At 52.5% G+C, this 81,559-nt stretch carries 68 protein-coding genes and 5 pseudogenes; 50 read left to right on the forward strand and 23 right to left on the reverse strand.

Annotation, left to right across the window (positions count from 1 at the left end; genetic code table 11):
* Positions 1 to 391 precede the first annotated feature (391 nt).
* The 10 genes from POTG_RS03285 (at position 392) to POTG_RS03330 (ending at position 14,009) form a co-directional block, all read left to right on the forward strand.
* Positions 392 to 2,053: a pyridoxal phosphate-dependent decarboxylase family protein gene (locus tag POTG_RS03285; RefSeq protein ID WP_009223373.1), complete on the forward strand. Its 1,662-nt coding sequence runs from the start codon at positions 392 to 394 to the stop codon at positions 2,051 to 2,053.
* Positions 2,054 to 2,160: 107 nt separating this feature from the next.
* Positions 2,161 to 3,828 (forward strand): methyl-accepting chemotaxis protein, encoded by a 1,668-nt coding sequence (locus tag POTG_RS03290; protein ID WP_050769694.1) that lies wholly within the window; start codon positions 2,161 to 2,163, stop codon positions 3,826 to 3,828.
* Between the two features lie 352 nt (positions 3,829 to 4,180).
* Positions 4,181 to 5,467 (forward strand): adenylosuccinate synthase, encoded by a 1,287-nt coding sequence (locus POTG_RS03295; RefSeq protein ID WP_009223375.1) that lies wholly within the window; start codon positions 4,181 to 4,183, stop codon positions 5,465 to 5,467.
* A gap of 176 nt (positions 5,468 to 5,643) precedes the next feature.
* Positions 5,644 to 6,336, forward strand: a complete 693-nt coding sequence (locus POTG_RS03300; protein WP_009223376.1) for a hypothetical protein — start codon at positions 5,644 to 5,646, stop codon at positions 6,334 to 6,336.
* A gap of 243 nt (positions 6,337 to 6,579) precedes the next feature.
* Positions 6,580 to 8,127, forward strand: coding sequence for a peptidoglycan DD-metalloendopeptidase family protein (locus POTG_RS03305; RefSeq protein ID WP_009223377.1), 1,548 nt, complete (start codon positions 6,580 to 6,582; stop codon positions 8,125 to 8,127).
* Between the two features lie 304 nt (positions 8,128 to 8,431).
* A complete protein-coding gene (gene yycF / locus POTG_RS03310; protein WP_009223378.1) occupies positions 8,432 to 9,151 on the forward strand; it encodes a response regulator YycF in 720 nt (239 codons plus the stop codon).
* A 76-nt stretch (positions 9,152 to 9,227) separates the two neighbouring features.
* Positions 9,228 to 10,976, forward strand: a complete 1,749-nt coding sequence (gene walK / locus POTG_RS03315) for a cell wall metabolism sensor histidine kinase WalK (RefSeq protein WP_397376643.1) — start codon at positions 9,228 to 9,230, stop codon at positions 10,974 to 10,976.
* Positions 10,973 to 12,334: a YycH family regulatory protein gene (locus POTG_RS03320; protein ID WP_009223380.1), complete on the forward strand. Its 1,362-nt coding sequence runs from the start codon at positions 10,973 to 10,975 to the stop codon at positions 12,332 to 12,334. The genes walK and POTG_RS03320 overlap by 4 nt, the downstream gene beginning before the upstream one ends.
* 109 nt (positions 12,335 to 12,443) lie before the next feature.
* Positions 12,444 to 13,193, forward strand: coding sequence for a two-component system regulatory protein YycI (gene yycI / locus POTG_RS03325; protein ID WP_009223381.1), 750 nt, complete (start codon positions 12,444 to 12,446; stop codon positions 13,191 to 13,193).
* A 9-nt stretch (positions 13,194 to 13,202) separates the two neighbouring features.
* Positions 13,203 to 14,009 carry an MBL fold metallo-hydrolase gene (locus POTG_RS03330; protein WP_009223382.1) on the forward strand — a complete coding sequence of 269 codons (807 nt, stop codon included), beginning with the start codon at positions 13,203 to 13,205 and terminating at the stop codon, positions 14,007 to 14,009.
* Between the two features lie 244 nt (positions 14,010 to 14,253).
* On the opposite strand, the gene POTG_RS03335 is transcribed toward POTG_RS03330, so the two are convergent.
* Positions 14,254 to 15,651 carry a family 4 glycosyl hydrolase gene (locus tag POTG_RS03335; protein ID WP_028539286.1) on the reverse strand — a complete coding sequence of 466 codons (1,398 nt, stop codon included), beginning with the start codon at positions 15,649 to 15,651 and terminating at the stop codon, positions 14,254 to 14,256.
* 136 nt (positions 15,652 to 15,787) lie between these two features.
* Here POTG_RS03335 and POTG_RS03340 point away from each other — a divergent pair, with 136 nt between their 5' ends.
* Positions 15,788 to 16,669, forward strand: a complete 882-nt coding sequence (locus POTG_RS03340; protein WP_009223384.1) for an AraC family transcriptional regulator — start codon at positions 15,788 to 15,790, stop codon at positions 16,667 to 16,669.
* A 54-nt stretch (positions 16,670 to 16,723) separates the two neighbouring features.
* Here POTG_RS03340 and POTG_RS03345 read toward each other — a convergent pair whose 3' ends face one another.
* Positions 16,724 to 18,496: a sensor histidine kinase gene (locus POTG_RS03345; RefSeq protein ID WP_009223385.1), complete on the reverse strand. Its 1,773-nt coding sequence runs from the start codon at positions 18,494 to 18,496 to the stop codon at positions 16,724 to 16,726.
* A complete protein-coding gene (locus POTG_RS03350) occupies positions 18,493 to 19,254 on the reverse strand; it encodes a response regulator transcription factor (protein ID WP_009223386.1) in 762 nt (253 codons plus the stop codon). Before POTG_RS03350 ends, POTG_RS03345 begins: the two co-directional genes overlap by 4 nt.
* A 264-nt stretch (positions 19,255 to 19,518) precedes the next feature.
* On the opposite strand from POTG_RS03350, the gene POTG_RS03355 reads away from it, so the two are divergent.
* Genes POTG_RS03355 through POTG_RS03365 form a run of 3 tightly spaced genes read left to right on the forward strand, consistent with a single transcriptional unit; the run spans position 19,519 to position 22,656 of the window.
* Positions 19,519 to 20,883, forward strand: a complete 1,365-nt coding sequence (locus POTG_RS03355) for an ABC transporter substrate-binding protein (RefSeq protein ID WP_157273299.1) — start codon at positions 19,519 to 19,521, stop codon at positions 20,881 to 20,883.
* A gap of 35 nt (positions 20,884 to 20,918) precedes the next feature.
* Complete coding sequence (locus tag POTG_RS03360; RefSeq protein ID WP_009223388.1) at positions 20,919 to 21,809, forward strand: carbohydrate ABC transporter permease; 891 nt, start codon at positions 20,919 to 20,921, stop codon at positions 21,807 to 21,809.
* A 1-nt stretch (position 21,810) separates the two neighbouring features.
* Positions 21,811 to 22,656: a carbohydrate ABC transporter permease gene (locus POTG_RS03365; protein ID WP_050769681.1), complete on the forward strand. Its 846-nt coding sequence runs from the start codon at positions 21,811 to 21,813 to the stop codon at positions 22,654 to 22,656.
* A 42-nt stretch (positions 22,657 to 22,698) separates the two neighbouring features.
* Here the strand turns inward: POTG_RS03365 and POTG_RS03370 are convergent.
* Both POTG_RS03370 and POTG_RS03375 read right to left on the reverse strand, forming a co-directional pair.
* Positions 22,699 to 23,220 (reverse strand): annotated as a pseudogene (locus POTG_RS03370) (6-phospho-beta-glucosidase); the annotation flags it as partial.
* A 173-nt stretch (positions 23,221 to 23,393) separates the two neighbouring features.
* Positions 23,394 to 23,603 carry a hypothetical protein gene (locus POTG_RS03375; protein WP_016314543.1) on the reverse strand — a complete coding sequence of 70 codons (210 nt, stop codon included), beginning with the start codon at positions 23,601 to 23,603 and terminating at the stop codon, positions 23,394 to 23,396.
* Positions 23,604 to 24,007: 404 nt separating this feature from the next.
* Between POTG_RS03375 and POTG_RS03380 the strand changes: the two genes are divergently transcribed.
* The 7 genes from POTG_RS03380 (at position 24,008) to POTG_RS03405 (ending at position 31,831) form a co-directional block, all read left to right on the forward strand.
* A complete protein-coding gene (locus POTG_RS03380; protein WP_009223392.1) occupies positions 24,008 to 25,276 on the forward strand; it encodes a S1C family serine protease in 1,269 nt (422 codons plus the stop codon).
* Positions 25,277 to 25,379: 103 nt separating this feature from the next.
* Positions 25,380 to 27,077 (forward strand): glycerol-3-phosphate dehydrogenase/oxidase, encoded by a 1,698-nt coding sequence (locus POTG_RS03385; protein WP_009223393.1) that lies wholly within the window; start codon positions 25,380 to 25,382, stop codon positions 27,075 to 27,077.
* Between the two features lie 98 nt (positions 27,078 to 27,175).
* Positions 27,176 to 28,597, forward strand: coding sequence for a CAP-associated domain-containing protein (locus POTG_RS03390; protein WP_009223394.1), 1,422 nt, complete (start codon positions 27,176 to 27,178; stop codon positions 28,595 to 28,597).
* A 201-nt stretch (positions 28,598 to 28,798) separates the two neighbouring features.
* Positions 28,799 to 28,966 carry a CxxH/CxxC protein gene (locus tag POTG_RS22970; RefSeq protein ID WP_009223395.1) on the forward strand — a complete coding sequence of 56 codons (168 nt, stop codon included), beginning with the start codon at positions 28,799 to 28,801 and terminating at the stop codon, positions 28,964 to 28,966.
* Between the two features lie 139 nt (positions 28,967 to 29,105).
* Positions 29,106 to 29,585, forward strand: a complete 480-nt coding sequence (gene rlmH / locus POTG_RS03395; protein WP_009223396.1) for a 23S rRNA (pseudouridine(1915)-N(3))-methyltransferase RlmH — start codon at positions 29,106 to 29,108, stop codon at positions 29,583 to 29,585.
* Between the two features lie 281 nt (positions 29,586 to 29,866).
* A complete protein-coding gene (locus tag POTG_RS03400) occupies positions 29,867 to 31,099 on the forward strand; it encodes an FAD-dependent oxidoreductase (RefSeq protein WP_009223397.1) in 1,233 nt (410 codons plus the stop codon).
* Positions 31,100 to 31,195: 96 nt separating this feature from the next.
* On the forward strand, positions 31,196 to 31,831 hold the full coding sequence (locus POTG_RS03405; RefSeq protein ID WP_009223398.1) for a TetR/AcrR family transcriptional regulator C-terminal domain-containing protein: 636 nt from the start codon (positions 31,196 to 31,198) through the stop codon (positions 31,829 to 31,831).
* Between the two features lie 263 nt (positions 31,832 to 32,094).
* Here the strand turns inward: POTG_RS03405 and POTG_RS03410 are convergent, their stop codons facing one another.
* Positions 32,095 to 32,781, reverse strand: coding sequence for an NmrA family NAD(P)-binding protein (locus tag POTG_RS03410; protein ID WP_009223399.1), 687 nt, complete (start codon positions 32,779 to 32,781; stop codon positions 32,095 to 32,097).
* Here POTG_RS03410 and POTG_RS22975 point away from each other — a divergent pair.
* From POTG_RS22975 to POTG_RS03450, 9 genes are all read left to right on the forward strand, one after another.
* Complete coding sequence (locus tag POTG_RS22975) at positions 32,767 to 32,949, forward strand: winged helix-turn-helix transcriptional regulator (protein WP_232282215.1); 183 nt, start codon at positions 32,767 to 32,769, stop codon at positions 32,947 to 32,949. The genes POTG_RS03410 and POTG_RS22975 overlap by 15 nt on opposite strands.
* Before the next feature lie 123 nt (positions 32,950 to 33,072).
* On the forward strand, positions 33,073 to 33,945 hold the full coding sequence (locus tag POTG_RS03415) for an aminoglycoside phosphotransferase family protein (protein WP_009223401.1): 873 nt from the start codon (positions 33,073 to 33,075) through the stop codon (positions 33,943 to 33,945).
* 725 nt (positions 33,946 to 34,670) lie between these two features.
* Positions 34,671 to 35,324, forward strand: a complete 654-nt coding sequence (locus POTG_RS03420) for an MFS transporter (RefSeq protein WP_050769683.1) — start codon at positions 34,671 to 34,673, stop codon at positions 35,322 to 35,324.
* 317 nt (positions 35,325 to 35,641) lie between these two features.
* Positions 35,642 to 36,862 carry a GntR family transcriptional regulator gene (locus POTG_RS03425; protein ID WP_009223403.1) on the forward strand — a complete coding sequence of 407 codons (1,221 nt, stop codon included), beginning with the start codon at positions 35,642 to 35,644 and terminating at the stop codon, positions 36,860 to 36,862.
* Positions 36,822 to 37,913, forward strand: a complete 1,092-nt coding sequence (locus POTG_RS03430; RefSeq protein WP_009223404.1) for an extracellular solute-binding protein — start codon at positions 36,822 to 36,824, stop codon at positions 37,911 to 37,913. The genes POTG_RS03425 and POTG_RS03430 overlap by 41 nt, the downstream gene beginning before the upstream one ends.
* A gap of 83 nt (positions 37,914 to 37,996) precedes the next feature.
* Positions 37,997 to 39,025 (forward strand): ABC transporter ATP-binding protein, encoded by a 1,029-nt coding sequence (locus POTG_RS03435; RefSeq protein WP_036644087.1) that lies wholly within the window; start codon positions 37,997 to 37,999, stop codon positions 39,023 to 39,025.
* Positions 39,022 to 40,737 carry an ABC transporter permease gene (locus POTG_RS03440; RefSeq protein ID WP_009223406.1) on the forward strand — a complete coding sequence of 572 codons (1,716 nt, stop codon included), beginning with the start codon at positions 39,022 to 39,024 and terminating at the stop codon, positions 40,735 to 40,737. The genes POTG_RS03435 and POTG_RS03440 overlap by 4 nt, the downstream gene beginning before the upstream one ends.
* A gap of 47 nt (positions 40,738 to 40,784) precedes the next feature.
* Positions 40,785 to 41,561, forward strand: coding sequence for an endonuclease/exonuclease/phosphatase family protein (locus POTG_RS03445; protein WP_009223407.1), 777 nt, complete (start codon positions 40,785 to 40,787; stop codon positions 41,559 to 41,561).
* Positions 41,562 to 41,596: 35 nt separating this feature from the next.
* The gene (locus POTG_RS03450; RefSeq protein ID WP_009223408.1) at positions 41,597 to 42,361 is read left to right on the forward strand and encodes an MgtC/SapB family protein; all 765 of its coding nucleotides are present in this window, start codon (positions 41,597 to 41,599) and stop codon (positions 42,359 to 42,361) included.
* A 535-nt stretch (positions 42,362 to 42,896) separates the two neighbouring features.
* On the opposite strand, the gene POTG_RS03455 is transcribed toward POTG_RS03450, so the two are convergent.
* Positions 42,897 to 44,390 (reverse strand): peptide MFS transporter, encoded by a 1,494-nt coding sequence (locus tag POTG_RS03455; RefSeq protein ID WP_009223409.1) that lies wholly within the window; start codon positions 44,388 to 44,390, stop codon positions 42,897 to 42,899.
* Positions 44,391 to 44,948: 558 nt separating this feature from the next.
* The gene (locus tag POTG_RS03460) at positions 44,949 to 45,920 is read right to left on the reverse strand and encodes a helix-turn-helix transcriptional regulator (RefSeq protein ID WP_009223410.1); all 972 of its coding nucleotides are present in this window, start codon (positions 45,918 to 45,920) and stop codon (positions 44,949 to 44,951) included.
* 99 nt (positions 45,921 to 46,019) lie between these two features.
* Here POTG_RS03460 and POTG_RS03465 point away from each other — a divergent pair, with 99 nt between their 5' ends.
* On the forward strand, positions 46,020 to 46,505 hold the full coding sequence (locus tag POTG_RS03465) for a GyrI-like domain-containing protein (RefSeq protein WP_009223411.1): 486 nt from the start codon (positions 46,020 to 46,022) through the stop codon (positions 46,503 to 46,505).
* A 21-nt stretch (positions 46,506 to 46,526) separates the two neighbouring features.
* Positions 46,527 to 46,994: a hypothetical protein gene (locus POTG_RS03470; RefSeq protein ID WP_009223412.1), complete on the forward strand. Its 468-nt coding sequence runs from the start codon at positions 46,527 to 46,529 to the stop codon at positions 46,992 to 46,994.
* An 84-nt stretch (positions 46,995 to 47,078) separates the two neighbouring features.
* On the opposite strand, the pseudogene POTG_RS25290 reads toward POTG_RS03470, so the two are convergent.
* Both POTG_RS25290 and POTG_RS03475 read right to left on the reverse strand, forming a co-directional pair.
* Positions 47,079 to 47,303: pseudogene (locus POTG_RS25290) on the reverse strand (ester cyclase); the annotation flags it as partial.
* Between the two features lie 72 nt (positions 47,304 to 47,375).
* Positions 47,376 to 49,766: a glycoside hydrolase family 16 protein gene (locus POTG_RS03475; RefSeq protein ID WP_036644089.1), complete on the reverse strand. Its 2,391-nt coding sequence runs from the start codon at positions 49,764 to 49,766 to the stop codon at positions 47,376 to 47,378.
* Between the two features lie 180 nt (positions 49,767 to 49,946).
* On the opposite strand from POTG_RS03475, the pseudogene POTG_RS24595 reads away from it, so the two are divergent.
* The 3 genes and pseudogenes from POTG_RS24595 to POTG_RS03485 all read left to right on the forward strand — a co-directional run.
* Positions 49,947 to 50,108, forward strand: a pseudogene (locus POTG_RS24595) (sigma factor); the annotation flags it as partial.
* Positions 50,109 to 50,120: 12 nt separating this feature from the next.
* The gene (locus POTG_RS24600) at positions 50,121 to 50,399 is read left to right on the forward strand and encodes a sigma factor-like helix-turn-helix DNA-binding protein (protein ID WP_232282230.1); all 279 of its coding nucleotides are present in this window, start codon (positions 50,121 to 50,123) and stop codon (positions 50,397 to 50,399) included.
* 102 nt (positions 50,400 to 50,501) lie between these two features.
* On the forward strand, positions 50,502 to 51,893 hold the full coding sequence (locus tag POTG_RS03485; protein WP_009223415.1) for an MATE family efflux transporter: 1,392 nt from the start codon (positions 50,502 to 50,504) through the stop codon (positions 51,891 to 51,893).
* Positions 51,894 to 51,990: 97 nt separating this feature from the next.
* On the opposite strand, the pseudogene POTG_RS03490 reads toward POTG_RS03485, so the two are convergent.
* Positions 51,991 to 52,752: pseudogene (locus POTG_RS03490) on the reverse strand (SDR family oxidoreductase).
* Positions 52,749 to 53,126 carry a MerR family transcriptional regulator gene (locus POTG_RS03495; RefSeq protein WP_009223417.1) on the reverse strand — a complete coding sequence of 126 codons (378 nt, stop codon included), beginning with the start codon at positions 53,124 to 53,126 and terminating at the stop codon, positions 52,749 to 52,751. The pseudogene POTG_RS03490 and the gene POTG_RS03495 overlap by 4 nt, the downstream one beginning before the upstream one ends.
* 492 nt (positions 53,127 to 53,618) lie before the next feature.
* On the opposite strand from POTG_RS03495, the gene POTG_RS03500 reads away from it, so the two are divergent.
* The 3 genes from POTG_RS03500 to POTG_RS03510 all read left to right on the forward strand — a co-directional run bounded on the left by POTG_RS03500 (position 53,619) and on the right by POTG_RS03510 (position 56,722).
* Positions 53,619 to 54,758, forward strand: a complete 1,140-nt coding sequence (locus tag POTG_RS03500; RefSeq protein WP_009223418.1) for an AraC family transcriptional regulator — start codon at positions 53,619 to 53,621, stop codon at positions 54,756 to 54,758.
* Positions 54,759 to 54,878: 120 nt separating this feature from the next.
* The gene (locus POTG_RS03505; protein ID WP_009223419.1) at positions 54,879 to 55,895 is read left to right on the forward strand and encodes an ABC transporter substrate-binding protein; all 1,017 of its coding nucleotides are present in this window, start codon (positions 54,879 to 54,881) and stop codon (positions 55,893 to 55,895) included.
* Positions 55,892 to 56,722 (forward strand): alpha/beta hydrolase, encoded by an 831-nt coding sequence (locus POTG_RS03510; RefSeq protein WP_009223420.1) that lies wholly within the window; start codon positions 55,892 to 55,894, stop codon positions 56,720 to 56,722. The genes POTG_RS03505 and POTG_RS03510 overlap by 4 nt, the downstream gene beginning before the upstream one ends.
* A gap of 30 nt (positions 56,723 to 56,752) precedes the next feature.
* Here POTG_RS03510 and POTG_RS03515 read toward each other — a convergent pair whose 3' ends face one another.
* From POTG_RS03515 to POTG_RS03525, 3 genes are read right to left on the reverse strand one after another with little or no spacing between them, the layout of a single operon-like run.
* Positions 56,753 to 57,535, reverse strand: a complete 783-nt coding sequence (locus tag POTG_RS03515) for a DUF817 domain-containing protein (protein WP_036644092.1) — start codon at positions 57,533 to 57,535, stop codon at positions 56,753 to 56,755.
* Between the two features lie 34 nt (positions 57,536 to 57,569).
* Positions 57,570 to 57,782: a helix-turn-helix domain-containing protein gene (locus POTG_RS03520; protein WP_009223422.1), complete on the reverse strand. Its 213-nt coding sequence runs from the start codon at positions 57,780 to 57,782 to the stop codon at positions 57,570 to 57,572.
* Between the two features lie 12 nt (positions 57,783 to 57,794).
* Complete coding sequence (locus tag POTG_RS03525; protein ID WP_009223423.1) at positions 57,795 to 58,277, reverse strand: DUF2975 domain-containing protein; 483 nt, start codon at positions 58,275 to 58,277, stop codon at positions 57,795 to 57,797.
* 334 nt (positions 58,278 to 58,611) lie between these two features.
* On the opposite strand from POTG_RS03525, the gene POTG_RS03530 reads away from it, so the two are divergent.
* Positions 58,612 to 60,120, forward strand: coding sequence for a malate:quinone oxidoreductase (locus POTG_RS03530; protein ID WP_009223424.1), 1,509 nt, complete (start codon positions 58,612 to 58,614; stop codon positions 60,118 to 60,120).
* 179 nt (positions 60,121 to 60,299) lie between these two features.
* On the opposite strand, the gene POTG_RS03535 is transcribed toward POTG_RS03530, so the two are convergent.
* Both POTG_RS03535 and POTG_RS03540 read right to left on the reverse strand, forming a co-directional pair.
* Entirely contained in the window at positions 60,300 to 60,740 is a 441-nt protein-coding gene (locus POTG_RS03535; protein WP_009223425.1) for a hypothetical protein, read from the reverse strand.
* A gap of 38 nt (positions 60,741 to 60,778) precedes the next feature.
* A complete protein-coding gene (locus POTG_RS03540) occupies positions 60,779 to 61,228 on the reverse strand; it encodes a MarR family winged helix-turn-helix transcriptional regulator (protein WP_009223426.1) in 450 nt (149 codons plus the stop codon).
* 102 nt (positions 61,229 to 61,330) lie between these two features.
* On the opposite strand from POTG_RS03540, the pseudogene POTG_RS23560 reads away from it, so the two are divergent.
* Positions 61,331 to 61,444, forward strand: a pseudogene (locus POTG_RS23560) (alpha/beta hydrolase); the annotation flags it as partial.
* A 99-nt stretch (positions 61,445 to 61,543) separates the two neighbouring features.
* On the opposite strand, the gene POTG_RS03545 reads toward POTG_RS23560, so the two are convergent.
* Positions 61,544 to 62,833 carry an NCS2 family permease gene (locus tag POTG_RS03545; protein WP_009223428.1) on the reverse strand — a complete coding sequence of 430 codons (1,290 nt, stop codon included), beginning with the start codon at positions 62,831 to 62,833 and terminating at the stop codon, positions 61,544 to 61,546.
* A 195-nt stretch (positions 62,834 to 63,028) separates the two neighbouring features.
* Here POTG_RS03545 and POTG_RS23565 point away from each other — a divergent pair, with 195 nt between their 5' ends.
* The 6 genes from POTG_RS23565 to POTG_RS03570 all read left to right on the forward strand — a co-directional run bounded on the left by POTG_RS23565 (position 63,029) and on the right by POTG_RS03570 (position 68,112).
* A complete protein-coding gene (locus POTG_RS23565) occupies positions 63,029 to 63,166 on the forward strand; it encodes a hypothetical protein (protein WP_198136150.1) in 138 nt (45 codons plus the stop codon).
* Positions 63,167 to 63,444: 278 nt separating this feature from the next.
* On the forward strand, positions 63,445 to 65,046 hold the full coding sequence (locus POTG_RS03550) for a gamma-glutamyltransferase family protein (protein ID WP_036644095.1): 1,602 nt from the start codon (positions 63,445 to 63,447) through the stop codon (positions 65,044 to 65,046).
* A gap of 22 nt (positions 65,047 to 65,068) precedes the next feature.
* Positions 65,069 to 65,755 (forward strand): DNA/RNA nuclease SfsA, encoded by a 687-nt coding sequence (gene sfsA, locus POTG_RS03555; protein WP_009223432.1) that lies wholly within the window; start codon positions 65,069 to 65,071, stop codon positions 65,753 to 65,755.
* Between the two features lie 91 nt (positions 65,756 to 65,846).
* Positions 65,847 to 66,704: a carbon-nitrogen hydrolase family protein gene (locus POTG_RS03560; protein WP_009223433.1), complete on the forward strand. Its 858-nt coding sequence runs from the start codon at positions 65,847 to 65,849 to the stop codon at positions 66,702 to 66,704.
* Between the two features lie 39 nt (positions 66,705 to 66,743).
* Positions 66,744 to 67,424 carry a GNAT family N-acetyltransferase gene (locus POTG_RS03565; protein ID WP_009223434.1) on the forward strand — a complete coding sequence of 227 codons (681 nt, stop codon included), beginning with the start codon at positions 66,744 to 66,746 and terminating at the stop codon, positions 67,422 to 67,424.
* 16 nt (positions 67,425 to 67,440) lie between these two features.
* A complete protein-coding gene (locus POTG_RS03570) occupies positions 67,441 to 68,112 on the forward strand; it encodes a hypothetical protein (RefSeq protein WP_009223435.1) in 672 nt (223 codons plus the stop codon).
* 107 nt (positions 68,113 to 68,219) lie between these two features.
* Here POTG_RS03570 and POTG_RS03575 read toward each other — a convergent pair whose 3' ends face one another.
* The 3 genes from POTG_RS03575 to POTG_RS03585 form a co-directional block, all read right to left on the reverse strand.
* Entirely contained in the window at positions 68,220 to 72,206 is a 3,987-nt protein-coding gene (locus POTG_RS03575) for a carbohydrate-binding protein (RefSeq protein WP_009223436.1), read from the reverse strand.
* Positions 72,207 to 72,507: 301 nt separating this feature from the next.
* Entirely contained in the window at positions 72,508 to 73,635 is a 1,128-nt protein-coding gene (gene nspC, locus POTG_RS03580; RefSeq protein WP_009223437.1) for a carboxynorspermidine decarboxylase, read from the reverse strand.
* 1 nt (position 73,636) lies between these two features.
* Positions 73,637 to 74,890: a saccharopine dehydrogenase family protein gene (locus POTG_RS03585; RefSeq protein ID WP_009223438.1), complete on the reverse strand. Its 1,254-nt coding sequence runs from the start codon at positions 74,888 to 74,890 to the stop codon at positions 73,637 to 73,639.
* 993 nt (positions 74,891 to 75,883) lie between these two features.
* Between POTG_RS03585 and POTG_RS03590 the strand changes: the two genes are divergently transcribed.
* Positions 75,884 to 76,123 carry a heavy-metal-associated domain-containing protein gene (locus POTG_RS03590; protein WP_009223439.1) on the forward strand — a complete coding sequence of 80 codons (240 nt, stop codon included), beginning with the start codon at positions 75,884 to 75,886 and terminating at the stop codon, positions 76,121 to 76,123.
* A complete protein-coding gene (locus POTG_RS03595; protein ID WP_009223440.1) occupies positions 76,107 to 78,053 on the forward strand; it encodes a heavy metal translocating P-type ATPase in 1,947 nt (648 codons plus the stop codon). The genes POTG_RS03590 and POTG_RS03595 overlap by 17 nt, the downstream gene beginning before the upstream one ends.
* Here POTG_RS03595 and POTG_RS24200 read toward each other — a convergent pair.
* Complete coding sequence (locus POTG_RS24200; RefSeq protein WP_198136152.1) at positions 78,001 to 78,282, reverse strand: hypothetical protein; 282 nt, start codon at positions 78,280 to 78,282, stop codon at positions 78,001 to 78,003. The genes POTG_RS03595 and POTG_RS24200 overlap by 53 nt on opposite strands.
* Positions 78,283 to 78,424: 142 nt before the next feature.
* Entirely contained in the window at positions 78,425 to 79,054 is a 630-nt protein-coding gene (locus tag POTG_RS03605) for a TetR/AcrR family transcriptional regulator (protein ID WP_050769687.1), read from the reverse strand.
* A gap of 417 nt (positions 79,055 to 79,471) precedes the next feature.
* Between POTG_RS03605 and POTG_RS03610 the strand changes: the two genes are divergently transcribed.
* Positions 79,472 to 80,395: a DUF4180 domain-containing protein gene (locus POTG_RS03610; protein ID WP_009223443.1), complete on the forward strand. Its 924-nt coding sequence runs from the start codon at positions 79,472 to 79,474 to the stop codon at positions 80,393 to 80,395.
* A 97-nt stretch (positions 80,396 to 80,492) separates the two neighbouring features.
* Complete coding sequence (locus POTG_RS03615) at positions 80,493 to 81,443, forward strand: SMI1/KNR4 family protein (protein ID WP_009223444.1); 951 nt, start codon at positions 80,493 to 80,495, stop codon at positions 81,441 to 81,443.
* Positions 81,444 to 81,559 lie beyond the last annotated feature (116 nt).

Below are 81,559 nucleotides of genomic sequence, written 5' to 3' on the forward strand. Positions count from 1 at the left end.
AGCCGGATGTAGATTGTTCCCCACACCCGGCTATTTTGCACGTATGAACTAAATCGTACGAACTAAAGGACGCCGTCAGGCGTTTTTCTTATGTTTTTTAATAGAAGAAATCGAAGCCCTCGATCATCGTCCCGTTCTCATTTGTGGGACAATTATGGGGCATTCTAGGACATCAAACCAGAAATCTTAACAATTTTCGACACATTCCATATCATGGAATATATGCCTGCGACTTATCTGTACGCGTTAAGAAATGTCTGTATAATTTAGAACTGTAAGGAAATGAAAATTGCGGAAAGAGGGTGTAATTATAAGTTTCAACTCACTGATCGGTCAAGCTTCTTGGGGCTCGTAATCCAGTAGAGAAATAAAAATGGGGGAGAGGATGGAGATGGAAATGAACGGCAAGCCAGATGTGCGGGATTGGTTCCCAAGTGAAGACGGAAATCCGGCACAGCGGAAGCGAATGTTAGATCTGATCGAACAACTGGTTCGCGGCGTGGATGAGTTGAAGGATCCCGATGGCGTTAACCTGAAAGGGGAGAAACGGCGGGATGCCAATTTTTACGGCCGGCTGGCGGCGGAAAGCGTGATCCCCAAAGAAGGTGCTCCGATGGAAAATGTCAACGAGGAGTTGCTCAAGCTGCTGCACGGCCATCCCTATCATACGAAATACTTTTTTACGAATATTTTGCCCATGGCTTCAATTCCCGGCATGCTTGGGACGCTGACGGCCATGTTGGTGAATGGGAATAACCTATGGGATGTTTATGGGCCAGCCGGCGCCGAGGCAGAGGTTCGGGTCATCGCCATGATGTCCAAGCTGGTCGGCTACGATGCCGAAACCAGCGGGGGATATACCACGTGGGGCGGGCAGGGGGCCGTCTTTTCCGGCCTGCGTATTGCGATCGCCAAAGCAGCACCGAATGCGATGAAGCAGGGGGTTCCCAACAACCTGTTCGCGTTCTGTTCCGAGGCAGCTCATTACAGCTTGCTCAAGTCGGTGGAAGCCACCGGGCTCGGCAGCGATCGACTGGTGAAGGTCAAAACCTTACCCGACAGCTCCATGGATATTGCCGATTTGAAACGGAAACTGGAGACGGTCGCCCGAATGGGAGGCGTGCCGGTATATATCGTAGCTACGACAGGAACGACGGATGCCATTGGGATTGACGATATCAGCCAAATTCGTGCCGCCGCGGAGGAAAACGCGGAACGGTTTGGTTTGCCATGCCCGCATATCCATGCGGATTCTGCCCTTGGCGGTTTCTTTGCCTTCTTTAATGACTACGATATGGAACAAAATCCGCTGGGGTTCAGTGAAGGCGTTCTCGCCATGCTGGAGCCGATCCGGCGTAAAATGCAGATGCTCTCGCTCGCGGATTCCCTGTGCTTTGATTTTCAGAAGCTGGGCCAGGCTCCGTATGTCTCCAGTTTGTTCCTCTTGAAAAATGCGGCCGATCTCAAGCTCATGGATCTGGATGCGGAGGATACGCCGTACGTAGGTCACCGGGGATATGGCGAATACCATACCGGCTATACGTTGGAATGCTCCCGTATGGCAAGTTCGATCAGCATGTACAGCTTGTTGCTGTCCTTTGGTACAGAAGGGTATCAGCGCTTGTTGGGGCAGTTCCTGGAAGTAAACCGGGTGTTCCGCGAGCAGCTGACAGCAGAAATTCCGCAGGCAGACATTGCGAATCCAGACAATCCGGGCATCTCTACGCTGATTCGCATCTATTTGCCGGGAAGCCCGAGGTTTGCCGACGAAATCGAGGGGACGTGCTCCGCACGGGAGATCGAGCGCAGCAACCAGCTTAACGAGCGGTTGTTCGAGAAACTGGGGGAACGTCGCGACCGGATGTTCTTTGGCGATACGAAGAAACATCTGTTGGTGGGCTCGTCCGAAGGGCGGGAGATTCCGCTGTACGTGAGCAAATTTTTCGTGATTTCGCCGCATACCCGGCCGGAGCATGTGCATGAAGTCGTGCAGTATTTGAAGGAATGCATAACTGAGGTATGTGAAGCATCTGGCGTACCGGCAGTGAACTAAGCAATGACCTAAACAATGACCGCAACATATTAATCAATCCAGGAGATGAACTCGCAGTGAAAGATAAAATAAAACGTTTACTGTTCGGACATATCTCTTCAAAGATCATGTTAGGTACGACAGGTTTGCTCCTGATCGCGGTGCTTTGCTTCATCGGGCTGCTCACCATCGTGAATTCCACGCTGAGCGGCAAGCTGAAGAACGAGCTGGATCACCGGCTGGAGAGCAATATCCGCATCGTACAAAGCGAATTGGAGCGGATTGAAGGCAATAAGCTGGAAATCGACGGCATCGACAGCCCGCTGTATCAAGAAACCCGTGAAGCGATGGACCGGCTGAAGGAATTATACAATTTGGAGAACGTGTATATTTTGTCCAATGACGGCGGCACGGAGCGTATCATCGCTTTGTCTGACACCGAAGGCGACTATAATATGGAGTATCCGTTCTCCGAAGAAATGAAGCAGGCCATTGCACACGATCAAAAAACGATCAGCAGCATTTATAAAGATGAGTTTGGCGTACATAAATCGATATTTGTTCCATTAAAAAATGCAAACGGTACGACCACAGGGCTGCTGGGGATCGATCTTGATGCCTCTGTCATCCCGGAAACCGCCTCTGCGGTGCTGCGGTACAGCACCGTGATCACCATTCTCGTTCTCGTCATCGGCTTGCTGTTCGCTTATCTGCTGGGCCGAACGATTGCGAAGCCGATCAAAACACTGGTGCATGTGACGGAACGTTTGGCGACCGGCGATTTGACCCAGGAGATCGAAATTCGCAGCCGCGATGAGGTCGGCCGGCTCGCTGAGGCGTTTGGGAAGATGAGCGGCAATATGAAACAGTTGATCGGACATATCTCCGCGTCGTCCCTCGAGGTATCGGGGACCAGCGCCCAGTTGATGCAAGTCGCCAAAGAATCCAGCGAAAGCGCGCAGCAGGTGGCGGTTTCGATGAACAATATGAGCGAAGGCATTAACGAAGTTGTGGAATCGATCGCTCACAGCTCGGCGTCGGTGCAGGAAATCCAACAACAACTAAACGGCGTCGTCACCGATGTCAACACGATGCAGTCGATCGCCGAGAAGGTCAGCAAGCAATCGTCCGAGGGGCAAACCATGGTGGATGAGACGCTGCGTCACATGAATAAGATCGAACAGGTGATGCAACACTCGGAAACGATGGCAGGACAGCTGGAGGAGCACTCACGGGAGATTGGCGAAGTGATCAACATGATCACGGAGATCGCTCAGCAGACGAATCTGCTGGCGCTGAATGCCTCCATTGAAGCGGCACGGGTCGGTGAATTGGGCCGCGGCTTTGCCGTCGTCGCCGGCGAAGTCCGCAAGCTGGCCGAACAATCGGCTGTAGCCGCCTCGTCGATTACCGAACTGGTCGCCGGGACGCAGGAAAATAGCCGGCTCGTTATCGAAAGCATCGGCGAAGGCAGCCGGGCGATCGAAGAGGGCCAGGAATGGATGAGCAAGACGCATCAAAATTTCCGGGAGATCTTCCAAGGCATCAGCGATTTCTCGGCCCGGACCGATCAACTGCTGCAGTCGCTGCTGCTGGTGGAAAACTCCTATCAAAGCATTTCCGCCTCGGTGCAGCAAATTTCCGGCGTGACGCAGGAGCAGGCTGCTTCTTCTGAGGAAGTCGCTGCAGCGTCCGAACAACAAAGCGCAGCCATGCAGGAAATCGCGGGGGCGATTCGTCAGCTCTCGGCATTGTCTGAGAATTTGCAGCAGGCCGTGGCGATCTTTAAATTATAAGCAAGATTCGTGTTTTGTTTAGCTATTGAGGTGCCATTGCCAATCCGGGCTTCGCTTGGATTCGGCGAGGCATCCTCTTTTTTTGGAAACAGTAATTCCGAACATTTGTAAAATTAAACAGAAACATCGTTCGCTTTTCAATTTGACTTTAAAAATGGAGCCTGTTAAACTGGTATTGCTGCGTTAAAGCGATAGATGGTCGGGTTGACGTTAGCGGCGCGTTTGTTAGCGCGTACAATTTGGAGGAAGTGTCGGATCAGCCTAAGGTTGGCGGAAAGCCATCCGCAAGACGAAGGCTGTCTTTTGCAATGTTCAAATACAGGTGCTTGACGCACCAAGCGGGGGAATGTACATGTCAACGGTAGTCGTTGTAGGAACGCAATGGGGAGACGAAGGTAAAGGTAAAATCACGGATTTCTTGGCGGAAAGCGCCGATGTGGTGGCCCGTTATCAAGGCGGTAACAACGCCGGTCACACCATTCTTATCGACGGCAAGAAGTACAAACTCACCTTGATTCCGTCAGGCATCTTTAATCAAAATAAACGTTGTGTCATCGGCAATGGGGTTGTTATCAACCCGGCTGCCCTGATTGATGAAATCAACTACGTGGAAGAGAACGGTTTTAGTACGAAGAATCTCGTGATCAGCGATCGGGCTCATGTGATTTTGCCGTATCATTTGGTCTTGGATAAGTTGGAGGAAGAGCGTAAGGGAGAGAACAAGATCGGAACGACCGGGAAAGGGATCGGGCCGGCATATATGGATAAAGCCTCCCGCAGCGGGATTCGGATCGCTGATTTGATGGATGCCGAGGAGTTTGAAACGAAGCTGCGTCACATCATGAAGGAGAAGAATCATCTGATCGAGACCATTTACGGCGGGCAGCCGCTGGACGTAGAGGAAGTGCTGCAGCAGTATCTGGAATATGCGGAAATCCTGCGTCCGTACGTCGCGGATACGTCGGTGGTTTTGAACGATGCGATCGATGCCGGACAGAAGGTGTTGTTCGAGGGCGCGCAAGGCGTCATGCTCGACATCGACCAAGGGACCTATCCGTTCGTGACATCGTCCAATCCGTCGGCCGGCGGGGTTTGCAACGGCAGCGGCGTAGGACCTACGAAAATTCATCAGATCATCGGGGTGGCGAAAGCGTACACCACCCGTGTCGGCGACGGTCCGTTCCCGACCGAGCTGTTCGACGAAGTGGGTGACATGATTCGTGAGACGGGCCATGAATACGGAACGGTTACCGGGCGTCCGCGCCGGGTAGGCTGGTTCGACAGCGTGGTGGTCCGCCATACGCGCCGCGTCAGCGGCTTGACCGGGCTGTCGCTGAACTCCTTGGACGTGTTGACCGGTCTCAAGACCGTCAAAATCTGCACTGGCTATAAATACCGCGGTGAGATTATCACTCACTATCCGGCTAGTCTCAAGGTGCTTGCTGAATGCGAAGCGGTGTATGAGGAAATGCCAGGTTGGTCGGAGGATATCTCGGGTGCGAAAACGCTGGAGGATCTCCCGGAAACAACCCGGAATTACGTCCGCCGGATCTCGGAATTGACCGGTGTGCCTATCGCGATTTTCTCGGTTGGCCGTAACCGCAGTCAAACCAATCAGGTGTTGCCGATTTACGAATAATCCAATAGGGTAGACGATTCAGACGATCTCTAAGCCGCCGAACGAGCGATGTGTTCATCCTTGGGTAGGCGGTTTCTTTTTCTAGTTTAGCCTCCTAGCTTAGGTTGAAATCTGGTTTTGCCGTCCATACTGAAGGTTGAGAGACTAGATTCTTAGGCAGTAGGAGGAAACAAACGATGAAATGGCTCGGATGGATCTTGAAATTATGCGTAACGATCGTAGCGGTTAGTTTATTAACCGTGGCCACAACGGGATACATCGTCAATTCGTACATCCAATCTTTACTCAGCAGTTATAACCTGCCGATCACCGCACAGACCCCTAGCTTCAGCGGGATCATGAAGGGCATGCTGGGACTAGGCGGTGCCTCAGACCGTACGGATCAGGCGAAAGGTGAAGACGATGTGGTAGACAGCACTGGGGACAAAACGAAGGACGAATTGGCAGATTCGTCTGGCGGTAGCGGGGAGAGCGGCTCCTCCGGGGGGACGGCAACGGAGACGAACGGAACCCCGGCTAGCGGGACAGGTACGGAGGGGAAGGACACCAACGCAACGGATGAAGATGCACCGGAGGATGCTTTGCCGGTGATGGGCGGAATGAGTGGCGGAGAAGCATTGGGCGAGGATCAGCAGGTGGTCGTGACGCCGGATGATCTCGTGGCCAAGAAGAAGGAACTGCCGGATCAGCAGAAGGAGGAAATTTTTGCGATCCTTATGAAGAAGCTGCCACAGGAGGAAATGCAAATGTTGACCGTCGCCCTGGAAGGTGGTTTGACGGAAACGGAAATGATTAACATTGAACAGGTTCTGTCGAAACATTTGGATAAAACCGAATACGCCAAGGTCATGGAATTGTTAAAAAAATAATTTGCTTCAATTGCCTGATCCAAAGGGAATGTCAGCGTTAACATTCACAGGATTGTAAATTCAATGAACCGGCCTTTCAGCTGCCAAAACCGTGAGAACCCGCTTGTTAAGCGGGTTGTTTGCTTTTTGACCCAAAGTTGAAAATCTTCGCCCCGCTGTGTTAAAGTTAACAATAGCGACAAAAGGTTAAAATTTTGAAACCATTTCAAGTCGAATCGAGTCGATGGATAAAAGGAGATCGGTATGAAAGGTTTTACGGGAAAACGCTGGCAGCTGTGGCGCGTGAACGCTTCTCGGACGCAAGAGCAACACAGCCGCCCGGAAAACGATTCAGAGATATCCGAACCAGAGAGCGGGCGAAAATGGCGTGATCTTCTTATGCCCCGCAAGCTTGTCTTAGCCGGAGCCGCCGTGGTAGTCATTGCCGGAGTGGTCTATTGGGGAGGGCAGCAATACGTCAAGGCGAATACGGTATCCTATTACCGGGTTTACGTCAGCGGGAAGGAAATTGGCACGATCGCAAGCGAAGCGCAATTACAAGCTCTGATTGAACGCAAGGAGCAGGAATATAAGCAAAAATATCCGGATGTGGAGATGGCGGTGAATACCGAGGGCATCACCATTAAGCCGGAGCAGGCCTACAAAGCCGAAGTGGATGCTGAGTCCACGCTCGACGAGCTGTACGGGATGCTAACCGGCTACGCCAAAGGTGTGGAGCTGAAGGTGGACGGCAAAGTGATCGCCGTGGTGAAGGACCAGGCGGCCGCCCGAGAGGTTCTGGACCGGGTGAAATCGACATATGCACCGGATGTGGCTGCCAGCACGCTGGCTGCCAAAGTGAAACGAACCGGCGGCAGCAAGTCAGCTCAAGTGAAGACGAAGGCTTCCAACGCGACGTTGGAAACGGTGGAAATCGCCGAAGAGGTGAATCAAGGAGAGGTCAAGGCCGATCCGAACAAGGTGCTGAGCCCGGAGGAAGCGGTACGAAAGATCCTTCAAGGGGACGAAGAAGCAATTCAATATGAGGTACAGGAAGGGGATACGATCTCATCGATCGCGGCCCGTTTTGGTGTGTCTCAGAAGGAGTTGTTTGCGAACAATCCCGGGGTTGAAGAGCTGACGCTGCAAATTGGAACGTTGCTCAACGTGAAGGCGGTGCAGCCGGCCCTAACGGTTCGCACGGTGGAGCATGTGACGGAGGAAATTGTTACTGAACCGCAGGTCATCGTTAAGACGAACGCAAGTATGCGGGCAGGAGAGACTAAAGTGATTTCTCCCGGCTCCAGCGGCCTCAAGACGATGGAGTACCGAATCACGAAGGAAAACGGCATCGTTGTGAATGAAGAGTGGCTGGGACAGGAAGTCACGAAGAAATCTTCGCCAAAGATCGTCGTACGCGGTACGAAGGTCGTGCTGGGCGAGGGCACTGGGCAGTTTGCTTGGCCGGTATCCAGCGCGAAAATGACAAGCAGCTACGGCGAACGTTGGGGACGGACCCACAAAGGCGTCGATTTGGTCTCCTCCAACCGCAGCATTCTGGCTGCCGATGACGGGGTCGTCTCCTTCGTTGGGACGAAATCGGGATACGGCAACTGCATCATCATCGACCACAAGAATGGCTATGAAACGTTGTACGGCCACTTAAGCAAGATCAGCGTGAAGAAAGGTCAAATCGTCGAGAAGGGCGAAAAGATCGGCGTCATGGGCAGCACCGGGCGCTCGACCGGCACGCATTTGCATTTTGAGATCCATAAGAACGGCAGCATTCAGAATCCGTTAAAATATTTATAAGATGCGAGTCCGCCACCCGTAAGGGAGGCGGGCTTTTTTTGGGGACATTGGTCGCCGACTCCCTTTTTGAGGATTATCCCGTTGCATCAGGAGGTGGAAAAAGTGGAACAGCCCCTTCTCGATCAACCTCGTCTCTGAACAAAAGGGATAATCATGCAAAGCGATGTGAGAAAGGGGCATAAGGGTAGGAGATGAACGCGCGCTGCCAATCGTTACCGTCTCTGAAGATAGCTGATGCGGTGCCAGATATGGTAAGATAGAGGGAGCAAAAGCCCATGGCTGAAAGTTGGGGTGAACTTGATTCATGCAAGGAAAAATTCTGGTCGTGGATGACGAGAAACCCATTGCGGATATTTTAAAATTTAACTTGGAGAAAGAAGGCTACGAGGTCGTGCTTGCCTTCGACGGGATTGAAGCGACTCAGCTGGCCTTCTCCGAACAACCGGACTTGATTCTGCTCGATTTGATGCTGCCCGGCAAGGATGGAATGGACGTGTGCCGGGAGGTGCGGGCGAAGCTCGAGACGCCGATCATCATGCTGACGGCGAAGGACGGAGAGATCGATAAGGTGCTGGGCTTAGAGCTGGGCGCTGACGATTATGTGACCAAGCCTTTTAGTACCCGCGAGCTGTTAGCCCGGGTGAAGGCGCAAATGCGGCGTCAACAGAAGGCAGCTGCGGCGGCTGAAGGTGCGGAGGAAACGAAGCAGGGCATCAGTCTGTTCGAGCTGTTTATCGACACAGATATGTATACGGTCTATAAGAACGGCGAGCCGCTGGACCTGACGCACCGGGAGTTCGAGTTGATGCATTACCTGGTGAAGAACTCTGGCAAAGTGATGACCCGCGAACACCTGCTGCAAGCGGTGTGGGGCTTTGAGTATTTTGGCGATGTTCGCACGGTGGACGTGACGATTCGCCGGCTGCGTGAGAAGATCGAGAAGGATCCGAGCAAGCCGGAATACATTTTGACGCGGCGGGGATTGGGGTATATGATGCGGAGCTCCAAGGCGGGTGGACTCTAGAATGAATCTGCCCTCTTTTTTTCGCACGATCCAGGCTAAACTGATTATTATTTACGTGCTGCTCATCCTGATTGCCATGCAGCTGATCGGGGTGTATTTCGTGAGCGCGATGAAGACCTCGCTGACCAGCAACTTCACCAAGGAGCTGCAGGAGCGGGCGGAGCTGCTCTCCGTGTTGGCGGCACAAAACCTGGGCGTGACTGGAGAGTCGGCGGAGGAATCGTTAGAGAATTTGCGTGTATTGGTTAACAACCTGTTTAATATCGGCGGGGCCGAGATTCAGGTGCTCGATGCGAGCGGCAAGGTGCTGACGACGTCCAAGCCATCCCACGCCGATTACGTGGGCACGAAGAACACGCAGACGGTCGTGAGCCGGGCCCTGCAGGGCATCCGCGATAACGAGGAGTACATCATCGACGAGGACAACGTCCGGAAGAAAGTCGTCGCCAAGCCGGTCGTCAGCGGCGGGAAAATCGTCGGCGCCATTTACATTGCGGCGTCGATGAGCGAGCTGTACAGTACGATGGAGCGGATCAACAATATTTTTATATCCGGGATCTTGCTGGCGTTGGGGTTGACGGCGGTATTAGGCGTGATTTTGGCGCATACGATCACCTCGCCGATTAAGGAGCTGACCCGGCGCGCCACGGCGGTGGCTGAAGGGCAGTTCCATCAGAAAATGCCGGTGCTTGGCAATGACGAAATCGGCCAGCTTAGCAAGGCGTTTAACTACATGACCAGCCGGCTGCGCGATGCGCTGGCGCAGAACGAGGAAGAGAAGGAGAAGCTCGCTTCGATCCTCACGAACATGAGCGACGGGGTGATCGCCACCGACGAGACAGGCCGAGTCATCCTGATGAACCGGCGTGCGAGCGAGATGCTGGGGACGTCGGATACGGATCTCGATCAGGCCGATATCATGTCGCTGATGAACCTGCCGGATGAGGAATGGGACGTGCTGGAGCAAGGAACGATGCACTCGACGATCCTTGAGAATACCGGGCCGGACGGCGACGTCTTCTTGATCCGGGTGACGTTTACGCCGATTCATCGGCGGGAAATCGGGATCATTGGAACGATCGCCGTCCTCCAGGACGTCACCGAACAGGAGAAGCTGGAGGCGTCGCGACGGGAGTTTGTGGCGAACGTGTCGCACGAGCTGCGGACGCCGCTGACGACGATCAAGAGCTACACCGAAGCGCTGGAGGATGGCGCGATGGAGGATCCGGAGCTTGGGCCGCGGTTCGTGTCCGTGATCCAGAGCCAAACCGAGCGGATGATCCGCCTGGTCACCGACCTGCTGCATCTGTCGCGGTTCGACTCGCATGAGGCTGAGTTGCGGAAGCAGCCGACGAACGTGATGGAGATGCTGGAGGATGTGGTGGACCGGTTTTCTTTTCAAATGCAGGAGAAAGAGATCAAGCCCACGCTGTTTATCGCCAATGACGTGGATACGGCCTGGATTGACCGCGACCAGATTGACCAGGTGCTGGACAATCTGATCTCCAATGCGATGAAATATACACCGGAGGGCGGCGCCATCGCGCTGGAAGCTCGCTTGACCGAAGACCGTCAGCTAGCCATTTCGGTGCAGGATACCGGAATCGGGATTCCGAAGAAGGATCTGGACCGGATTTTTGAACGTTTCTATCGCGTCGATAAGGCGCGTTCACGGAATATGGGCGGGACGGGCCTAGGCCTATCCATTGCCCGGGAAATTGTACGGGCGCACGGCGGGACCATATCTCTGCAGTCCGAATTGGGCAAAGGCACGAAGGTGACCTTTACGCTGCCGGCGGAGAAGCAAGGAGGCGAAGCGCGGTGAAGGAGAAGGTCAAATCGCTGACGCTGGCCTTGCTGGTCGCGTGCAGTTTGGTACAGAGTTATTTTCTTATCTATCAGTTGCCGGGCAGCAATCCGGTGGTCAAGTCGGAGAGCGACTATATCCGTACGGAGAACATGGGGACAACCCTGGAAGCGGATGTGATGCTCTTTCCGGCGCAAATCGCCGTGCATTTGGGCGAGGAACGGCACACCGTGTTTTATCCGGATTCGACGTTCTACAAGTTGATCTACAACCGGCTGAAGGGCCGCCAGTTCGACGGGTTCCAGCGATACGACATCGATAATATGAATTGGACGGACATTCGCAGCAAGGATATCGGTGTGGAACTGGACTTTGGCGGAGGCGTACCTGTGGAGCTGCTGCAGAAGGTGATGCAGATCGCGCCGGACCCGCTGTTTGACGCGGAGAGCGTTAACCGGCTGATGATCTTTAACTCGGGAAGCGACGATCAGGTGCGCGTGTTCTTCTTTAGCTCGCGAGGCGACGTGGTGTACGAGGCAACCAAGGCCGATTTGACGGTGCAGGACGTGCAGCAACAGGTTGATTTTGGCAAGGATTGGGTGCCGTATACGTTAACGGATGGCTATTATGTCCCCGAGAAGTCAATTGATTTGGTCGAAACCGGCTTGAACATCGGGTTGTATACGACGGAGCAGATGCAGCGAAGCTTGTTCTTTGATCCGAGCATCACCCGGTACATCCGGGAAAAAGACGGCTCCGAAATCTACACGGACAGTAAACGCAGCCTTCAGGTTAAGCAGAACCGGAACTGGATCAACTACACCGATCCGGCGGCTCCTTCAGCGGGCGAGAACAGCCCAAGCAAGAACGTGCTGTCGGCGATTGACTTCGTGAACCAGCACGGCGGCTGGAACGGCAATTACCGGTTGGAGCAAACGACCGAAGGAGTTGAGGAAGACCAGCATCGGGTGGTGTTCCAGCAGTATTACGGAACCGGGCAATTTGGCTCCTTCCCGATCATCGACCTGTCGACGTTCCATTACGGAGCGATCACGCTGGAAATGCGTCAAGGCACAATCACCGGCTATGAACGGTCGTTGATTTACGGCTCCGGCGGCAGCTGGGAGAAGAAAGTCGTCTCTCTGCCCGGCGGCAAGGCGTTGCGGGAGAGCATTGCGGCGCTTAAGGCGGAGGCGCGGATTGCCAACTTATATCCGGCGTACTTGCCTTCTCTCACCGAGCAGGGGCTGCTGCTGAAGCCGACTTGGGTAGTCGAGCTAAGCAACGGCGCGACCCGGGTGCTGAGCTTGGGAGCGGTGGAGAAGACCGGAGCGGATGTGGACACGGGTGCAGGTTCAGGAACGGCTACGAAGTAGTGTGCGTGGTACTCGCGTAAGGTTGGCGCGGATGGGCTTAGAGCCGAGGCAGTGGCGTTGAATGTGCTTCTTAATCAGAGACTTAATCTGAACGAAAGGGGGGTGAACCATGGATTGGGGACGGGCGAAAAACGTGTTGATCTACGCCTTTTTGCTGCTGAATCTGGTGCTGGGCTATCAACTGTGGAACGATCTGCGGGAGCAGGCCGACTCCAACCTGGATATCACCGCCCTGGAAAATAACACGCAGCAGGCGATGGATGAGAAGAACATTCGCGTGCTCGCCAAAATTCCGACGGAGACGCCGGAGCTGCCCAAGATCGCTTACCGGTTCTTGGACGATTCGCAAAGCGGCAAGCTGATCGAACTGCCGGTGCCGGTGGACAGCAGGCTGATTTTTGCACCGCGGGAGTTAACGGCTGCGTTGAAGGACAGCATTCCGGACATCGGGGATTACCGCTATGACGAAGTGGCGAGCAGCGCAGACGTGTTCGTTCTGCACCCGCTGGTGGACGGGAAATGGCCGCTCTTCAAAATCGAGCTCAAGCTGTTGGGCAGCAATCAGAAGATCATTTCGTACCAGCGCCGTGCGATTGAGATCAGCTATCCGGAGGAAGAGAAGCCACAGCGTGTGCTTTCGGCCTCCAAGGCGCTTGGCAACTTGATCGAGAACTTCCTGCCGGAAGGCTCGGTTGTGACCGAGGTCGAGTTAGGATATTACGGCGAGGTGTTCGATTCGGACGCGCATCTGCCGGCTGCTCCGGCATGGCGATTTATGCTGGAGAGCGGCAAGGAGTATTACGTGCAGGGCATCAGCGGTGATGTCATTAGTCCGAATACAGAGAAAACGAAGGAGTAATGGGAGATTATGGGGATCCGATTTTCGGTGCTGTCGAGTGGTTCGACGGGAAATGCAACACTGGTGGCCAATGGGGAAGTCACACTGATGATCGATGCCGGCTTTAGCGCCAAACGCATCGAAGAACTGATGATGGAGCGCGGGGTGAGCGGGCAGGATTTGACAGGCATTCTGGTTACGCATGAGCATTCGGACCATATCAAGGGCTTAGGCGCGGTGGCGCGAAAATACAATCTGCCGGTATACGCTAACGAAAAGACGTGGGCAGCCATGGAAAAGGCGATTGGGAACCTCGCAGACGACCAACGCTGTATTCTGGGGACCGGAGAAACCCGCGATTTCGGCTCGCTCCGCGTGGAGTCGTTCGCCATCTCGCATGACGCCGCTGAGCCGGTGGGCTACAACTTTTACGACGGCAAGGAGAAGCTGAGCGTATGCACCGACCTGGGCTATGCCAGTGACAAGGTGAAGGAAGCGATATATGATGCCGATGTGCTGGTGCTTGAGGCGAATCACGATATCGAGATGCTGCGGATGGGACGTTACCCGTGGAACATCAAGCGGCGTATCCTCGGCGACTTGGGGCACTTGTCCAACGACGCGACCGGGGAGCTGATGAGCGAGATTCTGAACGGCCGTCTGAAGCGGACGTATCTGGCCCACCTCAGCCGCGAACACAATATGCTCGATCTGGCTAAGATGGCGGTTCGCAGCGCCATGGAGGATCGCGGCTGCTTCTTCAAGGACAGCGAATTCAAGCTATGCGATACGTACTATGACCGGCCGACGCCGTGGGATGTGGTGAGCGAGCGTTAGCATATATTGTATATGATTTTTCGAATATAATGTGTTGCGGATAGAGGAAAACGGTGAATTGTATTCGATTTTTCATATAGAATCGGGCCGATTGACCTTTCGAGGCAAGAATGTGTATGAAAAATCGAATAGATTGGGTTGAAATCGCCGAAACTGGCGAAATGTATTCGATTTTTCGCATACATTTACCGCGTAGACAAGAAGACCGCCTGGTTGGGATGGGATCCCCAGGCGGTCGTTTTTATTATAGCTCCCACCCCGGCAAATACGCCTTGGTGTTGTTCAGCATCGTTGTGAACAGCTCCTCCGCTTGCGAAGGAGTCAAGGTGGAGAGCAGCGGGTCGTTCAGGAAGGCGCGGAAGGCTAAGTCGCGATCCTTGGTTAAGGCTGCTTTCAGAATCGTCTCCTGGTTGTAGACGTGCCGGGTAACCAGATTGTTGATGTCCTCCGGCAAGCTGCCCGCCATCACCGGCTGGACGCTGTTCGCACCGAATACGGCGTTCGTCTCCACGACGGCGTTCAGCGGCAGTGAAGCCACTTGACCGCGGTTCGGCAGGTTGACGTTGGTGATCATCGGGGCGCTGGCACCGGTCAAGCTAAGCAGCATGGCGATCCCTTCCTCGCCGCTGGATTTGAGCGAGAACGTCTCCTCGCCGGCAACAAGACGGCGGCTGCGCTCCCGCAGCTTCTGCAGATTGTTGATCCGCCAGTCGACGGTCGTCAGGCCGAATTTCCACTGCTTTACGTGCTCGGGGCTTCGCAGATACCAGGTGTTTGGCATAAATTCGGCCAAATGTCGGTCACCGGCAGCGGCGATCAGGCCGAAGCGGCGGAACAGGTCGAAATGAATGCGGTTCGCGGATGCAAAGCTGTTGTTCATCCAGTGGTCTTTTTGCCCATGGGTACTAAAGCCTTCTTCGGCATATTTCTCGGCAAAAGCCTGATATAGCGGGAATAGGTCCGTACCGCGATAGGAAGCACGGTCCAGCCAAGTGAAATGGTTAATCCCCAGCACATTTACCTCGATCTCTTGGCGCCGGACACCGGTTACCCCCGTCATGTCCTCCAGCATCTCGGCAAGCAGCTCCTGCGTGCCGAAGACCTCATGGCAGCAGCCGAAGGCTTTGATGCCCGGGAACACCTCGTACAGCGTGCGGGTCAGGACGCTCATCGGGTTCGTGTAATTGATGACCCAGGCGTTGGGGGCATGGTCGCGAATTGCTTCGGCGATTTCTACGTACATCGGGATACTGCGCAGCGCGCGAATCGCTCCGCCCGGGCCGACGGTATCGCCCACAGACTGGTAGATGCCGTAAGCCTCCGGTGCGTGCACGTCGGAGCGCATCTCCTCGAACGTTCCGGGAAGGATGGAGATGATGACAAAGTCGGAACCCTTGAGCGCTTCTGGCAATGTCTGCACCGCTTCGTAACGCCAGCGTCCCACCGCATCAGGATGATCTTGTAAACGGTTACCAATGATCTCATTTGCTTGGGCTGCCTCAAAGTCGATATCGTATAAGGCCACGTGTCCCGAAAGCGCCGGTTCCAGAGCCAAATCGCTCATTAATCCCCAGGCCCAGCCGCGGGAACCGCCGCCGATATAAGCGATCTTCAAATGTTTAACCATTGTGGCTTCTTGCATATCGTTCACTCCCTTGATTGATGTTACAATAAACATAGAGCAAAAATAGAAAAGTTACTGCACGAATTTTGTTAATTTGAGCTGGCATTCTACATTTTTTGCTGTCGAGAGACGAGCGTGTTGGGAGGGGAGCAGAATGACGTTGGAAGGGCAGTTAGCGCCGATTCGCCGGATGCTGTTCATCGAGGCAGCGAAGCAGCCCGGGCGGTTCTCGATGGATGGGGAGCATTTTCACGATGCGTGGGAGATTTATTATCTGGTGTCCGGGGAACGGTGTTATTTCATCAAGGATCAAATCTATCGCATCGGTGCAGGCGATCTGGTGTTGATCCCGGTGAATGTGCTGCACAAGACATCGCCATCGGGGAAGCTGTCGCAGCCCCATGAGCGGATCCTGGTGAATTTCCGTACGGAGGTGGTGAGCGCGCTGCTGCCCGGGAGGGAGGAAGAGCTGGAGCAACTTTTTGCCAAGTATCCGGTTCTGCGTTTAAGCGCCGAGGAGCAGCAGCTTGTGCAACAGCTGTTAGCTCGTATGCTGGCAGAGCAGAAGCAGCAGGCAGGCGGATATGAGGAATATTGCCAACTGCTGCTGGCTGAGTTGCTGCTTAACCTGCTTCGCATGGCGAACGCTCGGCCAAACCATGATGGGGAAGAAGGGGGCGGGAAACGCCCCTACCGGGAAATCGCTGAAGTCGCCCGCTACATCAATGCGCATTACGATGAGAATCTCAGCTTAAGCGATCTCGCCAATCGATTTCATCTCAGCCCGTATTACCTCAGCCATCTCTTCCCCAGAGTTACCGGGCTGACGCTGGTCGCTTACATTAACCGCGTCCGCATCGAGGAAGCCTGCGCGCTGCTGCGCGAAACGGAGCTGCCTGTGACCGAGATCGCGTACCGCGTTGGCTATCAAAGCGGCACCCACTTTGGACGCGTGTTCAAGAAGGCCAAGGCGGTGTCGCCGCAAAGCTACCGGCGCGAGCAGCGGATGCTCAGCGGCGGGGCGGGGGTGCGGTAAAAGGGAAGTGGTACAGGTTAACGTAACGACCTTAACCCGCATCATCGCCGCTCTTCACTCGCGCTCGGTCAACGGCCGCTCTTCTACCGCGGGCACGGTTAACTCCACCATCGTGCCCAATCCCGGCTTGCTGCGCATCCGGAAGGTAAATTCGTGCTCATAGGTTAATCTCAAACGCTTGCACGTATTATACAGTCCGACATGCTCCGTCCGCTCCTCGTCGGAATGCAGCCGCTCCACGAGCTGGCGCAGCTCCTCTGGCGGGATGCCGCAGCCATTATCGATTACGGTAATGAGCAGCCGATCCTCCTTCCGCCGGAATTTCACCTTGATCAGGCCATGTCCGTCTTTTTCCTTAATGCCGTGGTAGATGCTGTTCTCAACCAAAGGCTGCAGCACCAGCTTGATCGTGTACAGGCGGGTGATCTCCTCCTCGTAGTCGAACTGGACGTCGAACTTGTTTTTGTACCTTTTTCGCTGGATATTGACGTAGCTGACGGTGTTAGCGATTTCTTCGCCCCAGGTGACGATTTTGGTCGGGTCGCTGAACGAGTAGGAGAGGATATCGGACAAGTCCTCGATCATCTCGCTGGCTTTGTTCGGCTTGCCGGTCAAGGCCACGGACTCCCAATACACCGAATGCAGCGTGTTGTACAAAAAATGCGGATTGATCTGCGATTGCAGCGCGAGCAGCTCCATGACCTGGAGGCGGTATTTTTTCTCCAGCAGCTGGGTTTTGATGTACCGGTGTTCGATAAAATGGGTGATCATGTTCTGGATGATATAGGAGTATTCGTCCCGAACCTTCAAAGGCGGCTTCAACGGCACGCAGCTGTCGTCGGCCGATTTGATCAAGGTGCGAATCATCTTGAGCTGCTTATAGTTGCGGCGGATCAGGTAAAACGTCAACGCAAACCCGCAGGCGACCGCGATCACGGCGAACACCAGCGTGTAGTTGAAAATACGCGTTGGCGTTTTGTATAACTCGCTGTGCGGGATCACCGAGACGTACTTCCACTTGTACCGCTCGGATTCAACTTTGGTCACGTTCACCTTGCCTTGGGGCGTGTCCATATCGAAGAAGGACGCCGGATTTTCGGCAATGGACCGGAGTTCGCTCTCCTGCAGCCGACCGCCGTGATGATTAGAGAAAATAACGTGGTTCTCCTCATCCAACACAAACAGCTGCTGGTCCGGGTACTTGGTGATGTCGTCCAAAATGCTCTCGATATACTTCGGCTTAATGTTCAGAATGATTGCGATCTTTTGCGGCACCAGCACGTTATAGAAGGTGACGATCGGCGTCGCGTCCGATTCGAAATCGTAAAACTTGATGTTCCGCCGCGACGTCCATTTGGCCGGCGGTCCGGTATAGTCCATAAAAGCATCATACCAAGCGGTATCATAAAAATGATCCAGCGTCACCAGTCCCCCCACCGACGACAGGAAACGCTGATACGGGTTGTCGACGTACAGGTAAAAGGATTGGATATACGGTTTCGCGCTCGTAAATCCGTTGAGGAAGCTGGAGATAATCCGGTATGAAGTGGAGCTTTCGTAGGTGTAATGCGGATTTTTCAATACGGCCGAGAGTTCGTTGAAGATCGCGGTATTATCGTAAAGCGCCAGATACAGCGTATCGATTTCGTTTAGGATCATCTCCAGTTGGGTCTGCGATTGATGAAGCAGGAAGCTGCTGTTCTGGTTGATGTCTCGCTTGATGTCGTGTTGTGTCGTCAGGAAGGAAAGCGAGCCAAGCAGGACGATGGGCACGAGCAGCGGAACAAGAAACGCGGTCAGCTGTTTGGCGAAATATTTATCTCTCATGGGCTCGAGGGACCGTTTCGGAATTCGCTGGGCGTTTGACCGTAATAGCTTTTAAACGTCCGCGTGAAGTTTTTGGCGTTGCTGTAGCCGACTTTTTCGCTGATTTCGTAGGTTTTGTAGCTCACGTCCCGAAGCAGAGCGGCTGCCATTTCCATTTTTGTCTGCAGCACGTAGTCGGAGAAGTTTTGTCCGGTTTTTTGCTTGAAAAAGAAGCTAAGATAGTTGGCATTCATATGCACAAGCCTCGCGACCTCCTCAAGGGAGGCATTTTTATAGTTGGCTTTGACGTATTCCTTGATCTTCTGGATAATGAGGCTTTCGCCGCCTTGTCCGGGTGCGGAGGGGTTCGGCCCCAGATCTTGGTTTTCCGCAGCAGCCTCTGCTTCCAGTTCCTCTTTGATCTTGCCGAAAACATCCAATAGCACATGATATTTGGCCGGCTTCAGAATGTAGTTGATGACGCGAAAATGCAGGGCCTGCTGGGCATATTCAAAATCCCGGTATCCGCTGAGAAAGACGACCTTAATCTGCCGCCGGTGGTTGTACAGCTGCTCGGCCAGCTCGATCCCGGACATCACGGGCATCTTAATATCGGTCAGCACGATGTCAACGCGCTCGCCTTCGGCGATCAAACGGAGCGCTTCTTGGCCGTTGTTGGCCTGGCCGACGACCTGAAAGCCTACTTCGTTCCACGGAAAATAACTCGACAACGCTTCGCGCGTCTCCGCTTCGTCATCTACGATTAACAGGTTATACATTCGCTCACCCCGGCTTCTATGAAGTCAAATGTAATGGCATACATCGATTATAGCAGATCGCCCGAAATTGGTTGTAAGCGTTTAAACAACGGACCGCAAACATGTGAAAAAACGATTCTTTTTATAACAAGAAGATACCTTGGAGTAAAATTTCCGCGAAATGTGATACCTTTTTCTAAGGACAGCTACCTTATCGAAGGGCCGAAGCCGATTTTATAATAAAAGCGCTTACAAATTTAGTGAGTCCTAAGGGGGAAATGAATGATGGGAAGAAAAAAAGTTTGGGCGCTGGGCTTGGCCATGGCACTCCTTCTCGCACTTCTGAACGGCTGCTCATCCGGAGGGAACGAGGCGGCAAACAACACCTCCACTTCAGTCAATAACGGATCAAGCGAGAATGCCGGGGATACGGGGAATCCGGTGACCTTGCGTTTCAGCTGGTGGGGCGGCGAGGATCGTCATGCGGCTACGCTGGAGGTGATCGAGGCGTATAAGAAAATCGCGCCCAATGTCACCATCGAGGCGGAATATCAGGGCTTTGACGGATACGAGCAAAAGATCAAAACCCAGCTGACCAGCGGCACTTCGGCTGACATCATGCAGCTCGACCTGCCGTGGGTCCAGGAGCTGGTGACGAAAGGCGACTTCTTCGTCGATCTGAAGACGGTGGGAGATTTCGATGCCACGGGGTTCGATCCGACGTTCCTGGACAACTTCGGCGTTTATGACGGCAAGCTGGTGGCAGTGCCAACCGGCGTTAACGCCTACTGCTTGATCATCAACAAGACGCTGGCCGATCAGTTAGGCATCCCGACGGACATTCAATGGGATTGGGATACGCTTTACGAGCAAGGCAAAAAGCTGCATGAAGCCGACAGCGGTAAATACCTGCTGCTGGCCGACCACGCGGCGTTAACCCAGGATTTCCGGACGATGCTGAAGCAGCGTACGGGCGAGCAATGGATCAAAGAGGACTATACCGTAGGCTTTACGAAGGAAGATGCGGTAGCCAGCTTCGAGTGGCTGCAGAAGGCGATGGAAGCGGGGGTGTACCAGCCGCTGGGTGAAGCCGACCTGTTCTTCGGGAAGCTCGATCAGAACCCGAAATGGATCAATCAAGAAATGCCGATGACCACGTCGATGAGCAGCACGCTGCCCACGTTGAAGACGGTACTGCCGGAAGGAACTGAAATTGTAACGGCGCTCCCGGCGATCGCCAAGGATGCCAAAAACACCGGCGTCGTCGTCCGTCCGTCGCAGCTGTTCGCGGTCAGCCAAAAAAGCCAACATCAAGAAGAAGCCGTGAAGTTCCTCAACTGGTTGATGAACGATCCAGAAGCGGCGGTGATCCTGGGCAGTGTCCGTTCGATTCCGCCTGTGAAGTCGTCGCAGCAAGCTGCCGTGGAAGCCGGCAAAATCGATCCGGCGATTACGAATGCGGTGGAGCTGGGGCTCGAGAACGCGGGTCTCGTGGACAACAGCATCTCTAACAACTCGGAGGTTGCAAAAATCCTTGAGGACGTCATTCAGAAGGTCAGCTATAACAAAGCCACGCCGGAGCAGGCCGCCGACGAGCTGATCGCCAGCTTAACGTCCAAATTGGCCGAAATTAAAGACCGTACTCAATAAACAGGTCGTAAGCGGTAGGAGGGAGAGGGTCCGTCATGATTAAACGCAAGCGGAACTATCAGTATGTCGGACTGCTGTACATTTCGCCATGGATCATCGGGTTATTGCTGTTCCAGTTGTATCCGTTCTTGTCTTCGTTTTATTACTCGTTTACGAATTACAACATGGTTAGCGCCCCGACATGGACGGGTTGGGACAATTACGTCAAAATTTTTACGGGGGACCCGGAGTTTTACCAGTCCCTGAAGGTCACTGGCATATACGTGGTGCTGGCCGTTCCGGTCAAGCTCGCCTTCGCCTTGTTTATCGCCATGCTGCTAAGCGCGAAGCTGAAGGGCATCAACTTCTTCCGCACGGTGTATTATCTCCCCTCCATCCTGGGGGGGAGCGTGGCGATCTCCGTCCTCTGGCGTTTCCTGTTCATGAAGGAAGGGGTCGTGAACGCCATGTTGGCCCGGCTCCATCTCGGTCCGGTCGATTGGCTGGGCAGCCCGGATGTGGCCCTGTATACGCTGGGCTTGCTGACCGTGTGGCAGTTCGGCTCTTCGATGGTGTTATTTTTGGCCGGTCTTCAGCAAATTCCGAGCGAACTGTATGAGGCCGGATCGATTGACGGCGCCTCCAAAACGCGAATGTTCTTCAAAATCACCATTCCGCTCCTGACGCCTATCGTCTTGTTCAACCTGGTGATGCAGATGGTCAATGCGTTCCAGGAGTTCACCGGTGCCTTTGTCATTACCGGAGGGGGACCGCTGAAATCGACTTATCTGTACGCGTTGAAGCTGTACGAAGAAGCTTTTACTTTCTTCAACATGGGTTATGCGTCGGCGTTGTCCTGGGTGCTGTTCGTGATCATCATGGGCGTGACGGCGGTTATTTTCAAGAGCTCGGGCAGCTGGGTGCATTATGAGGATGGGGGGCGATGACATGAGAGCAGGCGTTAGTTTGAAAAAAACATGGGCGAACTACCTCTTTCTGATCGTGCTCGGTTTCATCATGGTGTATCCGCTGCTGTGGTTGTTCGCTTCTTCGTTCAAGACCAATGCGGACATCTTTGGCTCAACGAAGCTGCTGCCAAGCAGCTACGTGTGGGATGCCTACTCACTGGGCTGGCAGGGCACGGGCCAATACGGGTTCCAGGACTTCTTCGTGAACACGTTTATCTTGGTCGTGCCAACTGTGTTGTTTACGATCCTCTCCAGCGTGTTGGTGGCGTACGGGTTCGCCCGGTTTCATTTCCCATTGAAGACATTGCTGTTCTCCATCATGATCGCCACCTTGATGCTGCCCAACGCTTCGATCATGATTCCCCGGTACATTTTGTTTAATAAGCTAGGGTGGCTGGATTCGTACCTGCCGTTTATCATCCCGGCGGCCTTCGCCACCGGCGCGTTCTTCGTCTACCTGATGATCCAGTTCATCCGCGGCTTGCCTCGGGATCTGGACGAAGCGGCGACGATCGACGGGTGCAACTCGTTTACGGTGTTGACCCGGGTGCTGCTGCCGCTGTGCAAACCGGCGATCTTCTCGGTGGGGATTTTCCAGTTCATGTGGACGTGGAACGACTTCTTCAACTCGATTATCTACATCAGCAGCGTGCGGAAGTTCACCGTGTCGCTGGGGCTGCGCTTGTCGCTGGACGCCTCGTCCGCGGTCTCCTGGAACCAGGTCATCGCGATGTCGGTCGTCAGCATCGTACCGTGCATTCTGCTGTTCTTCCTAGCTCAGAAATACTTCGTTGAGGGGATTTCGACAACGGGGTTGAAGGGGTAAAAAATAAAATCCCCTCCGTCCAAAACCGGAGGGGATAATGACTTATTTAAAGAAGTTCGGCAAATACTCTTTGTTCGCTTCCAGCATTTCATCGAGCAACTTGATGGCGACGCCGACGGATGGAACCAGCGGGGTGACCACGCAGTTAACCTCGATGCTGGCGTCGTCCGGTAGAAAATCGAGGATGCCATTGTTAGCCACGTTCATCGTCTGAATTTCGTTCTTACCGTTATACAGCGAACACATCAGGTTTACCGCGGCCTCCGAGTAGTAAGCACCGCCGCGTTGCTCCAGCTGCTTCGGCTTCTCCTTCAGCTCGACATCGCTGTAGAGCTTGAACCGCTCTTCTTCAACGCGCTTGACGACCTCGGCGCGGTTTTCCCCTTTCTTCAGAGATTCCAACTGCTCCTCGAGCATTTCGTCCGTCATGTAAAAATACTTCAACCAGTGCAGGTGATTCAGGCCAACGAATTCCGCATACACCCGGTCCGGGGTCACGCCGTACTTACTGGATACTCGCTTGATTAAGCCGATTGGAGCGTTACAAAGGCCGATGCTCTTCACGGGACACGGGTTGCAGCTGGCCGCGTTCGTGCCGGTGCCGCAAATCAGGGTTGTCAGAGGAAGGAGTTGGGGATTTACGGCTGTCCTATGTAATGTAAGATCACATCTAAAAAATGAAAAACCAGCCCGTATCTCGCCGTGCTTGGCGGATCAGGGCTGGCTGGTTATCCATTTTAAACGGTGGGATAGGGGGGCGGGGTCATAAATCCGTCGATTTCGAGCGCTTTTTTCTCGATCTCCTCCCGGGTTAAGATGCCCTTCTCTATAAGCAACTCCATGATGGCGCTTAAGGTCACGAGCTGGTGATAATGCTCTTCCTTCATATCCGCCAGCTTGGCGAGCACATTCACTTCGTTCATCGGCGTGGAATAATAGGAATCCATCTGATTACCTCCTTCAGGCAGCCGTGCAAGGCACACGGTTGAATGATTTTTCTTTTGGTCTGCGATGGGTAAAGCCCACGGGATGTGGGTAAAATTGCCGTTTTTTCCCTGATAGAAATCTGCTTCTAAACCATCAAAATATGGTAAAATAAATCTATCAATCTATCGCATTAATATAGTGTAGTCATGGGCAAGGTCAAACATTCCAGTTTTCAGAAAAAAAAGCGGTAAACTTCTCAAATTTCAGGCAACCTATCTTCGGTTCATGACGTTAATAAAATTAAGGATACGCATGAATATGGCTTTGCTGTATTGGCATAAAGTTGAAGGGGATCTTTGCCTGGGGCAGATGGCATGTCGATGCCAGGCCTTTTGGGAAGGCATGATGGAGGGGGAGAATAGAGATGGGATGGTTTGACGATGACTTTTATTCCACCAAGGTTCCGGGGCGTATGCGCTTGTCCGAAGGCGGCAGCTTGCGGCGTTGGCGCGGTAGGCCGCGTAGGCATCGCCTGGAGCTGTCCACGCTGCAGATCTCTTTAATCTCTTCCGTTCTTAGTGCGGTAGTGGCCGTGCTGTTATTCAGTTTCATTACGGGGCTTCCTTCTTCATCGAACCGCCATGTTGCAACCAGCAGTGCGGTGTTGCTCTCGGATGCCGGCGATCCTTATGACCGGATCAGCGCGGCGGCGGCCAAAGTGGCGCCCGCTGTGGTGAGCATCCTCAATCATGGGGAGCTGTCGGATGGCGATCCGGAGCAGGCGGCGCTGGGTTCGGGTGTGATTTTTAAGAAGGAGAAAGGAAAGGCCTTCATTATAACGAATACGCATGTCATTAGCGGTGCAAGCGATCTGGAAATTGTGACGAGCGACGGAGCCTCGCGTAAGGCAGAAGTTGTCGGACAGGATTCGATCAACGATATTGCGGTGCTGGCCATCGACGGACAAGGCATCGATACGGTGATCGAGCTAGGTGATTCGAAGAAGCTGCGGGCCGGAGAAACGGTCATTGCCGTCGGCAATCCGCTGGGCCTTGGAGGGACGCTGACCTCCGGGATCGTGAGCTATACCAGCCGGATGATTCCGGTGTCGCTGAACCAGGATGGCGTGTACGACTGGGAGCAGGAAGTGATCCAGACGGACGCGGCGATTAATGAGGGGAACAGCGGCGGAGCGCTGGTTGATTTGAACGGCCGGCTGATCGGCATCAATACGATGAAGATTTCCGATACGGGCGTTGAGGGATTGGGTTTCGCCATCCCGGTGAATGAAGTGATGAAGACGGTCGACGATTTGCTCCTGCACGGCAAGGTAGTTCGTCCTTATATGGGCGTGTACACGTTGGACCTCAACAACCGCTATTCTCCGATCACTGACGAACAGCGTGAGGATCTCAACCTGCCGAACCATGTCACCGCAGGGGTGATCGTCTTGGAGGCCCATGGCCCAGCGCTGAAAGCGGGACTGAAATTAAACGATGTCATTACCCAGCTCGACAAGCAACCGATCAAATCGACGTTGGAATTGCGCCGGTACTTGTATGAGCATAAGAAGGTCGGGGATGAGTTGGAGGTTACGTACTACCGTGACGGCAAGCTGGAGAAAGTGACCTTGGAGCTGACCGATAAGCCGTCGGAGGCGGAAATCGAACAAGGGTTAGACGATAACGAATAAACATATTCCATGGAGAGATTCCGAAGTCATGACAGACGTAGATAGAAGCGACTGGAGTGGGGGAGGAGTCTCTTTTTTTGCGGGGAGCTGAAGGAGGATGGAGATGAACGGAACCAATTCGTTTTCGGGTAAGGATCGGCGTCACCTGTTGGAGCAAATGGCCAATCCGGCTGAGCCGCTGGACCTATTGGTCGTGGGCGGCGGGATTACCGGGGCTGGAATCGCCCTCGATGCGGCGGCGCGGGGGATGCGGGTGGGTCTTGTGGAGATGCAGGACTTTGCCGCGGGAACATCAAGCCGTTCGACGAAGCTAGTCCATGGCGGCTTGCGTTACCTGAAGCAACTGGAGATCGGCGTTGTGGCGGAGGTAGGGCGCGAGCGGGCGATCGTCTACGAGAACGGCCCGCATGTGACAACGCCGGAATGGATGCTGCTGCCGATTTATCGGGGCGGGACGTTTGGCCGGTTCAGCACGTCGCTGGGGTTGCGCGTGTACGACTTCCTCGCGGGGGTGAAGCGCGGGGAGCGGCGCAGCATGCTGTCGGCGGCGGAGACGCTGGCGAAAGAGCCGCTGCTGAAGCAAGACGGTCTGCTGGGCGGCGGGTACTATGTGGAGTACCGTACGGACGACGCCCGTCTAACCCTTGAAGTGCTCAAGGAAGCAGCGGCCCGTGGGGCGATGCCGGTCAACTATACCAAGGTGACCGGGTTTCGGTACGAAGGCGCGCAGCTGGTGGGCGCTGAGGTGACGGATCTGGCCGAGGGGCGGACATATGAGTTGCGCGCCCGGAAGATCGTCAATGCGGCGGGCCCGTGGGTGGATGCGCTGCGCGAGATGGACGGGTCAAAGCAGGGCAAAATGCTGCAGCTGACCAAAGGCGTGCACCTGGTGTTCGACCAGGGGCGGTTTCCGTTGCGGCAGGCGGTTTATTTTGATACGCCGGATGGCCGCATGGTGTTTGCGATTCCGCGCGATGGCAAGACCTACGTGGGCACAACGGACACAGTGTACCACGGCGAGATTCATCATCCGCGGATGACGGAGGCGGATCGCGATTATATCTTGGGTGCGATTGACGGCATGTTTCCCGGGCTGGCGATCACGGCGGCGGACGTGGAATCCAGCTGGGCCGGCGTGCGGCCGCTTATCTACGAGGAGGGCAAATCGCCTTCGGAAATTTCCCGCAAGGATGAAATTTGGGAGTCCGCGTCCGGCCTGATCACGATCGCTGGCGGCAAGCTGACCGGCTACCGCAAGATGGCGGAGCTGGTCGTGGACCGCGTGGCCGCCAAGCTGATGCGGGAATACGGCCGGAGCTTCACGCCCTGCGCAACCCGGCTGCTGCCGATCTCCGGCGGGCAGGTGGGCGGCTCGCAGGGACTGCTCGGCTTCGTGGCACGCAAGGCGCTGGAAGCGGCGGAGCGTGGCATCCCGAAGGATCTTGCCGCTAAATGGGCGGCTAGATATGGATCCAACGTGGACCGGCTGTTGGCTTTGGCCGACGATGCTGCGGCTACGGGCGAGCCAGCCGACTCGGCCGGTGCAGCCCGGCTCCCGCTGGAGGTAGCTGTTCCGCTGAGGTATGCCCTGGAAGCGGAGATGGCGATGACGCCGGTGGATTTTTTTGTGCGGAGAACAGGGGCTTTGTTATTTGATATCGCATGGGTGCGGCGGTGGAAGGAGCCGGTCGTCGATGCGATGGCCCGGTATTTCGACTGGCCGGAGGACGTGAAGCGCCGGCGGGCGGAGGAGCTGGAGCAGGCGTTGACGGAGGCGGTTTTTCCCGTAAGTGAAGAGTAAATCGTTTATTACAGGTGCAAGGATTTTGCCCTCGATCTGTCGAAATACATCCAAGAGAGCAAGCAAAGAGATCGAAGATGGAAAGAGGGCAGGGGTTCATGAAGAATGGATGGAAGCGCGGGATTCGCGGATTGGTGATTCTCGCGGGGTTAGGAGCAGCCTGGTTGGCTGCGGGCTCAGCGGTTCAAGCGGCTGCGGTGGACTTTAAGGATGTACCGGCATCCCATTGGGCTTATGACAAGATCATGTGGGCGAAGAACAACGGTGTGACCGACGGGTATCCGGACGGCACGTTCCGCCCGGCACAGTCGGTGACGGAAGCGGAGTTTCTGAGCATGCTGGTGCGGGCCTATCCAGAGATCAAGCTGGATAAGGTGAATGAGCAGGAGGCCTGGTATACGCCTTATTACAACTTGGCCTTCGAATTGGCGTGGCCGGTTAGCGACAAGCCAAATGAGCCGATTACGCGCGGATCGGTGGCTCGGTTGATGGCGGCTTTTTACGGGCAGAGCTTGAGTGAAGATGAGGCGGTACAGTGGATCCTTGCTCAAGGCTTGGCCCAAGGGAAGAACGGTGCCGGCGTAGAAGGCTTCGCGCCCAAGGACGCGGTGTCGCGGGCGGAAGCGCAGACGTTCCTGTATCGGCTCAAGCTGACGCTGCCCAAGGCGACAAGCCCGGATCTGATCAAGCCGGAGATCCAGCTGCAAGGCGTGAGGATCGGCGATTCGACGGACCGCGTGATCGAGCTGCTCGGCGAGCCGGCGCGTAAGGATGCGACCAACTACGGACTGGAATGGTACATCTATAATAAGGATTACAAGCATTATACGCAGGTTGGCGTAGCGGGCGGCAAGGTCGTTGGCTTGTTTGGCAATCATGACGAGTGGCAGTTTGCTCCCGAGGCCGAGAAAGGGCTGGAGAAGTTGCGGAGCAGCCTCGCGGCAATCTGGGACAAGAGCGAGCACCCGCCGCGAGAGTATGTGGAGACGTATACGCCGAGAGGGTTGTACATCAATCTGTACCTGGACAAGCACGAGAAGTACCGCGTGGACGGGGTGCTGCTGATGGACAAGAAGTTTACGGAGAGCCATGTGTACGCCCCGAATACTCCGGAGTCGCTGAAGGCGACGGAGCGGGAGATTTTTGACCTGACCAATGCGTTTCGTGCGCAACGAGGCTTAGGCGTGCTGAGCTGGAATGAATCGGTGGCTGAGGTGGCTCGCGCGCATAGTCGGGATATGGCGGAACGGAATTATTTTGAGCATGATAATCCTGAAGGGAAGTCGGCCGGCGACCGCATGATGGCTCGCGGGATTCCGCAGTTCCGGGCTTGGGGCGAAAATATCGCCGCCGGTTATCTGGATGCGATCGACGGGCACTATGGCTGGCTGAATTCCTGGGGCCACCGGGAGAATATGCTGGAGCCCGTGTTTACGATGCTGGGTGTTGGTGCGGTAGACGGACTTAGCAGCAGCGATTACAGAACGTACTACACGCAAAACTTCTATACGCCGCTGTAAGCTTGGCTAAGCCTGGCCGGGTCTGCTCGGTTGTCAGAGTAAGATCGTTGGTTTTTTTGGCCAGTAGGGGGAGGAACCGCTTGCCGGAAGTGACCGGGGCGGTTCCTTTTTTGTACGGAGTATGGTAGAAAAGATAAAGGATAACCTGTTAATACGTAAGTCGGCCGCAGGAGTGCGGTACAGAGAAAGGATGCTTTGACTATGTACGTCGTTTGCAAAGATCATGTGGAACTGGCCATCGATATGTTCGTGGATGAGTTTGAGGATGCCCCGGATGTGGTCGATTTGGAGCACACCAAGTTTATTGATTGGGAGCCGCCGGTAAAATGTCAGGAATGTGATCAGGAGGCGCGGTTTTTGGTGGTGTAGTGCGGGTGCAGATGCAGGTGCGGTACACAACTGAATGAGAGACGAAGAACGGGGCGACGGCATGGGATGGCTGGCCCCGCTGTTTTTTTAGATATCAGAAAGTATACACTTCGGACGGACGATAACGGAGGATGTTACGGTGCAGATTCAAATCGTGGCGGTCGGCAAATTGAAGGAAAAATATCTGGTCCAGGGCATTGCGGAGTACGCCAAGCGCCTGGCGCCTTACGTGAAATTTCAAGTCGTGGAGGTGCCCGACGAGAAAGCGCCGGAGACGATGAGCGAGGCGGAGCTCATCGGCGTCAAGGAGCGCGAGGGCGAACGCATCCTCGCGCACATCAAGAGCGACGCGCATGTTATCGCGCTCGCGATTGACGGCCAGCTCTGGAGCTCGGAGGAGCTGGCCGCGTGTTTGGACCGGCTCGGCACCTACGGGACGAGCCATGTCGTGTTCGTCATCGGCGGCAGCCACGGGCTCGCCGATGCGGTGCTCCGCCGCGCGCAGCAGCGGCTGTCGTTCGGGCGCATGACGCTGCCCCACCAGCTCATGCGCCTGGTGCTCACCGAGCAGATTTATCGCGCGGTGAAGATTAATCGGGGGGAGCCGTATCATAAGTAAGGCGAAGGCAGGCACAAACTTAAAGTTTTCTTTACATTTCAATATATAGATTTTCAACCGTGGTATTATATTGATTGATTTTTTTAGCATATGATGTCTGTTTTTGTTGATGAGGAGGACTGATATGAAAAATACAGTGAAAAGAGTCACTTCGATATTTATCATCATGCTCATGGTGATGGGAAGTATACCAGGAACACAACTATTGACAAACAGAGGAGAACGGGTTTAATATAACGGTGTTATATAAATATAACTAAGTTACAGAAAGAAGGACTCGTATGAAATCACTCTCTGCAGTTATTGTTGGCGGCGGTCTCGGAGGACTTGCATTAGCGCAAAGTCTGAAGAAGCATCACATTGACTTTGTAGTTTGTGAACGCGAGCAGGAAGGACAATTTCTTCAAACCGGTTATCGTATCAAAATCAATGACAACGGAATGAGTGCGCTGCGGTTTTGTCTGCCTGAGAAGCTTTACGATCTCTTTATGGAAACCTCCGTCATGGGACCGGAACACCCGATATTCTTAAATCCAATTTCTCTCGAGCTGATGGAAGAACAGCACCCAATGTACAACAAGGCGAAAATCACGCCTGGCGTCAATCGTTTTACTTTCAGAGAAGTGTTGCTTGGTGAACTCAATGACCATATCCGTTACGGATATCGGTTTACCCATTATGAAACGTTGGAAAACGGCCGCTTGAGAGCTTGGTTTGAGAATGGAGAGTATATCGATGCGGATGTCCTTGTTGGCGCTGACGGGGGAGGATCGAAGGTTCGCCAACAGTATAAACCTGGGGTGAAAATTTTTGATACCTTGGGAAGAGCTCTTTATACAAAAGTATTTCTGGATGATACTCGGAGAAAAGAACTCGATCAGCTCATTGGGGACGGCAGCATGAGAGGCCTTTTTAGCCCGGAAGGAGAGGCTCCGGTTTCCCTGCTTCTTGAAGAAATGGCCTTCAAGCCGAATATGGAACGATTGCCGGAATCCATGTCCCTGAATGTGAAAATTACTCCACAACAGGATTACTTGTATGCTGTGTTTGCGTGCTCGCCTGAGTGGTTTGGGATGCCTGACGAGCAGCTTTTCCAATTGAATGGTTCGGAATTGTTGTCCCTTGCTCAAGAGAAAACCAAACATTGGCATCCCCAAGTCAAACGGATGTTGGAACTCGCAGAGCCAGAGAAAACGGCTGTTTATCACTTGCGTAATGTTTTGCCATATAAGCCTTGGAAAGAAACCACCTCTTTGGTATTGCTGGGGGACGCCTTGCATCCGATGACACCGGCTGGAATTGGCGGGAACGCGGCACTTTTTGATGCCTATGAGCTATCGAAAGAATTAATCAACGTCAAAGACGGGAAAAAGGAACTTTTGTCAGCGTTACGTGATTATGAGGTGGCTGCGATTGAACGTGGGATGCGGGATGTTCGCCTCTCCTCGAAAGCAGGGGAAAGCATGTTCAACCAGAAGCCGTTGCCTGAGGAAGATGTAGAGTTGGAGGAATAGGGGTTTGTTTTTACGTTTATCCTTGACTAGGCTCCTTTCTAAATCGAGTATAATAAGTTGTATAAGAATCTATGGAATGGAGTTGGATTGTCTGTTATGCCTCAACGCAGGCCACATATCAGCGAGGAGAAGATCATCGCAGCTTCGTGGCGGCTTCTCTCCGACCAAGGAATCGAAAACTTTACCATAAGAAGCCTTTGTAAAGAGCTAAATGTTCAAGCCCCTACGATCTATTGGTACTTCGAGAGTAAGCAGGTCCTTATTCAAACCTTAGCCAACCTGGTTTCAAGAGAGATCATAGGTGATCTTCCCAAGCAAGGTGACTGGCGGGAGAGGCTTCAAACCAGCGCCATGGTGATTCGGAAGAAACTCCAGCAGTATCCCTGCTCGGGTCAACTTCTGATGAAGTCGAAGCCAGAGGCTGATTTTATGGAACTGCTCGAATGCCTCTTGCAGATGATCGAACCTACTTCCTTGACGGATAAACAAAAATTTTCATATATCACCCATTTGCTTAACTATGTCATCAACTTCGTCGTTGAAGAATATGAACAACGGATGGTACAGATATCGTTAGGGAATAAGGAGGATATTCACGGGGATTTCTCGCAATTCAACCTGCTTCGTCGGATGTACGAAGAAGGGATGTTTAATTTAATTGGTTCTGATGAACTCTTTGACTCGGGAATTCTCTTATTACTCGATGGGATCGAGCAGAGAATAACTCCCTAGGTTTTTAGGAGCGGATCGCGTGGTGATCGCTCCTTTTTTCTTTTAAGTTGGTGCTGTTTTTGCGCTTATTTGAAGGCGGGAAGGTTCTCGGCGAGAAAGAGGTCCAGATTACGAGGGGACATCCCCGTAACTCGTTTCACATCATCGGATATCCATGCGGCGTCATCTTCGGCAATCAAACCGAATAATTGGGCGTTGGATGTGGCAACAGGCTCGGGAATCCCTGCCTGAATCATCGCTTTCTGATGCTCGGCGGGAGAGATTCACCGGTATTCGACGGTATACCCCAGAGCGTCAGACAGTTTACGTGCGACATCGTGATAAGTAATCAATTCGGGTCCGGTGAGCAGATAAGTACGACCTGCATGCGTGGATCGTGATACGGCAATAGTTGCGGCCGTGGCGGCCACGTAGCGAGCATCGATCATGGCGAACTTGCCATCACCGGCAGACATTACGAAGCCTCTCGTTTGTTTAATCATCTGCGCGACAGCGAAGAGATTCTGCATGTAGAGATTCGGCGCAAGCAAAGTATAGTCGATCCCCGTCGCCTTCAGATGCGCCTCAACTCGCGCATGGCCACGCCGTCGATCAACAGGGGAATCTGCCGTAGCCTTATGATTCGTGATCTTTATAATATGTTTTATTCCGTTGCGAACAGCACTGTCAATCACGGCGATTTCCTGGTCCGGTACAGCAGGACTAATTAAAACGACCGTCTCAATGCCATGCATGGCTGCATCAAGAGTTTCAGGACGATCGAAGTTGCCAACGGCGATATCAATCCCATTCTCGGAGAACTCACGCGGCGTACGAGATAAGTCTCGAACTAGTGCGCGTGCAGGGTGTTGTTGCTTTGCAAGCAGGCGGACGGTTTCAGAGGACCCAAGCGATTTAATGAACTCGAGCGCTCCATTTCTAAAATTACGCGTAAGATGCTTACAGAACAACTAAGAGACCTGGAACGAGATAAACTGGTTATTCGAACAGTCTATAATCATGTTCCCCCGAAAGTGGAGTACTCACTTAGCGAACATGGTAAGACGTTCCTCCCTGTTTTAGAGATGATGGTCAAGTGGGGGGAATATCATCAAGAAAGTGTAGCTGGTCTCACATGATGAGGCTGGCTTTTTTTTGATTAGAATACGCGGTGGTTTTTAACTATAACTGGATATGATCTGTTTATTTCGTGATTTCTTTGATACCTTAATTTTTGGAAAACCCCAAGGAGGTAGGGACGAATGGCTGAAAAAATGCATGTTGACGAAATAGAAATGGATGAGGCGCTGGTTCGCCGTCTGCTGGTTGCCCAGTTTCCCCAATGGTCAGATCTATCCCTGCGGCGGGTCGAGCCAGCTGGCACCGTGAACGCCATCTTTCGATTAGGTAACCAATATTCGGTTCGGCTCGCGCGGCGGGAAGGGCCTGCGACACCAGAAAGCCGCGAGTTTACTTGGCTGCCCAAGCTTGCTCCGTTGGTTCCGCTAGAAGTCCCTGTACCCATCGCTCTAGGGCATCCGAGCAGCGAATATCCTTGGTATTGGTATATTTACACCTGGGTTGAGGGCGAGTCGGTGCCGATTGAGGAGATTGACGCGATGCAGGCAGCGCGTGATCTTGCGGGGTTCGTTGCAGCGCTGCAGCAAATCGATTCATCGGGTGGGCCGCTGGGACGCGGTGTTCCTTTGGCGGAGCGGGATGAGGGGTTCCGATACTGGTTGGCACGGTTTGATGGCGACGTTGCGGCGGTGTCTAAGGTGTGGGAATCCGCGCTTGCTGCGCCTCCGTGGAGCGGCCCGCCAGTTTGGCATCACGGCGACCTTGATATGCGCAACTGGCTCGTGCGTAATCAACGAATTACCGGTGTGATCGATTGGGATACGATGGGCGTGGGTGATCCTGCATGCGATGTCATGGTCGCATGGAAGTTACACTCGCCGGAGGCACGTGACGCATTCCGCAAATATCTTCCGACGGATGACGCGACCTGGGCGAGAGCCCGCGGATGGGTTGTATCCCAGGCAGTGGCCATACTGGCTTACTATACGCCAGAAAACAACCCCGTTCTGTACCGTGAGGCCCAATCCTGGCTTGACCTCGTATTGTCGGAATGATGATTGATTATTTACTGTTAAGTATAAGTGTGTCATGGAGAGCGAATCTGATAGTTGTATGCTGAAAAAGGCCATCCCACATGGGATGGCCGAAAACTTGCCCTCGTAGAAGCCGTGGCGAACCGTATCACAAAATAGGGATAAATTTTTATCAGAATATGTTAGCATTTAACTCATGCAAGGCTACTGTACTAATATACTTGATGAATTAGTCTTTTCAAATGGGCATTACGTTCATGTACATATTTTGATTTCAACGTCGGAGTAGTTGTATGCTTACTTTTCCATCTATTTAAAAAGTCTTGTTCAGCAAGTTGAGATTTCAATAATTCTGAGTCACGAGTAGTAATAATTCGAATAATTACATCACCTAAACCTACAATTCCTCGAAGATATAATTTTACTTTTTCGCCAACAGTAGTAATAGCCGAATGAAGTGGTACTTCTTTATCCCCTCTTTTCTGTCGCTTTTTTCCTCCGCAAGCCCGCCGCGAACCTCCGATAAACTAAATTTAGCTCCAAAACCTACCGTTAATTTCGCAAGTTAGATCTCTCCGCACCAATTACAAGTAAAACCTACCGTTAAATTTTATGTTTCCTCGCCAAATTGCTGATTTCGATCAAAATAACAGCAGGATTTACCGCTAATTTGGACAAAACCATGAAATTGTCCAAAATTAACGGTAGCTTTTACAGTTCGTTAACGCAATTTGGGCTCTTTTGACATGATTCATGGTTATGATACACCCATCAAGCGATTTCTAGGCACGATCTCGCTTGATCTGTTCACCGTTCTGCTCGGCGGGGCTACGGCGCTGCTGCCAATCTTCGCCGAAGACATCCTGCATACAGGGTCATGGGGACTCGGATTGCTTCGGACAGCTCCGGCAGTTGGCGCTTTGCTGATGTCACTTGTTCTTACGCGGTATTCGATTCAGAATTCGATCAGCAAGTATTTGTTCAGCTCGCTGGCGATCTTTGGCTTGGCTACCGTGCTGTTCGCCGTCTCCAAAAATCTCGTATTATCTTTGGTAGCCCTGTTCCTGATCGGCGCATCGGATGTGGTCAGTGTCGTCATTCGTTCTACGCTGGTTCAGTTAAATACGCCGCGTGAAATGCAGGGACGTGTCAACGCTGTCAACATGCTGTTTATCGGAACCTCGAACCAGCTCGGCGAATTCGAATCCGGCACCATGGCCAATTGGCTTGGTGCAGTGGTTGCCACCGTCATCGGCGGAATCGGGACGCTCGTTGTGGCCGCGCTCTGGATGCACCTGTTCCCGGTGCTGCGGAATATGAAAACTTATTATGATACCAGTCATGAAAGTGAGAAGCCGGAGAAGGGAACTCCTGCGCCGCTAAGTAAACCCGTACAGTAAAAGTGAAGGGGATCCCACATTACCGGGTACCCTGCACGGGACACTTAAACCAAAGTGTTTTGTGCAGGTACTTTTTTTACCCTTGAAATATGTCACTGATCGTAAAACTTTGTCCCTAGCATATTTCAACAAACTAGGCTTTCGAACAATAGTAGAGTTGTATTTTTGCAAAATGGCAATAATTTCCCGCAAAATTCTTTTGCTCAATATCATTGAATGTGTCAGTGACATATTGTATGGTTATGTCAGCTTAAGCTAATGGCTTGGTAGATCACGCGCGGTTTACCAACTAAAAAATAATAAAGGAATGTCCGGACATGAGTTCTGAAAGCACTTCCAAGAAAGAGAAACAACAGCTGTATTTGCAGGTCGCGGAGAAAGTACTGGAGATCATCGAGACCCGGGGACTTCAAGCGCATGATCCTGTACCCTCAGAGGGTGAACTGGCCAAGTTGTTTGGCGTCAGCCGAATGACGAGTAAATTGGCCTTGGAACAACTGGTGGAGCAGGGGGTAGTTTATCGTCTGCCGAGACGAGGCACGTTCCTCTCAGGCAATCGGTATGAAGGGAGCAGTGAAAGACTGCAGGAACCGGTACAACCTGCGGTTGAGAAGAAAGTCAATCAACAAGTTGCGCTCATCATTCCCCACATGTCCGATTATACGTCAAGAATCATTTCGGCAGTCGAGCATGAGTTACGTAAACATCAATTTGAACTCATTTTAAAAATTAGCAGTGATCAAGACGACCAAGACCGATGTTTACAGGAGCTTGTGGCGGCGGGGATCAGCGGCATCATTTTATTTCCGTGGGGAAGCCGAACCTGCAGCGATCAGGTGCTCCGATTAAAAATGGAACAAATCCCCAGTGTGATCATCGACCGGATTTTTCGTGAGATTCCGTTCGATTGCGTCTATCACGACCATTTTCAAGGCTCCTATGAAATGGCGCAGTATTTGATTGCGAAGGGGCATCGGGACATTGGATATTCGTCTAACATTATTGAGAACATCACAAGTCGAGAGGAAAGATATCAGGGGTACATTCAAGCTTTGCTTGATCATGGGATTCCGGTGAAGAGCGAATATATTCATTTTAGAACAGAACGCTGTGAACCGGGGCGCTTTCATGAGTATGATGCCGAACAAGGGGAATTTATTAGAAGTAATCCGCAAATGACAGCTATCATGTGTGCGGATGACCAAGTGGCGATTTCTACATTGTTTTCTGCACTTCATATGAACATATCCGTTCCGGAGAAGTTGTCTATTGTTGGGTTTTCGAATACTTATCTTTCAGCATTAACGCCCATCCCACTAACTACGGTTCGCCAAGATACGGATCGGCTTGCCGCGGCAGCCGTAGACCTGCTCATGAAGCGTATCAATCATTCGAAGGAACAACATCTCACTGTCAAAATAAAAACGAACATTGTTGAAAGAAAATCGGTATTCGATCGAAGTCATTTATTATCACTTGATAAGGAGCGAGCACGAGATGTCGAAAATGATGAAAGCGTTGGCAATGGTGGTGCTTAGCTGTTTAGTTATCACTGCCTGTGGAAGCAATAACAGTGGAAATGCTGGTGGAAACTCGGCGGCATCCAGTGAAAACCAGGGGAGCCAAGTCAAAAATGAAAAATTGATCGTATACACCAATTCAAATTCTGACGGCCGCGGCGAGTGGTGGACGGAGCAAGCGAAAAAAGCAGGATTTGACATTGAAATCGTGGGAGCAGGCGGCGCGGATCTAACGAATCGCTTGATTGCGGAGAAGAATAATCCGATTGCGGACGTAGTATTCGGCTTAAATAATATATTCTACGAAAATCTGAAGAAAGAAGGAGTTCTAACGAAATACGTCCCGCAGTGGGCTTCGCAAGTTGACGAGGGCTTAAACGATTTGGAAGGCTACTATCATGGTCTCGTAAAACAAGCGATTTTGATTGGCTATAATGCGGACATGTATACGCCGGAGACGGCTCCGAAGGATTGGACAGACTTGTATACCAACGAAGCGTTTAAAGGGAAATATGAAGCGCCAACACGACTTGATAGAGCCACGATGCGTCTGGTTGTCGCAGGGATTTTGTCGCCCTATCAAGATGCCAGTGGAGACCTGGGCATTTCCGATGCAGGTTGGGACGCGTTGAAGCAACTCTACGATAATGGGATTCCGGTCATTGAAGGGGAGGAGCTTTATGCGAATATGGCCAGCGGAAAAGTTCCAATTGGAACGATCGTTTCAGGCGAGCGTGCCAAGCGAGAACAAGAATACGGCGTCAAAACAGGTTATGTGATTCCTGAAATTGGTGTCCCTATGGTTGTCGAACATATCGCCATTGTTAATGGCACGAAGAAGCAGGATACGGCAGAACGGTTTGTGGAGTGGTTTGGCAGCGCAGAAATGCAAGGGGCCTTCGCGAAGGAATTTAATGCGATGCCCGTTATCGCAGAAGCAGCCGAACAAGCTCCTGATTCAGCTAAAGAAATGTTTGCCCAGTTGAAGGCGCAGCCGTTGGATTGGAGCTTCATTGCAGAACATCTGGATGCCTGGGCAGAGAAAATTGAATTGCAAATCATGAACTAGACAGCATGGATGGGGAACTGCATAGCGCTAGTTTAGGCTATGCAGTTCTTTCTTACAACAACCTAATAGAAAAGGTGAACGTGATGATCACATTTCAAGATATACAAATTCATTTTGGAGATTTCCATGCCATTAAGAACTTTAATCTGAAAATCAACGAGGGGGAATTTTTCACCTTTTTAGGCCCTTCAGGCTGTGGTAAAACAACCATTCTTCGAAGTCTAGCAGGTTTCATATCCCCATCTGGCGGCAGAATTCTATTAAACGACAAAGATATTACACATGCTCCTATTGAAAAACGCGGAATCGGTATGGTGTTCCAAAGCTATGCGTTATTTCCGACGATGACGGTGTACGAAAATATTGCATTCGGTAAGCGCGTCAAGAAAGCATCAAAGGCCGAAATCGATCAGGAGGTCCGAGACATTGCTCGTAAGGTCGACCTAAAGGAAGAACAGTTGCACAAGCGAGTCTCGGATTTGTCGGGCGGGCAGCAGCAGCGTGTAGCGATTGCCAGAGCACTCGTATTAAAGCCGTCGATTTTGGCCTTGGATGAGCCGTTGTCGAATCTGGATGCGAAGCTGCGCGTCCAGCTCAGAAATGAATTGAAGGAATTGCAAAAGCAGTTTGGCATCACAACCATCTATGTGACCCATGATCAGGAGGAAGCGTTAACGTTATCCGACCGGATCGCCGTTTTCAATAATGGGATTCTGGAACAAGTGGGTACGCCTTATGAGATCTACAATTCATCTAAAACCGAGTTTGTATGTAATTTCATCGGCGACATTAATAAGTTGGATCCGGGATTGATCGCTAACAGCCCCTTAAAGGAGTTCGTTCCACGGAACAAAGTTGCCTATATCCGCAATGAGAAGGTGAATCTATCGCCCGTGTCAGGCAGCGATGTTGTGCGCCTGAAGGCGAAGGTCGTGGATCGTGAATTTTACGGACTCTATAGCAAGTATGTGCTGGAAATGGCGGGCGGCAGTTTGCTAAAGACGATCGAAAAGGAAAGCGGTCATGTGGGGCATGAGGTCGGAACGGAAACCGAAGTGTACATTCGACTTGCGGATATTATGCAATATGATCGGACGGAGGGAGGGAATTGAGCGTACAAACGTTAAAGCACAGATTCCGATCCATTCATTATGGACAGCTTCTATTATATGTCCTGCTGGCCTGGTTCATTATCGCTTTTCTCATTTACCCGAACCTGAACATTTATTATGAGATCTTCTTCAAAAATGGAAGCTTCTCGCTGGATGCCGTTCACAAGCTCTTGTCATCGAAACGTGCAATGTCCAGCTTATCCAACAGTTTTATATTAGCGATCTCCCTAGTGATTACGGTGAATGTTGTTGGGATTACGTTAGTCCTGCTAACGGAGTATTTTCAGATTAAGGGAGCGAAAATTTTAAAGCTAGGTTTCTTTACCACCTTGTTGTACCACGGGGTTGTTGTAGCATCGAGTTACAAGTTTGCTTATGGCGAAAATGGATTTATCACGAAAGTGTTATCCGCTCTCTTTCCGGCTTTTAACACAGGCTGGTTTCATGGGTACTGGGCTGTTCTCTTTGTAATGACGTTCGCCTGTACCTCGAATCACATCTTGTTTTTGGGGAACGCCATCCGCAAGGTGGATTTTCAAACCATTGAAGCCGCTAGAGGCATGGGGGCGTCTACCTTTTATATTTTGCGGCGGGTTGTGCTGCCCGTATTAAAGCCAACGATCTTTGCTCTGACGATCCTCACCTTCCTTACAGGACTTGGGGCGATGTCGGCTCCGCTTATTCTCGGCGGTACGGAATTCCAGACGATTACGCCTATGATCTTGACGTTCTCGAAGAGTTCAACGTCTAAGGATCTGGCCGCATTACTGGCCCTTGTTCTAGGCCTAGCAACGATTATCTTGCTATCGATCATGATCCGGTTTGAGAAACAAGGCAATTATATGTCCGTGTCTAAAGTCAAATCCGTATTGGTCAAACAAAAGATTAATCATAAGTTCGGTAACTTCATCACTCACTTGATCGGGTATGTGTTATTTGTGATTTACTTAATTCCGGTAACCTTAATTGTCATCTTCTCATTTACCGATTCCCAAAGCATTGCTACATCGACGATTCATTTCGATAGCTTTACGCTGGAGAATTACGGCAGATTGTTTACCACGATGAGCGCGTTTAAGCCTTACTTGGTAAGTATTTTGTATGCTGCGGCAGCGTCAGTAGTAGTGGTGGCCCTTGCATTATTTGCATCCAGAATCCTGCACAAACACAAGAATAGCAAGCTGGCAGCAGCGCTGGAATACTCCTTGCTGATTCCATGGGTTCTGCCGTCCACGCTGATTGCCATTGGCTTGGTGGTCACTTATAATGTGCCGCGCTTAGTGACGGGGAACACGGTACTTACCGGTACGCTTTGGATGCTATTGATTGGTTATGTCATCATCCACATCCCGTTTACGATGCGAATGGTCAAAGCCTCTTTCTTTAGTTTGGACAGCAACTTAGAGGATGCTTCCAAGAACCTGGGGGCCAAATCGTTTTATACCTTCAGAAAGGTGCTGCTGCCGATCATCTTGCCGTCCACCCTCGCTGTCTTTGCGTTAAACTTTATTAAAATATTGGACGACTACGATTTGACCGTTTTCTTATATCACCCCGTGTATCAGACACTGGGAATTGTGATCAAGAGCAGTACGGACGCAGAAGCAGGGGTTGCGGCGCGTGCGATGTCACTGGTTTATTCTGTCGTGTTGATGATCATGTCTGGAATTACGATGTACTTTGTTTACGGTAGAGGTAATAAAGATAAATAAGCATCACTAGAATCTGGCGTGGATGTTCCCAGAAGTGGAGGAAATCAATGTTTGCGAAAATTATGACTTTTAACTTAAGACTGAATGTGGCGTCAGACGGGGAGAATGCATGGCCGTATCGTACGAAGGCGGTGGCTGAAGTGATTAAACGCCATGATGCGGACATCATTGGCATTCAAGAGGGTCTACATGACATGCTTACGGACTTGGAGCCGTTACTTCCGGAATATGCTTGGATTGGAGAAGGCCGGGAAGGCGGGAACAAAGGCGAATATGCTGCCATTCTGTATAAAAAGAAGAATTGGACTGTAGGAAAGGCGGGGCATTTCAGTTTATCGGAAACCCCGGAGGAGTTAGGTGCGAGAAGCTGGAGCACTTCCCACCCGCGCATGTGCACTTGGGTGACGTTTAAGTCGCAGACGGGCGCTGAATTTGCTGCGTTTAATACGCATTTAGACCATATTAGTGAAGAAGCTCAACAGAAAGGTATGGAATTAATTCGAGAGCGAATGAAGGAATTTCGTACGCAGACGGGTCTTCCGGTCGTGTTAACGGGCGATTTTAACGTTGAACCGGCAAACGCTGTCATTACGGGATTGGAGCAGGAGGGATATCGAAATGCTTATTCCGTTCTGCAGCAAGAGAAGAAGGAAGTGGGGGCGACGGTTCATCACTTTTTAGGTGGCGAATCCGGAGAGCCGATTGATTATATCTTCGTATCCCCTGACTTGCAGATCCAGAACGTTAGGGTCGATCGAGAGCTATATGAAGGACGATATCCTTCGGATCATTATCCCGTGATCGCCGAGGTGTCACCGTTGTAGTGACCATGACGAGTAGATAAGGGGATGTCTTTGCGATGAAGCTGATTGACGCGGGTTTGTGGAATATTTCCTATGTGGACTTATCGCTGCGAATCGTGATTTCGCTTCTGTTAGGCGGCTTGATTGGGTTAGAACGGGAATGGCATAACCATGCAGCCGGTTTCCGTACGCATATTCTGGTCTGCGTAGGGTCAACGATGATTATGCTGCTGTCCATTTATGGGTTTGGCGACTTTTCCAACGAATATAACGTTCGGATGGACCCGGCGCGGCTGGCTGCTCAAGTGGTATCCGGCATCGGCTTCCTGGGCGCGGGGGCCATCATTCGCAACGGCTCCAGTATTTCAGGGTTAACGACGGCGGCCTCCATTTGGGTTGTGGCAGCGATTGGCTTATGTGTAGGGGCGGGCTTCTTTTTTGGAGCGGTGCTTGTGACAGTACTGGTCATTATTATTCTGGTGCTGCTCAATAAGTTTGAGAAGAGCTTCCATAACAAACGCAGCCGAAATGAAGTGACCGTTCGGATCCTGAATAAGGAGGGCGGCGTCGCTAAGGTTGCGGAATTGTTCGAGCAGGAGGGACTGCTCATTGTGCATATGTCCTTAGACGCTCCTAACGATGATCAAGAAGATGAAGGCGTACGAACGCTGCGAATCAAGCTGCATAAGCCGCGCTCAAAGGATCTGCTTCGGGTATTCGATAAGCTGCTTGCTCTGGATTGCATCCATTCCTTTGAAACGGCTGAGGCGTTGAAGTCGCATCCGGCGCATTCCAGCGTGTCCGCCTCCAGAATGTTATAATGAAGGTCAAGGGCTATCCCTCTAGGGATAGCTCTATTTGTTGTTACAGATGGTCTGCAGCCGCGGAGGATGAAATTCAAACGATGTTTAATCGCCAAAGGTTTCAAAGGATAAAGTATGATAGATAAATACATCTTAGGAACTCTAGAGGAGTGAACCCACTTTGTCGATCTAATACCGATATTACGAAACGCTGACGGACCCCGCTCTCCTGGAAGGGGTATGGGACTTGCTGTGCCGTTACGATCATGAATTTATCCCGCCCTTATCCGCTCGTGAGCATACCTACCAGTCCGATCTGACCGCTGGCGCAGCGGCAACCACTTTACTGAAGTGATACTTTGAAAGGTTAAAGGAACAAGCGTTTTTGCTGGTACTGGATCGAGAGCAAGTGATCGGATTTATGTCTTTTCGCCCTCATTATGTTTTTGAACATACGGACGAGCGTGAAGGGATTGGGGTAGGTCAATGCACGCAAACGGCGATCCTCCGTTCTTGGAGAATCGCCGTTTTTGTAATTTTGCGTGGTTTATTTTTAATGGATTCCCTTCATAAACCCCTGAATTTTCGAGGAGAAAGCGAAGAGCAGGATGCCGAGGACAATGGCCGCTCCTCCAATGACCCCAAAGTACGCCATTTCTGTGGCAGGCGAATAGAATTTAACCACTTGCGCATTGATTGATTGGGCTGCCGCACTGGACAAGAACCATAAGCTCATGGTCTGGGCGGAGAAGGCGGAAGGCGCCAATTTGGTCGTCGCCGACAGCCCTACCGGAGACAAGCACAACTCTCCCAGCACAACGATGAAATAACTCAGCACGAGCCATAGCGGATTCACCAAGGAATTCTCGCCGCCAAAGTAAGCCGGCAAAAGGATCACCAGGAATGATAAGCCGGCGAACAACAAGCCCAAAGCGAATTTCTTTGGAATCGAAGGCTGCCGCTTGCCCAGCTTGAGCCAGAACCAGGCAAAGACAGGGGCCAGGGTAATAATAAATAAAGGGTTTAACGATTGGAACCAAGCCGGCGAAATATGAAATCCGGCATAATCCAATTGCGTCCGCTTATCTGCATAGTTCGCCAGGATGGTAGACCCTTGTTCTTGAATCGCCCAGAACATGATTGCCGCAATAAACAGCGGAATATACGCGATCAGTCTGGAGCGCTCCACCTTGCTCGTTCGTGGACTGCGGTACATGGCCACAAAATAGGCAGTGGGGACCAAGAGCCCCAGGATGCCGACGATCACGATAAACGAATCGAAGGTTAACCAACCGGGCGGGATGGTAATGGCGACGATCACCGCAAGAAGCAATACGCCGAGGCCGATTTGCAGGAACACTTTCTTGCGTTCCGCCGGTGAAAGCGGGCTAGGAACGATCGTGCCGGCGAGGCCGAGATTTCTTTTTCGAGTTAAGACAAAAATAGCAAGTCCAAGGAACATCCCCACGGCGGCAATGCCGAAGCCCAGGTGGAAATTGTAATCCAGGCCGACGGTACCTACGATCAGCGGAGCGATAAACGCCCCCAGGTTGATCCCCATATAGAAGATGCTAAAGCCTGCATCCCGGCGCTGGTCATGCTCGCTGTAAAGCTCGCCGACCACACTCGATACGTTGGGCTTCAGCAAGCCTGTCCCCAAGACGATGAGCACCATGGACACAAAAAATAAGGGGACGCTTTCCGGGATCGCCAAGGCGATGTGCCCCAACATAATGAGGATGCCGCCGTAAAATACCGCTTTCGACTCACCGAAGATCCGATCCGCGAACCAACCGCCAATAATGCCGGACATGTACACCAGGGAGCCGTAAATGGACATAATGGCGAGAGCCACGCTCTCCTCCATGCCAAGTCCGCCTCGACTCAATTCGTAATACATGTAGTAGGTCAGAATGGCTTTCATTCCATAATAGGAGAACCGCTCCCAAAACTCCGTGAAGAACAGAGTGAACAATCCCTTGGGATGTCCAAAAAATCCTCGTTGCGGAACGCTCTCCACCACTTGTTGTTTGGTTAAATCCGTCATGCTGTCATATCCTCCCTAAGCGGCAATCACTATAAGAATACCCCGTATCACCCATTTTCAACTGGATACGGAAAATATAGTATAGCATAAGGAAGCTGGGCTTAACTATACAATGGGTTTCTCACAGCCACCTAAAAAATATCGCCGTCCCCAATCCCTACTCGGATTTGGACGGCGACTCGTTTTCGAGCTGCCCTCGGGACAGCGTGTTCTATCTGTTGGGAGCGGTTGTTGAACTTGCAGCGTTCAGGCTCTGATCGAGCAGTCGCCGACTAGCTCGAAAGGTTGCTGCGACAACGGGGATGCCGACGAGGAGCGTAACGACGCTTGCGACATGCAGCGCGGATTGGGCTCCCGAGACAAAGGCGTTGATGATGGCGGCTTGTTGATCAGGGGCCGCGGTAATGGCATCCGCGACCGTGTGAGGGACTGAATCTTGCTGAAGATTTGCCGGTAGATGCCGGGTAAAGGATTCGGTTAATACGGTACCCACGATCGCGACGCCAAGGGCGCTCCCGAGTTCTATCGTCAGCGCAATTACGATTGCTTTGAGCGCTTTTAGAAGAACAACTGCTCCATCTCCTTACCTCTCTGACGCAATCCTTCCATGACTTCTTCCGGCACTTTTCTGAATTCCAGGTCTTCCCCCAGGAACAGCAGCCAGTTGATCGTCTCAGTTAGCTCCTCGGGTTCGTTGGCTTGGACAACCATCTTCATCATGGCGGTGGTTTGATACGGATTGGTATAGGAAATGAATGCTTTTAAGGGATGATATTTTTTGTATTGGGCAATGGCACGGGGGCCGAGTTCAAGGATCAGGTTGTATGCTTCCTCTTGCTTGCCAAGGAGCTCCAAAATCTTCTTCCGGCTCATTCGCTTCTTAGGGGAGTAGAGCTCGACTTGGGTGAGTTGGTCAACGGAGAACATTCTCCTCTTCTCTTCCTGTAAATCAAAGACTTCCATCCACCACAGACTTTTCTCATGATAAAGGTGTAAGAGAAAAATAGGATACGAGTTGATTCCCTCCCCTTCTTCAAGGGTAATCCATAAATAGCTGTCGAGAAGCAGGTGTCGGATCAGCTTCTCCAGCATTGGGTGAGGGAGATCCGAAAGCTCCAGCAGGTCGGGATTATGCGGGTTGGTCCCTTCAAAGAGCAGAATTTCATCCAGGAGCAGGAGATCGTCCTGCTGGTTTTTCGAGATCAGCCCCAGCAATTTTTCAGCCAAGGACTGGCGGCTCTTGAGATACGGAAGCTGGGCGTTTCTTGTGGCCATGAAGGCGATGAACAGCGCTTTGACCTCGTTATCCGTAAACCGCACGGCGGGCAGGATCGAGTTGTGCATCACCGAATAGCCGCCGTCCCGTCCAACCTCAGCAACGAGCGGCATTCCCAAAGCTTCGATTTCGCGGATGTCTCGGATTGCCGTCGAGCGGGAGATGTTAAATTCCTGCATAATTTCCGTGATAGTAAAGTGGGACCGGTTGTTGATATAGCGCATGATGGTGTTAATCCGTTCAACTTTTTTCATCGGGACTCCTAAACAGGTTCATTTTTTGACATGATTTAAAGTTATGATAAACCCATCAAGAACAGAAAACAAATTTTAAATGAGAGTAGGTTTTGAAACATGGCAAATTATGTTTTGGAAGAGAAGGATAGCTTTACGGTATTTGGGCTGGGTACGGAATTAAAAAGTCATTACACGGATTTCGCCGGCATCAACAAGGAAAAGTCGAGCTTCTGGCAAGCCGTCACCGAGGACGGCCGACTCGATCAGCTTAAAGCGATCGCGGAGAACGACTACGTCTTTGCCGTAAATGAAGCGGTCAATAACAAAATGATGTATTACGTCGGCGTATTGAGCCGCGAAACGCTGCCGGACTCGGAAGACTCTCGGGTCATTCAATTCCCGAAGGGGGAGTACCTGATTGTCAAAGGGGAAGGCACAACGGCGGATGAATTCAGTAATCAGCTGGCGGGGATCGCTTTTGGCCAAGTCCTGCCGGAATTGAATCATGTCGCTTATGTTGGTGGGCCAAACGCCTCGGTATTGATGGAGCAAGAGAATGGTCGCGTCGTGGGAGAAATGTGGATCCCCGTCGTAAGGAAATAGAGAAGAAGAGGAGGGTTAAGCATGTCCTATGTCGTTGATTTCAAAAATGTATCCACCATCGGTTTAGAATCCTCTCCTGTAGCAGAGGCGTTAGCCGGGCTGCGAGCCAATGAGGCGCGTTATTTTATGAACAAATATAAGCATGTGTTTACGGTTGAACCGGCCAGCGAAAGCCAGGAAACCCTGGATTATGTGAACCGGATATTAAAAGAAGAACGGGGGATCGAGTTCTCGGCGAAGCCGTTAGAAACGTCGTTTTTTCAAGTGGAAAACATCCGGTGGGCGTTCGTCTTCTATGAGGATGGCTTAGGGGTTAACGTCATGTACACCTTGGACGATCCGAAGAAGCGGGCCGTGGGATTTAAGCTGTCTGAAGGGATGGAGGTCCCTAAGGAACTGGAGGAGAAGAAGTTTAAGTTTGCCCGACAGAAGTCGAAATTGGCTGGTACGATCCGGGGCTCGTTCTTCGTGATTAAGGGCGAGTATTAAAAAAAGCTGAAAGGAAGGCCGTTCAACGTGAGCGGCCTTTTTCATCTTCCGCGACAAGGGAGCGGGATCAAAAATTTGAGCTTCAATCGCCGCTTTGTCGATGACGGACCACACCTGCTTGATTTTCCCGTCTTCGTACTTGTAAATGACATTTTCATAGAACAACACACTTCTGCCATTGACAGGTAGACCCAGAAATTGCCCCTTGGGCGTGACATCAAAGCGTAAGCGGCTCGAAATATAAGGCGGCTCACTGTTTAGATAATCCCCCAAATCCCATTTATTGTATTCGACGAACTTCGTACGCATGCAAAAAGAGAACCAGGGCCCCCGATAGGGAGCCCTAGTATTGATGATTGGCTATTGAGCAGTCTCACCGGTTTATTCCGGCGTTCCTTGTGTAACCCCATGAATGTAGGTTTGCCACGGGGTATCCAGCGCCCCTTGCCCGGGGTTATAGGTGAAGAAATACTCCACCACATCCCCTTGGCTCAGGTTGTTAACCGCATAGGTATAGTTGCCGTTCCCCACCGGGGTCATGGCGACATTGAGTTGCACACCGTTATTGATCTTATAATGCAGATCCGCAAAAGTCGCGCCGTTGACGTAGAACAACAGGTTATCGCCGGTTTTCTTCAGCCCCTTCACTTGATCGCCGATCACAATCGTGGAGGGCGTGCCCGGATCTCCCGGGTTTCCGGGATTCTGACCGCCGCCGCCATTGCCGTTGTCCTTATAGACGCGCACATAATCGACTTGCATCGTTGCCGGGATATCGCCAGGTCCTGGGGCGATGCCGCCGTCGAAGTTCCCGCCGATGGCCAGGTTCATGATGAGATAGAACGGCTGATCGAAAGGTGCGTTCGGGTTGTTTGGTGCTGCCGTGGAATACCATTGATCCCGGGTCGCTTTGAAGAAGAACTTGCCGTCTACATACCATTTGATGTTGTCCTCTTCCCAAACGACGGAGTAGACATGGAAGTCATTGGCGATGGTTTGCCCGGATGGGAAGTGGTATTCGCCGGAAAGATGCGTATTGGCCGGCCATTGTCCGCCGAAGTGAATGGCGCCGGAGGAGATACCAGGCAGACGCCCCCGAGCTTCCATGACGTCGATTTCACCGGAAGCGGCCCAGGTGCCGTAGGCTTGATCCTGAGGCAGCATCCACAGCGCCGGCCAAATCCCGTTCCCCGTAGGCAGCTTCGCGCGGAAATCCACTCGGCCGTATTTCAACGAGAAGTGATCCTTGGTGTTAACCTTGCCGGAAGAATATTGCGCATAACGATTTGGATCCTGCGGGAAGGATTTAGGGTCATTTAACGCCCGGATATTTAGGTTTCCATCCTGAACGAAAATATTTTGCGGGCTGTTCGTGTAATGCTGCAGCTCCGCATTGCCCCAACCCCAGGTGCCCGGATCGTCATTGAGGTAATATCCTTGTTCATAATTCCACTTGCTCATATCTAGCTGGGAACCGGTAAATTCATCCTGCCAGATGAGCGTCAAACCGTCAATGTTCGGATTGCTTGGCGTGCTGAGCGGAATATCCTCTTGGTCGGATTCATCCGGCCGCGGAGCGTTAGGATTGCCGATGAAGGTATACGTGACGTAGTTGTTGCCGACGTTACCGCCCTTTTGCCCATTTAGAGGATATCCGATACGGATTTGCATATCCTGTTGGATCGGCTGGAACCACAGGCCATAGATGTAGTCAGCCCAATAGCCCCATTGATTGGCGCTGGATAAGTTGTTGTAACCATTCGCGGAATAGACGAATCCGCTTTGGCTGGAATCGGCGAGATCAACCCACTGACCGTTGACGTTGATCTGATAAACGAAATTCTCCAGCTCCGAGGCAATGGGAGCGCCTCCGTCGATTTTCGGCAGGGGCAACCCGATGGCACCGCTTTCATTTGCAGTGAACGTCGTTCCCTCATAAGGAGTCAGGGTATACGAATTTCTTACCGGTTCATTAAAAATAATCGTATACACGAGGTTCACTGACGAAGTTTTCGATTCCAATTTCACGTTGATGGACTCCGTGACGTTAAACCAGTAACCCCCGCCGCCATCGGTGAATTGGCCGAAGTTCTGGTCATAGATCCAGCCGCTGGCCGGATTGTTATCGATATCGATCCAGGTGCTGCTGTTCACTGGCTTCACATACACCTTCAAATCGTCGGCAACCGCGGCATAAGGAATAGACGGATCGTTATTGAACACGGGATAGGTGAAGCCAGCCCCGCCCGTAAATCCTGCGGTAATAACCGGACCTTGCGTTGGTGTCATCGCCGTGATCGTGGTTTTGTTGATATTTTGAAAGTCGAGAGTGTAATTAAGCGTAACCCCGTTTGCTCTGGAGTACAGTTGAATCTCTGTGGTTGCGGAAAGGACGAACCAATAACCGTTAAAGCCGCTGTCACTCCAGTGCCCCCAGTTCTGGTTGTAGACAAAGCTGCTGACACTGTCGATGTCGACCCAGTTGCCATTAACTTTCACTTTGACGCCTAAATCCTGCACCACATCGCTCCAGGTAGCCGAACCGCCATTAAAAATAGGCATAACAAAGCCGTAGCTCGCTTGTCCGACCCCCGACTTGGTGATGACCGGCCCGTCTGCCGGTGAGAAGTAGCTCATCGAAGTAATCGTTGTCCCTGCTGCCTGAGCCTTCGGCGTCGGCACGAAACTGACGCCAACTGCCATGATGACCGCCAGGAGCAAGCTGAATACGTTTCGAGCGAGCCGCCTTTCTGCAAAGTGAGTCCGTTTCATAAATACCCTCCCTTTATTATCCTCATCCTCCCAACCTATGCACACCAAGGAAAATACTTACTTACATGGGAGAACGCTTTCATTCTAACAATCCGGTCATCTGATGAGTAGGCACCAGATTTCGGGTGAGGTGCTCTTTTTTTGGGGAAGCAACCAAGTAACGAAAATTTTAAATAATTTGTGGAAGGGGACCTTCCTCTGAAAGGGATTCGGGAGGGGGAAAAGAATATAATTAAAGGTTCCTCACTTTTTTCCAGCTGGAGCTCGTTCCGGCAGGAATCCTCGCCGAAGACATGGATCTATCGGATCGCCTCCAACCTCTGTCTGGATAAACTGAGGCAAGCGAAACGTCGGGTGCTTCCCGTCGATCTGTCCGATCCGGCGAGCTCCATCGTGGAACCTCGGGAGACGTTGCCCGATTCCACTTGGATTTGGCTGGCCCCTGATTTTGGTGAAAATCCCGAGGAGGCGCTCATCCGCAAGGATACCCTGCAACTCTGCTTCATCGCGCTTCTGCAGACTTTGCCTCCTCGTCAACGGGCCGTATTGATTTTGAAGGATGTCTTTGACTGGTCGTCCAAGCAAATCCTAAGAAACGAAACTGGCACCCGACGGGGTACCTTTTTTCTTTAGGGCAACTTGTCTAAACATAATTTTTCCCATAGACGGATGAGTTGATGAGAGCTACACTAGGGAAGGCGACAAAGAATTCACCTAGTAGGAGCTTGTAAAAACGTGACTTTAACTGAACGTATACCATCATGGAAGAAACTTAGCCTATTTGCCGTGACCTGGCCGATCTTTATCGATTCGGTGTTACGGATGATGCTTGGCACCGTCGACGTGTTTATGCTCAGCCGAATTTCCGATACGGCTACCGGGGCGGTGGGCTTAGCGAATGAGATTATCTATTTCTGCATTCTGATGTTTGGATTTGTTGGCATCGGGACGAGTGTGGCCGTCTCCCAGTATATCGGTGCTGGGCGAGAGAAAGAAGCGAGCCGCGTCTCGGCGCTTGCGATTTCGATGAACCTGATCTTCGGGATCTTCGTCAGCCTGGTCCTCGTTGGCTTTGGAGAGCCGCTCCTGCGGTTGCTCAACCTGAATGAGGAACAGATTGGCATCGCCAGCCATTATCTGAAGATCATCGGCGGCTTTATGTGGATCGAGGCGCTGTCTTACGCAGTATCGTCGGTCATCCGTTCGAGCGGCAATACCAAAAGCGTCATGTATGTAACGCTGGGCGTGAATCTTCTCCACGTCACCGGCAACTATCTGCTGATCTTCGGGAACCTCGGCTTTCCGGAAATGGGCGTGACCGGTGCGGCGATCTCGACCGTCGTCAGCCGTTTTGTCGGCATCATTGTTCTGTTCTTCATCTTGTATCGCCGGGTTCCTGCTCCGATTCACGGGAAGGACTATGTGACTTGGAACGGGACTTATGCGAAGCAGATTCTAAGCGTTGGGCTGCCGGCGGCGGGAGAGCATCTGGCTTGGCAATCGCAGTACCTGATGATCATGGGTTTCGTGAACATGATTAGCATTACCGCCCTAAATACGCATGTTTACGTGATGAACATTTCCAACTATTTTATGGCACTGGCCGCGTCGATTGGGGCAGGGACAGAGATTATCGTCGGTCAAATGGTTGGAGCAGGGGAGATGAAGGCCGCCTATAAGCGACTGATGAAAAGCGTACGGATCAGCTTCCTGCTCACCTTGGCCATTGTTGGTGCGGCTTCGATCTTCCGCCATGACCTCATCGGTTTGTTCACCGAAGATCCTGCGATTATCGCAACCGGAGCTAGCATCTTCCTGCTGTCGATCGTGCTTGAACCTGGCCGGACCTTCAATATGGTCATCATCAATTCGCTGCGCGCCGCCGGGGATGCGCGGTTCCCCGTCCTGATGGGCGTATGCTCGATGTGGGGCGTCTCGGTTCCGCTGGCCTACCTGCTGGGCGTTCACCTGGAGATTGGACTCCTTGGGATATGGATTGCATTTGCCGTGGATGAATGGCTGCGCGGACTGATCATGCTGCTTCGCTGGAGAAGCCGGGCTTGGGAGAAGAAAGCGCTCGTCAAGCCGGTTTCCGCAACGGAGGAGGCGCTCGGGGCCTCCGCTTAAACCTTATATAAGCAAGAGAAACAAGAAAGGGGACGTCCCTCCGTCATCTACGATGACTTTTGGGACATCCCCTTCTTCCTTTTACGCTCCAGCCTCATTACTCAATAGAGTCTTTGTTGGCTTGGTACAGCTGTTCTGTATATTTGTCGATATCGTCTCGGGACATCCGCAGGCGTACGATCGAGGAACCGTACCCGATTTCCTGCTTGCCTTCGGCTAAACCTTGAAAAATGCCTTCCGTGAAGGCATCCAGCGGTTCCCCAATGCGTATGCAGACCGCTGCTTCCCAGATCTGTGTTCACTGCAGGAGGAGCAATTTCAATGACTTCAACGGATGTTGCAGACAGTTGGTGTCTTAAGCTCATGGTGTAAGAGTGAAGCGCCGCTTTTGTTGCCGAATACACCGGCGCAATTGCAAAAGGAGTAAACGCCAAACCAGAAGTGACGTTAATAATTGCTGCCGTTTCTTTCTTCGCGAAGTAAGGGGCAAACAACATGGACAAATGGACAGGCGCTTCGATATTCGTCGTAATCTCCTTGCTATAATCGTACCAGTTGTCTCTCGCGTCCGCTTTGAGCACGTTGTAGCGCAGTTGAATCCCGGCATTATTAATCAGCACGTTCACGTCGGGATAGTTTGTTGTCACCAATCGAACAAGGCTACACGATCGCTTTCTTGAGCCAAGTCGCAAACTTGAGTGATTAAGCCCGGCACTTGTTTCCGAGCTTGCTCAAGCACGCTTTCCCGCCGGCCGATAACGATGACGGTATTTCCGTTTTGCACGAATTTCTCTGCAAAGGCGAGCCCGATCCCGGAGCCGCCGCCAGTAATCAATATCGTATTTCCTGTAAGCTTCATAGGTTCTCTCCTCCACGAAGTTGTTTTTGATAACGATCGATTTTATCTTCAATCCCCTTCAGGTATTCCTGCATTAATGCGATTTCATCTAGCACGTTTTGCTTATGCTTCAACAGCATGTCGAGTCGTTTCTCTACTGTAGAATTTCCCTCCACAACCCAGTCCATGTACTGCTTAATCTGGCTGATGGGCATGTTGGTGTTCTTAAGGCAAGTTACGATTTGCAGCAACGCCAATTGACGTTCCGAAAATAGTCTTCTCCCCGCCTCGTCCCGTTCGATAAACGGAAGAAGGCCTTTTTTCTCATAAAAGCGCAAGGTAGACTCTGGTATATGATACATGGCTGCAGCTTCGCCAATGGTATAGTACTTCATAGTGGAGGCCTCCAAATCTTAAGGATTTCTTGTCGACATGACTATCATACGACTTAAACCTTGGTTTAAGTCAACTGTGCTTCTTCGTATTTACGTTTGCCTGTCCGGGTGCAGTATAATAAGGGAGGAGTGAAGACCAAAAAAGAGAGGAGCCAAAGAAAATGGCACAATCCTTAAAAGGAAAAGTTGCGATCATCACCGGAGCAGCCCGGGGGATCGGCAAAGCAACCGCGCCCGCCTTTGGTGCGTGACGCGGCAGCTAGATGACGACGAAAACAAGGAGTGTGACCAGACCGCTACCACGGATAGTGAAGGTCATTTTGACGTTAGAGTGTAACAAAGTACATAGTTTGCGTTCAAAAGAGACGAGCACCTACTGGAGGTGCTCTTTTTCTTTGAAACCGACAAAATGATATTGATAATCATTATCAGTAATTTTATACTAATGCCAGAATAAAGCGGATGGATATCTGGTCCAGGGGGGCATAATCGATGAAAGAGGTAGACTTGACGCGCATGTCGTTAAAAGATATTCGGGAATATATGGCGGATCATTACCATGAACCGTTGTCGATTGACGATCTGGCGCAGTTAACTGGCTTGAGTCCAAACTATTTTGGAGAAGCGTTCAAGAACGCCTACCAGCAAAATGTCATGGATTATCTTACGGACATGCGGATCGGGAGAGTCAAGCAGTTGCTTCGTGAGACGGATATGTGTTTACGCGATATTGCCAAGCTTGCCGGATACAGCGATAAATTTTATTTGAGCAAAAAGTTCAAGAAGGAAGTTGGGGAGTCGCCTTCCGCTTATCGGAAGAACTGGCGCAAACGGATTGCGGTGATATCTGTCGGGGCCATGGGGAACTTGCTCGCTCTTGGCATCGTTCCTGTAGCGGCTCCTATTGATCCGAAGTGGACCCCTTACTATTACATATACTATCAGAACGAGATTCAGGTACATTTGGATTGCTCACATTTGGAGACGGAAGCGAAGAACATCAGAATGCTAGTCCAGGCCAAACCCGATTGCTTATTCTTCATTGAGCCGTTATCGCAACATATGGCTAGTGAGCTTAGAGCAAACGGCGTTGAACTGATCCCGATCGAATCGAGGGATTGGAAAGGACAGCTCATGGAGATGGCCTCAGCGCTTGGGGAACAGAAGAAAGGCGAGAGCTGGATTGCAGATTATGAGCAGCGGGTAGACCAAGCTAGAAAAACCATGGGTTCCGCATCCCGGAAGGAGCTGACCGTGACCTTACGATTATGCGAAGATCAGATGTTCCTGTACAGTAATCGGGGGATACGGGATGTGTTGTATCAAGATCTGGCTTTACATACCATCCCTAAACAGCTTGGGTTATGTAACGAGCCGATTTCTCGGGAACAACTCCAAGAGCTGAACCCTGACCGGTTGTTCCTCTTAGTTTGCCCGGATGCGGCTACACGCGTACATTGGCTAACCTTGCAGCACGATCCCTCGTGGCAGCGGCTGAACGCCGTAAAGAAGGGGCAATTATATCAGATCCCGTCCAATCCTTGGTTTGAGTATTCCGCGATCGCGGTGAATCGAATGCTGGAGGAAGGGGTATTGATGTTAACCGGAAAAAGTCCAATCTCCCCTCCTTGAACTGTCCATGGCCTAGGGGGGAGCCTCTCATTATAATCATCTTATTGAGATTGATTATCAATGAGAAAGGGGTTATGGGTAAATATGAACAGCTCAAAAGCTGTGAATCCATACTTGAGTATGATCAAGTCGATAGGTTTGTCAGTCCTGCTACTGGCTGTTGTAACGGTTCTTCCCGCATGTGGCTCGAGTAAAACCGAGGGCGAGGGGAGCCAGGTTAGTTCCGTAGCAGAGTCCGCGAAGGCGTCAGACGGAGAAGGAAATGCAGCCGCCGTCTCTGATTCATCAGCAGAGGATCAAGCGCAGGTTTATCCTCTCACAGTTACGGATGAGCTCGGACACGAAGTCACGATTCCGTCAAAACCGGTTAGAATTTTTGCCCCGATGATGGAGGATTCTCTGCTAGTGCTAGGAGTAAAACCGGTGGTCCAATGGTCCAACGGCGTCGAACCTCAGTTGTACTTGCAGGATCAACTGGGAGATGTGCCACAGATCAGCTTCGCTGGAGGTATGCCTTCGCCAGAAGCTATTATGGCGCTGGAACCTGATTTGATTATTCTGAATAATCAAGCTTACGCGGAGAAAGGCGGTTACGAGCAATTATCCAAAATTGCCCCAACCTATGTGTTCGAGAACGCAGCCACCGATCTCAGCAGCTCAATTCAAATTTTGGGGGAACTGTTAGACAAGTCCGGTGAGGCCGAAGAGGCTTTAAAAGAGTATAACGACAAGGTCGCTAGCACACGCGAAAAATTGTCTACCCTGGTAGAAGGTAAAAAGGCGGCGATTATCCGTTTTAACGCCAAAGGCATGTTCTTTATGAATAATCAGTATTACAGCGGTTATGTCATGAATCACGAGCTTGGTTTTGAACAGAGCACTTTGGTGAAGGATGGCGCTTTTCAAGTCTCCCTTGAAATCCTGCCTGAGCTGGATGCAAATTATATCTTCCTGGCCAATGACGGCAACCAGGGGGATGCATATCTGAAGGAACTGAAGAAAAGTTCGTTGTGGCAGACCGTTCCAGCCGTGAAAGCAGGGCATGTCTATGAAACCAATAGCGATTACTGGCTGAGCGGCGGTTTGATTGCCCAAGGAAAAGTCATTGACGATGTGGTTGGTTTCCTTGCGCCATGACGACGATCACGAGGATTCCTTACCAACCGGAGCGATGCTTTGAGTTCCTCATGTCATCTAAGGCAGGCAGTGAATACCGGATCCTTATTGCGGCTCCAGCAGATCCTCCCCCGGAAGGCGGGTATGGCGTTGTCTATACACTGGATGGAGATGCGCTCTTTCAGACGTTGGCTGAAACCGTCAAGCTGCAGACGCGCAAACCCAAGGGATACGATCCAATCTTGGTTGTTGGGATTGCTTACCCATCAAAAGTTCCCTATGATATGCACCGACGTTGCCGCGACTTCACGCTGCCTGTTGCGCCTGAAACGTTGCCGGTACGTCCCGGTGGTGAAGCTTGGCCGCCTTATGGTGAAGCGGATGCGTTCCTTGACTTTCTGGAACAAGATCTCATGCCGTGGGTAGGGAAGGAGTGGCCCATCGATTCAACAAGGCAAGCTGTGGTTGGGCATTCACTTGGAGGGTTGCTGACACTGTATGCCTTAGCAATAAGACCGCGGTTATACTCTCATTATGTAGCCATCAGCCCATCAGTCTGGTGGGGAGAATACGAAGTGCTGAGGCAGTTGGAGCGATTGAAGGAAGCCTGGTGCGGAGAGCATCCCATTCATCTCATGCTGGCGATTGGAGCAGAGGAGCTTCCCGATATGGTCGAGGGAGCGAAGAAGGCAGCTCAATGTATGGAGGAGCTTTCGAAGCGAAAGGTGTATACCGTGCTCAACGAATTTGCCGGGGAAGAGCATCTTAGCGTCCTACCGGGCGCATTAGGCCGAATCTTTATGGAGCAACCTAAGATAAGAGACTGGACTGTTAGCTTATGCGGTTAATGGAAAAGGCCATCCATTTAGGATGGTCTTTCATTGTGTCTTCCGCCCCTTCACCCGCTTTAATGCCGCCACAATCAGGAAACTGATAATGACCAGCAGCAGCCAAGAGCTGATCTTGCCAAGATGGACGAGATGCCAGCCGTCGGATTGGTTTGGATACCTCCAGGCGCTAAAGAAGGTGGCGACATTCTCCGCGATCCAAATGAAGAACCCGATCAGTACAAACGAAAGGGTTAACGGCATCCGGTAAGGCTTGCCGCCGACCTCATAGGTGACCCAAGTCCGCCAGAAGACGATCAGCACCAGCGCCGACAGCCACCACCGAACATCGATCCAATAATGATGAGTGAAGAAATTCAGGTAAATGGAGGCAGCAAGCGGGACGACCAGCCAGAGCGGGGGAAAGCGAACGAGATCCACCTTCAGGCGCCGCCAGGCCTGGCACAGATAACTGGCCACACTCGCATACATAAACCCGCTGTAGAGGGGAACGCCGTTCACCTTCGTCCAACCCTCCTCGGGATACGACCAAGACCCCATATGCACCTTAAACAACTCCAGCGCCAAGCCGATCAGGTGGAATACAGTAATAACCTTCAATTCGTCGCGGGTTTCCAGTCCAGAACGAACCATCCATACCTGCATGGCGAGGCAGATGATCAGCAGCCAGTCATAGCGGGGCAGCCAGGGGAGAGGAAACCACTGCGTGAAAGCCAGCGAAGCGAAGATGACGACGGGAAAAACGCAGGACAACGCTTGTTGCCAACCAAAGCGAACCAACTGTTGCAGAGCATATCCCAATTGTACGCCCATAGAGGACACCCTTTTATTTTGTATCGAATTTGAGCTACTCTTCATCATCTCGATACTCCAAAATATCTCCGGGCTGGCAATCCAGCGCCTTGCATATCGCCTCCAGCGTGGAGAAACGAATGGCCTTGGCCTTCCCATTTTTCAGAATCGACAGATTCGCCATCGTAATGCCCACTTTCTCCGAAAGCTCCGTGACGCTCATTTTCCGTTTTGCCAGCATGACATCAAGATTGATAATTACGGCCATGGATTCCTCACCTCAGATCGTTAAATCGTTTTCCGATTTGATGTCGATGGCATTTCTTAAGAGCCTTTGAAGCACGGCGGCAAAGACGGCGATGACGAGCGAAGCGAAACAGATGACCAGTCCGATCGCGGCGAGTCCCGGTGCGTCATCCTTCTCCGCAATAATCAACAGAATCGGCAAAATGACCGCATACAAGATACAGATGGCGATCGCGCAGTTTCGAATGCTCTTTAAAGCCTTCACCGAGGCTTCGGAGAAAGCCGTATTTTTATCGATATAGCTTAGCAGCTTCAGCGTCTGGTAAAGCGCAAAGAAGAACGGAATGGCCGAAGCATACATCGGAATAAGCAGGGTCAGATAGATGTATGGCGGATAATATTCCACCATTTCTTTGGCAACCTCAGGGACCCCGAAGACGCAGACGGCAAGGATCGCGATGCCCATCAGGAATACGACGCCCCTTAAGAACAGGGTAGAGCCTTGTTCACGTTTCATATCACAACAGCACCTCGCGTAGGATTAGTGTGAGGTTAATTTAGCATGTTTTTTATTGATAATCAATAAATATTTATTAATAAATGAGGTGTATATATCGAAAAAGAATAAAATTGGAGGATTTAACCGATAAGTTCTTTTTGGATGGCTTAAAAAAATCAATTATTAATATCTAAGAAATAAATATTTCAATCCCTCACTATTGTTGTTACACTTGAATTAGATCAATAATTACGGAAAAGGTGTGGGCCAGCTCGTCTCGAAGTTTGAAGCGAGGACAAATCGAGAGCGCTTACATCCTTTCAGCAAAATAAGGTCATAAGGGACGGTAAACATGAATCACGGACAAACAAGTACAGATGTTATTTTGATTGGTGCCGGAATTATGAGTGCGACGTTGGGGACCCTGCTGAAGGAATTGGCGCCGGACTGGAACATCACGGTGTTTGAACAACTTGCGCGGGCAGGGGAGGAAAGCTCAAACGAGTGGAATAATGCGGGAACCGGTCATGCGGCTCTGTGCGAATTGAATTATACCACCGAGCGGTCGGACGGAACCGTTGATATTAGCAAAGCAATTAAGGTGAATGAACAGTTCCAGGTATCCAGACAGTTCTGGGCTTATCTGGTTCAGCGCCAACTGATCCGAAATCCGCAGGATTTCATCATGCCGCTGCCTCATATGAGCTATGTGCGCGGGGAGCAGAACGTCAAATTTCTGAGAAGACGTTATGAAGCGATGTCTGCCCATCCGCTGTTCCAAGGGATGGAGTTCACCCAGGACCCGGGGAAACTCAGAGAATGGGTTCCTCTGATGATGAAGGATCGGAAGACTGACGAGCCGATTGCGGCGACGAAGATCGATTCGGGTACGGACGTCAACTTCGGCGCCTTGACGCGGATGTTGCTGAATCATTTGAAAGATAAAGGCGTGGACATCCGCTACAAGCACAGCGTGAAGAAGCTGAAACGGACGCCGGACGGGTTGTGGGAATTGAAGGTAAAAGACTTGAACAGCGGGGCTATCGAGCGCCATACCGCCAAATTCGTCTTCATCGGTGCCGGCGGCGGGAGCTTGCATTTGTTGCAAAAATCCGGCATCCCGGAAGGCAAGCGGATTGGAGGCTTCCCGGTCAGCGGATTGTTTATGGTGTGCAACAATCCGGAAGTGGTGGAACAGCATCATGCCAAAGTTTACGGCAAAGCTTCGGTGGGAGCACCGCCGATGTCCGTTCCCCATCTGGACACCCGGTTCATCGACAACAAGAAATCGCTGTTGTTCGGACCGTTTGCCGGTTTTTCGCCGAAGTTCCTCAAGACTGGATCCATGTTTGATCTGATCACCTCTGTTAAGCCGCATAACCTTCTGACGATGCTGGCGGCGGGGGTCAAAGAGATCGCGTTAACCAAATACCTGATTGGGCAGCTTATGTTGTCGAAGGAACAACGGATGGAGGAACTGCGGGATTTTGTCCCAGGGGCCAAGAGCGAGGATTGGGATCTGATCGTCGCCGGTCAGCGGGTGCAGGTCATCAAGGATACGGTGGAAGGCGGAAAAGGCACGTTGCAATTCGGCACCGAGGTTGTCAGCGCTGCGGATGGCTCGATTGCCGCCTTGCTTGGCGCTTCCCCGGGAGCTTCGACTGCGGTGCACGTCATGCTGGAGGTTATTGAGAAATGCTTCCCGCAGCACCTCGAAGCTTGGAAGCCGAAGATCAAAGAGATGATTCCTTCGTACGGCTTGTCGCTGTCGGAGAACCCGGAACTCTTCCGTACTCTACAACAATCAACTGCGCTGGCCCTTGGATTGTCGGGAACCAAGCAAGAAGCTTCAGTATCATAATTTCATCTAGGTGATTAGAAAAGAGCTAAGCCGTGGTCAATCTGCGGTTAGCTCTTTATTTTTTGCGCCCTCCCTTGAGGATTATCCCGTTGCATCAGGTCATGCAAGCAAGCACTGAACGAAAGGGATAATGGTGGGAAAGAGGCGTGAGAAGGGGCATTGAGGGCGGCGACCTTTGTTTATTTCAACAAGTTAGTAGCCAGCCAGGGCTTAATCAAGGGAAGTACGGTCTCAGGCTGCATGGCTTTCGTATGGTCCATCGCGTTCCCCGGTAAAATGGCCACATCCCAGCCGAGCTGGCGCAAGGTTTGTTCATTCTTACGTAAAGCCCCTGCGATATCAACGGTCACACTGCCAAAGTTCTCGCCATACACGATTCGGTCCGCTTCGCCGGCGAAGGTAAGCTTGGGAAACGTGAGATTGTCGTGTACAGACGTGTCATCGAAATCGGACAAGCTTTGGTACAGGGTCAGAAATTGCTTTGTTTGCGCCGGATCTAATGTCACCTGCACCTGATCCCAATCATATTCTTCCGGGCTAACGAAGTCCTGAAATTGTTCCTCCGTAGACGAGGACGAGGACGGTTGCAGCGCCTGGAACAAATCAGACAAGCCCTCCACGAAATGTTATATCCATATTCAATCTCTAGTTTGACCTTTTATTTTCTAGCGGCGGCATTCACTTGCTGCAGCAGCAGATTGATGCTGTCATTGAGCTGGTTGATCTCCTCGAGATTCATATCTGTGGCGTCAATCAGTGACTGCGGAACGCAGGCCGCTTTCGCTTGCAGCGCCTTCCCCTTCGGCGTGATCAGCACATTTACCACGCGCTCGTCTATGGAATCGCGTTGTCGTTCAATGAGTCCGGCAGCTTCCATCCGCTTGAGCAAAGGCGTTAAGGTGCCGGTGTCTAGATCCAAAGCTTCTCCGAGCTCTTTAATAGTGCTCTTCTCCTTCTCCCATAAGGTGACCAAGACCAGATACTGCGGATAGGTCAGTTCCAGCTCATCTAAATAAGGGCGGTACATCCGAAGGATGGCCCGGGAGCAAGCGTATAGCGAAAAACAAAGATGTTCCCCCAATTTCAAGTTTTGCTCATTCGTTTCCAAGACGATGCACCTCGATTGGCTTTATTTATAGGGTTTACCTTCATCATAGCAGATGATTCAAAAAGAATATATATTTTTTGCAATTTAATTGTTGACAATATAGCAGCTGGAGGCCGAACCGATCTGGTCAGCGAACCGTTCCGCTTGTATAACCGCGATTTTGCAGCTTTTGCTTCCCCGAAAGGTACGCTGGATTGTATCGCGGCGTTCGCCCGTTTTGCGGGAACATGATTAATGAGCCGATGAGGCCATAACATAAATAGAAAAAGTCGGTCAGGAGTATATCCTGATCGACTTTTTTCATGAATGATTATTTTATAAAACCGACTGCAGCAGGAAGTTAGCCAGGAACAGGAACGAGATGACGAACATGGAGATCGACAGCTGTTCCCGCTTCTTCGAAAACATCTTGAGCAGCGGATAAGCGATAAAGCCAAAAGCAATGCCGTCAACAATGCTATACGTTAAAGGGATCATCAGAATCACAAGAAACGCAGGGAACGCCTCGGAAAAATCGCTGAAATCGATCTTCGTAATATTCGTCAGCATCAGTCCGCCGATGATGATCAAGATCGGGGCGATTGCGGCGTCCGGGATCATTTTGATCAAGGGCATAAAGAACAGTGCGCCCAGGAACAACAGCCCGGTCGTCACCGAAGTTAACCCGGTTCTTCCGCCTGCGGTAATGCCGGCAGCTGTCTCGACCGTCGAAACCGTTGGGCTAGTGCCCAAGAGGCCGCAAGCCATTGCGGAAATCGATACGGCTTTCATCGATTTCCCGTTCTTCTCCGGAGCATTCAGCATGCCATCCACTTGCGAGTGGACAAGCCCGATATTTTCGAAGACCAGCACCAGCACCAGTGAGAAACAAGCCGTCAAGAACGGTACGCTGGCGATATGGCGGAGGTCTGCGCTCATCCAGACGTCACTGTAGCTTTGAAACGACAGCGATGCGGATGCGAACGATCCCAAGTCAACGATTCCGAACAACCAAGCCACCAGTGTCCCTAAAATAATGCTGATCAGAAAATTCCCCGGAACCTTCTTCAAGAACAGGAACAGCGTAACGATCAGGTTGATGATCGAAGCTAGAACCAGCGGCGCCGATAAGTCGCCGAGCGCCACAAAGTGACTGGTGTTGCCGGTGACAATGCCGCTCTTCTGCAAGCCGATGAAGGCAATGAACAGTCCGATTCCCACGGAAATCGATTCCTTCAGGGAAGCCGGAATGGCCCTGGAGATCAGGGAAGACAAGCCCGTAAAGGCAACCACGACGAACAGGATGCCCGCAAGCACCGTTGCGCCCAAGGCTTCTTGGTAGCTGAGTCCCATCGAACCTACAATCGTATAAGTAAACAAGGCGTTGATCCCCATGCCGGGGACGAGAATTAACGGTGCGTTCGCAACGAACGCGACCAGCAAACAGCCGACAAGCGAAGACAGCACGGTGGCCATAATCCCGGCCTCCAGCGGAATTCCTGCATCCTTCAGGATGTTGGCGTTGACGGCGATAATGTACACGATAGAGAAGAACGAGGTCAATCCAGCGACAAGCTCTCTTCTCACGTTCGTTTGGTGTTGCTTAAGCTTAAAAACTCCTTTCATGATGAAATCACACTTTCAAAATATCCCTCTCCCACCCGCATCAAACGAGGAACTTTCATTCCTATCGTTTATGCCAGAGGCTATTATACCACGGTTTGTGGTGGAATGCCCTTTACAAGTTGTTCCTTGATACGGATCGATGGCCAACGATAACAAAGCTGGCGGCGATTAGGTCTGATTTCGGGGCTGATGGACTTGCTTGCCGCAAACAACCTGAAACCCGAGGATATCAGCTTCAAGATCACCTTGACCGACAAATCCGACGACAAGGACATCCTGGCGGCGTTTGCAAGCCGTATGCCCGAAGGCAAAGTCCTAGGCGCGATACGGTAAGCTTTACCGATGTGAAGAATCATTGGGGTAAGCCGTATATCCAAATTTCCCTTGAACAGCTGCCGATAACTAAGGAAAATGTGATTCTGAACGGATACAAGGATATGGTGAGTGTGGACGCGGCCTACCTGGAGAACGTTCGTCTGATGGTGCTATGGGGGTCTTTTTTGTACCGTTCTATTCCTGCGAAATGTTCTATGTTATTATACCAGCATGAGATAAGACTACATTGCACCTAGACACTTCTGCATGAACCCTAAGCCAAAGGAGTGAGGTCAATGGATTACTTGCATCACCCGTTTGCGTCCAAGCGTTATACCGTATTCGCGAAAAAAGGAATGGTAGCTACGTCCCAGCCATTGGCGACACAGGCCGGGCTTGAGATCCTGCAGCAAGGGGGGAACGCCATTGATGCCGCGATTGCGGCTGCGGCGGCGCTGACGGTCGTCGAACCGACCTCCAACGGGATTGGCGGGGATGCGTTTGCCCTCGTCTGGACGAAGGGGAAGCTCCACGGCTTGAACGCCTCCGGGCCGGCGCCGGCCCTGCTGACGGCCGAGGCCGTGAAGCGGCGGGGACATGAGCAAATGCCCAAGCTGGGGCTGGTGCCGATCACGGTCCCCGGAGTCCCCGCGGCTTGGGCGGAGCTGGCCGAGAAGTTCGGCAGACGTCCTTTGACGGAGAGCTTGAAGCCGGCGATCCGGTATGCCGAGGAAGGGTACCCCCTGACGCCGATCTTGGGCAAATATTGGGCGCGGGCTTACCAGGCGTACCGCAAACAGGAGGGACCGGAGTTCGAAGCCTGGTTCCACACCTTCGCTCCGCAAGGCCGCGCCCCTGAGATTGGGGAAGTGTGGAGTTCGAAAGGTCATGCGGAGAGTTTGCGCCGGATTGCTGCCAGTGAGGCGCGGGATTTTTACGAAGGGGAGCTGGCCCAGCGGATCGACGACTTTATGGTAGAGCATGGCGGTTTTTTAAGAAAATCCGATTTGTCTGCCTACCGGCCGGAGTGGGTTGAACCGATTTCGGCGAATTACCGGGGCTATGAGGTTTGGGAGATTCCGCCGAACGGGCAGGGGATGGTCGCGTTGATGGCCTTAAATATCTATGAGCAGCTGGGGCAGCCCGAGTGGCTCTCCGCGGAGGCAGTGCATCGTCAGATCGAGGCGCTCAAGCTCGCGTTTACGGATGGCCAGGCCTGGATCACGGAGCCGGCGGATATGCCGGTCTCGACCGAATATCTGTTGTCCCGGGAATACGCCTCGTTACGGATCCAAGAGATCTGCGACACGGCGCTTGACCCGAAACCCATGGATCTGCCGAAGGGCGGGACCGTCTATTTGGCTGCGGCTGATGAGGAAGGCAATATGGTGTCCTATATTCAAAGCAACTATATGGGTTTTGGCTCGGGTATCGTGATCCCCGGGACGGGAATTAGTCTGCAAAATCGCGGGGCCGACTTCTCGTTGGATGAACGGCATCCAAACTTCGTGAAGCCGGGGAAACGGACGTATCACACGATCATCCCCGGGTTTCTGACCAAGGATGGAGAAGCGGTCGGACCGTTTGGGGTGATGGGCGGCTACATGCAGCCACAAGGCCATATGCAGGTTATCATGAATACGGTGGATTACCGGCTGAATCCTCAAGCGGCACTGGATGTCCCGCGTTGGCAATGGGTTGGCGGCAAGAAGGTGCAGGTAGAGCCGGAGTTTCCGGGCGAGCTCATCGAGGCGCTCCGGCAAAAGGGGCATGCCATCGAAGTGATGCCGGACGGAGGAGGCTTCGGACGCGGCCAAATCATTTGGCGGGATCCGCAAACCGGCGTGCTGGCCGGCGGGACGGAATCCCGAACGGACGGCATGATCGCGGCTTGGTAATCCCTAAGGGAAGTGAAGAGAGATGAAGTATGGGAGCATCGTACACGGACAGCTCCAGCGGCGGGTGAACCGGTTTATCGCCGAGGTTGTGGTGGACGGTGCCTTGGAACAGGTGCATGTGAAAAATACCGGTCGGCTGAAGGAGCTCCTGCTAACGGATACAGAGGTTCTGCTGGAGGTTTCTGATCGGCCCGAGCGGAAGACGAAATATTCCTTGATTGCGGCTGCCAAGGACGGAGGCTGGGTGAACGTCGATTCGCAAGCGCCAAATCCGGTAGCGTTCGAGGCATTGAAGGCAGGGCGGATCGCGGAGATCGGGCTGGTCAGTTGCGTGAAGCGGGAAGTCACCTACGGCGATTCCCGGTTTGATCTCTACTACGAAAAAGACGAGGAACGAGGGTTCATCGAGGTCAAAGGCGTCACGCTCCAGCAGGAATGTATCGCTATGTTCCCAGATGCCCCAACGGCGCGGGGAACCAAACATGTGTTGGAGTTGGCTAAGGCCGTTCAGGAAGGATACACCGGGACGGTGCTTTTTGTGGTGCAAATGCAGGGATGCCGCGAATTTACGCCTTACCGGGACATGGATCCGGCCTTTGCGGACGCCTTGGAAGAGGCCTCCCGGCAAGGGGTGCGGATTTTGGCTTATGAATCCGTCGTGACGGAACAAGAGATCGTGTTGGGAGGCGGTCTCCCGGTTCATCTATGAGATGGGTTCACGGCAGGGCGACGGAGTTGCATTCTTGCTGACTTTATGATGAAATTTACGAAGACGGAACAAGAAAAGGAAGGGGAGCCCCATGAAATTAAGAGTATCCGCTGTCCAATATCATCTGCATACGATTGGCAGCTTTGACGAGTTCGCCCGTCAGGCCGAACACTATATCAAAACCGCGGAGGAGTTCAGCTCGGATTTCGTGCTGTTCCCCGAGTTTTTTACCACGCAGCTGATGTCGATCGGCTCGCCGGACGGCAGAGCGTTGACCATCCAGGAGCTGCCGGATTTTACAGAGCAATACCGCACTCTGTTTAGCGGATTGGCTCGGCAGACCGGAATGCATATCATCGGCGGCACGCATGTGCTGCGCAAAGGCGACCGGTTGTACAACGTGGCGCATCTGTTTTATCCCGATGGGCGAATCGCGGAGCAAGCCAAGCTGCACATTACGCCTACCGAAGTGACGGAATGGAACATGACGCCGGGCGACGGCCTGGAAGTGTTTGAAACCGACAAGGGCAAAATCGCCATGTTGACTTGTTATGACATCGAGTTTCCGGAGATCGTCCGGATGGCCAAAGCGAAAGGTGCGGACGTCATTTTCTGTCCATCCTGCACGGACGACCGCCATGGCTTCCATCGAGTTCGTTACTGCTGCCATGCGAGAGCGGTCGAGAACCAGGTGTACATCGTCACCACGGGGACGGTCGGATCGCTGCCGACGGTGGACTTCATGCGGGGCAACTTCGGGCAGGCGGCGGTCATCACGCCAAACGACGTACCGTTTCCGCCGCGCGGCATTTTGGTGGAAGGCGAGATCAATGACGATATGATCGTTACCGCCGATCTGGATTTGGAGCTGCTCTATCAGGTTCGGGAGAAAGGCTCCGTCACCACCTGGCGAGATCGTCGGACCGATCTGTACACCGACTGGAACTAAACCAAGCAGAACGCAGGCTGCCCATGGAGGAGAGACGCGATGTATCGTAAAGAATGGTACGTGTTTAATGATCAGGGTCGGCCGGTGCCGGCCGTGATTCGGAACTACGAAGAGAAGGATTTTCCGGGGTTGATCCGCATTCAGCAGGAGAGCTTCCCGCCTCCTTTTCCTTCGGAATTATGGTGGAACGAGGAACAGCTAAGCAACCATGTGCGGTTGTTCCCGGAAGGCGCGTTATGCGTCGAAGTCAACGGGGAGCTGGCAGGCTCCATGACCGGGCTTAAGGTCGATTTCGACCCCGGCAAGCCGGAGCATTCTTGGGCGGACATCACCGATAACGGGTACATCCGCAACCACCGCCCCGATGGGAACACGCTGTACGTCGTGGATATCAGCGTCCGGCCGTCCTACCGGCAATGGGGCCTAGGCAAATGGCTGATGTTGTCCATGTATGAGCTGGTGGTGCACCAAGGCCTCCAGCGTTTGCTGGGCGGCGGCAGAATGCCGGGCTACCATAAGTACGCGGCGGAAATGACGGCAGAGCAATATCTGAACGCCGTTGTGAGAGGTGAGCTGAAGGATCCGGTGATCACCTTCCTGCTGCGCTGCGGCCGTACGCCGGTCACGGTCGTGCGTGATTATCTGGAAGATGAGGAATCGCGGAATTACGCCGCATTGATGGAATGGAGAAATCCGTTTCTCCAGCGCAATTTTGAATAGGAGGCGTTATAAGGTTATGGAATATATCCGAATCACGAATATTCAGGATCCTTTGTTCAAATCGATGCATCAGCTGATGCAAAACGTATTCCCGCCGGAGGAAGTGCTGGAATTTGATCTATGGAAAGAGCCGCTGGAAGACCCCGGCATTCGCGTCTTCGTCGCGGTGCACGAAGGTCAGGTTGTTGGGGCGACGGAGTACCGTTATTATGAGGACTTCAACGTGGCGATGACCGACTTCACGATTATCGGCCAAGCCGGGCTTGGCATTGGTCGGTTCCTGGCGGATCGCCGGCTGCGCGATTTGCACGCTTTGGCGGAGGCGAACGGGAAGAAGCTGCGCGGGATGTTCGCGGAAATCTACAATCCTTACCGGGTGGAGCATCACGAATTCGGCGGCGTGAAGCCGATGGATCCATACGTACGCCGCGAAGTGTTGTCCCACCTCGGGTACATGCGCCTGGACTTTCCGTACGTGCATCCGTCCTGGAACAATGACGGAGAAGCGGTCAGCGGGCTGGATCTTTGCTTCCTGCCGATGGACGGCAACGATGACAGCCTGGAAACGGCGCTGATCGTGCAATTCCTGGAGCGGTATTACACGGTGCTGCCGAACAAGCCGCAAGCGTGGTACGACATGGTGGAAGGCCTGAAAGCGCAGGATCGCATGAAGCTGCTGCCGATTTAAGTCAGGAATCTCTCTCCTGATCGACTTTTTCATAATTATCCCGTTCCTTCAGCACAGAGGCGGCACCCGTCATTGGACAGGTACCGCCTTTGTGTGCTTTTTTGGGATCACCAGTTATTGCCCGAAACCCGAATCACATTGAAATTCGGCGTCTGGTTCTCGCCATAGATGGCCGTGATTCCCGGATTGTTGACCCTAACATTGGTGAAGCGGGCTTCGCCAACAACAGGTCCTTGGCCTTGTTCCGCTCTCACGACCAGCTTAATCCCGTAGCGGGTTGGGTTGTTGATCGTGATGTTTTCTAGCCGTACGTTCTGCATCGGCAGATTCTCCGGCGATTTGGATTGGAACATCAAGCCGAAGTACACCGGATTATTGATGTCCACGTTTTTCACCAGGATATTCTTGAAATCCCGGTCTCCGCCGAAGAACCAGATCGCCCCGAAGTTCTGATAATCGTTAATCTTGTCGTCCGCTCCGACGCTGGTCCAGAAATCACCGCCGGTACGGTCCAGCGTGACGCCGTCGATGACGGTATCTTGGTCTCCGAAGCCCAGCGTATTATAGCCGAAGCTTAAGCTGCTGATGGTGACGCCGGGGTAAGTGAGCGTATCCGCGCCATACAGGTTCTGGAACAGGTTGTTCTGGCCGCCGTAGACGGCGAAGGCGGCAGCCCGGCGTACGTTGACGGCGGTGAGGTTCGTGTACTTGTTCCCCACATTGTACGAGCCGCCGGCGTCAATTGCGCTAAACAATGCAAATGCGTCGTCGCCCGTACCGCGGGCATAGTTGTTGTCGATCACGTTGTAGGAAGAGCCGTTGGTCATGTTGATGCCGTCGGCGAACATATTTTTAATCCGGTTATTCTTGAAGGTATTGTAGGAAGAGTTCACGCCCCAATACAGGCAAACGAAATGCTCGGCCCAAATGTTCTCAATGCTGACGTTCTGCATGCCGTTCCCGTCAATGAACTTGCCTGGACCGTCCTGACGGTAGACGTAGTTCCCCCAGGCGGACAAGTCCTTGATGGTGGATCCGTTTGCGGTGGAGCTGATGTTAAACCCAACGTCGGTGTTCGTTTGATTTTGCGGTGCAACCAGCTTGGTGTGCCAAGGACCGGCTCCAATGATTTCCGTTGCCCGGCCGTACAGGAAAATCTTCGACGAAATCGTCCACTCCCCAGCCGGAATGAAAATCCCTTTCTTGGACGGATCCTGGCGGAACTCGTTCAGCGCTTGTTCAATCGATTTCGTCGTCGAAACTTCAACATATTTGCTAGGATCCGGATTTGAGGCTGGCGGCGCTACGTTCTCCGTCTCGATCATATCTACGTAAATCCAGGGAACGTCCCCAGCATCCTTCTGGATTCGGATTTTCGTGCCAGCCGGATAGACTTGGTCGAGCAAGAGCTGGGAGTCTTCGTACAGCCAGTAAGCCTTAGAGCCGGAGTTATTGTACCCTAGTTCTCCAAGCGTGGAAGGTGTGGCGTACACGTAAGAGAATTTGGAAGTCACGGTAAAATTGCCTTTATCCACGCCGTTCACATAGATACTGATCGTACCGTTGGTATTCTCAGCTACGGCATTCCGGAGCACAAACGCATTGGCCGGCTGGGTCAGCGTAAACTCCACGTACTCGCCTGTGGCATCCAGATAAACGGCCGAACGTCCGGAGGCTTCACCGGCAAAATCACCCGGCGTAAAGTTCGGCGCCAGCCGCGTTCCATTGGTGCTGTTCGAAGGAGCTTCGGCCTCCAGCACGGTAAATGGCATGTTAGCCCCTCGACCGGAATATAAGCTGACAGTGCTGCTGTTGTTGTTCCGCTTCACTGCGACCTCGTTGGCATCGTCAGCTACCGTTGTCGTTACCGTGTAGCTGCCGTCCACTGCAGTCCACGTTCCCATCGTCACACTGACGGATGATCCCGGAGCAAGCGTCCCGCTATAGGAACCGTTTAGCGTTCGTACGGTTGTCCCCGAGCTGTTCTTCAGTTCTAAGGTGATCGGGTGCGCTCCGCCAGCGGAAGCGATCGTGCCTTGGTTTTTCAGGTTCACGGTAAAGGTGACGGTATTGCCTGCGCTCGGATTCGAAGGCGTCCAAGCCGCGGTTGCGATCAGGTCGGAGCTTTGTACCTGGTTGATCGTGAGCGGCGTGGGATGCGTGTAGGTGTTGTTCGCTTCATCGGTTTCAAAAACCGCGTTGTCCTCATCCACCTTGGCGATCACGGCGTAAGAACCAGCGTCTTTTGCATCAATTGTGGTGGAGACGTTCGCCGTTGCACCAGGGGCAAGCGCACTAACGGGGGCCGTACCAACAAGGGTGCTTCCTAAGTAGAAGTTCACATTCGTAGTGCCGGATGCCACGGTCCCCGCATTACGGACCACCGCGTTGAGTGTAACGGCTTGGGTCTCATCCGGAGAGGCCGGCGACCAGGAGAGATTGGTTACGGTCAGATCCGGATTGGGTGCAGGTGTTCCAAAGATCTGGAACTCCGCCACTTGCCCGCCGGGGGCCCCGGAATTGGCCGTAAACCGCAGCTGCACTTGGCTTACCGTGGCGCTGATGGGGATGGTGACCGTGTTCTGTGTAGTAGGATTAAACGTATAGGAAGCGGCGGAGACCAGGTTCGTAAAGGTGGTGGAATTTTGGTCATGCCCCAGCACTTGAATCGTTTGCGTTCGTGTTGCCCATTCGCTGGAAGGGTTCAGTTTCAGGACAATCGCCGTGATGTTGGCATTGGCCCCCAGGTCCACGGTGAGTGTGCTCGGATGGCCGTTGCCTTCCCAATAGGTCGAGACGTCGTTATCGTTGGCATTGGCGGCAACAAAAATATACGTTGAGGAGGACGCGGTAATCGTCTTGCCGATGGCGAGATTGGTTCCGGTTTCTCCGCCGGAGCCGTTCCGCGTCACGGTATTGCTTGGCGGCGAAACGTTACCGGCCGCATCCTTGGCGACGACATAGTAAGAGACGGTAACATTCGCCGGCTGCGAGTCTGTATAAGTCAGCGTCGATCCGTTGACGCTGTCGCGAAGCTGACCGTTGGCGTAGATGTCGTACCCGGTTACGCCTACGTTATCCGTTGCGGCGTTCCAAGTCAGCTTGATCGAGCCGGAGGTCGGTTGAGTGAAGGCCAGGTTGGTCGGAGCCGTCGGCGGCTGCGTATCTGCGGAGCTTCCCTGGGTAAATTGGATCCAGTTCATATTAAAATCATAACCGCTGGCATAGACGCGAAGAGTTTGCGTTCCGGCATTTAACGTCACGGTGGCCGTCACGGTCTGCCAATTTTGCCACCCGCCGGTGTTGGGCACCGTCGTTGTAGCCAGCGTCGTTCCACCGGACTTCAGCTGGATTTCGCCTGTACTTGCATTGCTCGCAACCCGGTACTCGACGGTATAGGTGCCCGCACTAACGACGTTGACGTTATAGTCCAGCCAATCTCCGACATGAATCCAGCCGACGTTCAGGCCGCCGCCCGTATCCGTGGTAGGTTCGGTCTGAATGCCGTTCATCGCGGAGTAATTTTCCGCCTCAATCTTGCCCGGAATCACGGAAGGCGCGGCTGGTGCAGCGCCGTACACCTCCACTTCGGAGAGTTGACCCGCCGGCCAGACGGTATTGGCCGTAATGTGAATACGCACGTACCGAACGCTGGCTGCTGTAAAGTTGATCGTCACCGTATTGGCCGAAGCCGGGTCAAAGGTATAGCTGGCGGAAGCCTTCAGATCGGTGAAGCTCGACCCGTTGGTGCTGCCTTGCACGGATAAAGTTTGTGTCCGGCTTTCCCAACTGGAAGGCAGCTTCAAGACGACCTGATCAATTTGAACCGTGCTGCCGAGATCGATTTGCACCCACCCGGGAAAAGCTTGATTCGTGCTTTCCCAATACGTATTGGCATCGCCATCTGTGACGTTGGAGGCGGGATACACATCGGCGTGCCCAGATTCTGTCGCGGGTTTGCCCGCAGCCAGGTTCGCCTCTCTTGCCGCCTGAACAGGTGCGGTCCACCCCGCTGAAGTGAAGAAAGTTGCGGCGAACATAGCGACGATACATATCCATGCGATGATGCGTCTTTGGCTTTTCACGTCATTCATTCTCCTTTCAGATTCAAGATTTCTCCCTTTCTTACATCTGGCAGAGTTGTCGTGGTGAGCCCCGCGGCACGGTTTACGAATTCTGTTCAATATACCAATGTAAGCGATATCACAAAAAGGCGCATTCCCCCTCTTCCCAAGGATCGGTATAAGTACTGCACTTCCATCGTAAGGAGGATTCGTTTCCAAATAAAGGTGTATTTCTATGGAAATGGTGTGCAGGATTATGGTTTTGGACAAAAAAAGAGACCACCCGTCAGTCCACTGACCGGGCAGTCCCCGATTAAGCGATCGAGGCGCCTTACGCCAACCGCATTTTGAAATCTTCATAACCAAACTCATGCAAAATTTCGCAGTCGCCGTCCTTGTGCTGCAACACGAGTGCCGGCAACGGCATGCCGTTGAAGGTGGTGTTCTTCACCATCGAATAGATGGCCATGTCGCCGAACACCAGACGGTCGCCGGGCTTCAGCGGCTCATCAAACGAGTAGTCGCCGATATTGTCCCCGGACAGGCAGGTTGGTCCGCCCAGCCGGTACGTGTATGGCTTCTCGCCAGGTTCGCCCGATCCAAACAGCGGCGGACGGTACGGCATCTCGAGCACGTCTGGCATATGGCAGGAGGCCGAGGCATCAACGATGGCGATATCCAGGCCGTTTTTCATCGTATCCAGCACTGTTGTGATCAGGTAACCGGCGTTCAGCGCCACCGCTTCGCCCGGTTCCAGATACACTTCTAAGCCGTATTTGTCCTGCATCCGCCGAATGCACGCTTCCAGCAGCGGAATATCGTAGTCCTCGCGCGTGATATGATGGCCGCCGCCGAAATTGATCCATTCCATTTGCGACAGCCATGGACCAAACTTCTCTTCCACCGCATCCAGCGTCGTGACCAAATCGTCTGAGTTCTGCTGGCACAAGGTATGAAAATGAAAGCCAGAAATGCCATCCAGCAGCTCAGGGCGGAAATGCTCGATCGTCACGCCAAACCGCGAGCCATACGCGCAAGGGTTATAGATGTCGTGGCCTACTTGGGTGGAGCATTCCGGGTTGATGCGCAAGCCGACTTTTTTGCCAGCCGCCAGCACCCGATCGCGATATTTCTCCACTTGGGAGAACGAGTTGAAGATCACATGATCGCAAAGCTCGATGATTTCGTCGATCTGATCCTCCCGGTAGGCTGGGGCAAAGACGTGATTCTCCTTGCCCATCGCTTCGCGGCCGAGCCGAGCTTCATACAAGCCGCTGGCCGCCGTGCCGCTTAAATATTTACCGATCAGCGGGTAGGTCGTGTACATCGAAAATGCTTTTTGCGCCAAAATAATCTTCGCACCCGTCCGCTCCATAATCCCGGCCAGGATCTTCAGGTTTTGCTCCAAAAGTTTCTCATCGACCACGTAACAAGGTGTTGGCAGTTCCTCGAAGCGCATATTATCTAATGTACTCCGTTTCTTTGCGCTCTTCGGCGACTTCCTCATCCGGATAGGCATCAACCGGTACCGGATTGAAGCTTTCTTTCCAAGGCAGGCCCCACTTGTTCAGCGCATCCATGAATGGATCTGGATCGAACTCTTCGATGTTGTAAACGCCCGGTTTGTTCCAAGTGCCGTTGATGATCATCATTGCGCCGATCATGGCCGGAACGCCTGTCGTGTAAGCTACGGCTTGGGAGCCAACTTCTTTGTAGCATTCTTCGTGGTCGCAGACATTGTACAGGTAGTACATTTTATCTTTGCCGTCTTTTTTCCCTTTGAAAATGCAGCCGATGTTCGTTTTGCCCTTCGTGCGCGGTCCCAGCGAAGATGGATCCGGCAGGACGGCTTTCAGGAACTGCAGCGGCACGATTTGCTTGCCTTCGAATTCGATCGGCTCAATCGAAGTCATGCCGACGTTTTCGAGGCATTTCAGGTGGGTCAGGTAGCTTTGACCAAACGTCATGAAGAAGCGGATCCGTTTGATGCCCGGAATGTTGAGGGCCAAGGACTCGATTTCCTCATGGTGCAGCAGGTACATATCTTTCTCCCCGATTTCCGGGAAGTTGTAGACGCGTTTGATTTCCATCGGCTCAGTTTCGACCCATTGGCCGTTCTCCCAGTAGCTGCCCTTCGCGGACACTTCACGGATGTTGATCTCCGGGTTGAAGTTCGTCGCAAACGGATAGCCGTGGTCGCCGGCGTTGCAGTCGAGGATGTCGATGTACTCGATTTCGTCAAAATGATGTTTCAGCGCATAAGCGGAAAATACACCGGTTACGCCAGGGTCAAAGCCGCTGCCCAGCAGTGCGGTGATGCCGGCTTTCTCAAAGCGTTCGCGGTATTCCCATTGCCATTTGTATTCAAATTTCGCGGTATCTTCCGGCTCATAGTTGGCGGTATCCAGATAGTGCGTCTTGGTCGCCAAGCAGGCTTCCATGATCGTCAAATCTTGATACGGCAGAGCCAGGTTCATCACGATGTCTGGTTTCACTTCGTTGATCAATGCGATCAGCTCGTCGACATTGTTGGCGTCCACTTGAGCTGTCGTGATTTTCGTTTTGCCGCCGTCCAGCTTCGCTTTCAACGCATCGCATTTCGACTTGGTGCGGCTGGCGATGCAGATTTCTTCAAATACCTCGCTGTTTTGCACGCATTTGTGGATCGCTACGGAAGCCACGCCGCCGCAGCCGATGATTAATGCTTTTCCCATTTGTCCATCTCCTACCTTCTTTAAAATTTGACAAGTGCTGTGAAACGTAAAAAAAGCAAGTGATTGAACGCATAACCTGCGCATCACTTGCTTCTGATATAGTCAATATTAAGAAATGCTCCATCACAACGGACGAACGCCCGTCTTCATCGCCGCACGAAATGACTTCGCACGAACGCACGCTCCGGAATTCTTAATATTCAATATATCATGTTTGATCAGAGTCTATTTAGCAAATAATTCGCCTTTACCACTCTTATTGACCGTTTCACAAGTTGATGTGCATTATGCACTGGTTGTAAAGTAACCAACTTATAAAATTTGAGCTTTTAACTCAATCAATAAGGCAACTAAGTTGCCAATCGGCATTTGACCCGGCTGTCCGTATGGCCTTAACTTTCCCGAAGGAAAGTGGTCAAAAAATTATCTGCTTGGAAAGACTCGCGATATATTGAATACAACCTTTCCAAAAATCATGCTCCTTAATATTAGCAGGAACTGATTCGGAGGGCAATAGCTAATTTAAAATATTTTTTTGGTAAGGGAGGAACTTGTTTACGCTAACGCTTACCACGAAGCTTATTTGGCGAAAAACAGGGGGGCTGGCGTTCTAACGCTTGTCAGCGTGCTTATGGACGGAAAATACGCCGCGGAACACGGAAAATGGACCCAATAGAGTGCTAGGCAAGCGTTACATTTGGAAACAGCCTATTTTGGCGCAAATAGCGTTTGTCACAAGCGTTACACTTACTTGAGAGGCGGAATCCCAATCAATCCGTCGCAATAGGAGGCATCTCGAAAAAATCCGTTGCGAGTGATGGCATCCCGATCAATGATCGCGAGGTCTAGCATCCCGGATCAATCCGTCGCGGCTGGTCGGCTGGCGCGGGGTCTTCTGGTCTCTAGGTCGTCCTCAAATTGACGCGAATCAAGGAATGCCCCTGGTTCCCGAGTTACGATGAAGCCATCGATAACCGAAAGGGGATATGTCCAATGATTACCGTCAAATGGAAAGTAGAAGAGTTAACCTGCCCAAGCTGCATCAAGAAAATCGAAAGCGCGCTGTCGAAACAGCCGGGGGTACAGGAAGTCAAAGTGTTGTTCCACTCCAGCCAGGTAAAGGCCCGGTTCGATGAGAGCCTGGTGCAGGAGGAGCTGCTTCAGAGCATGCTGGCCAAGCTTGGGTATCCAGTGCTGGCGGGAGGAGGGCGTGGCGATGGCCAAGCCTCGTAAAGTGGCGGCATTGTTGGCGTCGGGGCTTCTGCTGGCCCTGGCCGGGTTGTTCCACCTCCTGGGATGGGAGGTGGCCCGAAGCGCCGCGCTGCTGCTGGCCTCGGCGATATCCGGTTGGTCGATCGCAGTGAGAGCTGTTCGTTCGCTTCTCATACGCGTCTTCAGCATCGAGCTATTGGTGACGATCGCGATGATTGGTGCGATCATCCTCGGCGAATACGTCGAGGCGGCTGCGGTGGCCTTCTTATTCCGGCTCGGGGCATACCTCGAGGCCATCACGCTGAGCAAGACGCGCTCCGCCTTGAAAGCCCTGATCGATATGGCCCCGGCGGAAGCCATCGTCCTGCGGGACGGCGTTCAGGTCAAGGTGCTCGCGTCCGAAGTGGTGCGCGGGGACCGGGTGCTTCTGTCGTCCGGCAGCAAGATCGCGGTCGACGGCCAGGTCGCTTCCGGCCAAGCCCTCGTTAACGAGGCGGCGATTACCGGCGAACCGGTGCCCGTTGCCAAGCAGGTCCACGACCGCGTGTTTAGCGGAACAACCGTGGATACGGGCTACCTTGAAGTCATCGCCGAGCAGGTTGGGGAGGACACCACCTTTGCCAAAATCATCGAGCTGGTGGAAGAAGCCCAGGAGTCCAAGGCGAAGACGCAAAAGTTTTTGGACAAATTCGCTTCGTATTATACGCCGGGCATGTTGCTGTTGGCGGTTCTGGTGTTCATCGTCTCTCGGAATCCCGAGCTTGCCCTGACGTTTCTGGTGATCGCTTGTCCGGGGGCTCTGGTGATTTCCGTACCGGTGTCAATGGTTGCCGGATTGGGAAACGGCGCCGCAAACGGCTTGTTGATCAAAGGCGGAGAAGTCCTGGAAAACCTCGCCCGGGCGGAGGTGGTTGTGTTCGACAAAACCGGGACTTTAACGGAGGGGAGACCAACCGTGGTTTCGGTACACACCTATGGCGGCGTGCAGGAACGCGAGCTGTTGGAGCTGACGGCTGCATTGGAAGCGGCATCGGAGCATCCGCTTGGACAAGCGATTGTGAACGCAGCGAAGGCTCGGAATGTAGAGCCGGCGGGTCGGCCGAAGCAGGTGGAAGTGCACAAAGGATGCGGGATTCGTGGTGAGGTTCGCGGACGGACGGTTCGGGTCGGGAAGCGGGAATGGTTGGAGCAGCAAGGCGTTGCCATAAGCAAGGATGTGTGGGGCGAGGCAGAACGTCAAGAGAAGCGAGGGTATACGGTTGTGTTCGCCGCTGCTGATGGAATGTTGATTGGCGTTATCGCCATCGCAGACCCGGTTCGAGCCGAAGCGCAGGAAGCGATCCAAGGGCTTAAGCGGAAAGGCGTGAAGCGAGTGGTGATGCTGACCGGCGACAATCGGCATGCCGCTCAGCAGGTTGCGGACCGGCTTGGAATTGACCAGGTGCACGCCGGGCTTCTTCCGGCAGATAAGGTGGCGTTGATCCAGGAATGGCAACGGCAGGGCAGACGTGTGACGATGCTTGGAGACGGCATCAACGACGCGCCGGCTATAGCCGCCGCGGACATCGGGCTGGCGATGGGAGGTGCGGGGACGGACATTGCGATAGAGACTGCGGATGCGGTCATTATGGCTGACCGGCTGGATAAGCTCGTATATGCCCGCCAGCTGGCGAAGCGTACGGTCCGCAATATGAAGCAAAACGTATCGTTTGCCATCACGGTCGTGGTTCTGTTGCTGGCGGGGGTATTAACGAGGCATATTTATTTAGCCTCGGGGATGTTTATTCATGAGTTCAGCGTGATTTTGGTGATTCTGAACGCCCTTCGTCTGACATGGCGAGGGAGGGGCACCAGGACCAACCGGAACATGCGTCGCAACGTCGATCCTAAGGCGATGATTACAACTGTCTCAACCGCTCCAGGATATCCTCCGGATCGGGGCGTTTCATGAAGTACGGTTCGACATAGGCAGAGCGGATGATGCCGGACTCGTCGATCATAAACGTAGACGGAATCGGCAGAATCCAAAGGTTGGTGGCGTTATATTCCGCCAGATTCAGATTGAACTGATTCAGGAAGATGTTCTGAAAGGTCAGCACAACCGGACCTTGGGACAGCTTGTCGAAGAGGTTCACGGTTTCCCCCAGCGGGTTTAGATTTTTTTGGATTGTCAACTCCATTTTTTTATTTTGTTGGCGAGCCCCGGCCCGAAAACGCAAAAACCCCGCAACCAAGCGCTTTCCGCCGGTTGCGGGGGGATGAAAACGGCGAATTTCCCTCCTTCTGAGTACCTCATATCGTATTTTCATTTCTGGGTGGTTTCTAGACCAGATGGGAGCGGATATGCTCCAGCATCGCATCGAGCACGGCCTCTAGTGCGCAGATATCTTTGCGAACCTGCGTCATGAGCAGTCCGCCTTGCAGCGCCGTCAGCAGCGCCAGTGCCAGCCGGTCCGGATCGGCGTCAGCGCGCATTTCACCGCGATCCCGCATCGCACGAAGCCCTTGGCTAATCGCCTGCTCCCATTGCAGGAAGCAGGAAGCCAGCGCAGACCGGGCCGCTGGTTCCATATCGGCCAGCTCGCTGGCCAATGAACCGATGGGGCATCCGCCCTGAAACTTCCGGTCAATCTGCGATTGGATCACGGCGTCACGCCAGGCCTGCAGGGCTTCCATGCTGTCCAGATGGCTGAGCAAGGGTTCTTGTGCACCTAACACCTGCTCGGTCTGGTATAGGATGACGGCCAGCACCAGATCCCGCTTCTCCTTAAAATAATGATAAAGCTGCGAGGAGCTGACCTTCGCCTCCTTCTGCACATCCTCCACGCTCGTCCCCGCGACCCCGCGTTCGAACATCAGTTTAGCAGCGGCAGCGATGATGCGGCTGCGCGTTTCTCTCCCTTTTTTCGTAAGCTTTGGTTCCGGATTAGGTGTAGTTATCGTGGTTTTCATAGTCTTAGTATAGCAAAAATGGAGTCCCCCATCCAGAAATGTATGGCGGGGCTACGACATCGAGCCGACGTTTCAGCTACGGACCGTAATGTCCTTATTGCTCAATTTCCCGGCGATTTCCCGTTTTAACGGATCGGAGTGCCTTTATGAGTCGGGTACAGGCAAGAATTTGGCCAAACCAACCTGAATAAGGTCTGTGGAGTCCGTTAAGTATTAGGAGCCAACCTATTTTGCTCCAATAGCGGCTCTCCTGTCCCTTAGCTCATCCGCACCAATTAGTTCTACTAGCCACCGGAGCACCCTTCGTCTTCTTAGCTCTCCCAGTTTCTTCTCCCCCTACGCCTTACCCTAGACTATTGCGTTTTAGAAAACATATGTTACTATTAACATACGTTAAACAAAACAGAGGTGAGCAACATGTCGATTAATTACGCGATTTTGGGGATGCTGAGCGCCCGGTCTCTGACCGGTTACGATTTGAAGAAGATCATTCAGGATTCACCGTTTATGCCTTGGTCGGGCAATAACAATCAAATTTACAAGGCGTTAGTCGAGCTGCTGGAGGAGGGCTGGGTGACGAATGAAGTCCAGCATCAAGACAGTGCTCCATCGAAGAAGATCTATACGATTACCGAAGCCGGGCGGGAAGCGTTGAAAGCTTGGGTACTGTCACCGCCGGAGCTGCCGGAGTTCAAAAATACCTTCCTCGTGCGCCTCGCCTGGGCGGATTCGTTGGGGGAAGACGAACTGGACGCCCTCCTTACGGGGTATGAGCACGAATTATATTTACAGCTTGCCGCAGAGGAGGAGAAGCTCCGCCGGGGAGAGTTTTCACCACGCCGTACCTCTCGGGAAGCCTATCTCTGGGATCAAATCCATGGCCGAGTTCTGGAGCAATACCGGAGTGAGCTGGACTGGATCCGCCAACTTCGCGAGGACATGGGGATTCATTCAAAGGATCAGAAAGGGGAGAAACCTGTGAACTATCAAGTTGTGGAGAAAAATAACCAAACCATCGTGGTCGTCACGTCCGCCGAACCGCCGATCACCACCGGGCAGGACGCGATTCGCCTCATCGAAGCGTGCATCGAGCACAACGCCGGACGGCTCATTGTTTATGCTGAGGCGTTGTCCGAGGATTTTTTCAACTTGAGAACGGGATTGGCCGGAGAGATTCTGCAGAAATTTGTGAACTTCTCGCTTCGGACTGCCCTTGTGGTTGCCGACGGGAGCCTCATTAAAGGCCGGATGAAGGACCTGCTCGCAGAGTCCCATCGGGGGAATACTCTTCGGGTGTTTGCCAGCCAAGCCGAGGCGGAGAATTGGTTAGCAGAAAGTTAAGACGGGCAACATTTCAACTCCGATGGGCTTCGCTGGTGATGCATGTCCCGGGAATGGTATAATTTTCTTATGGACAATGCGCTTGGGAGGCCAATCAATGAGAGAAGAGCTATTGGAACAGCTGCAAACGTGGCATGAAGAGGATGAATACGAAAAGATCGTTCAAGCGGTCATGGACGTGCCGGAGGAAGAAAGAGATTATCAGCTGATCAGCCATTTGGGGCGTGCGCTGAATAATCTGGAACGGTACGAAGAGGCGGTTGAGCAATTCCTGAAGATTGCTGATGAGGGTCAGGATGACCCGTTGTGGCATTATCGGATCGGCTTGGCGTATTACTATTTGGATCGGTATGACGAAGCGCGGATCGCGTTTGAGACGGCAGATCGGTTGGAGCCGGGAGACGAGGATACGTTGGAGTTCTTGAGTTGGATCGAAGAGAAGACAGCTGCAGGCGAGGCTGGGGACGAGGAAGCAACATCGGAGTCGTCTGCGTCTGAAGCGGCGGAAGCTAAGGGTTCGGAGGGCGAGCAAATCGCGGCGGAACCGGTCGTTTTCGAAGGGGATTTTGACGCGGAGGGCTTCTGGGACGATGACAATCCTGCGGCAGAGAAGTACGTCTCGGCGCCACCTACAGATGCGCTGGTCGAGTCTGTGGAGGAGTCACTTGTTTTCCGGTTGCCGGCTTTTTATGTGAACCTGATGAAAGTGCATAATGGTGGAATCCCTCGGAACCGATACTTCCGGACTCAAACCGGCGAGACCATCGAGATTCTAGGAATCATGGGCATCGGACGGGAAAAACCGCACTCCCTGTGCGGGGCAGCCGGAAGCCGTGCCACGATCGAGCGGGAAGGATATCCCGAATTCGGTGTGGTCCTCTGCGATACGCCGTCTGACACCGGGGTCGTGATGCTTGATTATCGGGAATCCACCAACGTTGGCGAGCCGGAGGTGGTTTACGTTGAGAAGGCCAGCAAGAAGGCCACTCCTCTCGCGCCGAACTTCGAGGCGTTCGTACGGGGATTGACGGGCGGAACGCAAGAGTAAAAATGTTATTCGTGTATGTAATCCGGACAGAGGTGTTGTCAGGGGGATTTTTTGGGATGGGCAACTGAGCTAACGGACTCCAGAGACGTTAAATGTCCTTGCAGGGGATGTTCGCA

This window comes from Paenibacillus sp. oral taxon 786 str. D14 (genome assembly GCF_000159955.1).
Lineage (GTDB): Bacteria > Bacillota > Bacilli > Paenibacillales > Paenibacillaceae > Fontibacillus > Fontibacillus phoenicis.

What these genes read in the sequence shown, in the direction of transcription:
- POTG_RS03285 (WP_009223373.1), top strand. Translation starts at nt 392, where the DNA reads ATGGAAATGAACGGCAAGCCAGATGTGCGGGATTGGTTCCCAAGTGAA.
- POTG_RS03290 (WP_050769694.1), top strand. Translation starts at nt 2,161, where the DNA reads ATGTTAGGTACGACAGGTTTGCTCCTGATCGCGGTGCTTTGCTTCATC.
- POTG_RS03295 (WP_009223375.1), top strand. Translation starts at nt 4,181, where the DNA reads ATGTCAACGGTAGTCGTTGTAGGAACGCAATGGGGAGACGAAGGTAAA.
- POTG_RS03300 (WP_009223376.1), top strand. Translation starts at nt 5,644, where the DNA reads ATGAAATGGCTCGGATGGATCTTGAAATTATGCGTAACGATCGTAGCG.
- POTG_RS03305 (WP_009223377.1), top strand. Translation starts at nt 6,580, where the DNA reads ATGAAAGGTTTTACGGGAAAACGCTGGCAGCTGTGGCGCGTGAACGCT.
- yycF (WP_009223378.1), top strand. Translation starts at nt 8,432, where the DNA reads ATGCAAGGAAAAATTCTGGTCGTGGATGACGAGAAACCCATTGCGGAT.
- walK (WP_397376643.1), top strand. Translation starts at nt 9,228, where the DNA reads ATGCAGCTGATCGGGGTGTATTTCGTGAGCGCGATGAAGACCTCGCTG.
- yycI (WP_009223381.1), top strand. Translation starts at nt 12,444, where the DNA reads ATGGATTGGGGACGGGCGAAAAACGTGTTGATCTACGCCTTTTTGCTG.
- POTG_RS03330 (WP_009223382.1), top strand. Translation starts at nt 13,203, where the DNA reads ATGGGGATCCGATTTTCGGTGCTGTCGAGTGGTTCGACGGGAAATGCA.
- POTG_RS03335 (WP_028539286.1), bottom strand. Translation starts at nt 15,651, where the DNA reads ATGCAAGAAGCCACAATGGTTAAACATTTGAAGATCGCTTATATCGGC.
- POTG_RS03340 (WP_009223384.1), top strand. Translation starts at nt 15,788, where the DNA reads ATGACGTTGGAAGGGCAGTTAGCGCCGATTCGCCGGATGCTGTTCATC.
- POTG_RS03345 (WP_009223385.1), bottom strand. Translation starts at nt 18,496, where the DNA reads ATGAGAGATAAATATTTCGCCAAACAGCTGACCGCGTTTCTTGTTCCG.
- POTG_RS03350 (WP_009223386.1), bottom strand. Translation starts at nt 19,254, where the DNA reads ATGTATAACCTGTTAATCGTAGATGACGAAGCGGAGACGCGCGAAGCG.
- POTG_RS03355 (WP_157273299.1), top strand. Translation starts at nt 19,519, where the DNA reads ATGGGAAGAAAAAAAGTTTGGGCGCTGGGCTTGGCCATGGCACTCCTT.
- POTG_RS03360 (WP_009223388.1), top strand. Translation starts at nt 20,919, where the DNA reads ATGATTAAACGCAAGCGGAACTATCAGTATGTCGGACTGCTGTACATT.
- POTG_RS03365 (WP_050769681.1), top strand. Translation starts at nt 21,811, where the DNA reads ATGAGAGCAGGCGTTAGTTTGAAAAAAACATGGGCGAACTACCTCTTT.
- POTG_RS03375 (WP_016314543.1), bottom strand. Translation starts at nt 23,603, where the DNA reads ATGGATTCCTATTATTCCACGCCGATGAACGAAGTGAATGTGCTCGCC.
- POTG_RS03380 (WP_009223392.1), top strand. Translation starts at nt 24,008, where the DNA reads ATGGGATGGTTTGACGATGACTTTTATTCCACCAAGGTTCCGGGGCGT.
- POTG_RS03385 (WP_009223393.1), top strand. Translation starts at nt 25,380, where the DNA reads ATGAACGGAACCAATTCGTTTTCGGGTAAGGATCGGCGTCACCTGTTG.
- POTG_RS03390 (WP_009223394.1), top strand. Translation starts at nt 27,176, where the DNA reads ATGAAGAATGGATGGAAGCGCGGGATTCGCGGATTGGTGATTCTCGCG.
- POTG_RS22970 (WP_009223395.1), top strand. Translation starts at nt 28,799, where the DNA reads ATGTACGTCGTTTGCAAAGATCATGTGGAACTGGCCATCGATATGTTC.
- POTG_RS03400 (WP_009223397.1), top strand. Translation starts at nt 29,867, where the DNA reads ATGAAATCACTCTCTGCAGTTATTGTTGGCGGCGGTCTCGGAGGACTT.
- POTG_RS03405 (WP_009223398.1), top strand. Translation starts at nt 31,196, where the DNA reads ATGCCTCAACGCAGGCCACATATCAGCGAGGAGAAGATCATCGCAGCT.
- POTG_RS22975 (WP_232282215.1), top strand. Translation starts at nt 32,767, where the DNA reads ATGCTTACAGAACAACTAAGAGACCTGGAACGAGATAAACTGGTTATT.
- POTG_RS03415 (WP_009223401.1), top strand. Translation starts at nt 33,073, where the DNA reads ATGGCTGAAAAAATGCATGTTGACGAAATAGAAATGGATGAGGCGCTG.
- POTG_RS03420 (WP_050769683.1), top strand. Translation starts at nt 34,671, where the DNA reads ATGATTCATGGTTATGATACACCCATCAAGCGATTTCTAGGCACGATC.
- POTG_RS03425 (WP_009223403.1), top strand. Translation starts at nt 35,642, where the DNA reads ATGAGTTCTGAAAGCACTTCCAAGAAAGAGAAACAACAGCTGTATTTG.
- POTG_RS03430 (WP_009223404.1), top strand. Translation starts at nt 36,822, where the DNA reads ATGTCGAAAATGATGAAAGCGTTGGCAATGGTGGTGCTTAGCTGTTTA.
- POTG_RS03435 (WP_036644087.1), top strand. Translation starts at nt 37,997, where the DNA reads ATGATCACATTTCAAGATATACAAATTCATTTTGGAGATTTCCATGCC.
- POTG_RS03445 (WP_009223407.1), top strand. Translation starts at nt 40,785, where the DNA reads ATGTTTGCGAAAATTATGACTTTTAACTTAAGACTGAATGTGGCGTCA.
- POTG_RS03450 (WP_009223408.1), top strand. Translation starts at nt 41,597, where the DNA reads ATGAAGCTGATTGACGCGGGTTTGTGGAATATTTCCTATGTGGACTTA.
- POTG_RS03455 (WP_009223409.1), bottom strand. Translation starts at nt 44,390, where the DNA reads ATGACGGATTTAACCAAACAACAAGTGGTGGAGAGCGTTCCGCAACGA.
- POTG_RS03460 (WP_009223410.1), bottom strand. Translation starts at nt 45,920, where the DNA reads ATGAAAAAAGTTGAACGGATTAACACCATCATGCGCTATATCAACAAC.
- POTG_RS03465 (WP_009223411.1), top strand. Translation starts at nt 46,020, where the DNA reads ATGGCAAATTATGTTTTGGAAGAGAAGGATAGCTTTACGGTATTTGGG.
- POTG_RS03470 (WP_009223412.1), top strand. Translation starts at nt 46,527, where the DNA reads ATGTCCTATGTCGTTGATTTCAAAAATGTATCCACCATCGGTTTAGAA.
- POTG_RS03475 (WP_036644089.1), bottom strand. Translation starts at nt 49,766, where the DNA reads ATGAAACGGACTCACTTTGCAGAAAGGCGGCTCGCTCGAAACGTATTC.
- POTG_RS03495 (WP_009223417.1), bottom strand. Translation starts at nt 53,126, where the DNA reads ATGAAGTACTATACCATTGGCGAAGCTGCAGCCATGTATCATATACCA.
- POTG_RS03500 (WP_009223418.1), top strand. Translation starts at nt 53,619, where the DNA reads ATGAAAGAGGTAGACTTGACGCGCATGTCGTTAAAAGATATTCGGGAA.
- POTG_RS03505 (WP_009223419.1), top strand. Translation starts at nt 54,879, where the DNA reads ATGATCAAGTCGATAGGTTTGTCAGTCCTGCTACTGGCTGTTGTAACG.
- POTG_RS03510 (WP_009223420.1), top strand. Translation starts at nt 55,892, where the DNA reads ATGACGACGATCACGAGGATTCCTTACCAACCGGAGCGATGCTTTGAG.
- POTG_RS03515 (WP_036644092.1), bottom strand. Translation starts at nt 57,535, where the DNA reads ATGGGCGTACAATTGGGATATGCTCTGCAACAGTTGGTTCGCTTTGGT.
- POTG_RS03520 (WP_009223422.1), bottom strand. Translation starts at nt 57,782, where the DNA reads ATGGCCGTAATTATCAATCTTGATGTCATGCTGGCAAAACGGAAAATG.
- POTG_RS03525 (WP_009223423.1), bottom strand. Translation starts at nt 58,277, where the DNA reads ATGAAACGTGAACAAGGCTCTACCCTGTTCTTAAGGGGCGTCGTATTC.
- POTG_RS03530 (WP_009223424.1), top strand. Translation starts at nt 58,612, where the DNA reads ATGAATCACGGACAAACAAGTACAGATGTTATTTTGATTGGTGCCGGA.
- POTG_RS03545 (WP_009223428.1), bottom strand. Translation starts at nt 62,833, where the DNA reads ATGAAAGGAGTTTTTAAGCTTAAGCAACACCAAACGAACGTGAGAAGA.
- POTG_RS03550 (WP_036644095.1), top strand. Translation starts at nt 63,445, where the DNA reads ATGGATTACTTGCATCACCCGTTTGCGTCCAAGCGTTATACCGTATTC.
- sfsA (WP_009223432.1), top strand. Translation starts at nt 65,069, where the DNA reads ATGAAGTATGGGAGCATCGTACACGGACAGCTCCAGCGGCGGGTGAAC.
- POTG_RS03560 (WP_009223433.1), top strand. Translation starts at nt 65,847, where the DNA reads ATGAAATTAAGAGTATCCGCTGTCCAATATCATCTGCATACGATTGGC.
- POTG_RS03565 (WP_009223434.1), top strand. Translation starts at nt 66,744, where the DNA reads ATGTATCGTAAAGAATGGTACGTGTTTAATGATCAGGGTCGGCCGGTG.
- POTG_RS03570 (WP_009223435.1), top strand. Translation starts at nt 67,441, where the DNA reads ATGGAATATATCCGAATCACGAATATTCAGGATCCTTTGTTCAAATCG.
- POTG_RS03575 (WP_009223436.1), bottom strand. Translation starts at nt 72,206, where the DNA reads ATGAATGACGTGAAAAGCCAAAGACGCATCATCGCATGGATATGTATC.
- nspC (WP_009223437.1), bottom strand. Translation starts at nt 73,635, where the DNA reads ATGCGCTTCGAGGAACTGCCAACACCTTGTTACGTGGTCGATGAGAAA.
- POTG_RS03585 (WP_009223438.1), bottom strand. Translation starts at nt 74,890, where the DNA reads ATGGGAAAAGCATTAATCATCGGCTGCGGCGGCGTGGCTTCCGTAGCG.
- POTG_RS03590 (WP_009223439.1), top strand. Translation starts at nt 75,884, where the DNA reads ATGATTACCGTCAAATGGAAAGTAGAAGAGTTAACCTGCCCAAGCTGC.
- POTG_RS03595 (WP_009223440.1), top strand. Translation starts at nt 76,107, where the DNA reads ATGGCCAAGCCTCGTAAAGTGGCGGCATTGTTGGCGTCGGGGCTTCTG.
- POTG_RS24200 (WP_198136152.1), bottom strand. Translation starts at nt 78,282, where the DNA reads ATGGAGTTGACAATCCAAAAAAATCTAAACCCGCTGGGGGAAACCGTG.
- POTG_RS03605 (WP_050769687.1), bottom strand. Translation starts at nt 79,054, where the DNA reads ATGAAAACCACGATAACTACACCTAATCCGGAACCAAAGCTTACGAAA.
- POTG_RS03610 (WP_009223443.1), top strand. Translation starts at nt 79,472, where the DNA reads ATGTCGATTAATTACGCGATTTTGGGGATGCTGAGCGCCCGGTCTCTG.
- POTG_RS03615 (WP_009223444.1), top strand. Translation starts at nt 80,493, where the DNA reads ATGAGAGAAGAGCTATTGGAACAGCTGCAAACGTGGCATGAAGAGGAT.